98 protein-coding genes, 1 other RNA gene and 3 pseudogenes (2 of these 102 cut by a window edge) are annotated in these 115,343 nt (G+C 43.4%); 54 read left to right on the forward strand and 48 right to left on the reverse strand.

The window, feature by feature from the left end:
* From P4S58_RS09335 to P4S58_RS09345, 3 genes are all read left to right on the forward strand, one after another.
* Positions 1–698, forward strand: partial view of a 3-ketoacyl-ACP reductase FabG2 gene (locus P4S58_RS09335; RefSeq protein WP_102986969.1) — the 3' portion only. 28 nt of this gene lie to the left of the window's left edge; only the last 698 of its 726 coding nucleotides appear in the window; the start codon falls outside the window, past its left edge; the stop codon is at positions 696–698.
* Positions 695–1,924, forward strand: a complete 1,230-nt coding sequence (locus tag P4S58_RS09340; RefSeq protein WP_042481765.1) for a beta-ketoacyl-ACP synthase — start codon at positions 695–697, stop codon at positions 1,922–1,924. Before P4S58_RS09335 ends, P4S58_RS09340 begins: the two co-directional genes overlap by 4 nt.
* Positions 1,925–2,126: 202 nt before the next feature.
* Positions 2,127–3,047, forward strand: coding sequence for an aminoimidazole riboside kinase (locus P4S58_RS09345; RefSeq protein WP_337163737.1), 921 nt, complete (start codon positions 2,127–2,129; stop codon positions 3,045–3,047).
* Between the two features lie 94 nt (positions 3,048–3,141).
* Here P4S58_RS09345 and P4S58_RS09350 read toward each other — a convergent pair whose 3' ends face one another.
* Together P4S58_RS09350 and P4S58_RS09355 are read right to left on the reverse strand one after the other, a co-directional pair.
* Complete coding sequence (locus P4S58_RS09350) at positions 3,142–4,782, reverse strand: glycoside hydrolase family 32 protein (protein WP_337163738.1); 1,641 nt, start codon at positions 4,780–4,782, stop codon at positions 3,142–3,144.
* A 180-nt stretch (positions 4,783–4,962) separates the two neighbouring features.
* Entirely contained in the window at positions 4,963–5,949 is a 987-nt protein-coding gene (locus P4S58_RS09355) for a LacI family DNA-binding transcriptional regulator (RefSeq protein ID WP_042481757.1), read from the reverse strand.
* A 328-nt stretch (positions 5,950–6,277) separates the two neighbouring features.
* Between P4S58_RS09355 and P4S58_RS09360 the strand changes: the two genes are divergently transcribed.
* On the forward strand, positions 6,278–7,717 hold the full coding sequence (locus P4S58_RS09360; RefSeq protein ID WP_042481754.1) for a sucrose-specific PTS transporter subunit IIBC: 1,440 nt from the start codon (positions 6,278–6,280) through the stop codon (positions 7,715–7,717).
* Between the two features lie 77 nt (positions 7,718–7,794).
* Here the strand turns inward: P4S58_RS09360 and P4S58_RS09365 are convergent, their stop codons facing one another.
* The 8 genes from P4S58_RS09365 to P4S58_RS09400 all read right to left on the reverse strand — a co-directional run bounded on the left by P4S58_RS09365 (position 7,795) and on the right by P4S58_RS09400 (position 17,967).
* Positions 7,795–8,157 (reverse strand): DMT family protein, encoded by a 363-nt coding sequence (locus P4S58_RS09365; RefSeq protein WP_042482174.1) that lies wholly within the window; start codon positions 8,155–8,157, stop codon positions 7,795–7,797.
* Positions 8,158–8,252: 95 nt separating this feature from the next.
* On the reverse strand, positions 8,253–9,518 hold the full coding sequence (locus tag P4S58_RS09370; RefSeq protein ID WP_337163739.1) for a sensor histidine kinase: 1,266 nt from the start codon (positions 9,516–9,518) through the stop codon (positions 8,253–8,255).
* Positions 9,515–10,192 (reverse strand): response regulator transcription factor, encoded by a 678-nt coding sequence (locus tag P4S58_RS09375; protein WP_102952916.1) that lies wholly within the window; start codon positions 10,190–10,192, stop codon positions 9,515–9,517. The genes P4S58_RS09370 and P4S58_RS09375 overlap by 4 nt, the downstream gene beginning before the upstream one ends.
* A gap of 224 nt (positions 10,193–10,416) precedes the next feature.
* On the reverse strand, positions 10,417–12,552 hold the full coding sequence (locus P4S58_RS09380) for a TonB-dependent siderophore receptor (RefSeq protein ID WP_337163740.1): 2,136 nt from the start codon (positions 12,550–12,552) through the stop codon (positions 10,417–10,419).
* Between the two features lie 123 nt (positions 12,553–12,675).
* Entirely contained in the window at positions 12,676–13,581 is a 906-nt protein-coding gene (locus P4S58_RS09385) for an AraC family transcriptional regulator (protein ID WP_337163742.1), read from the reverse strand.
* A 158-nt stretch (positions 13,582–13,739) separates the two neighbouring features.
* Positions 13,740–15,275: a multidrug efflux MFS transporter permease subunit VceB gene (vceB, locus tag P4S58_RS09390; protein WP_337163744.1), complete on the reverse strand. Its 1,536-nt coding sequence runs from the start codon at positions 15,273–15,275 to the stop codon at positions 13,740–13,742.
* 8 nt (positions 15,276–15,283) lie between these two features.
* Complete coding sequence (locus P4S58_RS09395) at positions 15,284–16,480, reverse strand: HlyD family secretion protein (RefSeq protein WP_337163746.1); 1,197 nt, start codon at positions 16,478–16,480, stop codon at positions 15,284–15,286.
* A gap of 20 nt (positions 16,481–16,500) precedes the next feature.
* Positions 16,501–17,967, reverse strand: a complete 1,467-nt coding sequence (locus P4S58_RS09400; protein ID WP_337163747.1) for an efflux transporter outer membrane subunit — start codon at positions 17,965–17,967, stop codon at positions 16,501–16,503.
* 106 nt (positions 17,968–18,073) lie between these two features.
* On the opposite strand from P4S58_RS09400, the gene P4S58_RS09405 reads away from it, so the two are divergent.
* The 4 genes from P4S58_RS09405 to P4S58_RS09420 all read left to right on the forward strand — a co-directional run bounded on the left by P4S58_RS09405 (position 18,074) and on the right by P4S58_RS09420 (position 22,355).
* Positions 18,074–18,676, forward strand: coding sequence for a TetR/AcrR family transcriptional regulator (locus P4S58_RS09405; protein ID WP_337163748.1), 603 nt, complete (start codon positions 18,074–18,076; stop codon positions 18,674–18,676).
* Positions 18,677–18,856: 180 nt separating this feature from the next.
* Entirely contained in the window at positions 18,857–19,552 is a 696-nt protein-coding gene (locus tag P4S58_RS09410) for a pirin family protein (protein ID WP_237291840.1), read from the forward strand.
* A 235-nt stretch (positions 19,553–19,787) separates the two neighbouring features.
* Positions 19,788–21,224: a 6-phospho-beta-glucosidase gene (locus P4S58_RS09415; RefSeq protein ID WP_102966049.1), complete on the forward strand. Its 1,437-nt coding sequence runs from the start codon at positions 19,788–19,790 to the stop codon at positions 21,222–21,224.
* 117 nt (positions 21,225–21,341) lie between these two features.
* Positions 21,342–22,355, forward strand: a complete 1,014-nt coding sequence (locus P4S58_RS09420) for a LacI family DNA-binding transcriptional regulator (protein WP_337163749.1) — start codon at positions 21,342–21,344, stop codon at positions 22,353–22,355.
* A 71-nt stretch (positions 22,356–22,426) separates the two neighbouring features.
* On the opposite strand, the gene P4S58_RS09425 is transcribed toward P4S58_RS09420, so the two are convergent.
* The 5 genes from P4S58_RS09425 to P4S58_RS09445 form a co-directional block, all read right to left on the reverse strand.
* Complete coding sequence (locus P4S58_RS09425; RefSeq protein ID WP_337163750.1) at positions 22,427–23,605, reverse strand: sugar transporter; 1,179 nt, start codon at positions 23,603–23,605, stop codon at positions 22,427–22,429.
* A 202-nt stretch (positions 23,606–23,807) separates the two neighbouring features.
* Positions 23,808–25,019 carry an anaerobic glycerol-3-phosphate dehydrogenase subunit GlpC gene (glpC, locus tag P4S58_RS09430; protein ID WP_102952906.1) on the reverse strand — a complete coding sequence of 404 codons (1,212 nt, stop codon included), beginning with the start codon at positions 25,017–25,019 and terminating at the stop codon, positions 23,808–23,810.
* Positions 25,016–26,356 (reverse strand): glycerol-3-phosphate dehydrogenase subunit GlpB, encoded by a 1,341-nt coding sequence (gene glpB, locus P4S58_RS09435; RefSeq protein ID WP_337163752.1) that lies wholly within the window; start codon positions 26,354–26,356, stop codon positions 25,016–25,018. The genes glpC and glpB overlap by 4 nt, the downstream gene beginning before the upstream one ends.
* Positions 26,353–28,023 carry an anaerobic glycerol-3-phosphate dehydrogenase subunit A gene (glpA, locus tag P4S58_RS09440; protein WP_337163754.1) on the reverse strand — a complete coding sequence of 557 codons (1,671 nt, stop codon included), beginning with the start codon at positions 28,021–28,023 and terminating at the stop codon, positions 26,353–26,355. Before glpA ends, glpB begins: the two co-directional genes overlap by 4 nt.
* 218 nt (positions 28,024–28,241) lie before the next feature.
* Complete coding sequence (locus P4S58_RS09445; RefSeq protein WP_042481714.1) at positions 28,242–29,003, reverse strand: DeoR/GlpR family transcriptional regulator; 762 nt, start codon at positions 29,001–29,003, stop codon at positions 28,242–28,244.
* A 327-nt stretch (positions 29,004–29,330) separates the two neighbouring features.
* On the opposite strand from P4S58_RS09445, the gene P4S58_RS09450 reads away from it, so the two are divergent.
* The 4 genes from P4S58_RS09450 to ahpF all read left to right on the forward strand — a co-directional run bounded on the left by P4S58_RS09450 (position 29,331) and on the right by ahpF (position 34,293).
* Positions 29,331–30,191, forward strand: coding sequence for an MIP/aquaporin family protein (locus P4S58_RS09450; RefSeq protein ID WP_042481712.1), 861 nt, complete (start codon positions 29,331–29,333; stop codon positions 30,189–30,191).
* Positions 30,192–30,236: 45 nt separating this feature from the next.
* Positions 30,237–31,748, forward strand: a complete 1,512-nt coding sequence (glpK, locus tag P4S58_RS09455) for a glycerol kinase GlpK (protein ID WP_042481709.1) — start codon at positions 30,237–30,239, stop codon at positions 31,746–31,748.
* Positions 31,749–31,970: 222 nt separating this feature from the next.
* Entirely contained in the window at positions 31,971–32,528 is a 558-nt protein-coding gene (gene ahpC / locus P4S58_RS09460; RefSeq protein ID WP_042481706.1) for an alkyl hydroperoxide reductase subunit C, read from the forward strand.
* Positions 32,529–32,724: 196 nt separating this feature from the next.
* On the forward strand, positions 32,725–34,293 hold the full coding sequence (gene ahpF, locus P4S58_RS09465; RefSeq protein WP_337163755.1) for an alkyl hydroperoxide reductase subunit F: 1,569 nt from the start codon (positions 32,725–32,727) through the stop codon (positions 34,291–34,293).
* 102 nt (positions 34,294–34,395) lie between these two features.
* On the opposite strand, the gene P4S58_RS09470 is transcribed toward ahpF, so the two are convergent.
* From P4S58_RS09470 to dsrO, 5 genes and pseudogenes are all read right to left on the reverse strand, one after another.
* The gene (locus tag P4S58_RS09470) at positions 34,396–35,448 is read right to left on the reverse strand and encodes a c-type cytochrome (protein WP_337163756.1); all 1,053 of its coding nucleotides are present in this window, start codon (positions 35,446–35,448) and stop codon (positions 34,396–34,398) included.
* Between the two features lie 9 nt (positions 35,449–35,457).
* Positions 35,458–36,035, reverse strand: a pseudogene (locus P4S58_RS09475) (c-type cytochrome).
* 183 nt (positions 36,036–36,218) lie between these two features.
* A complete protein-coding gene (locus P4S58_RS09480; protein ID WP_337163757.1) occupies positions 36,219–39,311 on the reverse strand; it encodes a tetrathionate reductase subunit A in 3,093 nt (1,030 codons plus the stop codon).
* A 16-nt stretch (positions 39,312–39,327) separates the two neighbouring features.
* Positions 39,328–40,422, reverse strand: coding sequence for an NrfD/PsrC family molybdoenzyme membrane anchor subunit (gene nrfD / locus P4S58_RS09485; protein ID WP_337163758.1), 1,095 nt, complete (start codon positions 40,420–40,422; stop codon positions 39,328–39,330).
* Entirely contained in the window at positions 40,419–41,186 is a 768-nt protein-coding gene (gene dsrO, locus P4S58_RS09490) for a sulfate reduction electron transfer complex DsrMKJOP subunit DsrO (RefSeq protein WP_102952899.1), read from the reverse strand. The genes nrfD and dsrO overlap by 4 nt, the downstream gene beginning before the upstream one ends.
* A 176-nt stretch (positions 41,187–41,362) precedes the next feature.
* On the opposite strand from dsrO, the gene P4S58_RS09495 reads away from it, so the two are divergent.
* The 23 genes from P4S58_RS09495 (at position 41,363) to P4S58_RS09605 (ending at position 63,456) form a co-directional block, all read left to right on the forward strand.
* The gene (locus P4S58_RS09495) at positions 41,363–43,150 is read left to right on the forward strand and encodes a sensor histidine kinase (RefSeq protein ID WP_337164550.1); all 1,788 of its coding nucleotides are present in this window, start codon (positions 41,363–41,365) and stop codon (positions 43,148–43,150) included.
* Between the two features lie 22 nt (positions 43,151–43,172).
* A complete protein-coding gene (locus P4S58_RS09500) occupies positions 43,173–43,787 on the forward strand; it encodes a response regulator transcription factor (protein WP_337163760.1) in 615 nt (204 codons plus the stop codon).
* Between the two features lie 149 nt (positions 43,788–43,936).
* A complete protein-coding gene (locus P4S58_RS09505; RefSeq protein WP_042481681.1) occupies positions 43,937–44,659 on the forward strand; it encodes an AzlC family ABC transporter permease in 723 nt (240 codons plus the stop codon).
* The gene (locus P4S58_RS09510; RefSeq protein ID WP_337163761.1) at positions 44,649–44,966 is read left to right on the forward strand and encodes an AzlD family protein; all 318 of its coding nucleotides are present in this window, start codon (positions 44,649–44,651) and stop codon (positions 44,964–44,966) included. The genes P4S58_RS09505 and P4S58_RS09510 overlap by 11 nt, the downstream gene beginning before the upstream one ends.
* 101 nt (positions 44,967–45,067) lie before the next feature.
* Positions 45,068–45,904: an AraC family transcriptional regulator gene (locus tag P4S58_RS09515; RefSeq protein ID WP_258005483.1), complete on the forward strand. Its 837-nt coding sequence runs from the start codon at positions 45,068–45,070 to the stop codon at positions 45,902–45,904.
* A 22-nt stretch (positions 45,905–45,926) separates the two neighbouring features.
* Positions 45,927–46,541, forward strand: a complete 615-nt coding sequence (locus tag P4S58_RS09520) for a LysE family translocator (protein ID WP_042481672.1) — start codon at positions 45,927–45,929, stop codon at positions 46,539–46,541.
* Positions 46,542–46,785: 244 nt separating this feature from the next.
* Positions 46,786–48,666 carry a methyl-accepting chemotaxis protein gene (locus P4S58_RS09525; RefSeq protein WP_337163762.1) on the forward strand — a complete coding sequence of 627 codons (1,881 nt, stop codon included), beginning with the start codon at positions 46,786–46,788 and terminating at the stop codon, positions 48,664–48,666.
* Between the two features lie 236 nt (positions 48,667–48,902).
* On the forward strand, positions 48,903–50,942 hold the full coding sequence (gene tssI, locus P4S58_RS09530; protein WP_337163763.1) for a type VI secretion system tip protein TssI/VgrG: 2,040 nt from the start codon (positions 48,903–48,905) through the stop codon (positions 50,940–50,942).
* 1 nt (position 50,943) lies between these two features.
* Positions 50,944–51,780 (forward strand): DUF4123 domain-containing protein, encoded by an 837-nt coding sequence (locus tag P4S58_RS09535; protein WP_337163764.1) that lies wholly within the window; start codon positions 50,944–50,946, stop codon positions 51,778–51,780.
* Between the two features lie 163 nt (positions 51,781–51,943).
* Positions 51,944–53,884 (forward strand): lipase family protein, encoded by a 1,941-nt coding sequence (locus P4S58_RS09540; RefSeq protein ID WP_337163766.1) that lies wholly within the window; start codon positions 51,944–51,946, stop codon positions 53,882–53,884.
* The gene (locus P4S58_RS09545; protein ID WP_337163768.1) at positions 53,881–54,585 is read left to right on the forward strand and encodes a hypothetical protein; all 705 of its coding nucleotides are present in this window, start codon (positions 53,881–53,883) and stop codon (positions 54,583–54,585) included. Before P4S58_RS09540 ends, P4S58_RS09545 begins: the two co-directional genes overlap by 4 nt.
* A 23-nt stretch (positions 54,586–54,608) precedes the next feature.
* Positions 54,609–55,328 (forward strand): hypothetical protein, encoded by a 720-nt coding sequence (locus tag P4S58_RS09550; protein ID WP_337163769.1) that lies wholly within the window; start codon positions 54,609–54,611, stop codon positions 55,326–55,328.
* A 24-nt stretch (positions 55,329–55,352) separates the two neighbouring features.
* The gene (locus P4S58_RS09555) at positions 55,353–56,045 is read left to right on the forward strand and encodes a hypothetical protein (protein ID WP_269349054.1); all 693 of its coding nucleotides are present in this window, start codon (positions 55,353–55,355) and stop codon (positions 56,043–56,045) included.
* 24 nt (positions 56,046–56,069) lie between these two features.
* A complete protein-coding gene (locus P4S58_RS09560) occupies positions 56,070–56,756 on the forward strand; it encodes a hypothetical protein (RefSeq protein ID WP_337163770.1) in 687 nt (228 codons plus the stop codon).
* 25 nt (positions 56,757–56,781) lie between these two features.
* Positions 56,782–57,504, forward strand: coding sequence for a hypothetical protein (locus P4S58_RS09565; RefSeq protein ID WP_337163772.1), 723 nt, complete (start codon positions 56,782–56,784; stop codon positions 57,502–57,504).
* Between the two features lie 24 nt (positions 57,505–57,528).
* The gene (locus P4S58_RS09570; protein WP_337163774.1) at positions 57,529–58,248 is read left to right on the forward strand and encodes a hypothetical protein; all 720 of its coding nucleotides are present in this window, start codon (positions 57,529–57,531) and stop codon (positions 58,246–58,248) included.
* Positions 58,249–58,272: 24 nt separating this feature from the next.
* The gene (locus tag P4S58_RS09575) at positions 58,273–59,001 is read left to right on the forward strand and encodes a hypothetical protein (RefSeq protein ID WP_337163776.1); all 729 of its coding nucleotides are present in this window, start codon (positions 58,273–58,275) and stop codon (positions 58,999–59,001) included.
* A gap of 24 nt (positions 59,002–59,025) precedes the next feature.
* The gene (locus P4S58_RS09580; RefSeq protein ID WP_337163778.1) at positions 59,026–59,745 is read left to right on the forward strand and encodes a hypothetical protein; all 720 of its coding nucleotides are present in this window, start codon (positions 59,026–59,028) and stop codon (positions 59,743–59,745) included.
* Positions 59,746–59,769: 24 nt separating this feature from the next.
* On the forward strand, positions 59,770–60,405 hold the full coding sequence (locus tag P4S58_RS09585) for a hypothetical protein (RefSeq protein WP_337163779.1): 636 nt from the start codon (positions 59,770–59,772) through the stop codon (positions 60,403–60,405).
* A gap of 93 nt (positions 60,406–60,498) precedes the next feature.
* Complete coding sequence (locus P4S58_RS09590) at positions 60,499–61,218, forward strand: hypothetical protein (protein WP_337163780.1); 720 nt, start codon at positions 60,499–60,501, stop codon at positions 61,216–61,218.
* A 25-nt stretch (positions 61,219–61,243) separates the two neighbouring features.
* The gene (locus P4S58_RS09595) at positions 61,244–61,966 is read left to right on the forward strand and encodes a hypothetical protein (protein ID WP_337163781.1); all 723 of its coding nucleotides are present in this window, start codon (positions 61,244–61,246) and stop codon (positions 61,964–61,966) included.
* Positions 61,967–61,989: 23 nt separating this feature from the next.
* On the forward strand, positions 61,990–62,709 hold the full coding sequence (locus P4S58_RS09600; RefSeq protein ID WP_337163782.1) for a hypothetical protein: 720 nt from the start codon (positions 61,990–61,992) through the stop codon (positions 62,707–62,709).
* Between the two features lie 24 nt (positions 62,710–62,733).
* Entirely contained in the window at positions 62,734–63,456 is a 723-nt protein-coding gene (locus P4S58_RS09605) for a hypothetical protein (protein WP_102966741.1), read from the forward strand.
* A 172-nt stretch (positions 63,457–63,628) separates the two neighbouring features.
* Here the strand turns inward: P4S58_RS09605 and P4S58_RS09610 are convergent, their stop codons facing one another.
* From P4S58_RS09610 to P4S58_RS09620, 3 genes are read right to left on the reverse strand one after another with little or no spacing between them, the layout of a single operon-like run.
* Positions 63,629–64,567 (reverse strand): diguanylate cyclase, encoded by a 939-nt coding sequence (locus P4S58_RS09610; protein ID WP_337163783.1) that lies wholly within the window; start codon positions 64,565–64,567, stop codon positions 63,629–63,631.
* Positions 64,560–67,142: a response regulator gene (locus P4S58_RS09615; protein WP_337164551.1), complete on the reverse strand. Its 2,583-nt coding sequence runs from the start codon at positions 67,140–67,142 to the stop codon at positions 64,560–64,562. Before P4S58_RS09615 ends, P4S58_RS09610 begins: the two co-directional genes overlap by 8 nt.
* A gap of 26 nt (positions 67,143–67,168) precedes the next feature.
* A complete protein-coding gene (locus P4S58_RS09620) occupies positions 67,169–69,358 on the reverse strand; it encodes a CHASE domain-containing protein (protein WP_337163784.1) in 2,190 nt (729 codons plus the stop codon).
* A gap of 716 nt (positions 69,359–70,074) precedes the next feature.
* On the opposite strand from P4S58_RS09620, the pseudogene P4S58_RS23695 reads away from it, so the two are divergent.
* Both P4S58_RS23695 and P4S58_RS23700 read left to right on the forward strand, forming a co-directional pair.
* Positions 70,075–70,824, forward strand: a pseudogene (locus P4S58_RS23695) (PAS domain-containing protein); the annotation flags it as partial.
* 12 nt (positions 70,825–70,836) lie between these two features.
* Positions 70,837–71,373 (forward strand): methyl-accepting chemotaxis protein, encoded by a 537-nt coding sequence (locus tag P4S58_RS23700; protein WP_443089019.1) that lies wholly within the window; start codon positions 70,837–70,839, stop codon positions 71,371–71,373.
* An 89-nt stretch (positions 71,374–71,462) separates the two neighbouring features.
* Here the strand turns inward: P4S58_RS23700 and arsB are convergent, their stop codons facing one another.
* The 4 genes from arsB to P4S58_RS09645 all read right to left on the reverse strand — a co-directional run bounded on the left by arsB (position 71,463) and on the right by P4S58_RS09645 (position 74,305).
* Positions 71,463–72,527, reverse strand: a complete 1,065-nt coding sequence (gene arsB, locus P4S58_RS09630; RefSeq protein ID WP_102952889.1) for an ACR3 family arsenite efflux transporter — start codon at positions 72,525–72,527, stop codon at positions 71,463–71,465.
* Between the two features lie 49 nt (positions 72,528–72,576).
* Positions 72,577–72,915 carry a metalloregulator ArsR/SmtB family transcription factor gene (locus P4S58_RS09635; RefSeq protein WP_102952888.1) on the reverse strand — a complete coding sequence of 113 codons (339 nt, stop codon included), beginning with the start codon at positions 72,913–72,915 and terminating at the stop codon, positions 72,577–72,579.
* A gap of 108 nt (positions 72,916–73,023) precedes the next feature.
* On the reverse strand, positions 73,024–73,860 hold the full coding sequence (locus tag P4S58_RS09640; RefSeq protein ID WP_337163786.1) for an alpha/beta fold hydrolase: 837 nt from the start codon (positions 73,858–73,860) through the stop codon (positions 73,024–73,026).
* Between the two features lie 31 nt (positions 73,861–73,891).
* A complete protein-coding gene (locus tag P4S58_RS09645) occupies positions 73,892–74,305 on the reverse strand; it encodes a MarR family winged helix-turn-helix transcriptional regulator (RefSeq protein ID WP_042490159.1) in 414 nt (137 codons plus the stop codon).
* A gap of 294 nt (positions 74,306–74,599) precedes the next feature.
* Between P4S58_RS09645 and P4S58_RS09650 the strand changes: the two genes are divergently transcribed.
* The gene (locus tag P4S58_RS09650) at positions 74,600–75,526 is read left to right on the forward strand and encodes an SMP-30/gluconolactonase/LRE family protein (RefSeq protein ID WP_337163788.1); all 927 of its coding nucleotides are present in this window, start codon (positions 74,600–74,602) and stop codon (positions 75,524–75,526) included.
* A gap of 91 nt (positions 75,527–75,617) precedes the next feature.
* The gene (locus P4S58_RS09655) at positions 75,618–76,397 is read left to right on the forward strand and encodes an IclR family transcriptional regulator (RefSeq protein WP_337163791.1); all 780 of its coding nucleotides are present in this window, start codon (positions 75,618–75,620) and stop codon (positions 76,395–76,397) included.
* Here the strand turns inward: P4S58_RS09655 and P4S58_RS09660 are convergent.
* From P4S58_RS09660 to P4S58_RS09695, 8 genes are all read right to left on the reverse strand, one after another.
* On the reverse strand, positions 76,394–77,182 hold the full coding sequence (locus P4S58_RS09660; protein WP_337163793.1) for an IclR family transcriptional regulator: 789 nt from the start codon (positions 77,180–77,182) through the stop codon (positions 76,394–76,396). The two genes, P4S58_RS09655 and P4S58_RS09660, sit on opposite strands and share 4 nt — an antisense overlap.
* Positions 77,183–77,355: 173 nt before the next feature.
* Positions 77,356–78,879: a CoA-acylating methylmalonate-semialdehyde dehydrogenase gene (locus tag P4S58_RS09665; RefSeq protein WP_337163795.1), complete on the reverse strand. Its 1,524-nt coding sequence runs from the start codon at positions 78,877–78,879 to the stop codon at positions 77,356–77,358.
* Between the two features lie 63 nt (positions 78,880–78,942).
* Complete coding sequence (locus P4S58_RS09670) at positions 78,943–80,103, reverse strand: iron-containing alcohol dehydrogenase (protein ID WP_337163797.1); 1,161 nt, start codon at positions 80,101–80,103, stop codon at positions 78,943–78,945.
* 160 nt (positions 80,104–80,263) lie between these two features.
* Positions 80,264–81,742, reverse strand: a complete 1,479-nt coding sequence (locus P4S58_RS09675) for an FGGY-family carbohydrate kinase (RefSeq protein WP_337163799.1) — start codon at positions 81,740–81,742, stop codon at positions 80,264–80,266.
* A 20-nt stretch (positions 81,743–81,762) separates the two neighbouring features.
* A complete protein-coding gene (locus P4S58_RS09680) occupies positions 81,763–82,608 on the reverse strand; it encodes a class I fructose-bisphosphate aldolase (RefSeq protein ID WP_337163801.1) in 846 nt (281 codons plus the stop codon).
* Positions 82,609–82,690: 82 nt separating this feature from the next.
* A complete protein-coding gene (locus P4S58_RS09685) occupies positions 82,691–84,373 on the reverse strand; it encodes a glycerol-3-phosphate dehydrogenase/oxidase (RefSeq protein ID WP_337163803.1) in 1,683 nt (560 codons plus the stop codon).
* Positions 84,374–84,414: 41 nt separating this feature from the next.
* Positions 84,415–85,404: an aldo/keto reductase gene (locus P4S58_RS09690; protein WP_337163805.1), complete on the reverse strand. Its 990-nt coding sequence runs from the start codon at positions 85,402–85,404 to the stop codon at positions 84,415–84,417.
* 9 nt (positions 85,405–85,413) lie between these two features.
* Positions 85,414–86,373, reverse strand: a complete 960-nt coding sequence (locus tag P4S58_RS09695) for a sugar-binding transcriptional regulator (protein ID WP_337163807.1) — start codon at positions 86,371–86,373, stop codon at positions 85,414–85,416.
* A gap of 402 nt (positions 86,374–86,775) precedes the next feature.
* Between P4S58_RS09695 and P4S58_RS09700 the strand changes: the two genes are divergently transcribed.
* From P4S58_RS09700 to P4S58_RS09715, 4 genes are all read left to right on the forward strand, one after another.
* The gene (locus P4S58_RS09700) at positions 86,776–87,801 is read left to right on the forward strand and encodes a substrate-binding domain-containing protein (protein ID WP_337163809.1); all 1,026 of its coding nucleotides are present in this window, start codon (positions 86,776–86,778) and stop codon (positions 87,799–87,801) included.
* Between the two features lie 146 nt (positions 87,802–87,947).
* Positions 87,948–89,456, forward strand: coding sequence for a sugar ABC transporter ATP-binding protein (locus P4S58_RS09705; RefSeq protein WP_337163810.1), 1,509 nt, complete (start codon positions 87,948–87,950; stop codon positions 89,454–89,456).
* The gene (locus tag P4S58_RS09710) at positions 89,453–90,484 is read left to right on the forward strand and encodes an ABC transporter permease (RefSeq protein WP_337163811.1); all 1,032 of its coding nucleotides are present in this window, start codon (positions 89,453–89,455) and stop codon (positions 90,482–90,484) included. Before P4S58_RS09705 ends, P4S58_RS09710 begins: the two co-directional genes overlap by 4 nt.
* A 14-nt stretch (positions 90,485–90,498) precedes the next feature.
* The gene (locus P4S58_RS09715; protein WP_337163812.1) at positions 90,499–91,533 is read left to right on the forward strand and encodes an ABC transporter permease; all 1,035 of its coding nucleotides are present in this window, start codon (positions 90,499–90,501) and stop codon (positions 91,531–91,533) included.
* Positions 91,534–91,686: 153 nt separating this feature from the next.
* Here P4S58_RS09715 and P4S58_RS09720 read toward each other — a convergent pair whose 3' ends face one another.
* Complete coding sequence (locus P4S58_RS09720; protein ID WP_337163814.1) at positions 91,687–92,910, reverse strand: aldose 1-epimerase family protein; 1,224 nt, start codon at positions 92,908–92,910, stop codon at positions 91,687–91,689.
* 282 nt (positions 92,911–93,192) lie between these two features.
* Entirely contained in the window at positions 93,193–93,891 is a 699-nt protein-coding gene (locus tag P4S58_RS09725; protein ID WP_337163816.1) for a GntR family transcriptional regulator, read from the reverse strand.
* Between the two features lie 251 nt (positions 93,892–94,142).
* On the opposite strand from P4S58_RS09725, the gene P4S58_RS09730 reads away from it, so the two are divergent.
* From P4S58_RS09730 to P4S58_RS09740, 3 genes are all read left to right on the forward strand, one after another.
* Positions 94,143–95,510, forward strand: coding sequence for a sucrose-specific PTS transporter subunit IIBC (locus P4S58_RS09730; RefSeq protein ID WP_102963177.1), 1,368 nt, complete (start codon positions 94,143–94,145; stop codon positions 95,508–95,510).
* A 53-nt stretch (positions 95,511–95,563) separates the two neighbouring features.
* Positions 95,564–96,952 carry a glycoside hydrolase family 32 protein gene (locus P4S58_RS09735; RefSeq protein ID WP_337163817.1) on the forward strand — a complete coding sequence of 463 codons (1,389 nt, stop codon included), beginning with the start codon at positions 95,564–95,566 and terminating at the stop codon, positions 96,950–96,952.
* A gap of 253 nt (positions 96,953–97,205) precedes the next feature.
* Positions 97,206–98,288 (forward strand): helix-turn-helix domain-containing protein, encoded by a 1,083-nt coding sequence (locus P4S58_RS09740; protein WP_337163818.1) that lies wholly within the window; start codon positions 97,206–97,208, stop codon positions 98,286–98,288.
* On the opposite strand, the gene P4S58_RS09745 is transcribed toward P4S58_RS09740, so the two are convergent.
* The gene (locus tag P4S58_RS09745) at positions 98,275–99,303 is read right to left on the reverse strand and encodes an alpha/beta hydrolase family protein (protein ID WP_337163819.1); all 1,029 of its coding nucleotides are present in this window, start codon (positions 99,301–99,303) and stop codon (positions 98,275–98,277) included. The two genes, P4S58_RS09740 and P4S58_RS09745, sit on opposite strands and share 14 nt — an antisense overlap.
* 228 nt (positions 99,304–99,531) lie before the next feature.
* The gene (locus P4S58_RS09750; RefSeq protein ID WP_102952881.1) at positions 99,532–99,996 is read right to left on the reverse strand and encodes an HPP family protein; all 465 of its coding nucleotides are present in this window, start codon (positions 99,994–99,996) and stop codon (positions 99,532–99,534) included.
* A gap of 98 nt (positions 99,997–100,094) precedes the next feature.
* Here P4S58_RS09750 and P4S58_RS09755 point away from each other — a divergent pair, with 98 nt between their 5' ends.
* Positions 100,095–100,673, forward strand: coding sequence for a TetR/AcrR family transcriptional regulator (locus P4S58_RS09755; RefSeq protein ID WP_337163822.1), 579 nt, complete (start codon positions 100,095–100,097; stop codon positions 100,671–100,673).
* Between the two features lie 90 nt (positions 100,674–100,763).
* Here P4S58_RS09755 and ffs read toward each other — a convergent pair.
* An RNA gene (gene ffs / locus P4S58_RS09760) (signal recognition particle sRNA small type) lies at positions 100,764–100,860 on the reverse strand.
* A gap of 146 nt (positions 100,861–101,006) precedes the next feature.
* Entirely contained in the window at positions 101,007–103,013 is a 2,007-nt protein-coding gene (locus tag P4S58_RS09765) for a diguanylate cyclase domain-containing protein (RefSeq protein WP_337163824.1), read from the reverse strand.
* A 336-nt stretch (positions 103,014–103,349) separates the two neighbouring features.
* On the opposite strand from P4S58_RS09765, the gene P4S58_RS09770 reads away from it, so the two are divergent.
* On the forward strand, positions 103,350–103,652 hold the full coding sequence (locus P4S58_RS09770; protein WP_337163825.1) for an MGMT family protein: 303 nt from the start codon (positions 103,350–103,352) through the stop codon (positions 103,650–103,652).
* A 44-nt stretch (positions 103,653–103,696) separates the two neighbouring features.
* On the opposite strand, the gene P4S58_RS09775 is transcribed toward P4S58_RS09770, so the two are convergent.
* Complete coding sequence (locus P4S58_RS09775) at positions 103,697–104,131, reverse strand: YbaY family lipoprotein (protein ID WP_102952853.1); 435 nt, start codon at positions 104,129–104,131, stop codon at positions 103,697–103,699.
* A 267-nt stretch (positions 104,132–104,398) separates the two neighbouring features.
* Between P4S58_RS09775 and tesB the strand changes: the two genes are divergently transcribed.
* Positions 104,399–105,259: an acyl-CoA thioesterase II gene (gene tesB, locus P4S58_RS09780; protein WP_337163826.1), complete on the forward strand. Its 861-nt coding sequence runs from the start codon at positions 104,399–104,401 to the stop codon at positions 105,257–105,259.
* 207 nt (positions 105,260–105,466) lie between these two features.
* Here tesB and P4S58_RS09785 read toward each other — a convergent pair whose 3' ends face one another.
* Positions 105,467–105,931: an Lrp/AsnC family transcriptional regulator gene (locus P4S58_RS09785; protein ID WP_042490136.1), complete on the reverse strand. Its 465-nt coding sequence runs from the start codon at positions 105,929–105,931 to the stop codon at positions 105,467–105,469.
* Between the two features lie 119 nt (positions 105,932–106,050).
* Here P4S58_RS09785 and P4S58_RS09790 point away from each other — a divergent pair, with 119 nt between their 5' ends.
* Both P4S58_RS09790 and P4S58_RS09795 read left to right on the forward strand, forming a co-directional pair.
* Positions 106,051–107,118 carry a PLP-dependent cysteine synthase family protein gene (locus P4S58_RS09790; RefSeq protein WP_337163827.1) on the forward strand — a complete coding sequence of 356 codons (1,068 nt, stop codon included), beginning with the start codon at positions 106,051–106,053 and terminating at the stop codon, positions 107,116–107,118.
* Between the two features lie 97 nt (positions 107,119–107,215).
* Positions 107,216–107,683, forward strand: a complete 468-nt coding sequence (locus P4S58_RS09795; RefSeq protein WP_102952850.1) for an AraC family transcriptional regulator — start codon at positions 107,216–107,218, stop codon at positions 107,681–107,683.
* Positions 107,684–107,788: 105 nt separating this feature from the next.
* On the opposite strand, the gene P4S58_RS09800 is transcribed toward P4S58_RS09795, so the two are convergent.
* Both P4S58_RS09800 and P4S58_RS09805 read right to left on the reverse strand, forming a co-directional pair.
* Positions 107,789–108,106 (reverse strand): DUF1244 domain-containing protein, encoded by a 318-nt coding sequence (locus tag P4S58_RS09800; RefSeq protein WP_042483479.1) that lies wholly within the window; start codon positions 108,104–108,106, stop codon positions 107,789–107,791.
* Between the two features lie 138 nt (positions 108,107–108,244).
* Positions 108,245–109,117, reverse strand: a complete 873-nt coding sequence (locus tag P4S58_RS09805; RefSeq protein ID WP_337163829.1) for a Tim44 domain-containing protein — start codon at positions 109,115–109,117, stop codon at positions 108,245–108,247.
* A 271-nt stretch (positions 109,118–109,388) separates the two neighbouring features.
* Between P4S58_RS09805 and P4S58_RS09810 the strand changes: the two genes are divergently transcribed.
* The 3 genes and pseudogenes from P4S58_RS09810 (at position 109,389) to P4S58_RS09820 (ending at position 113,044) form a co-directional block, all read left to right on the forward strand.
* On the forward strand, positions 109,389–109,985 hold the full coding sequence (locus P4S58_RS09810) for a TetR/AcrR family transcriptional regulator (RefSeq protein WP_102952849.1): 597 nt from the start codon (positions 109,389–109,391) through the stop codon (positions 109,983–109,985).
* Between the two features lie 12 nt (positions 109,986–109,997).
* Positions 109,998–111,868 (forward strand): annotated as a pseudogene (locus P4S58_RS09815) (MFS transporter).
* A gap of 249 nt (positions 111,869–112,117) precedes the next feature.
* The gene (locus P4S58_RS09820; protein WP_102952847.1) at positions 112,118–113,044 is read left to right on the forward strand and encodes a YeiH family protein; all 927 of its coding nucleotides are present in this window, start codon (positions 112,118–112,120) and stop codon (positions 113,042–113,044) included.
* Here the strand turns inward: P4S58_RS09820 and P4S58_RS09825 are convergent.
* The 3 genes from P4S58_RS09825 to menC form a co-directional block, all read right to left on the reverse strand.
* The gene (locus tag P4S58_RS09825; RefSeq protein WP_180980399.1) at positions 113,027–113,200 is read right to left on the reverse strand and encodes a hypothetical protein; all 174 of its coding nucleotides are present in this window, start codon (positions 113,198–113,200) and stop codon (positions 113,027–113,029) included. The two genes, P4S58_RS09820 and P4S58_RS09825, sit on opposite strands and share 18 nt — an antisense overlap.
* Before the next feature lie 191 nt (positions 113,201–113,391).
* Entirely contained in the window at positions 113,392–114,819 is a 1,428-nt protein-coding gene (gene menE, locus P4S58_RS09830) for an o-succinylbenzoate--CoA ligase (protein WP_102952846.1), read from the reverse strand.
* Positions 114,816–115,343, reverse strand: partial view of an o-succinylbenzoate synthase gene (menC, locus tag P4S58_RS09835; RefSeq protein WP_337163832.1) — the 3' portion only. Its footprint extends 468 nt past the window's final position; the window shows 528 of its 996 coding nt (coding positions 469–996); the start codon falls outside the window, past its right edge; its stop codon occupies positions 114,816–114,818. Before menC ends, menE begins: the two co-directional genes overlap by 4 nt.

A 115,343-nucleotide genomic window follows, 5' to 3' on the forward strand; every position in this document is an offset into this window, starting at 1 on the left:
CCAGTAAAGGAATAGGCAAAGCAATTGCTATTCAGCTAGGTAAAGATGGCTTCAACGTCGTCGTTCATTACATGGGAGACCAGAATGGTGCCCAAGCAACACTTGATACGATTGTCGAAAATGGTGGTTCAGGCCGATTGATCCGATTTGATATTAGTAACCGTGCTGAATGTAGAAGCCAGATTGAAGCGGATATTGAACAACACGGCGCTTACTACGGTGTTGTTAACAATGCGGGTATCACTCGTGATACTGCTTTCCCTGCAATGACAGAAGAAGAGTGGGACGGCGTTATCCATACCAACCTCGACAGCTTCTACAATGTGCTGCACCCTTGTGTGATGCCCATGGTTCAACTGCGTAAAGGTGGACGAATTGTCACTTTAGCGTCAGTGTCAGGTATTGCGGGTAACCGTGGCCAAACCAACTACAGCGCAGCGAAAGCCGGTGTGATTGGTGCAACAAAGTCACTGGCATTAGAGCTGGCAAAACGCAAAATCACTGTAAACTGTGTTGCTCCGGGTTTAATTGATACCGGCATGGTTGATGAACATGTGAAAGAACATGCACTGCCGCTTGTTCCGTTGCGTCGTATGGGTGAACCAGAAGAAGTGGCAGGTCTGGTTAGTTATTTAATGTCTGATATCGCTGGGTATGTCACTCGCCAAGTTATTTCTGTAAACGGAGGTCTCGTATGAATCGCAGAGTTGTTGTAACCGGTATGTCCGGTGTTACTGCGTTTGGTAACGACTGGGAAAGTATCGAACCTCGTTTACGCGCTTGCGAAAACGCCACTCAGTACATGCCTTCTTATGAGCAATATGACGGACTGAATACAAAACTGGCTGCACCGGTCACTGATTTTGAATTACCGAAACACTATAAGCGAAAGCAAGTACGAGGTATGGGACGCGTTTCCATGCTCGCAACAGTCGCGACAGAGAATGCACTGATTCAAGCTGGCTTAATCGGTAACGAAGTACTTACTAACGGCCAGACAGGTATCGCTTACGGCTCTTCAACAGGTAGTACAGACGCTGTGGGTGCATTCGGCGTGATGCTGAATGAAAAGACCACCAGAGCGATTACCGCAACGACCTATGTGCAAATGATGCCGCACACCACAGCAGTCAACGTAGGTCTGTTTTTTGGGCTACGTGGACGCGTCATTCCAACCAGCAGTGCTTGTACTTCCGGAAGCCAAGCGATTGGTTATGCGTATGAAGCGATCAAACATGGATATCAGACCATAATGGTCGCTGGCGGTGGCGAAGAGCTTTGCCCTACCGAATCAGCGGTATTCGATACCTTGTTTGCAACCAGCCTGAAAAACGATGCACCAAAAACCACACCTAGCCCATACGATAAAGATCGTGATGGCCTAGTGATTGGTGAAGGTGCAGGTACGCTGGTTTTAGAAGAGTATGAACACGCCAAAGCTCGTGGTGCCAAAATCTATGCAGAAATCGTTGGTTTTGCCAGCAACTGCGATGCGGCTCACGTTACACAGCCTCAAATGGAAACCATGCAGATTTGTATGGAGCAGGCGCTGAAAAACGCAAATCTCTCTCCGGATAAAATTGGTTATGTGTCCGCCCATGGTACGGCGACGGATCGCGGTGACATTGCCGAAAGCAATGCTACAGAGAAAGCCGTAGGCAGAGTGCCAATCAGTTCCCTAAAGAGCTACTTTGGTCATACTTTAGGTGCATGTGGTGCGGTGGAAGCTTGGCTGGGCTTAGAGATGATGCATACCGGCTGGTTTAACCCTACCCTTAACCTTAATAACCTTGACCCTGAGTGTGGCGATCTTGATTACATCACAGGCTCTGGTCGTGAAATGCAAATCGATTACCTGATGAGCAACAACTTCGCTTTCGGCGGTATTAACACCTCAATTATCTTCAAACGAATTGCTGATTAAGCGTCAGCAATCCGTTTAATCTTCAACTACGAGTTTTAAAGCCGCCCTTATTGGTAAGATAAGGGCGGCTTTTTTATCTGCCCCTTCTCTATTTCGATAAAAATTGTTAACGGGATTGGATAATTAAATCAATCTCGGGAACGTTACCGAAAACTGAATTATACTAGCGGCATTTGAAAGTAAGATTTGATGGAGAGACACAATGAATACTGTGTGGGTAACAGGCGACGCTGTCGTTGATTTAATTCCTGATGGGGAAAACCATTATCTCAAATGCCCAGGCGGAGCTCCGGCAAACGTAGCGGTGGCGATAGCGCGTCTTGGCGGTCAAAGTGCGTTCTTTGGCAGAGTGGGAAATGACCCGCTGGGAAGATTTATGAACCAGACGCTTTCACAAGAACAAGTGGATAGCCGCTATCTTATCTTGGATAACGACCAGCGCACGTCTACAGTGGTGGTCGATCTGGATGACAGTGGCGAACGCAGCTTCACTTTCATGGTGAAACCGAGCGCGGACCAATTTCTGCAAACCAATGACATTCCAAACTTCAATCAGGGAGACTGGCTGCATGTATGCTCAATTGCTCTGGCAAATGAGCCTAGCCGAAGCAGTACTTTCGAAGCAATTGAACGAATCAAAAAGGCTGGCGGAAGCTTTAGCTTTGACCCTAACCTTCGTCCAGAAGTCTGGCAGAAACCACAAGAGATGGTTGCAACAGTGATGCGTGCAGTCGCGAACGCTGATGTAGTTAAGTTTTCAGAAGAAGAACTAACCCTGCTCACACAGGCCGACTCCATCGAACAAGGTTTGAATGCCATTAAAGCGTTGGAGATTCCTCTGGTGATCATCACTCAAGGCGCTAAAGGTGCACTTGTCGTGACTAAGGAAAGCCAGACATTAATCAGCGGGAAAGTAGTGAAACCCGTTGATACCACGGGTGCTGGTGATGCCTTTGTCGGTGGATTGTTGTACCAGCTTTCTCAAACGCCAGACTGGCAAAAAACAGAGAACATTGCTCTTGCTGTCGAATGTGCTCACGGCTGTGGTGCCTTAGCAACCACACAGAAAGGCGCAATGACGGCTTTACCAAATCAACAAGCGTTGAAAGCGTTCCTTGAGTAAGCATTTAAAATAAGCGTTTTTAAATACAACAAAGCCACCTATTACTAGGTGGCTTTCGTTTATCGGGCTTTAGTTTCTCTTTATCTACTCTCAGCTAGACAGAAGGAGCAAATGTCGATTCCACGACCGATTTCAAAGGTGCAAACTCAGCACTGACGTTCGCTCCTTCTAAAATAATTTGTGTTGCTGACTCTGGCGTAAAGACCCTGCCCGTCATCACATGTTCACCATGGTTGATAAACACTTCCAACGATGAGTTATCGGCCAGTATCTGCAAATGTACCGCTTTGTCAGTATCTAACGGCAGCTCACGAATGACATCACCTTCTCGAATTTGAGTTTGGCTTCGGTCGAAACGAAGTACACCTTTATCTGCATCAAGCTGCAACTTCACACCATAATTGTCGTCAGACATCAGTGTAAGAGCACTTCCCCAAGGCAGTTCAACGTTAAGCTCAAAGCTTTTGGTTTGTGCATCGACAGGACTGATCCCCAGCTCCAAACTTGATACTGACTCTCTAAGCTCCGCAAGCTCGCGAATTGGAGTTTGAACAATCTTTCCGTTCAACCATTTTAGCTCTCTTAATGCGGTGAGTTGGTGTATCCAGCCATTGTCACAACTTGGCTGGTTAACTTCATCGGGTAACCCCATCCAACCGACCATAACTCTTCTTCCGTCTTCTGTTTCCATGCTTTGAGGCGCATAGAAATCAAAACCCGCATCCAGTTGCCAACCTTCAAGGAAATGAATTTTTCCTTCACCATCCTGCTCAACATGATAAATGCGATTTTGGTGCTCAATAGTATGATTCGGATTCTCGGATTTAATCCCTTGTGGCCCAAACACAAAAAACAGATCACCGTTCAGCTCAAACATATCTGGGCATTCCCACATGTAGCCAAAAAGTTCAAGTTCATCACCATAGAGGGAATCAAAATCCCAGTTCATTAAGTCATTTGAATGATATACAGCTAAACGACCTTGCAGATCGGTAGTTTGCGCGCCTAGCAGCATATGCCACTTATTTTGGCGATAGAGTATTTTGGGGTCGCGGAAGTGTTCAGTAACACCAGCAGGTAAGGTGCGAATCACAGGCCCCAGTTTCTCCGCCGTATTGTCTTCGTTTAAGCGTGCGACACATTGCATCGTTTGTCTCTGACGATCATGGCCTAAACGTGTGTTACCAGTATAGAAAAGCAGTAAATCCCCTTCATGGCTTACTGCATGACCCGAGAACACACCATGGCTATCAAACCAGTCTGAAGGTGTGAGAGCAATGGATTGCCAATTCCAGTTCACCAAATCGCGGCTTTTTAAAAGAACCCAGTATTTGTCTTTATGCTCGCAAGCATAGGGATACCACTGATAGAACAGATAGTATTCACCATTGTGGTAAACAAAACCGTTAGGATCATTTAACAGACCTTGTGGTGGAGAGATGTGCCATTGTGGGCGATAACTGCAGGTCGTAGGTTGCAGATGTTCTTTTGCTGATGCTATTTGCTTCTCGGCAATCAAACGACCTAAGGAAGCCAAATCCTCATCACTAACGGCGCTGCTTCTATGCATAGATAACTGCCATTCGCCTAACACCGACTCTGCTTGCACAGAATCTGGACAGGGCAATGCTTTTTGAGCATCTTTAACGGCAACAACCACCCGTCCTTCGGGAGCCAAAATACGTACGATGTTATCAACACCACCAGCGAGTTCGATAAGGAATTGTAGAGACATAGTCTTACCTAATTAAATTCTAGCGAAAACGAAAATAAGAGTTTTCTGTAAATTATTTCGGGAACGTTCTCAAAATATAAAACAACCGCTCAATTAGCAAGTATTTAAGCGGATAGATAAAAAAAGAGTCTGGTTAGTGTGAAGCTGGGCACAAAGCCCAGCCATTATTGAGGAAGGAATCTAGCAGGTTTCGCGGTCTATATTTTGGAAAGTGAGTACGACTTTACTCATCTCCAATCCTTTGCCTGCAATACGCTCTAATAGCATTTTCGCAGCATTTTCTCCTGCTTTATCAAAGGCATAATTAAAGGTTGATAAGCTGGGTGTACTGACAGAAGAAAGCTCATCGTTACCCACACCGAGTACTTTAATTTGTTTGCCCACTTCAACACCTTGCTCTAGCAAAGCTCGAATAGCTCCGAGAGCGATCCTGTCGGTGGCACAAAACAGCCCGTCCATATCTGGAAATGCTTTTAGCTGTTGCTTAGCTAGTCTATAACCAGATTCAATAGAAAAATCCCCGTGAGCATGGAACAACAGAGACAACTGGTTAAAACTTAAAGCTTGCTCCAAGCCTTGCGAACGCTGGATATCAACAGCAATGTCGTCTGCTTGCACGCCTATAAAACCGATTCGTTTGCATCCTGCCGCGACTAAACGATTTCCCGCTTCAAAACCAACCCTCGTATCGTCATGGACCACGCTTGGAATGTTATAAAGAGAGCCGTCTTGACCGATGAGTACTACAGGTACATTGGAATTCTGGATCGCTTTAACCAATGGTGCATCTAAATGTGTCGCGTAGAAAATAATCCCTTCCACACGTTTCTGGTTAAATATTTGAATATATTCAAGTTCTTTTTCATGAACCTGATGAGTATTGGCCAACAAGACGTGTTTTCCCGCTTGTTCAAAAATGGCCGTTAAACCGTCAACACCTTGTGCTGTGGCGTGTGAGCTTACACGGGGAACAATCACACCCACCAAATTAGTCTTCTGTGATTTTAAGTCTTTTGCGACCTGATTGACTACGTAACCGCACTCTTTGACAGCCTGTAACACCTTGATTTTCGTTGATTCTTTAACGCCATACTCGTTGTTAATAACACGAGATACCGTAGATTTCGATACACCAGATAATCTAGCGACGTCGTGCAAACTTGCCATAAAGTACCCTACTAAGAACAAATTGGGATTGATTGCAAACTTATCTGCATTCTTCGATTTATATATCGTGATTCTACCCTTGTTTTTGTCATTCTTGCCTACCCTTTTGGCGATCATCTTCACAATATTCACCGTTTGCTTTTGACCATGAGCAATTTTTTAACAAGAATCAATATTGCAAACGTTCCCAAAATAACAATTAAGAACCAATTTTTAACCTACCCAGTCAATCGGGCTTGCAGAAAGACTAGCGAAAGCTGGTGATGAAAATGCAACTTCAAGTGAGACGGGTATCTATACTGACTATTAACATGAAACGGGGTGAGTTATGGACTATCCAGTCATAGCAAAACAGCTTCTCGACCATTTGGGTGGTAAAGCCAATATCCAAGCTTTAGCACATTGTGCGACACGCTTACGCTTAGCGCTAAAAGACGATGCACTTATCGATGAAGCTGCGATTGAATCGCTTGAAGGCGTTAAAGGACAATTTAAGGTTGCTGGTCAATACCAGATTATCTTTGGTTCTGGCATCGTTAACCAAGTATACGCAGAGATGGCAAAACTAACCGGTATGACAGAAATGTCGACCAGTGATGTGGCAAGTGCTGGCGCAGATAAACAAAACATTGTGCAACGTGCAGTGAAAGGACTTTCGGATATCTTTGTTCCGATTATCCCTGCTATCGTAGCTGGCGGTCTGTTAATGGGTCTATTCAACGTATTAACAGCGCAAGGTCTGTTTATAGACGGACAATCACTGATTGACGCAAACCCTGGTTTGGCTGATCTCGCTAGCATGATTAACACTTTTGCTAACGCCCCTTTTGTATACCTTCCGGTATTGCTAGCGTTCTCAGCTTCTCGCAAGTTTGGCGGTAACCCTTTCCTTGGCGCAGCCCTCGGTATGCTGATGGTTCACCCAGATCTTCTCAATGGTTGGGGATTCGGTAGTGCATCGGTTTCGGGAACTGTACCGACTTGGAACATTCTTGGTCTAGAAATTCAAAAAGTAGGTTACCAAGGTTCAGTTCTACCTGTGCTGGTGTCAGCGTTTATCCTTGCCAAAGTTGAAAATGGCCTGCGTAAGTTTATTCCATCTGTGTTGGATAACCTTCTTACACCTATGTTGGCAATTTTCATCACCGGTTTCCTAACTTTCACCTTGGTTGGTCCTATCACTCGTGATGTTGGTTTCATGCTTGGTGATGGCCTGAACTGGCTATACGATTCTGCAGGTTTTGTTGGTGGCGCACTGTTTGGTTTTATCTATGCACCTTTCGTTATCACAGGTATGCACCACAGCTTTATCGCAATCGAAACTCAGCTTCTTGCAGATATTGCGGTAACTGGCGGTACGTTCATCTTCCCTATCGCAGCAATGTCTAACGTAGCACAAGGTGCAGCGGCTTTGGCGGTTGGTTTCAGCACTAAAGATATCAAGCTAAAAGGCATAGCAGTTCCTTCAGGCATTACGGCTCTACTTGGTATTACTGAACCAGCGATGTTTGGTGTAAACCTTAAACTACGCTATCCGTTTATTGCAGCCATCACTGGCGCAGCAGTATCGAGCGCATTTATCACACTGTTCAATGTAAAAGCTCAAGCACTAGGTGCAGCGGGTTTACCGGGTATTATCTCAATCTCTCCAGATAAGATTAGCTACTACGTTGTAGGCATGGCGATTTCATTTGCAGTGGCATTCGGTATGACCATCCTTCTAGGTTTGCGTGCTAAAGCAAAACAAAATACCCAAGCGTTAGCGTAATCCCCTCAATTGTTACGCTTAACATTGCCCACTACTTTTGTAGTGGGCATTTTTATTTGTGCAGACTGGCTGAATAACTATGAAAGGGCTGCGATGATTTGTGGACGGAAGATAAAAAACACTGCGCCCAACAGGCAAAGACCAGCCCATACGAAATCCATTCTAAAGGGTTCTTTCATATAGATAAGCGCAAAAGGAACAAACACAGTTAGCGTGATCACTTCCTGCAATATTTTCAACTGCCCAAGGTTTAATACGGTGTAACCAATTCGGTTGGCCGGTACCTGAAAGAGATACTCAAACAGCGCAATTCCCCAGCTTAGCAAGGCTGCAATAATCCACGGCTTGTGGCTCAATTCACGCAGATGTGCATACCAAGCGAACGTCATGAAGACATTGCTGATGAGCAATAAACCAATTGTGATTAACATCGGAGGGATAGCGAACATTCAATAAAAACTCCACGCAAATATAGCGACATTATTTGCGCGGAGTTTGCTACTAACAAACGCTTTTAGCAATAGGGATCATACTGTTACTTGGTTGAAAAATTGATTCGAACGTCGCGGCCATCAGCAAATTCTTCAATCGTAAAATCCCATTGATAATGGCTTACGATTCTATTCGTTAGTTCAAGGCCTAAACCAAACCCAAGTTGGTTTTGAGTATCACCACAACTTTCGTCTCGGTTCATGATAATGACTTGTGAACCAGCCTGCTCTATCACCACTCTGCCACGCAAGGTATGTTGATAAGCATTTCGAATCAGGTTGCTGAGTACGATACGGCTCATGGTGACTGGTAATTCAAATACGCCGCCGGACAGGCTTACCTCAACGTTTACGTCTTTATCGCGAATCAGATAGTTCAAATCTTGGCACAACTGCTTTATCAATTCACCGAGGTTGACTTGCGTCAGCTGCAACTCGTTGTGTCGCCCTCTGTTGAGCCACAGCAAGGTATCGCAGAGATCGGTCATGGTCACACCCGCTCTCAATATGCGTTCCAGCACTTCTTTTTGCTTTTCAATCGAATTGGGTTTATCGACCAGTTTCGCCATTAGCTCGGTATTACTACGAACCACAGCAATGGGCGTTCTCAGCTCATGGCTCGCATGTGCCAAAAACTTGTGTTCGCGGTGTAATGTTTCTTCAACCGAAGACAAGCTGTTCTTTACAATCATTGCCAACCGATTGAGTTCGTTATATTGGAAGTCAGGCATAGGGCGATTAAGTTGACAAGGCGTCAACGTTTTCGCCCACTTAGCTAAACGTTCTATAGGATTGGCAACCAGTTGACCGACAAAATACATACACACCGCGAAGAGAGTTAACGCTATCGCTGCGTAGATAAGGATCTGACATAAATGAGGGAGCTTATCTTTGTTAAGACGAGCGCTGAGATCAGCCACCTCAAGCTCATCGATAATACGTGAGATATAGAGGACTTCATTGTCACTTCGTTCGTATCGAAGCAAAAACATGGCTCTATTCGGTTCCGAATACCAATGATCTCGATAAACTCGTTTACTGAAATCCAGATGCTTGGTTGGCTTTGCAAACACTTGTCGGATTTCCGGAGTGACATCTTCCCATTGTCGAACCACTTGAAAACCGAGAATGTTTTTTTCCGATTCAACAGAAGTAAAACGACCGATTTCCTGCATGTTAATTCGCAGTCCGCTGTCCAAACCTTTCTCAAAGTAGTTCGCGGTAAGCGTAGAGAAACCCACAACCGTGATGGTTGCCATTCCCATAATTGTGCAGACGATGAATATTTTTAGACTACGACGAACTTTCATGACGCATCCTGAGAACTAATAGCAAAGCCAAACCCCGGGATAGTTTGAATTAAAGGTGCCCAATCATTCTGGTCTACTTGCTTTCTCAAGTTGAAAATGTGCACTTTTAAACTGTTGCTGTCCGGTTGTTCGTCACCCCAAACCGTATGAATGATTTTTTCTCTTGAGACACCAGAGGGGTACTCCCTCATCAATATTTCAAGAATTTTCAAAGCAATAGGAGAAAGTTTAAGAAGCGTTCCGGCTCTGGTTGCCTGGCGGTGGCTGAGATCCAGTTCAAGATCGTCAATCGTCAGTTTAGAAATTTGCCCACTGCGACGTTTGGCTAGCACCTGCATACGAACCAGCAGTTCTTCCATTGCAAACGGCTTCACCAGATAGTCATCCGCGCCGCGACTGAATCCTTCCAGTTTGTCGTCAAGAGTATCTCGCGCCGTCAGCATCAAAACAGGCGTTTCAACACCATTGTTGCGAATGCGTTCGCAGACCACTAAGCCTTCAACTTTAGGCAGGTTAAGGTCGAGAATAATAACGTCGTAGCGATTAGACATAATCAGGTTGTAGCCAACCTGACCATCGGAAGCGTAGTCACAATCGATATCTTCCAATGACATATAGTCAATTAATGCCGTAGCAAGATCCAAATCATCTTCTACTAATAATGCCTTTAACATTTGCCGAACCTAACCTTCCTAACGCAACTTTACCGTTCGATGCCGAAACAGAAACGCCAAGGATACTATTTTAGCTATCCATCGTATAACGGTTCGGCGCATCTAATTTACAAATAACATTTTAACTGATGGCAGACTAAATCATCCGTAGTTAAGGAAAGGTTAAAACATAAACGCCCGACATTCGTCGAGCGTTTAGTAAAAAAATGAATTAATTCCTTCGGTTAAAACTCATAGTTGACCTTTAATTCAATCGTACGCTCAGCGCCATACCAGCAGTTCGCACTGTCGTAGCAAGTGTAATACTCTTCATCAAACAAGTTACTGCTGATAAGTTCTGCTTTTGCGCCAGTAAGAGAATCACTAAGTTGTGCTAAGTCATAGCCAATCGACATGTCAGCCACTATGTAGCTTGGCACTTTACCTTGAGTATTGGTTGCGTCCATATTCATCTGCCCCACATAACGACCGCCAGCACTGATTCTCAAACCATTCAACGTCCCTTGTTCTACGTTGTAGGTCGACCATAAGCTCGCACTGTGTGTTGGCACATAAATAGGCGTCGTACCCTGTAGGCCATTTGCGCTGTCTTCAGTCACTTCAACATCCGCGTAAGTATAGTTGGCTGCCACATCCCAGTTTGGCATCAACCACCAGCGACCTTCGACTTCAAACCCTTGTGAACGCACTTCACCCACTTGCAGTTCATCTTGATAGGTTGCAGATGAAGGGTCTGTAACCACCATATTGCTTTTGACAATACGATACAGCGATGCTGTCAATTGTTGACTCATATCAGCAGAAAGATACTTAACACCTAGCTCAACCTGCTCACCAACCTCGGGTTCGAACGGCTTACCAAACTTGGAATCGACTCCAGCAACAGGGGAGAAACTGGTGGCAAAGTTGGCAAACGGCGAAATGCCTGACTCAAATTCGTATAAAGCGCCTACACGGTAAGAGAACTCGTTATGGTCTGCTTGGGTATTGCTTCCTGAAAAGTTATTGATACCTTTATAGTTGTCAAAGCGACCACCAGCGATAAATACCCATTGGTTCCAGCGCAGTTGATCTTGAAAATACGCACCTAGCTGATCGACTGACACTTGATCGTTACCAGCATAAACTTCACTGACATTAGAACGATTCAGCAAACTGTTATTGGTATTGTAGATATTGAATTGATAAAAACCGCTGTCACTGGTTGAGTACTCTTTATAAGCGGAATCACCACTCAGTGTTTGATAATCCAAACCAAATAGCAGGTTATGTTCAACACTTCCCCAACGGACAACCCCAGATAGCTGGTTATCCCCCACTAAGCCTTGATAGTCTTCATCTGTGGTATAGATATTACGGCTTAAGGTTCCGGTCGTTTGATTAAACCCAGAAGCGGAGTGGTAAGTGTTTTCCTGAGAGAGTGAAGCATCCGTAAAACGTAAATTTTGTAGAAAGCCCCAATCATCATTGAATCGATGCTGAATTTTGTAGCCAAGCATCATGATTTCGCGTTCGAAATGGCTCCAATTATTGTCTCCAGCGAAGGTTGAAGGTGATGTTGAGCCATTCGTTATCGCCGCCAAAGGAAGTGAGGAGTTCATCCCCATTGCCGGATCCTTCTGATAATACATATTGAGATTAACCAGTGTATTTTCTGTCGCTTGCCAATCAATCGAAGGGGCTACTAAGTAACGCTCTTCCTCAGTGCCGTCGACTTGACCATCTTGCTTGCGAGCTTTTGTAATCAAACGATAAGAGACGCTGCTGTCGCCAAACTGCCCTGTGGTATCTAAAGTCGCTTGTGTTAGGTTACGCGAACCTGTGGAAGCAGATACCTCAGTGTGTTTCTGGCTTTGCGGTGGCTTTGCAATGGTATTGATCATGCCGCCCGGCGGCATAGAGCCATAAAGCACGGATGTTGGCCCTTTGAACACTTCCACTCTTTGAATCGCAATCGGGTCTATTTGTGGCTGCAAGTTCCAGCCTTTCAGATATTGGAGGACCAAACCATCGTAATAGGTTTGATCAATACGAAAACCACGAATGTAGAAGTTATCGTACATGGTGACCGCGCCGCCTTTGGTTTCGGTCACAACACCCGACGAGTAACGCAGCGCCTGACCTAAAGAAGTGACACCACGCTGTTCGAGTTCTTCGCTTTCAATAACTGAAATAGCTTGCGGTGTTTCTTCCGCCTCTAATGCAGTTTTGGTCGCTGTATTTCGATAAGTCTGACCGAGAACGGTAACGGTTTCGACAGATTCTAAACTCTGGTCTTGAGCAAAACTCAGCGGAGAACAAAAAGCCGCCAATAAAGCCAATGTGAGAGGCGAGAAATGGATTTGTTTTTGTCTGTACATAATGTTTCAAATACCCTGCTTTCTTTTATAAGAATAAATATCATTTGCATCTTACTTATCGCAGCAGGGAAAAAGTTAACAATTTGGAGCATCTTATGAGGGCGGAACTGGAGATCTTGTCGCTCATGAACCAGTCACTGGCGAAACAGGCAGCCAATATTCCATCTCTGCATCAAGGTCTTGGCAATCGTAACCTTGTGGGTAACGTTCAAGTTCAAAGCCGTCTTCACCTCGATAATCAGACTGAGGTAACCAATGAAAAATAAACCACTCCAAGGTTTGAGCGAGGCCTGAAATCGGACCTTTGTGTTTAATCACGGCGTAAGTTTGTGCGGGTATTATTAATTTCTCGATAAGGATCTCTGAACTACGCAGCCTTTCAGTCACACCCGCTAAATAACGAAGGCGATGACCATTGGAGCTTGCTCCGGTAACGTCAACCACACCAGTGAGGGGATATTGTTTAACATCAGGAAAGCTCTCGTATAAACGAGCCCAAAGCTTAGGAACTTGCTGCGAAAAGTTGGGTTCCGGTGAGAATAGGCCGCGAATCTCCCCCATCACACCATAGCAATCAAAGTCGCTGGTAGTTTCAACTCTCACTTCAATCAGCTGTAGTGCAGTTTCTGTTTCTAGTCGGCTTTCCGTTGGCAGGGAGATTGGCGTCAATAAAGGCTTTCTCAATCCATATCGCTTACCTTGTTTTCGATATGAACGAGGACTTACTCCAAAATGCTGTTTAAATGCACGGCTAAAACTCATTTCTGAATTGAAACCAAGCCCAATCGCGATATCTATAACGCGCTCAGAACCAGATAATAAGGATTCTGCGGCCGCACTCAGCTTAATTTCTCGAACATAGTGAGCAACGGATAATCCCGTTTCACTTTGAAACACCCGTTGCAACTGCCAGCGAGACCAACAACTTTGCTGCGCTAACTCTTCCAGACTGAATGCTCGCTCCATATTGGAGTGAATGTAATTAAGCAGTTTGCAAACACGTTGAAAAGAAGCACTGGAACGATTCATGGCTGGCTACAAATGAGAAAACAGAGTGGCGTTATTGTCGCACATAAAGATAATTAATGATAAGCATTATCATTTAAAGGTAATAAAAAAGGGCATCAGCAAAAAAGAGTTCCATCTCTTCGCTTTAGCCCGTGGATTAAAGGTCAAATCTTTAAAAATTAATGTGCAGCGCTTGGATCAACCGCGTGCTTTGGTTTAGGGGCAAACCAGATGATGCATGCTGCGACAGCAAAAATAACAGCGATGACCATAAACAACTGATTGGTTGCCACCATGACACTTTGCTTTTGCAGTAGCCAGTCCATAGAAGAACGAACCTGCCCTATTCCCATGCCTGAACTTTGCATCGCTTGAGTCGCCACACCAGCTCTGTCAGTTAAACCTGCCAGCTCCGCATGCACATACCGAGTCTGATGCTCCCATGAGGTATTGATCATCGATGTCGCAAACGCGCCTGACAAAGTACGAATGAAGTTCATTAAACCAGCAGCCGATTCCATCTCACTGGGTTTTACACATCCCAGAGCAATCGCCGTCAGCGGAACAAAGAACAACGGCATACCAATACCTTGCAGGAACATGGGATAACTGACTTGTTCAAAAGTCATATCTAAGCTGCCAAAACTGCGTAAGAAGGTCCAAAGACCTAACCACATTACCCCGGCAAACACGAACGGTCTTGGGTCAAATTTAGACGACAAGTTCGCGATAATTGGTGCAAGGAATACGGCCAGAACACCCATAGTTGCAGTGGCATAACCGGATATGGTTGCGGTATACCCCATATAGATTTGTAGCCACAAGGGTGTAATAACCGAGATACTGAAGAACGCACCAAAGGCGAGAGATAACGTCAGCATACTCATACTGTATCCTCGATGGCGGAACACCTTCAGGTCAACGACAGGGTCACGCTCTGTCAGTTCCCAAATTAAGAAGGCGACAAAACCGATCGCAGCGATGACCGCCAAAATGACAATACGGCTTGATTCAAACCAATCGTGGTCTTTACCTTCATCCAGCATAATTTGCAGAGCGGCTACCCATACCACCAACAGTGCCAAACCCACTTTGTCGATTTTCGAACGCACCGTTTTGGTTTCAAACTGCTTGAGCAATTTCCAGCAAAGTATTGCGGCAACAATAGCGAAAGGAGTTTTGACAAAGAAGATGTAAGGCCAGCTAAATTGATCACACAAGACACCGCCCAAAATCGGTCCCATGATTGGTGCAACAAGTGTGGTCATACTCCATATGCCGATAGCAGCATGGCTCTTATTTTTGGGGAAGATCCGCATCATCAACGTTTGCGATAAAGGCATCAGCGGACCACCGACTAAACCCAAAAATACGCGGAAAGTGACCAGCATCGTCATACTGGTTGCCAACCCACAAAACACTGAGAACACACCAAACAGAGCGAAACAGGTGACAAATACGCGAATTGAACCAAAACGTCTTGATAGCCATCCGGTCAAGGGAACTGAAATCGCCTCTGCCACCGCATAAGAGGTAATCACATACGTACCTTGACTGGTTGAAGTGCCTAAACTGCCCGCAATACTTGAAACAGAGACATTCGCAATGGTGGTATCCAGAATGGCGAGAAAGTTTGCCATTGCCAGACACAGAGCGCCGATGAACAGCGCTCCACCAGTCAAAGGTTTGATGTCATTGTCTGATGAATGACTCATGATTCACCTTAACCTTGTTCAGAGAGCTTAGATGCACGGTACTGAGCGATGGTTTGCTTGTTCACATCCGCTTTGGTATCAATCGTCACTTGCATTGATAGACCAACTTGCAGCGGGTGAGCCTGCAAATCTTCCGGATCGAGTTCAATACGAACGGGAAGACGTTGAACCACTTTAATCCAGTTACCTGTTGCGTTTTGCGCTGGAATCATTGAAAACGCTGAACCCGTTCCACCAGAAACACCCGCAACCACGCCATGATAAGTGACCTCATCACCGTAAAGATCAGCGGTAATTGAGACTGGTAAGCCAATTTTCACTTCAGTTAATTCAACTTCTTTAAAGTTGGCATCCACATAAATGTTCTGCACCGGAACGACTGTCATTAAAGGCGTACCCATTTGCACCTGGCGACCAACCTGAACTTGACGTTTTGCCACTATGCCGCTGATAGGAGCACGAATAACAGTACGTTCTAAATTAATTTGTGCCTGATGCAGACGCGCTTTTGCTGCCAGCACTTCTGGGTTGTTTTCAACGGTAGTGTTGTCTGTCATTGCTGCATTTGCTTTTTGCGCACCAATGGTGGATAAGCGATTTGCCTGAGCCTGCGCTAAAAACGCTTTAGCTGCGTTTAAGTTTGCCTGAGATTGCTCAAATGCCGTTCTTGCATTTGATAGTTCTTCACCAGACACAGAGCCTGAACGAACCAAATCTTCGCGACGCGTTAAATCAATTTTCGCTCGTTCAAAGTCAGCTTTCGCTGCGTTTAACTGAGCCTTGGCGCGTGCTTCATTGGATTTTTGCGCAGCAACCTGAGCATTAAGACCTTCGTCATTCGCCAGATAACTACGTACTCGGCGCTCTGCTAAAGCCAAGTTTGCTTGCGCTTGGTCTACTGCAATTTGTGCGTCTGTATCTTCGATTTGTACCAGTACTTCACCTTTGTTGACGTACTGTGTATCCACTACATTCACGCTGGCAATAATACCGCCAATAGCAGGAGTCACTTCGGCTATTTCAGCTGCGGTGTATGCATTATCGGTAGAAATATAACGCGAACCCACTAAGTACCAATAAGCACCATAGCTGCCCCCTGCAACAATGATCGCCGCAGCTAAAGCTAGGAACCCTTTTTTACGTGATTTGTTTGCACCAGACGCATCGAACTCTACTGCGTCGTTTTGTGATGGATTTGAACTCATGAATAGAAACCTTTTAAAAATTAAGACTCTGTGGTCTGAAAGCTATCGTCTTTAAAACCACCGCCTAAAGCGTGAATAAGAGCAAGATCAAGACTGAATGCGCGTGACTGTAAGTTCACCAACGCTCGTTGGTTATTGAGTAGCGACTCTTCAGCAACAAGCACATCTAGGTAAGTTGCCAAACCACCCTGATAGCGGTTCGAAGCGATCTTCAATGCTTGTTCTGCTGCATCCACCGCTTCTTGCGTTTTCGCAATACGAGCATCAAGTGCTTGAGTGCTGGTCACGACATCCGCTACTTCATGCAGAGCCTGAGTGAGCGTTGCGTTGTAGCCACTTACGGCTTCTTCATAACGTGCTTCTGCTGAGGTGAGTTGTCCATCAAGACGACCACCCGTAAACAACGGCAAATACAGAGCTGGGCCTATGCTGCCGGCATCATTTCCGCTCTCAAATAAATCATTGAGACCAAAAGCCTGATATCCGATGAAGGCAGAAATACTGAGATCTGGGTAGTACATTGCTTCCGCAATACCGACTCTTTGTGCTGCTGCCTCTGCGCGCCAGCGAGCGGCGGTGATGTCTGCGCGGTGACCAAGCAAACCAACACCCGCTTCTTGCGGTAAACCGTAGCGAGCATCCAACTGAATGCTTGGTTCAGAAATGGTCAAAGCTTTGTCCGGACCTTGCCCAACCAATGCCGCAAGCGCATTTTTCTGCAATGCGATAGATTCGTTAATGCCCAACATCTCAGCTTCAACGTTCGCGGCAATTGCTTTTGCTTGATTGACGGAACCCAGTGTTTCCAAGCCGTTTTCATATCGCTTAGTCAATAGCTCTAAGGTTTTGTGGCGAATGTCCAACGCGGTTTCTACCGTATGCTTATTCGCATACAAACGAGACAATTCCGCATAGGCATTTGAGACCGCTGTCGCTAACATCAAACGTGCAGAAACCGCTTCGGCTTCAGCCGCCGCTAGTTCAGAAGTTGCCGCCGCAACCGACGCACGATTCTTACCCCAAAAATCAAAATCGTATTGAAAGTTAAGAGTCAATGTTCCGTAGTCATTCCAACCGTGAGGCGGCGTTGCTGTCTGATATCGGTAGCTCACTTTTGTTTCAGAAGCGCTAGCAGCTAATCCCACATTCACCGAGCGGCTTGCGCCTACTTGCTGTGCAATACCCTGTGCATTTTTCAGTCTGGCTTCAGCCATTTTCAAACTTGGCGCACCTTTAAAAGCGTCATTGATAAGTTGGTTTAACTGAGGATCTTGATAGCGATACCACCAGTCCTGAGTCGGCCACGCCATATTTTCTGTCACAGACAGACTTTGCTGAAACGCATACTCATTGGCTTGCGAAATTTCAGGCAAGTTTTCATTTTTCGAAACAGAGCAGCCCGCCAATAGCGCTGCGCTGATCAAAGTTAAGGCAAAAAAAGGAACATTCTTATTTATGTGTTTGTTCCTTTGAATAGATTTTTTCACATTAGACAACCTTATAACTAAACCGTACGGTACAGTTATACTCTTGACAGAAAGATTCCGTCAAGCGAAACTTATCGACAATTTTCACTGGGGCTATTAAGAAACCATGCGAGTAAAAAGCGACGAAAAACGACAGGCCATCATAGACATTGCTAAGGAATGCTTTTCACAACAAGGTGTTAGCGGTACTTCTATGTCTCAACTAGCGAAACAGTTGGGAGGTTCTAAAGCCACTCTTTACAACTATTTCAGTTCGAAAGAAGAAATTTTCGCGGCGGTTATGCAATCTTCAGCGACAGAGCAAATTTCGAATTCCTTCCTTTCTTTGGATATAAATCGTGATGTTCGAACGTCGCTTTTGGAATTTGGTTACAATTTTCTGGACTCGATTTTAACCCCTGATGTTGCGTCTATTTATCGTATGGCGATAACCGAAGCCGATCGCTCAGACATAGGCCGCCATTTTTACAACAATGGCCCAAAGAAAGGCTGGAAACACTTAAGCGACTATATCGAACAACAGATTTCGAAAGGCGAGTTAAGCCAATGCAATGCTTGGATTGCAGCTATGCAGTTTAAAGCGTTACTGTCGGCAGAATATGTTGAACAATATGCGTTTGCCGCTATTGAAAAACCCAGTCAAAAACAAATCGAAGCAACAGTGGAACAAGCCGTCAATGCATTCATGAAGCTTTACGGCAAGTCATAACGCTTGCACTCTTTCCTACTCAAACCGTCACGTTGCCCTCATTCTAAATTTTCGAATAAGGGCAACGAATTCAACGGCTGTAATCGTAGCGCTTAAAACTCTAAGATCTCTTTCATAAATTGGTATTCCTGCTAATGACCCTGTTGTTCATTTGAGAGCGAGCCAAGTAAGGAGAACACTATGATTGAAATTAGAAAAGCATCACAACGCGGCCGCGCGAATTTTGGCTGGTTAGACAGCAAGCACACATTTTCTTTTGGGAGCTACTTTGATCCTAAACACATGGGATTTTCTGAGCTTCGTGTGATTAATGATGACAGCGTTGCCCCAAGTGCGGGCTTTGAAACTCATAGCCACCGCGACATGGAAATCATCAGCTACGTTTTAGAAGGCACCATCGCGCACAAAGACAGCGAAGGTAACATCGAGAAACTTCCTGCAGGTGAGTTTCAGTTGATGTCTGCTGGCCGTGGTATTTCTCACAGTGAGTTCAACGCGTCCGGCACTGAAACATTGAAGTTTTTACAAATCTGGATTCAGCCAAATAGCTATGGCGGAAAACCGGGGTACCAACAGAAAGATTTTGGTCAAGAAGCTGGCTTAACGACCATTGCAACACCAACAGGTGAAAACGGTACATTGCAGATCAAACAGGATGCGAAGCTGCACCAACTCATTCTGGAGCCTCTTACTGAGGTTAGCTATGAAGTTGAGAAAGGCCGTCGAGTTTATGTTCATCAAATCAACAGCGACCTGTTTGTTAATGATACTCAACTGACACCGGGAGACGGCGCAAAAATCGTTGCTGAGCAATATTTGAGCTTCTATAACAACAGCGATACACGCGCTACAGCGTTAGTGTTTGACCTACCATAATATTCTTATAGATTTTCATTCCTTCCCTTTTCGCCACGAGCAAATCACTCGTGGCTGTTTTCGATGTTTCGATAATTTGTTACCAGCCAGTCGTCTCTGTTTGGATGGATTCCAAATAGTAGACTTATGAAAAATCATTTTGTAACCGGTTTCATTTTGCTTTTTTCTGGATTAGAATGCCTATAACTCACCTATTCTATTTAGGCTCATTCACTTTATTTGAGAAGGTATCACTATGTCACAACAAGGTTTTCCAAAGGATTTTCTCTGGGGCGGAGCAGTGGCGGCGCACCAAGTTGAAGGCGCTTGGAACAAAGATGGTAAAGGCCCTAGCGTGGTTGATGTTCTCACCAAAGGTGCACATGGTGTACCTCGCGTCATCACCGAAACTGTTGAAGCCGATAAATTTTACCCAAACCACGAAGCGGTTGATTTTTACGGTCACTTCAAAGGTGATGTGGCTCTATTTGCAGAGATGGGTTTTAAGTGTTTCCGCACATCGATAGCTTGGACACGTATCTTCCCAAATGGCGATGAAGAGACACCAAACGAAGCGGGTCTGCAGTACTACGATGATCTTTTTGATGAACTGTTGAAATACGGCATTGAACCTGTAATCACCTTATCTCACTTCGAAATGCCGAACCATTTAGTAAAAGAGTACGGCAGTTGGAAGAACCGTCAGGTAATGGATTTGTTTGTAAAGTTCAGCTTAACCGTGATGGAACGTTACAAAAACAAAGTGAAATACTGGATCACTTTTAACGAAATCAATAACCAACGTAACTGGAAGCAGCCAATATGGGGATACTGCAACTCCGGTATGATTTATACCGATTATGAAAACCCAGAGCAGATGCTTTATCAGGTTCTTCACCACCAGTTCCTTGCTAGTGCACTCGTAGTGAAACAAGGTCATGCAATTAACCCAGATTTCAAAATCGGTAGCATGATTCATATGATGCCGCTTTACCCTGCCTCATGCCGTCCTGAAGATGTGCTGCTTGCACAGGAAATGATGCGCGAGAAGTACCAGTTCAGTGACGTGCAAGTTCGTGGTTACTACCCAAGTTACCTACTCAAAGAGTGGCAACGTAAAGGGATTACCGTTGACATGCTACCGGGTGACGATGAGATCCTACGTCAAGGTTGTGCGGATTACTTAGCAATCAGCTATTACATGACCAACATCGTTTCTGTGAAAAAAGACTCGGAAACCGATACGCCGTCACTGTTCGAAGGCAGCCGCTTAAACCCTTACCTGCCCGCTTCCGACTGGGAATGGCAAATTGACCCAGATGGCTTACGCTTTGCGCTTTCTGAGCTTTACGAGCGCTACCAAAAACCTATCTTCATCGTGGAAAATGGCCTTGGTGCCATAGACCAGTTAGAACAAGACGGTTCAATCAACGATGACTACCGCATTGACTACCTTGGTTCACACATCAAAGCGGTGAAACAAGCCATTAGTTATGACGGCGTTGATGTGATGGGTTACACGCCTTGGGGTTGTATTGATTGTGTGTCGTTTACCACTGGTGAATACAGAAAACGTTATGGTTTTATCTATGTAGATAAACACGATGATGGCAGCGGTACAATGGCGCGTTCGAAGAAGAAAAGCTTCCACTGGTACAAGAAAGTTATCGAAACCAACGGCGAAGTTATCTAGCCGCCGCACATCCGATAAATAAGCCTTTCAAAACTCAATTGAAATTGGCTAAACTTGTCTCCCTCTCGACATGCCTACCATGTTTAGGTATGTCGAGTCGGATAGATAAGGAATTGTATGGCAACCATAAATGATGTGTGCAAAGCTGCTGGCGTTTCAAAAGCGACGGTGTCACGAGTACTGAACAACAGCCCTCAGGTCAAAGAAGTCACCAGAAATGCGGTTCTTTCTGTAATGAAAGAGTTGGGATATCAACCCAATACACTTGCACAGGCTTTGGCAACCAATACTTCCAACTCTATCGGCCTCGTTCTTCCTGAATTTAGAAGCAGCTATTTTGGCAGTGTTCTCCATTATGCCGGACAAGCAGCCCTTCAGGCAGGCAAAAAGTTACTGGTCATTCGCAGCAAAAATAGCGCAGAGGGCGAACGCGAATCGGTTGAAACCATCACCAACCAACGCTGTGATGCCATTCTGCTTTATAGTCGTCATCTGTCCGAATCTGAACTGGTTGAACTGCAACAAAAAATCGCCCAGCCATTAGTGATATTAAACCGCCAGCTCAAAGCTGAATCGCTATCGAGCTTTGGTTTAAAACAAACTCAATTAGCCACATTAGCGATGGAGCACCTCATCCAGTTAGGCCATAAAAACATCGCCTGTATTACTTCTCCGATTAATAGCGAAACCGGTCGGTTACGTTTAGAAGCGTACAAAAACCAGCTTGGTGTGGCAGGTATATCAGAGAAGAAAAACTGGATTGTGGAAGGCGATAACACCTTAGAAGGTGGTTATAAAGGCGCGCAAATCCTGCTGCAAACTGGCGAAAAATTCACTGCTATTTTTGCTTGTAACGATGATATGGCTATTGGTGCAATCCGTGCTTTGCACGACCACGGTCTAAGAGTTCCGCAAGATGTGTCGGTTATCGGTATTGATAACGAACCGGCTGCCGCCTATGCAATACCAAGCCTTTCAACGGTATCACTGCCGATTATCCGATTAACCCAAGATGCCACAGCCCTTGCCTTAGCGCTGGCGAATAAACAAGGCAACCTTACCAGCCATCAAGCCTACGACGGTGAATTAGTCGCGCGAGAATCTACGCAAGCTATTGGTGAGCATAGATAACCTATCTGATTGGATTTTGAGATACGAAAAAGGCAGCCTCGGCTGCCTTTTCTTATGATGTCGATACAGTACTATCGAATTGCGGTATATCGCTTCATCAGGAACAAAATCCAGAGCAGTGATAGCAAGGCGAAAATCGCACTCACGTATCCGATGCCTTCAAGAGACATATAAAGAATCACTTTACCGCCGATCAGTGCACCTGCACCGATACCTAAGTTAATGATGCCCGAGAACATAGACATGATCATATCTGATGCGTTGGCGTCGATATTGAGCACTTTCACCTGCATAACCAGACAGACAATCATCAATGCTGCACTCCAAACTACCAGCAATATACTGATAGACCACAAGTGCGGTACTGCGAAATATAGCATCGAGGTACAAACCATCACTGTCGCCGTACAGCCGACCAATATCGGTGTATTCGGACGTTCGCCTAAGTTACCAAAAATCACACTACCTATAATTCCCGCAGAACCAAATAGCAGCAGAAGGAAGGTGGTAAAGTTTTCAGAGAGCAGCCCAATCGTCTTAAGGAAAGGTTCGATATAACTGTAAGCCGAGTAATGCGCGGTAAAAATCATGAAGATGAATAGGTATAAACCCATCAAGGCTGGATTTTTCAATAGCTCTGGCAGCTTTTTCATGGAACCGGTAAACAAGCTCGGCATTACCGGCAATAAGCGATAGAGGCTGAACATAATGACTAAAGCGGTTATACCGATAACACCAAAGGTGATGCGCCAACCAAGCCATTGACCTATGATTCGACCGAGTGGAACCCCTAATACCATCGCAAGTGAGGTTCCCGTTGCCAGAATACTGAGAGCAAAGGTCTTCTTCCCCGGAGGAGCAACTCGTATTGCAATAGAGGCAGTGATGGACCAGAACACCGCATGAGCAAAGGCAATACCAATACGGCTGGCGATCAGAACTTCAAAGTTCCAGGCAAATACCGATAGACCGTGGCTGACAATAAACAGCGCAAACAACGCGAGCAGTAATTTTTTACGCTCAATTCGACTGGTGAGCATCATCATTGGTAATGACATCAATGCGACTATCCAAGCATAGATAGTCAGCATCCAGCCGACAGAAGCTGTCGATATCGAGAAATCATTCGCGATATCAGAAAGCAGTCCAACTGGCACAAATTCAGTGGTGTTAAAAATGAAGCCGCTGAAACCTAAAGCAAAAACGCGTAAGTATTGTGAACGACGAGAATTGTCATTGGTTGCGGACATGGTTTGCGTCATATAACCGTGTAAAAGAAGATGAAAAAATGTGCACATATTGTGATTTAATTCACAATTAAAGCAATATGTTTATACAACTTTTTTAATAGTAGCGAGAGGATTTTATTTTTTATTAACAGGCAAAATCCTCGATATCTACTTCCTCTTTTCCACGGCTACTTTTTTCAATTTTCTCGAAGGCTGCTTTTGTTTAAAGCAGCGCTTCCGCTATCAAACTCACTGGGTGAATACACTCTAGCTGAGTGTTTTCCTCAATTTGCCACTTACAGGTTTCGCAATCTGTAATGGCGTAATCAGCGTTTGAACGTCTAATCTTGCTAAACAGGTCATCCCCTATCTTCATAGAGACTTCGTAGTTTTCCTCTTTAAAACCATAAGTACCTGCAAGACCACAACATTCACTATCAAGCACAACCACTTCTAAACCTGGAATCATCTTCAGTACTTCAATGGTAAAAACGGCTCCCCCACTCCTTTCAAGATGACAAGGCGTGTGATAAACAATTTTCTTATTGAGCGGTTTCATTTTTGGCAAGTTGCCACTCATAAACTCTTTCAACAGAAAGCGGCTCACATAGTGGATCTTGTTCACTACATTTTCGTTTTCAACGCCGAGCACATGAGGATATTCCTCCTGCAAGGTGAAAGAACAGGTTGATGAGGTGGACAATACGGCAATACTGTCTTGTTCGATGGCTTTGCCGACATGCTCAATATTAAACTCTGCGTTCTTTCTCGCTTTATCGTGAAAGCCGTTCGCGATCATCGCTACGCCACAACATTTTTCTTTTTCCAGTAAACGCACACCGATGTTCATGGCGTTCATCACTCGGATAAAGTCTTTCCCCAATTGAGGGTGGTTATAGTTGACATAGCAGCCGTGGTAATAGCTGACCGCTCTCGGGTAAATTGACTGTTCGGTGACGTTTTTCTTAAACCAATTTCTAAACGTGCCATGCGAATACTTAGGCAAAGATTTATGTTCATGCACACCTATCGTCTTGTGCATGATCTTCTTCACCAGAGGCAATTGCGTCGCCGCATTCACGAGCGGTGCAAATGGCGTGGCGAGTGAACCGAACAGATCGGTATGGCTCAAGACAAAATCACGCACCAGCTTTGGATTCATCGGGCGCTTGCCAAATTTGCCTCTTGCTACCGCAATAATATCGCCAATACGTACACCTGACGGGCACGCCGTTTCACAGCGTTTGCAGTTGGTGCAGTGTTTCAACATGTCATCATAAAACTCTGGGCTTTTGATGCGTAGTCGCTCACCGTCTGGTCCGCATTGTTTTGGTCCCGGAAAATCTGGGTTCGCCTTTGCTACCGGGCAGTACACAGTACAAACGGTGCATTTAATGCATTGGTCAAAGGTGGTATCTCTGCTTGCCACTGTCATGCACTCACCTCCTTCATTAGTAATTCGCTTCGTAAACCCGCAACAATTTGCTCGACAACCCAATAAGCGGTGCTGACTGCCACACCTCCGCCACAACCATGGGCAATAGGATTGTAGCCACTTAAAATCGCACCAACACAATACAAGTTATTCACCTTTTGACCTTGGATAAACGGGGTAAAGTTCTTGTCAGTCACAACACCAAAGGACAAGAATGGATGCGGCTTAGAGCTGAAGAAATCATGCTGATGCCACTCATCTCTTTCACCCGTCACTTCTGTATCCAAATTAAAAATTGGCTCTTTGATTGAGTTCTGCTTCGCTATCAAGCCTTTACTAAAGAAGCTACCGGAAGCGAGTATGTAGTGTTTCGCCGTCAGATTCATTTCACCCATTTTTTTGGTTTGGATAGACGCCAAATTGATACTGCTGCCTTGATCCTCAAACTGACCGCCAAGCACTTCATCACCTTTATGCAGCACACCACCTTTTTTGATGAAGGTGTGCATCATGACATCCTCAATACGAATACCGAGCAATGAAGGCGGCATGGTTGGTACTTCATGCAAATGGAGTCCCGTATAACGGCTGAGTTTATGCATCAGCTCTAGACCATCGCCATTACCCATAATCGACGGCATCATCAGTAAATCTTCAGGTGTGGCAACTTTCAGCAATTGATTGGCAAACTCGGTGAACTGAGCTTCATCTCTTAAGATCCTAGAAATATCTATCGACCTTAGATCGTACGGGTTACGATTCAGTTGCCCAAACGCCGTTAAACTGACTTTGGCGGTTTTTATGGTTATATCTTTAAACGCTGGGTGTTGCTGCAAATTGCCTAGTGCAATATGTGGCTGAAAATCTCTGAAGCCATCGACAGCGATCATCACAATGCGTTTAAACTGCGCCAGATTTGAAAAATTTTGTTCTATTTTTTCAACATAAGGTTGAGAGAGCCAAGTCGATTTCAAGGTACCTAGCGTGGTAATTCGAAAATGGTTGTGTGACGAAGGCAAAGTGCTCATGGCAAGTCCATTTGCCGCAAGCATTTGTTGATACCAGTTCATGGCTGAACGAACATTTTTACCGCCGACTTTCGCATAAGGGTGCTGTGGAAGCGCTGTTGGTAAAGCGTCAATTTCAGCCCAAGGATCGTCAATTAACTTATGCGTTAACGGGGAATGTGAAAGCAAATCGATAGAGCCGGATGAAAAATGTAAAGCACTCTGCCCGCTGCTCACCACCGCCGTTTTCAACCCGTGTTCTAAACATTTAATGGCAGCCGAATAGCCTGCAATTCCACTACCAATCACTATGACATCGTAATTCATCATTGCTGTTCTTGCTCCTGCGTTGACGGTGTAATGGTAAGTTTGTCGATACTCGCTGGCTCAATGTCTCCACAGCCAAACAACCCTTCATAGATCCAGTAGCTAAACTCAGCCTCTCGTAAGGCATCACCCCAAAATATCGGTTTAATTCCCTTCCATCGCTCTTCCAAAAATTCTTTGAGCAGCAGTGCCGATTCATGGCCGCCAATGTCACCATATTCTTGGAATAAACTCGCAGCACGATAAGCACACAGTTCTCCCTGACACGGACCCATTCCCAACCGAGTGCGTCGACGTAAATCCACGAGGTTTTTTACGTCCAGTTTTTTAATTGCATACTCAATTTCACCTGCGGTGACCATCTCACATTCACACACAATCGCCTGACTGCGAGGTTGTTCAGAGAGAAAAGCTTCTGCCCTTTCTCCATGACGGTAGATGGCTGATTCATAAACAGGCTTAGCGATACTGGCACTTTTACGCAGCGCTTTCGGAGATTCGACAGACCCAGGCAAGGGCTTGGTATGAGTAATACAAGGAGCAGTATTGCCAAGCTTACTCGCAACAAGATCCGTTGCCTGTTCCGCCATCAAGCGGTAAGTCATTAATTTTCCGCCAGTAATTGTCGTGAGACCTTTAAGACCATCGCGTTCCTGATGGTCGAGCAGGACAATTCCGCGACTAATATTTCTGCCAGAACTGTCGCCACTGAGCGAAACTAAAGGCCTAACGCCTGCATAAGCTCTTAGCACTCGGGTATTTTTCATGATCGGCGCCAACTTGATACCTTCTTCCAGTAGCAAATCCACTTCTGCCGCAGTCACATGCAGGTCGTCAATCATGTCGTAATCGATATGTTCTGAGGTGGTACCAATCAAAGAGATGGTATCGCCCGGCACTAAAATGTCTGCATCCGATGGTTTACGACAGCGGTTAATCACCAGATTATTGATTCGATAATCAAGGATCAGCAACGAGCCTTTTGCAGGGAACATTTTGATATCCAGCTCCGCGTATTCGCAGATACCCTGCCCCCAAATACCCGCCGCGTTAATCACTTGCTGGGCAATCACTTCAAAAGGTTGGTTGGTTTGAGTATTGATACATTTCACGCCCAGTACGGTGTCACCTTCACGGATCAGAGAAACGACGCGTGAATGGTTAAACAAACGTGCGCCGTGCTCTTTGGCATCAAGTACGTTAGACGAACAAAGGCGAAATGGGTCGAGCGTGCCATCTGGCACTTTGACGGCACCAATCAATTCAGGGTTAGTATTCGGTTCTAAACGAAGAGCATCTTTTGGCGAAAGAGTTTCCACATCGATATCAGCGGCTTTGCATTGCTCGATAAAGGTCTTTTGAAAGCCCAAATCATCTTCAGGCAAAGTGATGAACAAACCGCCTGTGTCTTCAATACAGTGTCGAGCGATTTTCTTCAGTATGCGGTTTTCTTGGATACATTCTTTTGCGGAATGTTGATCGGTGACGGCATAACGCGCACCAGAGTGTAATAAACCGTGATTTCGCCCTGTGGTACCTGACGCCAAATCGTCTTTTTCTAGCAAAATGCACTTTATGCCCCTCAGAGCACAATCACGCATAATCCCTGTACCTGTCGCACCACCACCAATGATGACAACGTCGGTTTCAAATCGAACTGTAGAATTCATTGTCGCCCCACCCTTAATTAACGCGTTTTTAGTGTGACATCAAAAAGATCAAATGTGCGAAAATTTAACTAAAAATGTTCGTTCGAGCACAAATTATGTTTATTTTAGCTAATGAATGGGGATAAATGATAAAAAAGAGAGTGAATTTCATAAGAATGACATAAAAAAGACCTAAAAAAACCAGTCAAAACGATGACTGGTTTTTAAAACGAACATTATCAAACAATATCGAGCTGAATCTCATGCTCGCGGATAATGGCACAGATGCTCTCTGGCGGCATTTGATCGGTAATCACCAGATCAACCTCTTCGATTCCACCCAGTTTTACCATGGCATTACGCCCAAACTTAGTATGGTCAACGCCCAAATAGACACTGCGGCTATTCTCGATAATGGCTTTTTTCACTCTAACTTCATGGTAATCAAAGTCTAAGAGTGAACCATCGAAATCAATGCCACTGATGCCCAGAATGCCGAAGTCGAGACGAAACTGAGAAATAAAATCCATGGTCGCCTCACCAGTCACACCGCCATCTCGGTTGCGAACTTCACCACCAGCCAGTATCACTTTGAAATCAGGCTTGGTCATGAGTAATGACGCAACATTAATATTGTTGGTCACAATCCGTAGGTTCTGATGGTTTTGCAGCAACGCTCTTGCTACTGCTTCTGGTGTGGTACCAATGTCGATAAACAAAGTGGCGCCATCTGGAATATGTTGAGCCAACTTCAATGCAATACGTTGTTTTTCTTCTTGATGAGAGACTTTGCGCGTTTGATAAGAAGAGTTTTCGGAACTGGTGACTATGGTCGCGCCACCATGGTTTCGTTTGATTTGGTTAAGGTCGGCAAGCTCATTGAGATCTCTTCGAATGGTTTGAGGGCTAACATTGAATCGCTCAACAAGATCTTCGGTGCTGACATATCCCTGAGCCTTGACTAGCTCGATGATTTCTTGATGACGTTTAATGGCTTTCAAAGTAGATCCTGATTGACTGTTTCCAATAACTAGCAGTGTACTTCTTCATGTTCACATTTGAAATATATAGATAAATACACTGTTGAATAAGTCACTTAATCTTAGCTGTTCTGCTCAATCCTGTTCTCTATCATCACACTGCCTTATTGAACTAATTTGATACAAAACTGTGCATTGCTTAACATTTGCGAACATAAAGTGAACATTTAATTGTTCGTTTGCTCATTTTGAGAGCGCCATATAGTTTCATGCGAATCCTTTTGATTAACATAATGCCCACATTATCTGCATGGGATAATGCCAAATCAACGTCCAAGGAAATAAATTATGGCTAATAAAAAACAACATACTCTCATTGGTGAGTGTATTGCCGAGTTCATAGGTACGGGTTTGCTCATATTTTTTGGTGTCGGATGTGTAGCCGCACTCGTATTGACCAATGCTCAGTTTGGGCAATGGGAAATCTCTATCGTTTGGGGCCTTGCTGTTGCCATTGCTGTCTACTGCACTGCTGGTGTCTCAGGCGCACACATTAATCCCGCCGTGACCATAGCGCTTGCCGCTTTTCATGGCTTCGAAAAATCTAAAGTTATTCCTTACATCGCTTCTCAAGTTGCCGGAGCATTTTGTGCTGCTGCTCTTGTTTATGGTCTTTACAGCAATTTATTTACCGCATGGGAAGTGACAAACGGTATTGCTCGTAATACACCTGAAGCACTTGCTACCGCTGGCATTTTTTCAACATACCCTAACGCTGCTTTATCTTTTTCTGGTGCATTTGCTGTAGAATTTGCCATTACAGCAGTACTGATGTTCGCAATTTTGGCTTTAGGTGATGAAAATAATGGTGCAGCACGTGGAGCGCTAAACCCACTTCTAATCGGTATCGTGGTTGCCACTATTGGTGGTTCGTTAGGTCCACTGACCGGTTTTGCGATGAATCCTGCTCGTGACTTTGGACCAAAATTATTTGCATACCTAGCAGGATGGGATTACGCATTAAGTGGCGCGAAAGATATTCCCTACTTTATCATTCCGATAGTTGCAACCGTTGCTGGCGCTTGTTTTGGTGGTTGGGCTTATCCTAAATTTATCGGTGCGTACGTACCGACTGTGGGCACAGGCTGTACCATTCCAAATCAGTGCGAAGAGTGTGAAATCGCAGATGACTCAAAAGCTCAGGTTTGAGCAATAAAAAGAATAAATCCAATAAAGTGAAAAGGATCCCTACCTATGAATAATAAATATATTGTTGCTCTTGACCAAGGCACGACGAGCTCACGAGCAGTAGTGCTCGATCATGACGCAAACATCGTGAGTGTTGCACAACGCGAGTTTACCCAAATCTACCCTGAATCAGGTTGGGTGGAACACGACCCTCTCGAAATTTACGCGACACAAAGTTCTACATTGGTTGAAGCATTAGGCCAAAAAGGCATTCGTTCAGACCAAGTAGCTGCGATTGGTATTACTAACCAACGTGAAACCACCATTGTTTGGAACAAAGAAACGGGCGAGCCTGTTTACAATGCGATTGTATGGCAATGCCGCCGAACAGCTGATATCTGTGCAGAGCTGAAGAAAATTGACGGCTTTGAAGAGTATGTACGCGAAAATACAGGTTTGCTGCTAGACCCATATTTCTCAGGCACAAAAGTGAAATGGGTGCTTGAGAACGTGGCTGGTGCACGTGAACTTGCACAGGAAGGCAAACTACTGTTTGGTACGGTTGATACTTGGCTGGTATGGAAAATGACTCAAGGTCGTGTCCATGTCACTGACTATACCAATGCTTCTCGTACCTTGCTGTTTAACATCAACACCCTTCAATGGGATGAAAAAATCCTTAAAGAACTGGATATTCCGCTATCAATGATGCCAGAAGTAAGAGCATCCTCTGAAGTCTATGGCGAAACTAACATCGGTGGTAAAGGCGGTACTCGTATTCCAATCGCAGGCATTGCAGGCGACCAACAAGCTGCGCTATTTGGTCAAATGTGTGTTAAACCGGGTCAAGCTAAGAACACCTATGGTACCGGCTGTTTCTTGTTAATGAACACTGGTAAAGAGAAAGTGACGTCGAAAAACGGCTTGTTAACAACGTTAGCCTGTGACCCAGAAGGTAAAGTCTCTTACGCGTTAGAAGGTTCAGTCTTTATTGGCGGCGCTGCTATTCAATGGCTTCGTGATGAAATGAAACTCATCACTGATGCAAAAGATTCTGAATATTTTGCAACTAAAGTGGATTCTTCAAATGGTGTTTATGTGGTTCCAGCCTTTACAGGGCTTGGCGCTCCATACTGGGATGCATATGCTCGCGGTACTATCGTAGGTATGAGTCGCGGCACAGGTATCAACCACATTATTCGCGCAACATTGGAAAGTATTGCCTATCAAAGCCGTGACGTAATTGATGCGATGCAAGCGGATTCGGGTATCAAACTGGCAACACTGCGTGTTGATGGTGGCGCGGTAGCGAACAACTTCCTAATGCAGTTCCAATCAGACATTCTGAACACAGATGTGCAACGTCCTAAGGTTACAGAAGTGACGGCTCTTGGAGCGGCATACTTAGCTGGCCTTGCTGTCGGTTACTGGGGATCTTTGGATGAAGTTGCTGATAAAGCTGAAATCGACCGAGTCTTTGAACCAGCACAAGATGAAGCAAAACGAGCTCAACGTTACAACGGCTGGAAACGAGCAGTTAGAGGCGTATTGGCTGTTTCTCACTTTGCTGACGAATAACACTCTTACAACGTCAGGTTGGCGCTAGATCAAAAAGTATAAAGGGACGCTTAGCGTCCCTTTTTGTTTCACCGAACAAAGTCTTCAATACCTACCAATAGCTTTTACCAATCAATTCAATAAGAACAAGCAATTTTTCTTAATTACCTCTTCATGTGAATATACATCTCGAAGGCAAGAGACAGAGATTGCCAAACCAAAAACTCTTAGGAAGGTAAAAACATGATTAACACTACTATCAAACCATTTAACGCAACGGCATTCAAAGACGGCAAATTCGTAGACATTTCTGAGAAAGACGTACTAGGCAAATGGGCTGTATTCTTCTTCTACCCAGCTGACTTCACATTCGTATGTCCAACTGAGCTAGGCGACCTAGCTGACCACTACGAAGAGCTTCAATCTCGTGGCGTAGAAGTGTTCTCAGTATCGACTGACACTCACTTCACTCACAAAGCATGGCACGATAGCTCAGACACAATCGGCAAAATCAACTACTACATGGTAGGCGACCAAACTGGCAACATCACTAACAACTTCGGTGTGATGCGTGAAGGTCAAGGTCTAGCAGACCGCGCTACTTTCGTTATCGACCCACAAGGTGTTATCCAAGCAGTTGAAATTACAGCTGAAGGCATCGGCCGTGACGCAGAAGACCTACTACGTAAGATCAAAGCTGCACAATACGTTGCTTCTCACCCAGGTGAAGTATGTCCAGCTAAATGGAAAGAAGGCGAAGAAACGCTAGCTCCTTCTCTAGACCTAGTAGGCAAAATCTAAGCATAAAGCTTAAAACCTAATCCATTTGAAGCCGTTCGGCGGCTTCATATAGGAAGGTTGCTGAATTAGAGAGCTGGTCAGGCAATGTACCTAACGACCTACGAGCTTGACTGGCTCTCCCCTCCGCAAATAAAGAATTGAATTTATCCAGAGTGACCGCTCTCTTTAATAGAATTACGAATAGGTATAACAAAAAATGTTAGATCAGGCGATTAAACAACAATTAAAACAATATCTTAGCAACCTTAAAGAAGAAGTTCAGTTAGTGGTCAGCCTAGATGAAAGCAAGGCATCCAATGATATCCAATCACTAGCGAACGAAATTGCAGAGCTAAGCAATTTAGTGACTGTGACTCGCGATGACGCAGCAAGCTCTCGCCGTCCAGTAATGACAGTGACAAACCCTAAGAAAGGCACTCAGCTACGTTTTGCTGGTCTTCCAATGGGACACGAGTTTACCTCTCTAGTATTGGCTCTACTTCACTCAGGTGGTCACCCAATTAAGCTAGAAGCTGAAACCATCGAACAAATTGCTAAATTAAACAAAAAGCTAGATGTAGAGATCTTTATTTCTCTATCTTGCCAAAACTGTCCAGACGTTGTTCAAGCGTTCAACATGATGTCGGCTATCAACCCAGACATTCGTACAACCATGATTGATGGTGCACTGTTCCAAGATGAAGTGAAATCTCGCGACATCATGGCGGTACCAAGCGTATTCGTAAATGGCGAACTGTTCGGTCAAGGCCGTATGTCTCTGACTGAAATCCTGAACAAAATTGATGACGGCGCGGCAGACAAAGCAGCAGCAAGCCTAAACGAAAAAGAACCGTACGATGTTCTTGTGATCGGTGGTGGCCCTGGTGGTAGCGCAGCTGCGGTATACGCTGCTCGTAAAGGCATCCGTACAGGTGTTGTAGCTAAGCGCTTGGGCGGCCAAGTCATGGATACAATGGCAATCGAAAACTTTATTTCGGTTAAACATACTGAAGGTCCAAAACTTGCGCACGATTTAGGTGAACACCTAAAAGAATACGGTGTGGACATCATTACTGAGCAACAAGCTGACAAGCTGATGGGTGCTACTTACACTGAAGATGGTTACATCCACGTCAGCCTTGAAAGCGGTGCGACGCTGAAGAGTAAGAGTGTCATCCTGAGCCCAGGTGCACGTTGGAGAGAAATGAACGTTCCTGGTGAACAAGAATACCGTAACAAAGGCGTTGCTTACTGCCCACACTGTGACGGCCCACTATTCAAAGGCAAGAGAACAGCGGTAATCGGTGGTGGTAACTCAGGTATCGAAGCGGCAATTGACCTAGCAGGTATCGTTGAACATGTTACTGTTCTTGAGTTCGCTGACACGCTACGTGCTGACCAAGTGTTGATAAACAAGGCAAACTCTTTGCCAAATGTTGAAATCATCACAATGGCACAAACAACCGAGGTAATCGGTGACGGTAAACGCGTAACAAGTTTGAAATACAAAGATCGCAATACAGACGAAATCAAAGAGATTGAACTGTCAGGTATCTTTGTACAAATTGGCCTTGTACCAAACACTGAATGGTTAAAGGATTCTGATGTCGAGTTGTCTGCTCGTGGTGAAATCGAAGTAGGCAGCCGCGGCGAAACTAGCATGGAAGGTGTCTTTGCTGCTGGTGACGCAACCACTGTACCTTACAAGCAAATCATTATTGCTATGGGCGAAGGTGCAAAAGCGAGTCTAGGTGCGTTTGATTACCTAATTCGCAAACAAGCTTAAATCATACATTTTATCTCCTATTAACGACAAAGGGCTCTACTTCGGTAGAACCCTTTTTTTAGGTTTTAACAACAACAGTAACGAGTGTTATCGCTGTATTTATTACTTCACAACTGCCGAAGGAAAAGCATCACTACCTAGCGTGTATCCATTCACCGATTTGCCGTAGAACCCATCATGAGCATGGTACTTTTTACGGTTGTCTTCGAGACTGCCCTTGTATCTCGGGTCTTGTGGCCGCTCTTGGCTGTTCACATAAGCAGATACATCCCAAGCTTCTTGTACAGTTAACTGAACGCTTTTGCCCAATGGCATGTTTTCATAAATAAAGTAAGCTGCAGTATTAATACGGTGCATGCCCGCGCCCCAGTTATACGCATTTTTGCCCCATAAAGGCGGAATATAGGAATGCCCCTCTCTATCCGAGACGCCTTGTCCATCTTTCATATGGCAAGCGGCGCAATTGTCTGCATACACCTGCATTCCGCGCTCAAGTGAAGGTTCCAGTTCTGGATTTGCGATCTTTGGATAACCTCGTCCTGCCAAGCTGCCACGTTTATCAACCGGAAGAGCCTGAGCGATAACTTCTGGCATGGGAAACGACTCAGCTTTACCACCAATTTGCAACTGCTTATCGTCTAAAGCTGGCACTGGTTCATTTTCCAGACCATGCTGATCCATCAAACCGCCCATGGCTAACCAATAAGCATAAGCACTCAACGCAACCAATTCCGGAGAATCATAGGCTGGCGGTTTACCGTTCATTGAATAAGTAAAACATCCTTGAATTCGATCAGCGTAGCTGTTCACGCGATCATTCTTTTTACGGTATGCAGGATAAGCCATATACGCAGCCCACAAAGGCGCTGAGTTTGCCTTGCGACCCGCTTCCATATGACAGTTCACACAGTTCTGGTCATTGCCAACGTACTTACCACGCATCTGCTGTGAATTGACGAACAATGAGTAACCGAGTTTAACCTTCTCTCCAAATTCATCATTGGTGATAGTGGTTAAATCTCTTGGGACAAGATATTCGGCTTGACTGTTTTTCTTTGCCGCAGGTAATTCAGCCTGACGGTCAGGCAACTCAGTATTTGCTTTTGCCGATACAGAAAGCATGCTGAACGCCAACAATGAATAAATGACTTTCATAGCAAACTCCTAGTATCGAAATGACGCAAAGTAGAACGACAAATTTTCTATTTCATCGTCTGTTAGCTTTTGGGCAATGGTAGACATCATATTAAGTGGGTCGCCACTACGAACCCCTTCTTCCAATCATGAAGTTGCTTCTTCAGATAATAAGCATGCTGACTTGCTAAGCGAGGGAACTGCCCCACGCCCATGCCACTGGCGGCATGACAAGTGGCGCACGCGGGTATATTTCTGTTCCAATCCCCTTGATAAACCAGTTTTCGATAAGGGTTGCTGATATCGGCTTGAGAACCGCGCTGTTCGAGATTGGTAAACTCATAGCTAGGCAATGACGCATAGTACTCGGTCACTGCTTTGCGAACTTGAGGATCACTCAGCTCTTTTGCCATCGGGCTCATTAGGGGATCTTTACGTTCACCGGATAAGAACAGCTGAATTTGGCTATCCAGATATTCCGCGCTTAACCCTGCAAGCATCGGTGCAATATTTGGCTGACCTTTCCCATCCTGCCCATGGCAACTGGTACAGACGCCAGCTTTGACTGGCATTTCCGCCGCCTGAATACTGACTGAGGCAACCAGCATGGGCAAAGCGGCCCATAGTTGTAAATTTGACATGCTGACTCACTATTACTACTTCTATTATTACTCCTACTATTGTCAGTATTATTAGTAAGTCGACTATTGTGGATTTCCACATAACGACATAAAACACCGCCTCTATCACTACGACTAAAGGCGATGTTGCAAGTCACTAAGTGCTTTGTTTTATGCTTTATAAATCCGAGCTGGCAGTGATTGACGTGCAGCAGCTCCCACCACCCAGTCGAGCAATACGCCTTTGCCTTCTCGGGTTGGATCAATCATGCCAATATCGTTGATGTTGACACCATCGCTGGTCTTCATTTTTACAGGCTGTTGTTTGTCGCCAATCCAGTGAGCACGTTCGCCCAATTCGGTATGACCAAAGCCGTGCTCGAAACCCAATGTCCCCGGTTGAATACCATCAAGCACCATAGCTGTCGCCTTGATTTGAGCGCTCGGCGTTTCCACAACAAAAAGGTCTCCAGTTTCAATACCCGCATATTGAGCATCTTTCGGATGGATATAGACCGGATTGGTTCCTTTTATCGAATGCAGACGTGGTGACAAGTTCGAAACCGCGCTGTGAATGTTCGATTTAAAGTTGGTGAGTGACATTGGCCATTCGCTCTTAGGATATCTCTCCTCCATTGGTGTACCGTCACTGAGTTTTTGCGGATGCCAGCTCGGGCAGCCAGTGTACAACTCGCCGGTCATGGTATTACGCGAAGTACCCACCTTTTCATTCCAAATCGCCACCGGACGGTTCCACTTATACTTCATTTCTTCGCCTTTATAGGCTTCCGTCGCGTTCTCAAATCTTCCTCCACGGGCAAAAATAAACGCAACTCTCTTCATCTCTTCAGGTGTTAACACTTTCTGCATCGCTGGCAGTAGTCTTTCCAATCCAGACCAAGCAATGTCTTCCGCAGAAACCTCAGGCACGCCACCTTTGACATAAGCTAAGTTGGCCGCCGAACGTAAGTAAAAATCTTCGGCGCTATGAATGGCTTGCCACTGCCCTTTTGCATCTTTAACGGCGTTTTCACCAAAGCCGCCCAGTTGCATTTTCTTCGCTACATCGATCAAGAAATTTTCCAGACAAATTGGACGACCATCCGCTGTTTTCTCGGTGCGAGGCTCAACAATTGGCCAACGTGCAGTGACCGCTTTTACCGGTACACCGTGCCACGGACCAGCCATCCCCCAGCTTTCATACGTCACGGTATCTGGAACCAGATAGTCAGACAGCGATGTGGTTTCGTTGATAAAGGCATCCACAGAGACTATCAAACCCAATTGTTTCGGATCTTTTAGCTTATCTTCCAATAAGGTTTTTAGCCCCGGAACACCATAAAGTGGGTTCGCTATATGGTTTATCCACGCTTTTATGCGATAAGGGTAACCATCCACAGCGGCGGATAAATGTTCTGTTAAAAGCGGAGCGGATATAGGATACCAAGGCGCTCGTGTTGGGTATGGCGATTGCCCTGCGGCCACTCTTCGCTTGTATTCACTGGTTTTCTGATAAGGGAACTTGCTACGTGATAGGAAAATACCTTTTGGGCCAACTTTACCTTCAAACTTTGTGAAATCGTAGCGAGGTCCATCCTCAGAAGTCGGATAACCACCCGCTTTTGCCATCGCGCCACCTTTCAGGTTGATGTTCCCCACCAGTGCATTCAACATCAAAATAGTGAACGAATTATAGAAGCCATTGCTGTGCATATTACCGCCGTGTGTATCGATAACTGCTTTCGTGCCATAGCTGGTAAAACGCTTAGCCAATGCAATAATGTCTTCTTTAGCAATCCCACATTGTTGGCTGTAAAAGTCCAAATCATATTTGAACGCCTCCTCTTTTAAACGTTGTAAAGAGGACTTCACCTTAACGAATACGCTTCCAAGCTTGACCTCTGTTTCAACAAACAAAGCCGCAGTGTCACTCTGAGTATGTAAAGCGAACTCACCACTTGTTGCGTTCACAACCACATAAGGGTCAGTGTCTGAACGAGGCTCACCCGTAAACGGTAAACCCATATCCGAAGCGCGAAGAAAGCTGCCGTTTCTAGGATGAGTTTCGTCACTGATGACTAAGTGAGTCGCGTTACACCAATGGGCGTTACCCGCCTTCTTCATTGCCTCAACACCCGGCTGGGCAAGAAAACTTTGGTTGTAACGTTGGTTTTCGATGATCCACTGAATCATCCCCAGTACTAAAGCTGAGTCAGTACCCGGATTGATAGGTAGCCAGTTATTTCTGTCTGCGGCAGCAAGACTCGAAGAACCAGCAGGTAAGCTCGGCGTCACTATGGTGTATTCCAACTTGCCGCTGGTTCTGGCTTGCGCTAACTGGCGCGCCTGACGTTTAAACGGATTACCAGCCTGAGCTGGCGACATTCCAATAAAAATCACATATTCCGCGTTATCAAAGTCAGGTTTTAAATGGGCGTATTTGTCTAAATCATTGAGCAGAGCACCACTTCCGGCACGAAACGCGTAACCACAGTACGAACCATGATGACCAAAGTTACGAGTGCCGAAACTGTTAAAGGCAAAGCGCTTGATGATATCGTCACGCCCTTCATTCGAGGCATTAGTAACCAGCAATTGGTTGGCTTTAGGCCCGTATTCAGGATTCTCTGGATCAAGCGGTGTTTTTACATCACGTATCGCTCGCAAACCATCCACATGTCCCTCACCGAAGAGGTCGCCGCCTTCGATAATCTCTTCCAACAATTGTTCGTAACTGATAGGAATCCAACGACCTTCGCCGCGTTTACCCACTCGTTTTAATGGCTGAGTAATACGATATGGGCTATTGCGAATCTCCAACATACCATTGCCACGAGCACATGCTGTAGAGCGCCCTTCCAAGCCCGCTTCACCAGCCAGACTCAAATAAGCGTCTTTAACCGGTGTCTCAAATGGAATCGCATTTTGGTGCGACAACGGGTGATACGGATTGCCACTGATACGTAAAATCTCATCAGTTTCATTATCGATACGTACCCGCAAACCGCACAAAGTCCAACAACCAAAACACATTGAAGGCGCTACTCGCTGATTTGGATTGGGAATCAAATTCCCCTTAGCGTTGACCGTATATTCAGCTTCCAGTGAATTACCATGATGAATGTCCTTAGTTGGGCTGCCAGCTTTACCTTCAACCACGCCTTCGACAATATGTTTGGTTGTGGTCGCATAACCTGCTGCAAACGCACCTGCACCACCAACGGCGAGGCCAGACTTCAAAAACTGACGACGTTTATTGTCCATAGAACTGTTCCTCTAATTATTGCTGAGTAGATGTGAGTCGTGGATCGCTGGATGAAACTAACTCGCTGGCAAGCAGAGCAAGAGCCAGCCATAGACCGAACATCCCTACAATGCCCAGTAAGCCATCAGATCCTAATGAAAGCTGATACGGAATCGGTCCAATATCGTATTTGGCAATGGTCTGAACCTGCATCATGGTGACCCAACGTACAACCCATGCAGCACCAAGAGCCAACAACGCCATCACTAGCAAACCTGTTTTGCTGTAATGCTCACGCAGACAAAACATGCCCCAGACAACGCTCAGTAGCATCAAAACTGAAATCATTGCCATCTGATGCACCCACTCATTACTGAGGTATAGCGAAAACGTCTGATTATTCGACGCCCAAATAGGCACAAGCACCAAGGAAAGAACGCTGCTCAATGAGACCACTTTTTTCAACAGATTGAGATCAAAGGACGTCAGTGAATCTTGCTTACTTTTGTTTGGAAAAAGCAGCCAGACAAATAGCGTAAAACCCACGGCACCTAAGAAGGCGGAAACAAACCAAAACAGTGGCGATGCAGGCTGATTCCATAAAGGACGAGAATGTACCGCCATGATCTCAGCGCCGGTATACACCGCAATGGTTAAGCCAGAAAGAGCGGTGAACAGAGACACTACTAACATGTGTTTATGAGAGATCTGCCATTGGCCCAGAGTCAGTATGGAAATCCATCTGAACACTTTTCCTTGGCTATCACTTAATTTCATCAAGTCATTACGCAGGTACAACCAAGCCGTGATTATCGCCAAGCCTGAAAACACGGGTAACAACAGAGAACCTAACGACATCCATGACCATGGTGTGAAATGTACGTAGAAATGCCATGCTCGACCCGGTTGATGAAGATCGCCAGTCAGTGCAAGCGGGCCGACTACAGCGCCAATCGCCATAGTGAGTACCAACGCAGCACGCAGACGATGGCTACTTTGCTGATCAAACTTTAACGCAATCAAAAACAGTATCGCTGCTGCATAGGCAGAACCGATGTAGAAGAAATACTGAACGGCCCATGGCAGCCAAGCAACAGCCTGAGGTTGAACGAGAACTTCGGTAATGTTCATGCTGGTTCTCCTTGCGGTTCAAAAATCACAGATTGCCCCTGCAATGGATGAACAAACCTTTCGTTCATACCGATGTAGAACACATGCGGACGAGTATTTTCATTCGGTTTTAAAACCTTGAGATCATCACCATACTCTGCGATTAACTGACTGACGTGACTGTTCGGGTCATTGATATCGCCAATCACCCTTGCACCACCTACACAGGTTTCCACGCAAGCAGGCAACAACCCTTTTTCAAGACGATGAGCACAGAAGGTGCATTTATCGGCGGTCAACGTGTCATGGTTGATGACGCGTGCATCATAAGGACAAGCTTGAACACAGTAAGCACAGGCAACACAACGACTGTTATCAACCATCACAATGCCATCGTCACGCTGAAAGGTGGCTTGTACCGGACAAACTGCAACACAAGGTGGGTTGTCACAGTGATTACACAAACGGGGTAAGGTAAACGCTTTTACGTTTTGCTTTGCAGATGAGCCATCTTCCAGAGTCACTTCGTATTGTTTGACTGTGGTTCTGAACTGACCAATCGGTATTTGGTTTTCCACACTGCAAGCAACCGTACACGCCTGACAACCAACGCACTTACGTAAGTCAATCACCATGGCGTAACGCTTACCAGTTTGTCCTTTTCGGTCTGGCGACTGGTTATTTCGTATCACGGTACTTGCTGTTGCTGTTCCAACACCCGTGATTGGAATCAAAGCAGCACCAGCAGTAACGGCACTCATGAAGCGTCTTTTGCTCGTATCCATCACTCACCTGCTAAATTTATAAGGGTTCTGTGTTTATTGTCAGAAAAGCCCCTACTTGCCGATATAGTGGATTTCCACATACCCAGATCAAAGTTGATCTAAAACAAATGTAGCTAGCAGTAAGATGCTGTTATCCTTAGCCATATAAGGATTTCAAACGGACAATTCAGGCGATGATGAGAACGGGTATACAGCACATTGCAGCTCTGCTTTTGGCAAGTATCTCTCTGCTGTTTTCTGCGTTCAGCTTTGGACAATCAACAGAGAAAAACTCTGTTGATATTGGTGTGTTAGCCATACGAGGCAACTTGTACGCACAGCAGCGTTGGCAACCGACAATGGATTGGCTGAGCCAACAAATTCCTGATAGCGACTTTATCCTTCATCCTCTGGATCTTGAGAGTATGGCAACCGCCGTGCAGAATCAGAGCATGGATTTCATCCTGACCAATCCCGGCCAAGCGGTGCGTTTGGGCAGACAGTTTGAACTGTCGTGGTTAGCCACCCTCAACAGCGGCCTAGCCAGTCACTTTAATCACACCATTGGCTCAGCCGTGGTGGTACATAAAGACGCTCCGTATTTCAAAATCGAAGAGTTAGCAGGAAAACCGATGGCGGCGGTTTCAGAACGCGCGTTTGGGGGTTATCTGACGCTGCGCTATCAAGTGTTAGAAATGGGAATCAACCCGAATGACTTCTTCGCCAATGTTCGTTTTCTTGGCTTTCCGATCGACGCCAATCTCTACCAACTGCGAGACAAGATTGTTGACGCAGCAATAGTTCCAGTGTGCCTACTTGAAACCATGCAACAAGAAGGATTATTGGAAGCCAATGCTTATCGAGTGATTAATGCGCAGACACCGAATGATTTCCCTTGTCAGGTATCGACTCGTCTTTATCCAAACTGGTCATTTGCAAAAACTGAACGTGCCTCTTCTCAACTGGCAAAACAAGTCACTCGGGCCTTACTGGCAATGCCATCGGACAGCCAAGCGGCTATTGCTGCCGGAGCCTCTGGCTGGACATCTCCCGCCAGCCTTTTGTCCATTGATAAACTTTATCAGGCGTTAGACCTCCACCCATTTCAAGAACCTTGGTGGAAAGAAGCCTTTCGTTGGCTGCGATTTCATCAGGAATGGGCATGGGCAGTATTTGTATTTGTCATCGTTTTGAACGCTTATCACTTTTGGCTTGAATACCGTTTCAGCAAAAGTAAGCAGGCTCTGGAACAGACACAATCTCGACTTAAAGAAAAAAGTGAACAGCTTGAACACTCTCAGCGCGTAGCCATTGTCGATGAACTGGGAAGCAGCCTTGCACATGAAATCAACCAACCTCTCGCTGCAATACGAAATTACAGTGAAGGTGGCTTATTGAGACTTTCTAAGCAAAGACCGAATGAAGATATCGTGCCGGTCTTTCATAAAATTCAAAAAGAGGTGGATAGAGCGGATGCCATTATTCATCGTTTACGCAATCTCATTAAAAAACGCAGCATCGAAAAGCAACCGAATAATGTAGAAGATCTGATAACCGACACCCTAGAGTTAATGCATTACCGCTTACAGAAACACTCGGTATTACTGATGCGCGAAACGGAAGGTGACGTCATTGCCGCTGACATTGATTCCGTGGGCATGCAGCAAGTGTTAGTAAACTTATTAAATAACGCCATTGATGCCTGTATCAGCTTCCAACAACACCATAAAACTGAAGACTATCAAGCAACCATTACTGTAGAGACTGAATATCATCAGGACAGCCTGCTGGTTAAGATTACAGACAATGGCACGGGGTTAGCGGGAATTGAAATAAACGACGCCTTCTTTACAACCAAAGAGAACGGACTTGGCTTAGGGTTAGCCATATGCCGAGATGTTATGGAAACCCACCATGGTCAGATTAAGTTGCAGTCTATAAAACCTCACGGCTGTATGGTCAAGCTTTCGCTGCCCTATTTTTAATGGATCATCAGGAATATCATTTATGAACCACATCAATACACTTCTTCCTGTTTATGTCGTCGACGATGACGAGTCTGTCCGTGATTCCCTCGCCTTTATGCTTGAAGAACACGATTTTAAAGTGACTACATTTTCAGACGGCCAACTGTTTCTGGATTCTGTCGACATAACCAAGCCAGGCTGTGTGATATTGGACAGCCGAATGCCACAGCTTCGAGGTCAGCAGGTTCATCAAATTCTTAACGAAGCCAACAGTCCTTTAGCGATCATTTACCTCACTGGCCATGGTGATATCCCAATGGCTGTCGACGCTCTGCAAGAAGGCGCCATTCACTTTTTTCAAAAGCCGGTAAAAGGTGACGAACTGGTCCAAGCCATCATTGATGGACAAGCCCAATCTGCGGCCAAACTCGACTGGGTTGACGCCAAGGCTTGCTATGACTCGCTAACCAAACGTGAAAAAGACATACTCAGACTGATTATTTCAGGCAAACGCAACATCCGTATTGCTGACGAACTTTGTATTGCCATGCGTACTGTTGAAGTTCACAGAGCAAGTCTGTTAAAGAAATTCTCGGCTCATACTGTTGCGGAACTCGCCTATATCTATGGAAAGCTGACAAACAGTATTAAATAGTAATCCACGTGTCCGCCGACTTCGTCTAGCAACCTCATTCACTCCACTTGGTTGTTTTTATTTTGTTAATGGATTGAAAAAGTTCCTTACAACCTCAACATAAGAAATCATAAGCATAATTGCCTTCTTTGTAAGATAAGGAACGTCTTTTGTCAGAAATAGATTTAAACGATCTCAGGTTTTCCGCTCACCACTTCTATTCTGGTGTTCGGAAATTCTTACCTATCTCACTCTTTGTTGCCATATTTGGTGCGGCTTTTGGGTTAGCAGCTTCTCAAACCGGATTAGATGATCTTTCAACTGTGTTGATGAGTGCTGCTGTTTTCGCTGGCGCATCTCAGTTCGGTAGTCTGAATTTATGGGGTACTGAGGTACCTATTCTTCCGCTGGTCGTCACTGTTTTTGCTATCAACGCCAGACACCTTTTGATGGGCGCCTCTCTTTACCCTTGGTTAAAACATCTCAATCCATTAAAGCGATACGGCGTAATGATGGTCGCATCTGATGCCAACTGGGCGATGTCTTTGCAGGCGTTTAATCGCAGGGAATATGGCAAAGCTTTGGGCATATTGCTTGGTGGCGGGTTAACCATGTGGGTTTTCTGGATCGCAGGCACTTGGCTTGGTCTCTATTTCGGTAGTTCTATCAGTGACCCAAAAGCCTTTGGTCTCGATATGGTGATGTCGTGCTTTTTGCTCACCATGGTTCTGGAAGGTAAGAAAGATCAACGCACCTTGATCATTTGGGGTGGCGCTGCCGTGGCGTCGGTTTTGGCATATCTGTACTTACCTGAAAACAGTCACGTTTTTGCCGGTGCATTAGTCGGCGGTTTATTAGGCATTATTTTGAAGGAAGAATCACATGAGCATTGAAACCGCAGGAACTGGTGCACTTTTCGTTATTCTGATTATGGCGCTAGTCACACTGGTCACTCGCTGGGGCGGCCTGTTTGTCATGAGTTTTGTGCCAATTAATCACAAAGTACAACAGTTCATTGCGGCAATGTCGGGTTCAGTGTTGGTTGCGATTATTGCACCTCTGTTTATCCAAGGTGATATGGGAGCAAAACTCGCACTTGCGATGACAGCGATATTCGCTTTAACAACCAAAAGACCGTTAACCGCAATAGCCTTAGGCATTGCAATGGCAGCGGTAACAAGGCAAATGGATATTTATTAAGTTTGATATCCAAGAGCAATAATGAGCAATTTTGTTCAAGTTTTCGATTCAGCGAGTAACTATACTGGGAACTATAGGAATCACACGTTAAGGGAATCGTTTTGAGTGCCAAACAAGAAAATCGCTTTCAGTTCAGCAGTAGTCAAAAGCAGCTAGTCACCGCACTAGAAGCAACGATGAGCGATTTTTCTTATGCCAAACATGCGCATGAGGAGTATTCCCTTGGCGTTACTCTGAAAGGTCGCCAAGATTTTTTCTGCCAAAACGCTTTCCATAAAAGCCCAGCAGGCGGAGTACTGCTTTTCAATCCAGAAGATGTGCACGACGGTCATTCCGGTGTTAGTGAAAGCCTTGAATATGTCATGCTCTATATTCATCCCAATGAATTGAAGCCGCTTTTTCAAGCGTTAGGTTACGGAAAAGAGGCGACATTAAGAGTCGACCGTCCGTTACTCAATGACCCCGTGCTAAGACACCAAATTCTGGCAATGCACCAACTCGTCAGTGATTCAAACCACTCGACTATCGAGTTTGAAAGCGGGCTATTTCATATCGCGCATTCTTTAGTACGCAAAGCTGGAAAACTCAATCATGATTTCCATACACCTCTGTCGAAAAAAGATAGCCTGTTAACCAGAGCAAAAGATTTCATCATCGATCATATTGACCAAGATATTTCCATCGATGACGTCGCTCAAGCCGCTGCTATGTCGAAATATCATTTTATTCGCTTATTTCATCGTCAGTTCGGTATTACCCCTCATCAATACGTGCTGAACTGCCGAATTAATGCTGCGCGTAAATATTTAGAGACAGGCTTACCTTCCAGCCATGTCGCACAACTATCAGGCTTTGCCGATAACAGTCATCTCAATCGTCATTTTAAAAGAACGTTTGGTATGACGCCTAAACAATACCAGCTACAACTCTGTTCTTAATTCCATACATTTGGAGCTTTCAATGTTAGAAATTCTCGCTTATGCCATTGGTGTAATGTACACCCCTGGCCCAATTAACCTATTAGGTCTACACAGTGGATTAAATGGTAAAACTCGTGAACATATTGGCTTTTTCGCCGGCGTGGGATGTGCCATGTTGATTCTGTTTATATTTCTCGGTTTCCTTGGCCTTAAATTTATTAATCCTTCCTTATTACCATACATCAGTCTAATTGGTTGTATTTACATTGTTTATATTGCGTGGAAAGTGTTTCGTGCAAATATCAATATCTCGGACAATAAAGCAAACGTATCTATATTAAGTTTTAATAACGGGTTATTTATGCAACTGCTTAACCCTAAAGCACTGGTTGCAACTATGCCAATTTCAACCATTCAATTTCCTGCCGCGGGTATTAGTGGCAGTGCGATCGTCGTTTGGTCTACATGCTTAGCCCTTCTCGCCTTTGGCGCACCGGGCAGTTATTCCTTGGCTGGAATGGTCATGGGGAAACGGATTGAGAACCCAATCTATTTCAAAACCTTCAATTTTCTGATGTCCGCACTATTGATTTTCGTTGCCACAAGTATTGGTTACGAGCATGTTTATCGTGCGCTTCTAGAATCACATTATTAAAAAATTATTATCACTCGTTGGCTTTTTCCAATCTTGCTGATTTCTATTTGAGTTCAATATACACACTGTATAAGCCCCTTATTTCATATAAGGTTAGATCTGAAATTGACCCAAAATATGTTTTAGGAAAACTCTATAAATTTTGCCTACCGAATTAATGACAAAAAATATATAGTCGGCACAAATAGATTATCCATACGTAATGTATATATTTAAAGATTGCAAATTGCCAAATGAGGGAATCATGAATAGATTCAAACTACAGACTATCGGCACATTGAGTCTGCTCATTGCCGCTATTGTGATACTAATAGCAGCGTTAGATTACCGAGCTTTTAGAAATGAAAGTATTGATCAACATAAAGAATTATTGCGGGAACACAACGCAACAATTGAAGCCACACTCAATGCCAAGTTTGAAAGTTACCGCAGTGAGCTTGCAGCGCTTAGTACGTTTGAAGGTGATACAGAAGGAGGCAGCTTAGCCTCTCATGTAATCCGCCAGCTAAAAACCTTGCAGCGAGTTCAACAAGATGTCAGTGAATCCGTGTCAATTTTGACCAGTGATGGCAGCTTATTCAGTTCTGATGGTGAAAAACTGCCTTTCAACGCTAAAGAGATGAACCGCTCTTACTACAATGCCGTGTTTAACCAAGGCAAAGAGTTCTACGTCTCTGAACCGTTTAAATCTGTCGTGACGGGCCACCTAGTTATTGCGGTTACTTATAAACTCAATAGCGAAACCGCAATCACAGCAAACGTCAAAGCAAGTGCCGTTTTAGGTGCTTTTGCAGATAAAAAAGACATGTTCCTTTATGCTCACGATGGTTCAATTTTACACTCTCCTTACCCTGAGCTTATTGGTAAAAATATCTTTGATGAGCGTCCACGATATAAAGAATTCAGTGAATCAAATCCTGAGCTAGGCTACACCGCAGTAGTGAGAGGAAAGGATGTTGATTTTACTGCTTTCTGGACGCACCTTGAAATAAGCGGCTGGAACTTTGTTACCTTCACACCGAACAGTGAAATTGAACAAGGGGCCAACGACCAGCTTATTTACGCTGCAATAACCGGATTAATCTGTATTATTTTGGCCAGCGGTGTATTGATGATGATCATCAATAAGTTAGTGTTAAGACCCGTCGGTGGAGCTCCTGATGAAATCGCAGCGCTAATGGAAGAGATGGCCAAGGGTAACCTTTCACACAACTTTACTAAAACTGGTAAAGAAACGGGTATTTACCTCTCTCTTATCAACCTATCGGCTCAGTTGTCCACATTGATCAAAAACTCGTTGAGCATTTCAGAAAATGTCTCCTCAGCGGCGCAAGAACTGAACGTTGTGATGAATGAAACACAAAACAACGCTCAAGATGAATTGCAACAAATGGAGCAGGTATCGACTGCGATCAACGAGCTGTCTTCTACGTCTCAAGAAGTGAGCAACAAAGCCGTCATGGCAGAAGACGAAGCGAGAAAAACTCAAGACAGCGTAATAAACGGTAAACAAACGCTCGAACAAAACATCGTATTGACCGATAAGATCAGCCAATCGGTGACCAACACAGCAAGCATTGTCAGTGAGCTCAGCCAGTTGGTTTTGGAAATCGGCAGTGTTACTGAAGTTATCAATAACATCTCTGAACAGACTAACTTGCTCGCCCTAAATGCGGCAATTGAAGCTGCACGTGCTGGTGAACAAGGTCGCGGCTTCTCAGTTGTCGCTGATGAAGTCAGGGTTCTTGCTACTCGTACTCAAGAATCAACGGTCAGCATTCAGAAGATAATTGAAAGATTGCGTGGGCAGTCTGAAAAAGCCAACAAGAACATGATGGAAAACGTTGATTTAATCGAGGACTCTGTCGCTCTGGCAGATCAAATCAAAGCAGCATTTGAAGAAATCGCAGCGGCTTCACAGTCGATTTCTGATATCAACACTTTGGTTGCCACCGCATCCCAACAACAGTTTGCGGTAACCGAAGAAATTTCTCAGTCCATCACCAACACATTTGATTTGGTGAACCGAAATGTTTCCGCTATCCATCAAACTCTGCAAGCTTCAACAGAACTTGCACAGTTAGCTGAAGCTCAAACGAATGAACTGGAATATTTCAAAGTCTAGTTAAACACTCGCTCCTCTTTCTAAGTTCTTGGGAAGAGGAGTGTTTTCTCTCCTCCCCTCCAAACAGGCGGGTAACAATTTGCACCGTGTGTCACTTATTGCTCGCTGACTAGTAAAAACTTGCCCACCACTTGATAACAAATCATTAAGTCACTGAAATATAGCCACTTTATAATTGGCACTTCACTTGCCTACTCCCTCTACTCATATGCGATAAACGTTGTTCAGAGGGATAAATGACAAAGCTTAATTTCACGTTAACGGTTGATGGACTACCTGAAGACACGTTTGTTGTACGCGAATACAAAGGCTATGAATCTCTATCCGACACCCTTTTAGACAACGGTGATACTTGCTATGGATTTCGCTACTACATTGATTTAGCAAGCCGTCAGGCAAACCTCATGGCTAACAATATCGTCGACCGAAATGCGCATTTGAAGGTGTACAGAAACGGAGAGGAGGTTCAGCAGGTCAACGGCATCGTTCGAAGTTTCAGCCAAGGTGACACTGGGCACTCGCATTCTTACTATTCCGTCACTTTAGTTCCCTCATTAGAGCGTTTGTCGCTGCGCCAAAATTGCAGGATTTTTCAGTTAAAAACCGTTCCTGAAATCATCACCCTGTTATTGAATGAAATGGGCATCAGTGATGTTGTCTTTACCTTGAAACAGCCCAAAAAGAAGCGTGAGTTTTGTGTTCAATACCGTGAAAGTGACTTGGCTTTCGTGCAAAGACTCGCAGCAGAAGAAGGCATCGTTTACCACTTCGCCCATAAGAATGGTAAACACACGTTATGTTTTAACGATGACAGCAATACTCAACCAAAGCTCAATACGCCAATTCCTTACAATGCTGCCTCTGGCGGAACGGCGGATTCTACCTTCGTTTTTTCTCTCATCAAGAGCACTCAATCCGATGTTTCTGAGATTCAGCTTTCTGACTATAGCTTCAAAAAGCCCGATTATCTTTTCCGCCAAACTAGCGCTGGCACTGAATTGGATTACCAATTAGAAACATACGAACACTTTGATTTTCCAGGACGATTCAAAGACAACGAAAACGGTAAAGCTTACAGCCAAGCTCGATTAGGCTTTTTGCGCAGAGAAGCGAAGACAGCAATTGCGAAAAGCAACGAGCCAGCACTTCAAGCGGGATATAAATTTGATTTAGAAGAACATCTGGACGACACCAATAATCGCGATTGGCTGGTCGTTTATGCTCAACATTCCGCAACCCAGCCGCAAGCACTAGAAGAAGCCGGTGGACATGGCGCGACCACCTACTCAAACCAACTCAAGTTGATTCCTGCACACATACACTGGCAAGCTACGCCAATGGCGAAACCTCAAGTGGACGGCCCCTGTATTGCCACCGTCGTCGGGCCTGAGGGCGAAGAGATTTTTTGTGATGAACACGGACGTGTAAAACTTCACTTTCCATGGGACAGATACTCGAAAGGAGACGAACACAGTTCTTGTTGGGTTCGAGTATCGCAAAGCTGGGCTGGAAGCCAATACGGTGTTATAGCGGTTCCACGCATAGGCCATGAAGTGATTGTCTCATTCTTAAATGGCGACCCTGACCAACCTATCGTGACAGGGCGTACCTATCACGCAACAAACACTCCACCCTACTTGCTGCCGGAGAACAAAACCAAAACCGTTATCCGCACTGAAACCCATAAAGGGACAGGATTCAACGAGCTCAGTTTTGAAGACCAAGCCAACGAGGAAAAAATCTATCTGCATGCTCAAAAAGATTATGAAGCCGATGTTCTCAATGATCATTCAACCCACATAAAACACGACAAGCACTTAACGGTAAATAACAACCAATTTATCCAAATAAAAAACAATCAACACACCACTATTGATGGTGAAGGCAGGATAAAAATCTCGCAGGATTCGACGCAAATAATTGAAGGCAGCCATCATCATAAGGTCAATAACCTCTACGCCGTGAGCACTGGCAATGAAATACATTTCAAGAGTGGAGCCAAAGTCGTTATTGAAGCAGGAGCAGGAATCACACTAAAAGCAGCTGGAAGCTTTATAAAAATAGACGCTTCCGGAGTAAGTGTTGTTGGTCCTGCGATTAATTTAAATTCCGGCGGTAGTGCTGGCAACGGAAGTGGGTTTAGAGAAGCAATAGCGACACTGCCTAACAATGTTGAACCTGTGCCAGATCCTGAAGTTGCAACCCTACCAGTATTTACACCAACTCAAATTAGTAAGACAGGCGGTTTAGCAAAACCATGTAAGAAGGAAGCATAAGATGGAAGAAACACTTCATTTCCATCAATGGATAAAACAGCAAGAGCATAGAACCATTTACGCTATAGTCGATCCATATTCTGAAGAATGCCCGCTCAACGCCTTTTATGACTGTGATGGATTAGACGCTGCTCCTTTACTAACACTAGAACAATTAACCAATCCAGAAGATGGACCTTGGCTGCTGCCAACTAATGAACATTTCTTACTTTGGTGGGAGCAAAATACACATTCTCACTGCGGTATTTTGCTCTCTACAGATCAGCCAGTTCAGACTTTCCGCCGTCACTTCGCAAGTCTGTATCAAGCAATACTGCTGGGAGAATTGGTCTTTTTACCCTTTTATCGTCCAGAATATTTGTTCTCTCTGCTACTCAAGCTCCATCCAGATGAACGGGATACTTTATTGTCAGAGAACTCCGTCTTACTGCGTTCTAATGAATGTTGGCATGGATATATATCTAATGCTTTGACTCTACAGCAAGAGAAGAACACTCCATGGTGGCGCATCAAAGAACATCACTTAGATAATAATCCGAACGTTCCCCTACTTGCTCACAACGTTGAAAGTTGGCTTTGGCAGTATCAACCAAACTTAATGATTAAGCTGCTAGAAGACAGCCCAGCAAGTTTTTCTGACGTGTTTAGCAACCATTTTTATACAACTAGCAAACCTACGCCACTAACTGAAAAAGTTGTTACAGCGGCTCTAAAGACGCTTTTCAGCAACGCCGTCATACAGCACCCCGAAGTTCAACACATCATCGACTCCTTAAAAGATGAAGAGCTACTTTTCGCTCTGAGAAAGACGTTTAACCAAATTCAAGGATATGCGTAATGCCTACTGAAATGTTTAACCACTGCCTACTCTGTAATCCAGAAGTGAATTGGTTAGAGGTGGAGCTTCGCAGCGAAAGAAACGAACCAATTACTGGATTGACGGTGAGAATTACCAACCCTTCTAGTGGCCAGACACTGAAAAAAGCGCGCCACAAGGAAGAGTGCGGTTTGAAAACATTGTGGCGGCGGAATGGGTAGTTAATGTTGATACCGACACTCTGTTATCCAAAGTAGAGCAGTACGCCAGCCGTAAGGATAATGAAGATTCCCCTGTGCAAACGTGGGCTAAGGAACAGAAGGATTGTTGCGGAAATCCCAAAGCTTATTATCACGTAACGGTAGGCGATCTCTGGGAGAACCCACCGAAAGACAGTTTCCTTGTTGAAAATCATGGTCCCTCGAAGAAAAACTATCGGGACGAATCTAAGGGGTTTCGAACGAGCCATAACCGCTCATCGGTACTTGAGATCACAGCTCTACGCAGCTATATGCCCATGATAGTTGACACAGACGAGTTCAGTCTGGTGAATAGTTACACCTTTGCTCTGTTGTCTCAGCAGGCTTACGGTAACAATGATTTTGGCGACTCCAGAAATAAGACGTATCCACAAGGCGGTCATACGAATCTTTTAAAGACGTTGCAATCTCGACAGCGCCCAAGTCATGCGGCAGATAGAGAGGTGACCTGGCTACTTGATGAAGTGCCATACTCTCAAGCTCTAAAAGGAGAGTTTTATCATGATGATACGATTGGATCAGAAGGGTACATTTTCAGCAATGATAAGATAGCCATTATTGGTGTAAGGGGGACGGAGACCTACTTCACTAACGATGATGTGTTTCAGATTGGGGATTTAAAGGTAACGCCTACAGTAATGAATAAAGCGTTCCCCGTTATGAAAATCACTGAAGTGGTAGACGGTGTGATCGCAGCTGTGGGATCTCCGGGCTATCAGGATGTGATGACCGACATTGATGCGTCTCAGGAATCTCCACCGGAGTTTGGCGGAGCGTATGTGCATCGTGGTTTTTATAAGTATGCGATGGCATTTCGTAGCGCTGTTCGAGACAAGCTAGATTTGCATAAAAATAAAATAATTTATGTCTGTGGTCATAGTTTAGGTGGTGCAGGAGCCTTGTTACTCAGCACTTTACTTTATGATACTTATTCACCTTCTACTTTGCGTTTATACACCTATGGTATGCCGCGAGCGGGGACATATAGTTTTGTGCAGCGCTATCATTCAATAGTGCATTACCGTCATGTGAATAATCACGATGTAGTACCTCAGGTGCCGATGAGATGGATGAACACCAACCCCGATGAAAAAAGCGGACAATCGTCATTTGAAACGGCGTTGTCTCAGTCATCTAAGGTCTCAACACCTAGTACATTCGCTTCAACGTTTGCAATCCTATATCTTTGGGACTCGCTCAAAGAGAGAGTGGTAGACAGTGATGATGACAACTACCAGCATCATGGTAGTTTGATTCAGCTATTAACTTTTAGTCAGGCCAAACACTATCCTGAGGCGGTGAAACAAGTGTTGCTCACACACCGACAAACACACATATCAAGCTTAACATTGGCTTCAAACAAGTCTAATGATGCCTACCTTTTGGCAGAGACGCTGAGTCATGACCATATAGATATCAACGGATATAAGACCACGATTAAAGAATCGGGGGCAGACCATGCCTTAGGTGAGTATATCCCTAATTTCAAACAGCAATTAGCCTTGTTGCTAGAAGATAAATCGACACTAAATTATCAAACAGCCTTACAAACTGTACTTAATACTGAGCAATTGTTAATCGAGGTTCATAGCGAACTGGAAAAAGATGAATTGAATGCCTTAGCGATGCAGTACATTACTAGAAAAGATCCTGCGGCTCATATTCAGAGAGAGAATTCTCGTTCACAGGCATTGTTTGCAATACGCCAAGAGAAAAAGTTAACCGAAAAAATCACCTTAAATGTACAGCGGGTAAGAAAGGAGCTTGAAGCTCTAATACAAACGCCGAAACTATTACCCAGTGAGACTTTGTTATTTGGTGATCAAACTGCAAAAATCGAATTAGTGAGAGAGCAAATACAATGAGAACACTCAAACGGATAACACCTTTTGCACTGATAGCAATTGTGGGTGGGATGTTAGTTTATTATTTTAGCCCACCATCAGAGAAAATCTGGGGTGCAAATGGTGAGCCTTACATGGTTATTGCTGGGAAGAAACCTGCTGATGCGAGTATTAGTGTTCGAGTGAACTATTTTGGCCGTGGGGAATCCTGCTCGGGTTGGTCATGGAATGCGGGCAGTGGTGAGGTGAGGAAAGGGATTTATAACCAGAGCTTTAAGTTTGAGCACAATTTTTCAGAAGATGAAACGCGTTACGAATTAAGGGTGCCTTATAAGCCCAGAGAGCCAGAAAAAAACTGCATTACGACCTTATCAGATATGGAGGTTGAACTTACTAACGCATTTGATACGGTGGGTTTTGCGAATTTACGCATTAATAAAGCAGGAAAGGAGTATTACAACAAGCCGTTGGATGTAAACACCATAATTGAAGCCAAAGATTGTGATGGAAAATTATATAAATGGTCTAAGGATATTTGGAAAGGAATTATTGGTTGTATCTACGTTATCAATGACAACGAAATATCAAAACAGTCTGAAACAAATGCTGAAAGTGTTTATTTCGATTTCTCTCAATTCAATGACGACACCGTGATTCATTACGATATTTTGGCTGGCGAAAATTATCGTAGTGAGCCATTAGACCCACAAACGGGAAAATAAAAAAGTTCGTGGTAGAAAATTAAATGAAAGATTGGAACGATAACCAGCACGTATGGAGTAGTAACCTGAAAATATGGAGGCTTGTTGGTATTCTAGTGTTAATCAGCTACGCATACTGGATAGTAAGTTACGACTATACCGCCCCACCTAAAAGCTCTATTCGTATCGCCGGTATGAAACCGATCGATGCAAATATAAAAGCATGGGCGAATTACTGGGTAACAGGTGACGACTGCCAAGCATACTCTTACGATATGTTTGGTCGTAAAGCTTACCAAGGAGGGAAAAGAACAGAGAATTTTACGCAGAATTACGCTAATAAACTGAATCGCTATGATTTGAGAATACCTTACCAAACCTATATAGATAGCCAGAATTGTATTATTGAATTACGCGATATAACCGTTGAAGCGTATAACGAATTTGATACCGTTGGATTTGCTCAGTTACGCGTCTATCAGGCAGGAAATGACTATGATAATAAACCGATTGATGTAAATTCAAAAATTGAAGCTAAAGATTGTAATAGTGAAGTATATAGAAGTTTAAGGACAGTTTGGGCAGGAGCTGTGGGGTGTTACTTCTATTTTGACGATAAGGTCATATCAAAAAAACCGGAATATAATGCTGAGCGTGTTCATTTCGATTTCTCGCAATTCAATGACGACACCGTAATTCACTATGATATTTTAGCGGGCGAAAATTATCGTAGTGATCCATTAGATCCACAAACGGGAAAATAACATGGTGCTTCGGATGCAAGTACAATGAGAACACCTTTTGCACTGATAGCAATTGTGGGTGGGATGTTAGTTTATTATTTTAGCCCACCATCAGAGAAAATCTGGGGTGCAAATGGTGAGCCTTACATGGTTATTGCTGGGAAGAAACCTGCTGATGCGAGTATTAGTGTTCGAGTGAACTATTTTGGCCGTGGGGAATCCTGCTCGGGTTGGTCATGGAATGCGGGCAGTGGTGAGGTGAGGAAAGGGATTTATAACCAGAGCTTTAAGTTTGAGCACAATTTTTCAGAAGATGAAACGCGTTACGAATTAAGGGTGCCTTATAAGCCCAGAGAGCCAGAAAAAAACTGCATTACGACCTTATCAGATATGGAGGTTGAACTCACTAACGCCTTTGATACAGTGGGATTTTCGAATATACGCATTAATAAAGCAGGAGAAGATTATTACAACAAAGCTCTGGATGTTAATGTGAAAATTGAAGCAAAAGACTGTGATGCATATATAAAACAAGGTGTCGTTAACAAAATATGGTTTGGTGGCTTGGGTTGTTATTTCTATTTTGATGGGCAGAAAATATCTGAAAAACCAGAATATAATGCCGGACAGGTTTATTTCGATTTCTCTCAATTCAATGACGACACCGTGATTCATTACGATATTTTGGCTGGCGAAAATTATCGTAGTGAGCCATTAGATCCACAAGCAGGAAAATAAAATGGTACTTCGGAAGCAAGTACCATGAGAACACCTTTTGCACTGATTGCAATTGTGGGTGGGATGTTAGTTTACTACTTTAGCCCGCCATCAGAGAAAATCTGGGGTGCAAATGGTGAGCCTTACATGGTTATTGCTGGGAAGAAACCTACTGATGCGAGTATTAGTGTTCGAGTGAACTATTTTGGCCGTGGGGAATCCTGCTCGGGCTGGTCATGGAATTCAGGCAGTGGTGAGGTGAGGAAAGGGATTTATAACCAGAGCTTTAAGTTTGAGCACAATTTTTCAGACGATGAAACGCGTTATGAATTAAGGGTGCCTTATCAACCGAGAGAGCCGGAGAGAAACTGCATGACTCAGTTATCTAATATGGAAGTTAAATTAACTAATGCTATTGATACTGCAGGGTTTGCTAACTTACGCATTAATACATCCGGTGTGAAATATTACAACAATCCTGTCAATATTAATATAAAAATTGAAGCTAAAGATTGCGAGCCTTATTTTTCAATAAAATATAAAAGATGGACAAATGGTTTTGGTTGTTATTTTTTTATTGATGGTATTCAAGAATCTAAAGAACAAGAATTTAATGCTCACCAAGTTTACTTCGATTTCGCGCAATTTAATGACGATACCGTAATTCACTACGATATTTTGGCCGGCGAAAATTATCGTAGTGAGCCATTAGATCCTACTACCGGAAAATAAAAGTATCTTGATGGGAAAAATCACAATGAAATTACTATTTAATTTGTTACTGGCTGCTATTGGGAGTGTGATTGCTTTTTTCCTCATTGTGATATTTATCCTTACTCCATTAATGCAATGGTATAGCGAAAATAAGCCGCCTATAGGTAGCTCAATCGATGACCATTTTATTCGTATTCAAGGGCTCAAGCCCGCTGATGCTCAAGTCATTGCACACGCCACTTTTTATGGTGGTGGTGAGAACTGTCGCTCTATTTTCTGGAGTGCTTCTGATGGTAAGAAACGGCAAGGCGGGAAAGGCGTATTTAAAATTAAACATGATTTTTCAACAACGGCAGATCGCTACGAACTGAGAATTCCTTATCACAACTACCTATCATCAGGATGTGATATGCAATTATGGCAAATAACTATCGGTGCTCGAAATGCCTTTGATACTGTCGGGTTTGCCGATTTACGAATTTACAAGCCAGCCAATGAGTGGAATAAAGCTCTTAGCTTTGACGCTATAATTGAAGCAAGACAGTGCAATTCTTTTATACATCAATGGAAAGATAATACATGGTCAGGAGGCTTGGGTTGTTATTTCTATTTTGATGGGCAGAAAATATCTGAAAAACCAGAATATAATGCCGGACAGGTTTATTTCGATTTCTCTCAATTTAATGACGATACCGTGATTCACTACAATATTTTGGCTGGCGAAAATTATCGTAGTGAGTCATTAGATCCACAAACAGGAAAATAAAAAGTGCGTGGTGTAGCAAATTAAATGAAAGATTGGAACGATAATCAGAAAGTGTGGAGTGGCAACCTTAGAATATGGCGGTTTGTTGGTATCGCTGTGTTAATTAGCTGCGCATACTGGATAGTAAGTTACGACTATACCGCCCCACCTAAAAGCTCTATTCGTATCGCCGGTATGAAACCGATCGATGCAAATATAAAGGCGTGGGCGAATTACTGGGTAACAGGTGATGACTGCCAAGCATACTCTTATGATATGTTTGGCCGTAAAGCTTACCGAGGAGGTAAAAGAACAGAACGTTTTACGCAGAATTACGCTGATGAGTCGAATCGTTATGAGTTGAGAATACCTTACCAAACCTATATAGATAGCCAGCATTGTATTGTTGAATTACGCGATATATCCGTTGAAGCGTATAACGAATTTGATACGGTTGGTTTTGCTCAGCTACGTATCTATCAAGCTGGAACAGAGTATTACAACAAATCTGTTAATTTAAATTCCAAAGTAGAAGCAAGGGACTGCAATTCTTTTATACATCAATGGAAAGATAATACATGGTCAGGAGGCTTGGGTTGTTATTTCTATTTTGATGGGCAGAAAATATCTGAAAAACCAGAATATAATGCCGGACAGGTTTATTTCGATTTCTCTCAATTTAATGACGATACCGTGATTCACTACGATATTTTGGCTGGCGAAAATTATCGTAGTGATCCATTAGACCTTATTACCGGAAAATAAAAGTATCTTGGTGGAAAAATCACAATGAAATCACTATTTAATTTGTTACTGGCTGCTATTGGGAGTGTGATTGCTTTTTTCCTCATTGTGATATTTATCCTTACTCCATTAATGCAAAGGTATAGCAAAAATAAGCCGCCTATAGGTAGCTCAATCGATGACCATTTTATTCGTATTCAAGGGCTCAAGCCCGCTGATGCTCAAGTCATTGCACACGCCACTTTTTATGGTGGTGGTGAGAACTGTCGCTCTATTTTCTGGAGTGCTTCTGATGGTAAGAAACGGCAAGGCGGGAAAGGCGTATTTAAAATTAAACACGATTTTTCAAAGACACCAGACCGCTACGAGTTGAGAGTGCCCTATCAAAACTACCTTTCATCAGGATGCGATATGAAATTATGGCAAATTGATATAGGTGCTATAAATACTTTTGACACCGTTGGTTTTGCTGATTTACGAATTTACTCACCTGTAAATAAGAGTGATAAGCCGCTTAGGTTTAGCTCAAAAATTGAAGCCAAAGATTGTCGGGCTAGATATTACGAAGATTTAGGAGAGTGGTCATCTGGTTTAGCATGTAGCTTTTATGTGAACGATACGATTTTAAATAATAAAACAGACCTTGTTGTATTTAATTCTTATCAAGTTTATTTCGATTTCTCTCAATTTAATGATGATACCGTTATTCATTACGATATTTTATTTGGCGAGAATTATCGCAGTGAGCCATTAGACCCACAAACGGGTAAGTAATATGTTGCGGTGGGAATAAATTCAATGAAAGAATGGAATGATAATCAGAGAGTATTGAATGATAACCTGAAGGTATGGCGTTTTTTTGGTATTGCTGTGTTAATTAGCTGCGCCTATTGGATAGTAAGTTACGACTATACCGCCCCACCTAAAAGCTCTATTCGTATCGCCGGTATAAAACCGATCGATGCAAATATAAAGGCGTGGGCGAACTACTGGGTAACAGGTGATGACTGCCAAGCATACTCTTACGATATGTTTGGACGTAAAGCTTACCGAGGAGGTAAAAGAACAGAGCGTTTTACGCAGAATTACGCTGATGAGTCGAATCGTTATGAGTTGAGAATACCTTACCAAGCCTATATAGATAGCCAGAATTGTATTATTGAATTACGAGATATAACAATTGAAGCATATAACGAATTTGATAAGTTTGGATTTGCTCAGTTACGTATTTATCAGTCGGGTGATGATTATGAAAATAAACCAATTGCTTTAACTTCAATAGTTGAAGCAAAAGATTGTAATGGGAGGTTATATCAATGGTCTAAAGATATTTGGAAAGGGATTATTGGTTGTATCTACGTTGTCAATGACAATGAAATATCAAAACAGTCTGAAACAAATGCTGAAAGTGTTTATTTCGATTTTTCTCAATTCAATGACGACACCGTGATTCATTACGATATTTTGGCTGGCGAAAATTATCGTAGTGAGCCATTAGATCCACAAGCAGGAAAATAAAATGGTACTTCGGAAGCAAATACAATGAGAACACTCAAACGGATAACACCTTTTGCACTGATTGCAATTGTGGGTGGGTTGTTAGTTTACTATTTTAGCCCACCATCAGAGAAAACCTGGGGTGCAAATGGTGAGCCTTACATGATTATTGCAGGGAAGAAACTCGCTGATGCGAGTATTAGTGTTCGAGTTAACTATTTTGGCCGTGGGGAATCCTGCTCGGGCTGGTCATGGAATTCAGGTAGTGGTGAGGTGAGGAAAGGGATTTATAACCAGAGCCTTAGGTTTGAGCACAATTTTTCAGAAGATGAAACGCGTTACGAATTAAGGGTGCCTTATAAGCCAAGAGAGCCAGAAAAAAACTGCATTACGACCTTATCAGATATGGAGGTTGAACTTACTAACGCATTTGATACGGTGGGTTTTGCGAATTTACGCATGAATAAAGCAGGAAAGGAGTATTACAACAAGCCGTTGGATGTAAACACCATAATTGAAGCCAAAGATTGTGATGGCAAATTATATAAATGGTCTAAGGATATTCGGAAGGGAATTATTGGTTGTATCTATGTTGTGAAAGGGAAAAAATATCAAAACAGTCTGAAACAAACGCTGAAAGTATTCATTTCGATTTCTCTCAATTCAATGACGACACCGTGATTCATTACGATATTTTGGCTGGCGAAAATTATCGTAGTGAGCCATTAGATCCTACTACCGGAAAATAAAATCATCTTGGTGAAAAAAATTACAATGAAATTACTATTTAAATTGTTACTGGCTGCTATTGGGAGTGTGATTACTTTTTTCCTTGTAGTTATATTTATCGTAAGCCCATTAGTACAATGGTATAGCGGAAATAAGCCACCTATAGGCAGCTCACCTGATGACCATTATATTCGCATTCAGGGCATGAAGCCTGTAGATGCTCAAATTCGCGCACACGCTACGTTTTATGGTGGTGGAGAAGAGTGTAGTTCCTTTTTCTGGAGTGCTTCTGATGGTAAGAAACGGCAAGGCGGGAAAGGCGTATTTAAAATTAAACACGATTTTTCAAAGACACCAGACCGTTACGAGTTGAGAGTACCCTATCAAAACTACCTATCATCAGGGTGTGATATGCAGTTATGGCAAATAACTATCGGTGCCAGAAATGCGTTTGATACAGTAGGTTTTGCTGATTTGCGGATTTACACTGCAGTAAATGAGTCGGACAAAGTACTCAATATCAATTCAAAAATCGAAGCTAAAGATTGCGAGCCTTATTTTTCAGAAAAGTATAAAAAATGGACAAATGGTTTTGGGTGTTACTTTTTTATTGATGGAGTTCGAGAATCTAAAGAACAAGAGTTTAATGCTGGACAGGTTTATTTCGATTTCTCTCATTTCGATGACGACACCATAATTCAGTACGACATTTTAGTCGGCGATAACTATCGTAGTGAGCCATTAGATCCTACTACCGGAAAATAAAAGTATCTTGGTGCAAAAAATCACAATGAAATTACTATTTAAATTGTTACTGGCTGCTATTGGGAGTGTGATTACTTTTTTCCTCATTGTGATATTTATCCTTACTCCATTAATGCAATGGTATAGCGAAAATAAGCCGCCTATAGGTAGCTCAATCGATGACCATTTTATTCGTATTCAAGGGATCAAGCCTGCTGATGCTCAAGTCATTGTGCGCGCCACTTTTTATGGAGGTGGAGAAGAGTGTAGTTCATTTTTTTGGAGTGCTTCTGATGGTAAGAAACGGCAAGGCGGGAAAGGCGTATTTAAAATTAAACTCGATTTTTCAAAGACACCAGACCGTTACGAGTTGAGAGTGCCCTATCAAAACTACCTATCATCAGGATGCGATATGAAATTATGGCAAATTGATGTAAGTGCCATAAATGCTTTTGACACGATTGGTTTTGCTGATTTACGGATTTACTCACCTGTAGATGAGAGAGATAAAGTACTCCACATTGATTCGAAAATAGAAGCTAGAGACTGTGATTCTTATATATTTTTTGGATTGGGAAAAGTTTGGTCTGGTGCATTAGGGTGTGATTTTTATTTTAATAATAAGAAAATATCTAAAGAACCAGAATATAACGCTGAAAAAGTTTACTTCGATTTCTCTCAATTCAATGACGACACCGTAATTCATTACGATATTTTTGCTGGCGAAAATTATCGTAGTGAGCCATTAGACCCACAAACGGGAAAATAAAAAAGTTCGTGGTAGAAAATTAAATGAAAGATTGGAACGATAACCAGCACGTATGGAGTAGTAACCTGAAAATATGGAGGCTTGTTGGTTTTCTAGTTTTAACTAGCTGCGCATACTGGATAGTAAGTTACGACTATACCGCCCCACCTAAAAGCTCTATTCGTATCGCCGGTATGAAACCGATCGATGCAAATATAAAAGCATGGGCGAATTACTGGGTAACAGGTGACGACTGCCAAGCATACTCTTACGATATGTTTGGTCGTAAAGCTTACCGAGGAGGGAAAAGAACAGAGAATTTTACGCAGAATTACGCTAATAAACTGAATCGCTATGATTTGAGAATACCTTACCAAACCTATATAGATAGCCAGAATTGTATTATTGAATTACGCGATATAACCGTTGAAGCGTATAACGAATTTGATACCGTTGGATTTGCTCAGTTACGCGTCTATCAGGCAGGAAATGACTATGATAATAAACCGATTGATGTAAATTCAAAAATTGAAGCTAAAGATTGTAATAGTGACGTATATAGAAGTTTAAGGACAGTTTGGGCAGGAGCTGTGGGGTGTTACTTCTATTTTGACGATAAGGTCATATCAAAAAAACCGGAATATAATGCTGAGCGTGTTCATTTCGATTTCTCGCAATTCAATGACGACACCGTAATTCACTATGATATTTTAGCGGGCGAAAATTATCGTAGTGATCCATTAGATCCACAAACGGGAAAATAAAAAGGTGCGGTGGTGGCAAATTCAATGAAAGATTGGAACGATAATCAAAAAGTGTGGAATGGCACCCTTAGAATATGGAGACTTGTTGGTTTTCTAGTGTTAATTAGCTGCGCATACTGGATAGTAAGTTACGACTATACCGCCCCACCTAAAAGATCTATTCGTATCGCCGGTATGAAACCGATCGATGCAAATATAAAGGCTTGGGCGAATTACTGGGTCACAGGTGATGAATGTGAATCTTACTCTTATGACATGTTTGGTCGTAAAGCTTATCGAGGAGGGAAAAGCACAGAGCGTTTTACACAAAATTATGCAAGTGACTCTAATCGTTATGAGCTGCGAGTACCCTACCAAACTTATACTGATAGCCAACATTGTATTGTTGAGTTACGCGATATAACCGTTGAAGCGTATAACGCATTTGATACCGTCGGATTTGCGCAGTTACGTGTCTATCAAGCTGGAACAGAATACTACAATAAACCAATTGCGTTAAGTTCAAAAATTGAAGCAAAAGACTGTGATGCATATATAAAACAAGGTGTCGTTAACAAAATATGGTTTGGTGGCTTGGGTTGTTATTTCTATTTTGATGGGCAGAAAATATCTGAAAAACCAGAATATAATGCCGGACAGGTTTACTTCGATTTCGCGCAATTTAATGACGATACCTTAATTCACTACGATATTTTTGCTGGCGAAAATTATCGTAGTGATCCATTAGATCCCGCTACGGGAAAATAATGTTTAAATACATCGAGCACCCGCTAGAGATGGGTATTCTTAATAGCAACCTGCCCCTTTATCGCTGTACTTTCAAATAAAAAGAACCTGCATAGTCGACAGATTCTTTTTGTTGATACAAAACGCTCACTATTTATAGATATCAAGCTTCAGGTTTACCAAAGTGCTGCGACTACACTTCCAGCGCTTGGTAAGAGTATCGATTACGTCCGTCGTGTTTGGATTGATATAAAGCTTTGTCTGCGGCGCTGACAATATCAAGAGGAGTGACAGAACTAAAATCACACTGCATAGGATCTAACGTCGAATAGCCAACAGACACAGTTACGATTGGGTAGATAGCTTCCGGTGCGTGCTTAATCGCTAAATCAGCAATTGTAGACATCAAGCTACCGATGAGAACTTCGGCTCCTTTTTTATCCGTGTTTGGCAAGATTAGAGTAAACTCTTCGCCGCCAAAACGTGCAGCAAAATCCGCAGGACGTTTGGTAACGTTGTTCAATCCCCTTCCAATCGCCTTTATACAGTCATCCCCTTCCACGTGGCCGAAATAGTCGTTGTATTTCTTAAATTCATCGATATCAATCATCACGATAGATAAAGGTTCTTGTTGCCTGCGCGCACGCCTAAACTCGATGTCTAACTGTTCATCAAACGACAACCGATTAGCTAGCCCTGACAAACTGTCTGTATGTGCCAGCTTGTTCAGTTGCACAAGAGCTTTATGGTAAGCGAGATGGGTTTGCACTCTAGCAGCGACGACGCGCGGTTTTAGTGGCTTAGTGATAAAGTCGGAAGCACCTGCATCAAATACTCTCTCCTCGAAACCAGCTTCTATCTTACTGGTAATAAAAAGCACCGGAATACTCGCGGTCGCCATATCTTCTTTAAGCATTATGCAGAGCTTAAGACCATTGATGTCTGGAAGCTCTACATCCAACAAAATTAAGTCTGGGCGAGTTTCACTGACCATCTCCAAAGCTTGAGAAGCCGTCGAGGCAAAACGAATTCGACCAACGTCTTGCAACACTTTATGTAATGCGATAACGACGGAACTGTCGTCGTCCACAATAAGGATCTCTGGAATGTTTTCTTCCGACAGCTTATCCATTATCTTTCCTTGAACTGAGTACAAAAGGCTCTAAGACCTCTTTAGCCTGTGTGAAATTCAAACGCTTTGTTGAATCCAGTAACGAATTGAACTTATCGCGTCCTAACAGATTGAATAAATGTTCTTTTTCTTCTTCAACCAATGTTAATGCATTTAAGTCTTGTTCGTTAAACATTTTCAATAATTCTATGGCGGCATCTAGTGAGGCTTCATTGTCAATCGTTGAAGGAACGATCGAGATTTCCTGACTTTGCTTCCATTGCATGATTGCCGCTTTAGAAGCCGCATTTAGCTCTTTAAGTTCTGATACCAGCTCCTGCATGATATTTTCTGCGTTTGTGTCTGGCTCCCTTAAGGTATTTTCAGCGGATGAAGCAAGCGTATGGAGCCGCTGCGCACCAACCATACCGGCTGAACTACGTAATTTGTGCGCTTGTGCGGCCAAACTCTCGCGAGTCTCGGGATTATCTAGACTATCGGCACCGATAGCTTTATCCGACAATAAGTTTTCATTGTCTTCCAGCAGATGCTGAAGCGTATTAAAAAACAGTTCTTTATTGTTCATTAACAGCTGTTTAGCTTCTGCTAAATTTAACCCCTTAATCGCTGGCCAGCTGTCTTCCGATTGTAAAGGCATATCAATAGAATCTGCTTCAATACTCGTTCCAAGCGGTTTCGATATATGAGTTCTCAACACACTGATTAACTGTGCCGGACTAATAGGTTTGGTTAAGAAATCGTTCATTCCGGCCTCGAAAGCACGTTTGCGTTCTTCAACCAAAGCTCCTGCCGTTAACGCTATGATAGGAAGTTCCGTCATACCAAGAGATTGACGGATGTGTTTCGTAGCAAAAAGTCCATCCATAACCGGCATTTGTACATCCATTAAAACTGCATCGTAATTTGACGAATTAGCTTTCAACTTATTAATGGCTGTGTCGGCACTATTCGCGGTTTCTACATCTGCTCCCGCTTGAGTCAGAAGATACTTCGCCACTTCCAAGTTTGTTTCACTATCGTCAACCACCAAAATGCGCGAGTTGCTCAGCCATTTTGCTTTTATTTGAGCTGTCGTCGTAGCGCTCAAAACACGCTCAATATCACCCGTGAAACGACAAACCGTATCATTCACCGCATCAAATAGGGTCGATGCAGACACTGGCTTTTGCAATGTATAGGCGATCAAAGGATTATCATCAAACTGGCCTAATTGCTGTTTTTCAATGTCTGAAACCATGAGTACGGCTGGCAGTTTATCTTTTTCGATTTGATGAGCTAACTTCTCTAGTGTTTGAACACCATCAAGATCGGGCATTTTCCAATCAACAATTAAAGCATCCGGTAGACGCAAACCGTGCTCTTGCCTTTCAATAAAGAGTTCGACAAGCGCGTTCCCGTCATTCACTAGATCTGCTCGCCATCCTAGTGAGCGAGTAAGTGACATAATCTGCTTAGCATCTTGTTCATCATTTTCAGCCACGATGAGATACAACATTTGCTGATTTTGTAATCCGGATAACTCAATTTCATCAGCAGAAATCACCGAGAAAGGAACATCAACCCAAAATGTAGAACCTTTACCCTCCTCGCTTTTTACGGCAATTTCCCCATCCATAAGTCCAACAAGCTGACTTACGATAGATAGCCCCAGTCCAGTTCCGCCATATCGTCTTGTGGTACTTGCATCCGCTTGTGAAAAAGGTTTAAAAAGTCGTGATATGTTTTCTTGTGATATCCCCACACCAGAATCAGTAACAGAAAAACGCACAATGGCTTGAGGTTTATCATCAATAACTTTCGTATCTTTCAGTTCAACGTTAAAACTGATCTTTCCGATATCAGTAAACTTGAGGGCGTTACTCAGCAAATTATTCAAGATCTGCTTCAACCGTAACGGGTCAGCTTCTACCCAATCGGGCAAATCACGTGATAGTACTAAAGCAAATTCAATCTTTTTCTGTTCTGCTTGAATAGTAAACACGCCGCTGATTTCGTCAGAAAAATCGCGAAGATTAACCGGCAGTAACTCTAAAGACATCTCATCCGCTTCAATTTTGGACAGATCCAACACGTCATTGACTATTCCTAATAGTGACTTGCCCGAAAGGCTTATTTTATCTATCAGTAGACGCTGTGTTTCTGTCAGTGATTCGTCGGCAAACATATGAGTTAACCCGATGATCGCGTTAAGAGGTGTCCTTATCTCATGGCTAGTATTCGCCAGAAAAGCGCTTTTAGCACGTGTTGCATTCTCTGCTTCTTGTAACGCCACCTTCAGTTCTTTTTCTATTTTTAGTCTTTCAGTGATATCTCGAAGCGAAACGGAGACAAGCAAATCATCTTCCATAGGAACCGCACTTAAACTAATTTCCACAGGAAACTTTTCACCAGTGCCTTTTAATGCAAATAGCTGTCGTGAGGGAGCCATGCGACGATTTTCAGGGTTATTCATGTATGCATTTAAATACATACTGTGAGCTCCCCTAAATTCTAGTGGGATGAGTTGATCAATCGAATTATTCTCAAGTTGACTCCTCGACAAACCAAACACTTTCTCCGCTTCCGCGTTTACCATTTTGACAATGCCAGTTTGATCCACAATCAAGGTGGCTTCAGGGAGGACTCCAATAGTGCTTTAAATCTTGATAATTCTTTGGTTTGTTGACGTTGTAACTGGTGATTCCATTTCTCGCGCTGTGACACCAAAGCGCTCATCCAAAGCCAATATTGAATCACAACGCTCACAAAAACGAATATTAGAATGGCAAAAAATAACACTATAAATTGCCAGGAAATACGAATGATAAATGGCAGTTTAGTGCTCGTTGTATAGATATTGAGATGTCTGGGCGACGTGGTAGTGTCTAAATTGAACATTGAATCAACAGCCCAAATATCGCCACTATTGCCTGCATATTCATTGGCTCCGGTGATCGCCAATATTGTCGGCTCTACAGGGAGAAATTCATTACTCCACTTGACCGGATTACCGTTCTCAAACGCAAAGGATTGGCTCGGTTCAGGATGTACAATAAAACTCCCGTCACTGTTCGTAATGTAAGATTGGATATGAGCGATATTCCCCAAAGTAATCTCATCTAAAATTGCAGTGGCGTTCAGGTTAATAATGATGAGACCAAATGGTTTCCCATCTTTAAAATACAAAGGTGTTGAAAACCGCCAGACAGGACGATGAGGGGTTTCAATGATTCCATATTCTCTATTGAGATTGATATCAGACACATAAACCTTACTGTCTCCCACACTCAACGTTTGTGATATATAAGGCTCTGAACTTTTATCCTGTAAATCAGCGTCATTAAAGACAATAAGACTGCTGCCTTCTCTTTGTACTTTTACCTGTTCTTTCCAATTATTTTCTTCGGTGATAAGTCTTACTTGAAATACTTCTTGAGATGTCTGCATGTAAGCTTTGAATATCTCTGTCATACGCTCTCGCCACAGCTCTTTCAACGCACGCCCAACCAATGGCATATCCTGACTTTCCATTTGTAGCATTGCTATAACTGGCGGAGTATTGGCTAAAAAGAGCGTGTCACGACTATATTGTGCGGCTATTTCTTCAAGGTTTGACTTCACTTCATGATTATTACGAGAAAGTTCATTTGCTAAGTCTGATTTTTGCCTCTCCAACATTTGCCAGCTGATTAATAAAAACACCGCTAACATAGTGACGATTGCTGACGGCCAAGTTTTTCTTACGTTCGAACTACGCAAGAAGTGCAAGACGCTTTGAACACCACGATATGCTTCACGGTTTTCATCAAAATCGTCCCCTGCATTTGTGCGCAAAAAATTAACGCTCAGAACTAACAGCAAGGTCAGCCCCATACCAATGATAATAACCCAGTGAATGTCCCAGCGATTGGCCATGTAAGCCTCATCATTCGGAACAATTTCTAATTTCCACTCCTGCCCCATAACGTTGATTACACGTACCATTTTGTCTTCTAAATGGTAGTTCGAACCATGACCATCACTAATATAAAACGGTGTTGATTCATTTTGGTTACTCAGTTGGACTTGTGCATGGTCTATAACCAAAGATAAACCGGCCAATACGTCATCAATGATCAAAGGAGCATACGACCAACCGACTACATTTTGCTCCCTAGCCTCTGGGGTTTGCATGGTGAAATCGTTTGGAAAGATAGGCAGCATAATTAACACACCGCGTCGGGCTTTTTTGTCAGCCTGTACCAGCGTAATGGGCTCACTCAAATACGCTCGGTTTTCTCTTGCAGAAGCTAGTGCTGCATTTCGGCGGTTTGTTTCAGAGCCAATATCAAGCCCTATGGCTTGTTTGTTCGGAGCAATAGGATAGATGTATTGAATAATGAAACGATCACCATCATGAGGATTCAATGAGCGAACTGAAAAATCCGGCATACCATCCTGCCGAGCCATTTCGAGAAAACGTTGTTCTTCCTTGACCGGCACTCGTCTAATAAAGCCAAATCCAAGCGCACCCGGAAATTCTCTGGTGATATCACGCGTTCCAATATAGTTTTCAAATTGCTTACGAGTGATTTTATCTGGTCCCGCTGTGACAACGGAACCACGAGCGCCCCTCAATCCATATTCGTACAGAGCAAAACGCTCCTGAATAATTGATTCGGCTTGCGTCATAAGCAACTCTATATGAGCTTTATCATCCTCTTGGTTTTGGGAGTGCAGCAGTATTGCAATTAATGCTGTAAGTAATGTACCCGCACACAAAGGAAGCCAAATAGATAAAAAACGGAAAGTTTTGGTCAGAGAAAATTTCATAAGGAGTAGCCCAATTCAATTTCTTCGGCTGGAACAGACAGAAATAGCGTTCTCTCTGACGTGGAATCACGCGAATGGCTTTGAACTGACCTTTCAAATGGCGTGGTGTGAAAATCAACTTCGCTATCAAGCAAACAAAAGAGCCGTTGTTCAACTGAATTATCAACCAATAATATTCTAGGTAAAGACTTACCGACTGAGAACATGCTCTCTCCTTCTGCTAGGCACGCGCAAACCAATGAAAACGCATCACTCAACATGCCATATGTTAAAAGTGTAGTTTAGAAAAACTGTATAGCCTGAATTCGGTTAGCTAAGCCAATTCGATCAGATAAATAACAACGCCGTTTTGCAATGCGTTATTAGATAGATGGCAGAACCAACATTAACAAATGTTCAAAAGCTGACAAAGAAAGATTAACGGTTAAACGGTCTACTTACACACCTCTGAAACATTTGTACAACATTTAAAACTCACCTTTACAACAAGTGGCACATCGATTGCTCAGATAGATAGCGCGCAATATATTTTTAAGATTTATGCAAAGGCGCGGCTCTTTTTCCTACTCCTGTTAGTAAATTGGTTAACGATTTAAGTCACTTTAGATAAGTGGTTTATATGGCTAACTAAATACGGTATCTCTCACAACGCCTTAACTATTAAGCAGTTGCGCTTGAGAGGAACTCATTATGTTGTTCACATTAACGGGGTATATATGTTTGGTAGAAAAACAAAATTAGCATTGCAAAATGCAAATGAAGAAATTGCAAAACGCGATTCGCTTTTATCTTCAATTCAAAATAGTGTGGCTGTAATCGAGTTTACTCCAAGTGGAAAAATCATTTCAGCTAACTCTCTATTTCTTGATGTGGTTGGCTATCAACTCAGCGAAATTGCAGACAAGCATCATTCCTTGTTCTGTAGTGAAAACTACAGTAAATCAAAGGAATACTCGCAATTCTGGAAAGATATCGCCAACGGAGTTCCTCAGTCAGGAGCTTTTGAACGCATTAATAAAAATGGCGAGACAATCTGGCTGGAAGCGACATATTTCCCAGTCAAACATTCAGGGAAAGTCGTCAAAGTGATGAAAATCGCTTCAGATATTACAAAACGACGTATTAAAGATGAGGCTCAAACCAACTTAATCAAAGCTTTGAATCGTTCTCAAGCGGTGATTGAGTTTGATCCTTCTGGAAAAATTCTTGATGCAAATGAAAACTTCCTGCAAGTCTTTGGTTACAAGCTAGAACAAATTAAAGGGCAACATCATAGAATGTTGTGTAACGATGATTTTTATATTGAAAATCCACGCTTTTGGGACGACCTAAATAAAGGGAGTTATAAATCTGGGCAATTTCTACGTAAAGATAAATATGGGAATGATATTTGGCTTGAAGCGACCTATAACCCCGTCATTGACCGTTTTGGCAAGGTAACTAAGATCATTAAATTTGCTACAAATATAACCACTCAAGTGAGTAAAAACTTAGCTGTTGCAAAAGCTTCAGAAGTCGCATTGTCCACTTCTGTAGAAACTTCGCAAATCGCTAAAGAAGGAGCTTCACTGTTAAATGATTCGGTAGCACTGTCGACACAAATTGCCGATGATGTTCGAGTTACAGTAGAAAAAGTCCAAATGCTGAATGTTCAATCTCAGAACATTTTTTCAATCGTATCAATCATTAATGGAATAGCGGAACAAACCAATTTACTGGCTCTGAATGCTGCAATAGAAGCAGCTCGTGCCGGAGAGCAAGGTCGAGGATTCGCTGTCGTTGCTGACGAAGTTCGTTCATTGGCATCAAGGACCAGTAAGTCTACATCCGAGATTACCCATGTAATCACGGCAAACCAAAAATTGACTGAAGACTTAACTTCTGCAATGGAATCCGTGGTTGGCACTTCCAGTAAAGGTAAAGACAAAATCACTGAAGTATCAGCAGTGATGGACGAAATATACCGTGGCGCAGAGAATGTTTCGAAAACGGTGATGCAACTGTCTGAAAGCTAAACATTGCTTCCATCAACCACCATAATTCCAACACCTAAGTTTGGACTTACGATTTCTGAATATCAGACCGTAAGTCCCTACTAGGTCACTTAAGAATAGTATTTACGCTTCATTCTTAGGGCTACGTTAACTAATGCGATTAGCACAGGAACCTCTACCAAGGGACCAATGACACCAGCAAAAGCTTGATCAGAGTTTAAACCGAACACTGCGATGGAAACAGCGATAGCAAGTTCGAAGTTATTCCCAGATGAAGTAAAAGCGATTGATGCGTTCTGATCGTAAGGAATACCTAATCGTTTTCCTAAGTAAAAACTAGCAAAAAACATCACCATAAAATAAATGATAAGTGGCACTGCTATTCTGAAAACGTCCATTGGCAACTCAATGATCATCTCGCCCTTTAGACTGAACATCAGCACTATAGTCGCCAAAAGCGCAATAAGTGTAATTGGTGAAATAAGAGGAATAAACACATCGTTGTACCACTGCTCACCTTTTGCAGACACCAACAACTTACGGCTTAAGAAACCAGCTAGGAATGGGATACCTAAGTAAATGAGTACACTCTGAGCAATATCCAGAATTGTCACATCCACAACAAAACTTTCCAGTCCAAAGTAAGGTGGTAAAACAGTTATAAACAACCACGCCATAAAGCTGTAAGTCACAATTTGAAATGCACTATTCAAAGCAACTAACGTCGCTCCATATTCTTTGTTACCGCCGCTGATATCATTCCACACCAAAACCATCGCAATACAGCGAGCGAGGCCAATAAGGATTACCCCTACCATATAGCCCGGTTGATCTCTCAGGAAAATGATGGCAAGGGTAAACATCAAAATCGGTCCGATGACCCAGTTCATAACTAATGAAAGTGTTATTGCTCTCTTGTCACGAGTCACTTCTCCCAACAGGCTGTAATTCACTTTTGCTAAAGGTGGATACATCATCAAGATAAGGCCAATAGCCAGAGGAATATTCGTTGAACCCACAGACATAGTCTCGTTCCACTCAGCGACTTGAGGGAACAATACTCCAACGCCTACGCCGACAGCCATCGCAAGAAAAATCCACAGCGTTAAATACCGGTCCAGAAAACTCATTTTTTGGGAGGCACTGGCCTCCTCACAACCTACGATGTTACTCATAGAATCCCCTTCAAATTAAACTAATTTGTAAATATGTTTTGTACCGATATTAGCTAACCGAGCCATTTAAACATGACTTACTTTTGATACTGTCCAGCTCTAACTCAATGAGCGATAGATTGTTTTGCAACGTAAGCTCCAACACTTGTTTAATCCAAGGTTCTATATTGGGATTAACTCGGTAATAAACCCACTTTCCTCGACGTTCATCAAGAACGAGGTCATGTTTTCGCAACTCTGCAAGATGTCGTGAGACTTTCGGTTGACTAAGATTAAGCGCTTTCATCAGGTCACATACACACAACTCCCCCAGCTTCTGCATCAAAAGCATAGATTTAAGGCGAGTTTCTTCTGAAAGTGCTTTGTAGAGAGAGATTGGATAAGACATAAAAAGATTTCAGCTTCTATTACATACGAAATATCATATATGTGTTTTTCCATATATGTCAATTTTAAAAGCTAGATAATCTGGTCGCCACAAACAAGTATCCGTAGACTATCGTCCTAAAAAGGCACATAAGGCTTGATTAAAAACCTCTGGCTGATCCATTAAAGGTAAATGCCCAGCGTCTTGTATCCTAATGAGCTCCGCTTTAGGCATTATCTGGCTAGCTCTTTCACCATATTCTCTAGAGAACAGCCTGTCGTTTTCCCCCACTATTACGAGGGTTTGATGAGTTATTTGAGCTAGTGAATCCTCCGGTATTGCTGATACAGCTGCCCCTCTACCTTGAGTAAAAGCCTTTTTACCACCAGGCTTTTTCAGTACTTCAATAGAATAGTAAATATGACTCGGGTCTCTACTCTCTGGACGAGATAATAAATATTGAGAATTAAAACGACTTGCGAGCAAAGATGGAAAACTGTTCATCCAAATCATTCCTAGCATTGGCCAAAAGGAAGGCCGTGCGCCCAATCCTCCCGAGTTAACAAGTACTAACTTATCCACCATGTCTGGATTGTCTAATGCAAACTGAATAGCAATAGCACCTCCTTGACTTAACCCGACAAGGTGTACTTTTTCCTCCCCTAACTCCGATAAAAAGGCTTTCAACCAACCCGAAAAATAAGCTCGGTCATAAAGTGCGTCTGGTTTATCCGACTCTCCATAACCCACGATATCTGGCGCTAGGACACGAAAACTTCTAGCAATGGCATCCATTGAGGGATACCAAGTGACCGCTCCGGCACCTGCACCATGCAGTAATACAACGGGAAAACCGTCTCCAGTAGTTAAATAGGTCGTCCTGATCGAATCACAGGTCAACGCCTTTTTAACTACAGGCCGACCCATTTTTTCAATCAGTTTTTGTCTGTGATTAATCTTTTTCATCACATGCTCCTATTTAAAACAATCTGAAACACTAGAGCTTCAGCTTATTGATGATGACTTGCAGCGTAGACAGTTCTTCTTGATCCAATAGAGAAAATATTGAGTCGGCAGTGTGTTTAACAGTAACTAGGGCATCTGTTAGCACTTCATGACCAACATCCGTCAAAACCACCAAACTTTGGCGCGCATCTCTGGGATTACTCTCTTTGAAAACTAGATGATTTTTTTCCATAGGTAGCAATACCCTTGTTACACCAGATGCAGTAAGTCCTATTTTTTCAGCCAAATGCACACGACTCAGTTTGCTTTCATAGGCTGAATGCAGATGATACATGATGGTAAATTCAGTGAAGCTAACCCCATGAACACTAAGGGATAAGTCCAATTTTTTACTTAGCAGTGAACCTATAAATGCCTGTTGCGTGATAATTGAAATATTGTCCACTTCTGTTCCTCTCGCTTATTTAATCATTGCAAGATACTTGATCACTCAAGCATCTTGCAAGTTTTATTTCTGGCTATTTCTAAAACAACATGTAATTCAAATAGCTAAAAGGTATCAATTAGCCTTGCTAACACTTGAGGAGAGTTCAGTCTCATTAAGCAAAAACCGTTTCTTATTTCTGAACCTAAGTTTGAAGTCCAATCTGTCTCACAATATCAGTAACTAATGCTATCCAAAGAGCAATTTGAACTATATTGAAACAATTAGTATCGATATAGGTTAGTTTATGCTTGTATGCACTCATTAAAGGAAATCAATGCTGTAATAGGCGAATCGCCGATCTGGGACGAAGCCACACAACAACTCGTTTGGGTAGAAGCTGCAGGGAAGGAAGTGTTTAAATACAGTTTCATCAATGACAGTTTAAAGCGTTATGCACTTCCCTTTGAAGTCACAGCAGTATCACCATGCAACAACCACCACTGGATTTTCGCCAGCAAGCAAGGTCTGTTTTATAGTGACCCAGAGTTTGGACGTTTTACATCACTTGGCGATCCATGCCGTCATTCAAGCTATTTACACCTTAATGACGCAGTGGCTTCACCAAGTGGCGAGCTCTGGTTTGGCTCAATGAATAGTGAGAACCTTGAGTCACCTGATGGCAAGCTATTCAAATTGTTAAAACAAAAAGTGACTGAACTTGATGAAGGTTTTAGTGTGGCAAATGGAATAGCTTTCAATACAAAGTTAAAACGCGCTTATTGTTCAAATATGTTTCAACGACGAGTTTATGAATATCAACTCAACGAGAGTATGACTCAGATATTGAGTAAAAGTGTATTTGCCGAGTTTGCTACTCAAGAAGGGTTTCCTGACGGTTTAAGTGTCGATTTAGCAGGTAACCTTTATATCTGCCACTGGGACTACGGCATGATATCTTACTATCGTCCTAATCCTGACTCGCTCGCGAAAGGAAAAAAATTGGGGCAAATTAGTCTACCGGTCAAGCACGCAACCCGCTGTACTTTTGGCGGTGAGGGTTATCGAACATTGTTTGTCACTACCGCTAGTTATGGCATGTCTGAAGAAGAACGAGCTTTATATCCATTATCCGGCCAAGTTTTGGTTCTCGACGCGCCAACAACAGGTAAGCCTGAATGGAAAGTGAATGCTGATTTAATATCAGCTAAACTCGCGACCGTTAAAATACCCGCCAGTTGAAACTCATTGAAGAGTCTGGGAATATAACGGCGTTTCCCCCTTAGATTTGAAAATACAGAGAGTTAGGGTGGATATTTAAAAGGAATCAAAAGTGTTGGAGAAAGCAAATTCCGTTGATCGGCTGATCAGCATTATAGATAAAATAGGCACCGCTAAGAGCCCTATGCCTGCGTCCGATATTATTTTTCATACTGGGATTCCTAAACCAACATGCCACCGCCTTTTGCAACAATTAGAAGAGGCAGACTACGTACAACTTGATGAGCGAGGTCATTTTTACCCAGGTCCTCAAATGCTCTCAATTGCCCTCGATGTTAAATGGACTAATCAGCACAAGCTGCAAAGGCAAGCTATTTTGCACGGCTTAGCCAATAAGCTCCAAGAAACATGTGGCCTAGCGCTAGCTAAGGAAGATCCTTTGCCCCATATGGTCTACTATGACCGAATTCAAACTAACTGGCCTCTTCAAATTGTTATTCCGGTTGGATTCCCTACTCCACTTTGGGCATCGGCCAGTGGAAAGCTGTTTTTAAGCACATTAACAACTGCGCAGTTGCGCCGAGTACTCAGCAAAATAGAACTAACTCAATGTGCAAAAAATACCATCACAGATAAACAAGCGCTAAGGAAAGAGCTAGCTCAAATACAGAGAAGAGGCTATAGCATTGATAATGAAGAGTTTATTGATGGCATGGTGGCTATCTCTCTCCCACTGTATGACATAGATGGCAACTTTATGGCAGCTCTATTTTGCCATTGCCCAAAAAGTAGAAAGGATGTTGGCGATCTCGAAAACTATCTTCCAATACTGCGTTCAGCACAAAGAAACCTAGAAACTGTATATCAAGATATGAAGCAACAATTTGGCTAACTTCGGTTAGCCAGCTCTGCAAGCGTAAAGTCATAAATATCTTGAGCAGCTTGCTGTATATCGGGAAGGTAAGACTTGAGAACTTCCATTGGGGTGCGGAAGCTTGGTGCATGGCAAAATAGATAGCCGAAAACAAAATCATCACTGCCTATCGCCACAGATACCGCAACCATGCCATCAATAAACTCTTCGTTGTCTTCTCCATATCCTTGGTTTCGAATTCGATTAAGTTCTTCAAAAAACAAACCTTCATTGGTAATGGTTTTCGGCGTGCGTGCATTGAGCCCCATATGGTGCACAACATTTTCTAAAATGGTCTGTTCTAAACTAGAAAGATATAGCTTTCCTGATGCCGATGCCGCAATCGGTACTGGGCTTCCCTCTGCGAGATTAATTTGCAATGGCCAGTTACAGTTAACACGCTCGAAATACGTCATTTCAATACCATTCGGTACAGATATTCCGCAGGTTTCGCCAATTTTATCAGCCAGCTTTTTTAATACATCCAGACGCTGTTCGGAGAAACGCTGACTTTTAAGGATATGGTTAGATAAGGAGTGCAGAGCTGGACCTGCGATCAATCTCCCTATGATGTTTTCTTGTAGATAGCCCAATTCAACCAAATGATTTATCAACTTGTTCGCTGACGCAATGGGCATCGATAGTTGGAGCGCAACAGACTCCCTATTCAATTGCCCACGGCTATGTGCCACAGTCGCAACGACTTGTAACACGCGATCGAGTGTTGAGCCTTTTGTTGAGTTAACCGAATCAGGTGCTAACATAAGTTGCTGTTCTTCCTTGATGTATGGGCTATTAACCTAGCGCTAGCCTATTGTTTTTGACGCAATTGCGCAACTAACGAAGTGTTTATTCAGATAAAAATAAAGGCTCACTCACTTGTAAGCCTTTGTTGCTAACTCTATACGCTTAAGCAGAGCCCTGCCATTTCACTGCCTCACTTCATAGTCGGCATAACAAACTCTGCCTGTGAGTTTATGGATGATACTGAGTTAGACTTAATATTGGAGCTCGGCCAACGACTTGTAATTGCCTTCATTCGAGTGAAGAAACGTACACCATCAGGGCCATGCATATGCAAAGGACCAAATAGAGAACGCTTCCAGCCACCAAAGCTGTGGAACGCCATTGGAACAGGGATAGGCACATTCACTCCGACCATACCAACCTGAACGTTGGCGGTAAAATCTCTAGCTGTATCACCGTCTGCGGTGAAAATTGCTGTGCCATTTCCATATTCATGCTGATTAATCAAATTTAATGCTTGTTCATAGCTTTCTACTCGAACAACGCAGAGCACAGGGCCGAAAATCTCCTGCTGATAAATTGTCATATCAGGTGATACGTTATCGAATAGTGAGCCCCCAAGAAAATAACCTTGGCTAGACTTCGCCAGCTCATGGTCTCGACCATCAACAACCAATATTGCGCCTTCTTTTATACCCAGCTCAATATATCCACAAACTTTTTGTTTGTGTTCATTTGTAATCAAAGGTCCCATGTCATTTTCGACAGTTTGCCCATAGCCGATACCGACTTTCAAAGTAGCAAGCTTGTCTTGTAGGTTACTCACCAACTTATCGCCTACCTCATCTCCTACCGCAACCGCGACAGATATCGCCATACAACGCTCACCGGCAGCACCGTATGCGGCGCCCATCAGAGCATTCACGGCACCATCTAAGTCAGCATCAGGCATGACAACCATATGGTTTTTTGCTCCACCCAAAGCCTGTACGCGCTTGCCATACTTGGCTCCTTGCGAATAGATATACTCAGCAACAGGTGTGGAACCTACAAAGCTCACAGCTTGAATTCTTTCATCTTGAAGTAGAGCGTCTACGACCTCTTTGTCGCCCTGAACGACATTGAATACACCATCAGGAAGCCCAGCTTGCTTTAGCAACTCTGCGACATAGAGCGAAGCAGATGGGTTCTTTTCTGAAGGTTTTAGAATGAAGGTATTTCCCGTAGCAATCGCAATTGGAAACATCCACATTGGAACCATAACAGGGAAATTGAACGGGGATATCCCCGCAACCACACCTAATGGCATCATTTGAGAGTGAGCATCGACACCTGTACCCACATTCAAACTATGTTCGCCTTTTTGTAAATGAGGTATACCACAAGCAAACTCGACCACTTCTAGACCTCTTGTGATCTCACCTAGAGCATCACTGAATACCTTCCCATGCTCGCGACTTATAATTTCTGCCAACTCATTCCGACTGTCTTCAAGTAATCCTTTGAACTTAAAAAGTACACGAGCACGATTAAGAGCCGTTGTTGCAGACCAATTTGCAAAAGCCGCCTGTGCCACGTCTATCGCAGCTTCTACTTCGTTCTGGTTAGACATAAGCACTTGATTTTGCTCTTGACCCGTTGCTGGATCATAAACAGTTTGGCTTCTTTCTGACTGACTGGTTACATATTGGTTATTAATAAAGTTACTAATCATTACTTTCTTCCTTGTCTGAGTTTTTTGGGCTTAATCCTTTGGATGGTGAAATTTAAACGGTGTTTATTGCCAGACTTGTTTATACAGCTCTACCAACGTCTTTTTATCGGGAACTCTAGGATTGTTATTCGGCGATCCGGAGGCCAACGCTTGCTCTGCCATAATGTCGATGCAGTTGAGATATTCTTGGTGATCAATGCCAAATTCAGTCATCGTTGGCACATTCAGATCTCGGTTGAGCTGCTTTAACTCTATCAGTAGTCGTTCAACGGCAATCTCTGTGTTCGTACCCGCATCGACCAGTCCCATCGCAACAGCACAGTCGGCGTAACGTTCTTTTGCCGCTGGGATCGAGTATTCAGTAACGGCTGGCAATAGCATGGCATTACTCATACCGTGAGGAACATGAAAGTGAGCGCCAATTGGACGGCTCATACCGTGAACTAAAGCAACAGAAGCGTTGGAAAAAGCAATGCCTGCCAATGTCGCCCCAAGCATCATCTGCTCTCTGGCTTTCATATTGTCTGGATTATTAACCGCGTCTCTAAGATTAGGAGCGATCAATTTCATTGCCGTAAGCGCTTGCTGATCAGTGAACAAGCCTGATTTACCGCTTACATAAGCTTCAATAGCATGAGTCAACGCATCAATGCCTGTATCAGCAGTAATACGAGCCGGTGCCGTCATGGCAAGTTCAAAGTCAATAATCGCTGCTGAAGGGATTAATCCCGGCCCCATGCACAGGAGTTTTTCATCATTCGATTCATCGGTAATAATGGTTACCTTAGTGACTTCCGATCCTGTCCCTGCCGTTGTTGGAATAGCAATCAACGGCATTATTGGCATAGTCACCAAGTTAGGCACACTGTAGTCTCTAATCCTTCCTTGATATTTAGCCAGCAAAGCGATCGCTTTGGCACTGTCTATAACACTGCCTCCTCCCAGAGCAATAACGCCATCGTACTGCCCCTCTATCGCTTGTTTAACCGCTGGAAGTATGGATGCTTCAGTTGGTTCAGGAATCGTGTCGGTAAACGTTTCACTGACTACACCATCCTCCTGAAGAATGTTTTTCAGACGCTCCACTTTGCCTAGTGATGCCATTATCGGATCAGAAACGATCATCACTTTACGACACCCCAGTTGAATAGCTACTTTGCCCGCGGCATTGATAGCACCTTGGCCTATTTGCAAAAGCTTTGGTAATACAATTGATTGACTCATACTCACCTCAACGTATATCGATACTTTTAGTATCATTATTTAAAAACATAAATTTCAGGTGTAATAATGCCCCACATGACATGAATAGTTCTTGTTAGTGGTTCAGTTATAATCCTAAGTTGGTTGATTTATCTAATAGCTTATCTGTCTTAATGGGAACTTAAGCTGCGACTAGCGCATCTCTTATTCTCTTGTATTTTTTATAACGGCCAGCAAAGAAATGATGGCGCAAAATGTCCGGTCTGAAGAACCGGTGTTGTAACGTTGTTTTCTGTTCCTCAACACACCCAGTCACGGTTTCGAAGGCCATCATTGCAACCCCACAAGCTCCGACTTCCCTTACATTGCTTGCGCTGACTTGCACATTTAGAATGTCTGCAAACAACTGGCACCAATAATCACTTCGCGAAGCCCCGCCACTTATTGAGATCGTATCGATGTGATAACCAGAAGCTCGCAACCGTTCAATATGTTCAAAATGTGCGAAAACAATCCCTTCGTAAAATGAATAGACCACATGAATATCTTCATGCCACGCTTTAAGCCCAACAATGTTAGCGGCGGCGGACTGTTTATCTGTCGTGCCGTAGAGGTAAGGCATAAACAAAGGAAGACCTTCGTTAAGTTGTAGCGAGGCAAGCTTCTGATTAAATTGGTCAAATATAGATAAACCTAATTGTTCTGCTTGTTGTTTCTCTTGGTAAAAGAAGCGTTGTACAAGCCATTCTAAATTTGACGCCGAGCAGGTGCTCGATTCAATTGCCAAGTATTGGCTTTCGTTCATTTTACACGCCATAAAGACTTGTTCTGATGGCAATGAACGGGTGACGACCTGATTGATATTCCAAGTTCCTGCGACTACAGATGTATCACCATTTTGATATGCTCGTGAACCATAAGCACAAGCAACAACATCAAACATTCCCGCAATGACGGGCGTTCCCATGATGAGCCCCGTGTCTAAAGCGGCTTCAGCAGTGATACTTCCAATCACTTGGGCACTATTGTAAACAGGCGGAAGTTTTGAGCGAATATCCACGATATCGTAGGCTGAAAGTAGTTCATCACTCACACTGTCATTTTCAAAATCAAAAAGTCCTGAAGCGGTCAAGTCACCCCATTCAGTTGCACACTCTCCAGTCAGTCGGAAGTTAATATAGTCTTTGCAAAACAATACTTGCCCGATGCGTTGGTAGATATCTGGTTGGTGGCGTTTGAGCCAGTGGAGTAAAACCGCGGTTTGTGAAGACCAGGCACCTTGACGATTTCGACGAGTTAACATCGTGTAGCCTTCTGACACTTTAAGCTGATTTACCTCGTCCTCCGCTCGGCTATCTAGAGATTTAATCGCAAGTAGAGGAGATCGTTCATCATCCAACAGGTAAACACCGTTACCATGCCCACTGCATCCAAGAGCCATAATCTTGTTCGCGGCAATACCTGATTTGGTAACCACTTGACGAACAATACCTGAGCAGAGTTTCCAACACTCAGATAAGTCGCCTTCGGTATAATTTGGGCGAGGGATGTGAGTGGGATAATTACAGGCAACAGCGAACACTTCTTCACCAAACTCGTTAAACAAGGCTGCTTTTATCGCCGTGTTACCGCAATCAATACCTAGTGCATATGTACTCATGTATCCCTCCAGTCCCTTTGTTATTTACTGCCTAGGTAAATATCCATTGCTTGCTTGGTTGAAGCGTTGTTGTGGATCATTGCCATCAAGGCATTAACCACAAGACTAGGATTAGGGTGTTGATAGATATTACGTCCATACACCATTCCCAAAGCGCCCTGATCCAGTAAGGCTCTTGCTTTACTGAACACAGCTTCAATGTCTTCTCTGCCACCGCCTCGCACTAGTACTGGGCAACGTGCCGCTTCCACAACCTTATGGAAATCTTCTGAATGCGTCGTCGGATCGGCTTTGATGATGTCTGCACCTAGTTCTCTGGCCATTCGAACCAGTGTGACGATTTTTTCGCAATCGCCATCAACCATATAGGCTTGACCGTGAGCATTTGGCTGCATGACTAAAGGTTCAATCATGAGTGGCATGCCGTATTTTTCACACTCTGCTTTAACTTTACTGATATTGATAACACATTGCTTAAACAGCTCAGGTTCATCAGGCAACATAAACAAGTTCACGACGACACAAGCCGCGTCCATTTGCAGAGCTTGAATAAGTGGTTGTTCAGCATTTTGTAATAATGCCCACATATGACGGTGACGCTCAGCGTTATAAGGGTTACCCAGATCTATACGCATAACCAATGCTGGCTTATCTTTTCCGTCAACATTTTGCAGTAAGTCCGATTGTCCTGCGTTCATTTGAATTGCGTCCGGTTTGGCGTGAACAAGTTGTCTCACTACTGAAGCCATATCCTCAAGTCCATCAAGGAACGAAGGTTCATTGCACACGCCATGATCGATTGCGACATCCAAGCATCGGCCATTATCAAATAGACGTTTCATCCTCACTTTATTGGTTAAATACATTCTCTTCTCCGTTAGTTAACTTTTTCATATTCCATTGATCCCTTTTCGAGTTATCGCTGATGTAAAAGGAGTTAAAAGTCGCTTATTGCATCTGCAAGCCATGTAGGTTTAGCAGTACTTGTGTTGATGCATTACGATCCGTTGCTTTATCTGCGTCATTCCAATTGAAGTAGTTTGCTACCCGTTCTGAAAGCTCTTCGAACACGGCTTGATTGAGCTTCCCTTCAATAGCAATCGATGTTCTGCGCAATATGAGATCCAAAGTAGTTGAAACAAACTCATGCTCTAATATGAAGTCGATTTCGCCTACTGTGTATTCAGGCAAAGTGGTAAGGGGTTGATCCCCTTTCCCATATAACGATTTCAACAGCATTTCACAGTGCGTTCCGTAGCGCTTAAACCAACAACTCACTTGTTGTTCGGTGTAGTCGGGATAACGTTGACTCAGTTGAAGTAAGTACTGCTCTTTTTCGCTGTCACCAATGGGGTAACCAACACCGCCACCGATTGCTTTTTGTTTGGTTCCGCACTGCCTTTTAACCTTCAGTGCAACAAGCAGCTCATCAGCGACTTCTTCACCAAAGGCTCTAAATGTTGTCCATTTACCGCCAATTAAGGAGTAAACCGTCGTATTTCCAATTCTGTCTCGCCTAATCGAATGACTTCTGGGAATTTGCCCTGTTGTTGAGGTTTTTATAGAAGGTAACGGACGTACACCGCAAAATCGGTAAACAATCTGAGAGCGATTGATATCAAGATGTGGAAGTACGCCTTTTACTGAAGACAGAATGTAATCTATCTCTTCGTCAGTGCACCTTACACTGTCTGGATCACTGGTAGGGATGTCCGTTGAGCCAATAAGTACCTTGTCGAAATAGGGAAAAAGAATGCATACACGCCCTTCACTATTCTCATAAAACAACATGTTGCCAGCCAATTGTTCGGTCAACGCGGGATTGTCGATAATAATGTGAGAGCCTTTGGTTCCCTGTATGTATTGACTGGGTTTGCACAACAAACCATTAGTAGCATCAACCCATGCTCCCGTGGCATTAACGATATGTTTGCATTTGACCTCTACAGATTGGTTTGAATGAATAGGCTGAACACATAGTTCACCATCATCACATCGAACTACTTTTGTATAGTTGAGAGCCACACCACCAGCATTCACCCCCTCCTGAACTAACTCAATGGCAAGACGTTCAGGAGAGCTGATCCAAGCATCAAAATATGTTGCACTACAGCGAACTTTTCCGCCCATCAAAGGCCAGCGAGAACGTGTAGTCTTGCCTGAATGTATTTTGTGCCCAGGCATGACTTGGTCACTTTTGGTGAACCAGTCATAGAGTGTTAAACCAAGTTTAATCACTATCGAGCCTCGCTGAGATGGCCTATCTTTCAAACGCAAGAATTTCAAAAGGCCATCAAAAATCCCAGACCAAGTGGAATATATCGGTATGGTTGTTTCCAATGGAGCCACCAGATGCGGGGCGTTACCGAGCAAGCGGTTGCGCTCAAACAACGCTTCTTTGACCAAGTCAAACTCACCATTTTCTAGATAGCGCAAACCGCCATGAATCATCCGAGATGGCGCAGCACTGGCTTTGGAACAAAAGTCGTCTTTCTCAACTAGGAGTACTTTCACGCCTTGCAGTGCCAGCTCTCTAAACACGCTTATTCCGTTGATACCGCCACCAATGACCACAACATCGAACACATTGTCGCGACCTAAACTATCGATTCCTGCATTATTTTTTTCCATCACGCATCCTGCCAAGTAACATGGTCGATACCTATAAGTCGCTATTGCGCCAATTCAAGTTTTCTAAAAAACTCATGTGACTTGGTATTGATAAGATTCACTTCTTCAAGAGAAAGAATGACTTGCCCTGCAATGGCATTTTCTACCGCTTGTTGCGCATTTCTCGCGCCACAAAGTGCGTACGTTATTCCTGGCTGTTGCAATGTCGCTGCAATCACCAACTGTGCGACTGTAATGTTTTTCTGTGTAGCAATAGGTTCTATTGATTGACAAAACTCTTGAACCTTACGGCGGTTATCTACTGCAAACATCGGATTTGTAATGCGCTGGTCATCGCCAGTGAAAGTACGTTCAGGTGATACTTTTCCGCTTAATAGCCCCATAGCAAGCGAAGAATAACTAAGGCAAGCCACGTTGTTCTTGATGGTCATTGGTAGCAAGCTATCCTCAAGTTCGCGTTCGATAAGGTTATATTTCTCTTGCACCGCATCGACAACACCACACTTTTGATAAGCAGCGAGATCTTCCTTACTCACGTTGCTAATACCAATTGCACGAATTTTCCCCGCTTTTTTTAACGTCTGTAACGCATCCATGGTTTCTTCTACTGGCGTGGTTGGATCCTGCCAATGCGTGATATACAAATCGAGATAATCTGTTTGTAAACGTTTTAAGCTCTGTTCTACTTCATAGTGAATAGCATCAGCACCAAGATAACGATGGACAGGTTTTCCATTTTCATTAAAAAAGTGATTACCCTTGTTCGTGTGCCAAACCAACCCACACTTCGTTGCAAGAACAACTTGGTCACGTTTTCCTTTAATTGCTTTCCCAACAAGCTCTTCTGATACTCCAAGCCCATACGCAGGTGCCGTATCAATAAGGGAAACGCCATTGTCTAATGATGCATGAATCGCTTCGATAGCCGCTTTCTCATCGGTACCGCCCCACATCCAACCACCCATAGCCCAAGTTCCCAATCCAATAACTGAAGCCTCAATACCAGATTGTCCAATTTCTCTCGTTTGCATAATTCTTCCCTATTTAGCTAATTCCAAAACGCTGGCAATTGTCTCTTCATCAGACACTAATCCATTGATCAGACCGCCTTTAAGTGCAGCATGTATTGCTTTTACTTTTGACTTTGTCGCGGCGACACCAAAACTGTGTTCAATATTGCCAAGTTCCTCTAGATTTAGACCAATTAGCTTGCTGTTGACCTGTTCAGCACATGCTTTGCCATCTAGGTCGTAGAGATGAGCAAGAACCTCACCCTGACACTTATGGCTAATATGCTCCTCAAACTGTTTACCGCTCAAAGTTCTTAAGTCGTAGTAACTGTCTGTTTTACTTGACACTGAACCAATACCGACCATAGCAATATCCGCGTTTCGTGCCATATCTAGAACTTCCCTCACGCTTCGCATCTCCATAAGCATTTCACGTTGCTCATCGGTATCTACGAAAAGCGGAGCATGTAACTGAGCACTTTTTCCACCCAACTTCTCAGCCAATTTAGAAGCGAGATAGTTCACATCCGTAAAGTGTCGCCCTTGTACCCCGCCCGTTGCGGGTACCACGCATACATTGGGAAAGTTCATTGGCTTGAGTTGTTCAACTATCATTGACATCGTTTTTCCGCCACTGATGCAGACAACACTATTAGGTTTGATTGTTTCAATAAGTAGTTCACCCGCCGCTTGCGCAACTTGTTGAGTAATGATGACTTCATCTTGGCTGAGACTTGGCTGAATCACCGCTGTTTTAAGGGTAAATATATGCTGTAGGCTCTGCTCTAAACTGTAGCTGCGTTCCTGAGGTAACTTTAAGGTAATCTCTACCAAACCATCATCATGAGCTTGCTTAATGACACGATTCACCTTCGCGGTCGATAACCCCATTAATTTGGCTATATCTGACTGGCTGCAATTTTCCATATAACGTAAAGTTAAAATCTTAGCCGTCTGCCTTAAGATGTCATCTCGCTCATTCATCGCCATACCAACCCCCTATTTACTCATCAACATTGGCCAAAATCGTTCATCTCAACGCCAAAATAAATGTTAATCACAGGTGAAATTTATTTCATCTGCGTAAAAAGTAATCACAAAAATGACGAAGTACAAGTCAAAATGATACCAAACGTATCAATTTATCTATTTAAGTGCCAAAGATCACATTTATTACCAAAACTGATACGTATCGTATCGATATGACGTTGACCTGTTACATTTTGTTCACTAAGTTTTAACACGTGAAATATATTTCACCTGTCTGAAAGATAATTCACATCAGCGAGAACAACCTGTTGTACTGCTAGCGACGAGAATGATATCGACATAATTCAAATAGCAGTTGTTGCTCATAAGACGAGTGAATACCACATGTAAACGGAGAAGATTATGAAGTCAGCGACTTTAACAAAGATGCTAAATAAGGGACTAATAGCCACGAGTATTCTCGTCGCATCCAGTTTCGCAACAACAACACTAGCTAATGAACGGATTGCGTTTTTTGTATCGGATCTTTCAAATGTGTTCCATCAATCACAAGCAACAGAAGCCAAACGGTATGCAAAAGAGAAGTACGGTGCTGAAGTTGTCATTTTTGATGGAAAAGCAGACTCAGCAGTGATGACACAAAATGTCGACCAAGTTGCTGCAGGGGCCTTTGATGGAGCGTCACTGCATATATGGGATGGAGAAGCTGCAACACCTGGCGTACAAGAAGCTCTCAGCGAAAAAATTGCAATGACCTCATTCTTTAGCCCTATCACTGACACTGGTATTCCAACAGCGCGAAGTGATGAAGCAACCGTATCCTTCGAGATGGGTGCACAAATGGCAAAAGAGTGGAAAAAAGCTCATCCCGATAAACCAATAGTGATGGTTCAGTTAGGCTGGCCAAACCATACCGAAGTGAACTCAGGCCGAACCAATCCTTTCGCAGAGGGCGTCTTTTCAGTTGATCCTAATGCGAAAAACCTTGGAGCGCTTGATGCCAGTGGCGGGCAAGAAGCAGCAAAACAGATCATCGTTGACTTATTAACTCAACAACCAGAAGTAAACCTTATTTACTCTGAAGCATCGAATCTGACGGTAGGAACTATGGCAGGCCTTTCGCAGCTTGGTCGCGGTAAGTTTAAAGACGGCAAACCGGTGACTGAAATTGTAGCAAGTGTCGACTTTGACTCCGTTGAGTTTGAACAAATCTACGATCCAAACTCAAGCTTGAAAGTTTCAATGGGACTACCACCAATTGAAACAGCACGCGGACGTATCGATTTAGTCATGGACGTAATCAACAACAAAGTCGCATCAAGCAGTAACAAGGCTGAAGAGTTCTTCTACAAAGCTTATACGATCTCCTATTGGACAATGCCAAAACCAGATGCTGAGCAGTGGCTAGAAGCACAGTTCAGTAACTAACTCTTGGTGTAAGGGCGATCTTACTGGATCGCCCCTTTCGCTATTCAAACTCTAACATCTCATAACCAAGGAAAGAGCGGCTTCATCTGTGTCCTCTATAGCGACAGAACAGTTTTGAAGAATCAGCAACTGAAGGAGAGATCAACTTGAATACTCAGAATTCAACTACTGTTCTCTCAATTGAAGGGCTTGTTAAAGACTACCCTGGAGTCAGAGCAGTCAACAATGTCAGCTTTTCAATTGAACGAAGTACAGTCCATTGCCTAATTGGCGAAAATGGAGCGGGTAAGTCCACTTTAGTAAAAATGATCACTGGTGCGATACAACCAACTCAGGGATCGATGAAGGTTAATGGTAACCCTTACAAACCTAATGGGACGCAAAGTGCTCGAGAATCTGGTATCGCGACCCTGTTCCAAGAACTGCATGTAGTAGATGAACTGACGGTACTTGAGAACCTAACGCTAGGCATGGAACAAAGCCGATTTGGTTTCCTTGTTAAGTCTGATTTGGATGCGAGAGTTATCAATACCCTAGCAACGATTGAACCGTCGATCGACCCTTATGCCAGAGTGTCGACACTAAGCGTTGCTCAAAAACAGATTGTAGAAATTGCCCGTGCATCGTCATCGGGGGCAAGCGTGATCATTATGGACGAGCCTACTGCCGCTTTATCCGAGCGCGAAGTGGAAAGACTATTTAGTGTCATTCGACGCCTTCAGCAACAGCATGTCACTGTTATATACATTTCCCATAAACTCGATGAAGTGTTGTCGCTTGGTGACCGAGTTACAGTAATGCGCGACGGTCAACATATTGCGACCAAGTCAATGAATAACGTAAACGGTCGAGAAGAACTTATTGAAATGATGATTGGCCGCAGTATTCGTCACGACTACACACCCAGAGATACAGTCAGCGATGACGTTTTCTTATCCGTTGAAAAGCTTTCCAACCACAGGCTAAAAGAGGTTTCATTCACCATTAAAAAAGGGGAAATTGTTGGCTTTTATGGACTTGTAGGTGCAGGAAAAACTGAAATCGCCCGCGCGATTTTTGGCGCAGATGAAGTGTCAGGATCAATCAAACTTAATGGGCAACAAGTTGGGCGTTCCCCCAGAGAAGCGATTGCAGCAGGCATAGCACTTGTCCCAGAGGAACGACGCACTCAAGGCTTGTTCACCAATTTAACCATCCGCGAAAACATTCCAGTGATGAATTTACCTCGAATGTCCGATTTTGGCGTATTCAAAGAACAAGATGAACTAAACGCTGCACATGAATATGTTGAAAAGCTGTCTATTGCAACAAGCTCAATAGAAAAGCACGCGGAGAAACTGTCCGGCGGCAATCAGCAAAAAGTCGTTATAGCTAAATGTCTGTTTTCTCAAGCAAAGCTACTTTTGCTTGATGAACCAACACGGGGAGTCGATGTTGGCGCAAAAAAAGAAATTTATGACTTAGTCAAACAGCTTGCGAACCAAGGTAACTCTGTCGCGGTCTTTTCTACCGAATTGGAAGAGATCCTCGGTGTGTGTGATCGAATATTCCTCCTTTATGACGGTTCGCTCGTATCTGAAATCACCAATGGACCTAACATCGATACCAACTTTATCTTGAACGCCGCAACTGGTGGACTTCGGGAGGCTGTATGATTCACTCAACAATAAATTCTAGCAACTCACCAGAGCGTTTGAAGGATAGAGCTAGCGACCAAATGTATATCACCATGTTGGTGGCTGGTGTCGCTATCGGACTCTTTTTGGTCGCTTCTGTATTCGTTCCAAACTTCTTTCAAGTACAGAACATGCTGAACTTAGTGACCAACAACTGGTCAGTCATAGCCTTAGGGATTGGCGTTTCTTTTCTCTTAGTTTCAGGCAATTTTGACTTATCTGTAGGCGGCATCGTTGCTTTGTCGGGAGTGCTTTCCGTTTGGTTTGCTCAATCCGCTATCGGAGGTTCGGAACTTTCTACAGGACTAGGTTTGCCCTATTGGCTTGCTATTCTCGGAGCCCTGCTCGGCGCTCTGGTAATTGGAGCATTAAATGCTCTATTTGTGGTCAGGTTTAAGATCCCTTCTATCATCGTTACTCTCGGCACCATGATGGTGGCGAGAGGTATCGCTCAAGTTATCACACAAGGCTCACAAAGAAATACCAACTTACCTGCTGAGTTCGGTTACCTAGGAAACCTAAAAGTATTTGGCACATCATTGCAGTTTCCAGTGTTGTTCATGCTGCTGCTTCTAGCGTGTGCAATTTTTATTGAACGCAAAACCGTGTTTGGTCGTATTACATACTGGATAGGTTCTAACCCGGAAGCCGCAAAACTATCGGGTATCGACAGTGTCAAGCATATCACTTACCTCTACCTATTCAGTTCTCTTATCGCTGGAATTGTCGGTGTTTTACTTTCTTCAGAATTTAAGTCTGGATTTTCAAACCGAGGCTTATTAATGGAATTCGACGCCTTAGTTATAGCGCTATTAGGAGGCATCGCCATCGCAGGTGGTTTTGGTTCCGTCATAGGGATGTTTTTTGGCGCCATTATACTCGCAGTGGTGACCTCGGCAGCGACTGGCCTAACCCTTTCTCCTGACTGGCAATTTATCTTAAAAGCTATTGCGGTATTTCTAGCAATAACGGCTCAAACTTGGGCTCTATCCTTTAGAAACAAATGATGGTGGTGAAAGCAATGTCTGAATCAACAAAAGTGTTAAGCACGACACCAGCTTTAGGAAATCAAATCGCTGATTTTATCCGCAATTACTATATTTACTTTGTACTGGCAGCCATTGTCATCGCTCTCAGTAGCGTCAATCTCGACCAATATCCACTGTTTGAGCGCGGTAACTTTTTATACAAAAAGAATGTCATCAACATTCTACGTGTATCAGCTCCTATACTGGTTCTCGCCGGTGCATTTACCCTATTAATGGTATCTGGCTATATCGATTTATCCGTTGGCAGTACCATGAGCTTAACTGCGGTTATTTATGCTTTACTTGCAATAAACGGCATACCATTTCTCCCCGCATTTTGTATCACCGTGATGTGGGGGGTTCTGCTTGGTGCATTCAATGGCCTGCTCGTGGTAAAACTCAACATCACCCCGGTTATTGCCACACTCATCACTTTAAGTCTGTACAAAGGTATGGCGCTTTTATTAGTGGAAGATGGCGTCTCCGCAATTAAATCGGTGGGTGATATGAAGATGCCGAGTTGGTTCAACGATTATGCTCGTGATGCCGTGCTTATGGGATTACCTATGGCGTTTTGGGTAGCCGTTGGTGTAACTGTACTTTTAATTGTTCTACAAAGTCGTTCGTTACTCGGAAAATACGCTGCTGCAACAGGGGGTAACCCAACAGCTGCAAAATTATCTGGGATTAAAACCGGATTAGTCGTATTCATTCTTTACGCAGTAGTCGGGGCAACCGCTTCTCTTGCTGGAATTGCCCGTGCAAGCTTTATGTCTTTGGGTGACCCATTATCCGGTGACGGTATGGAGTTGACCGCCATTTTGGTCGTACTCATTGGCGGTACAGCATTTAGCGGTGGTGAAGGAAAGGTGCTGCGTTCCTTTATCGGAGCTCTCATTATAATGACGCTCACTGTCGGAATGCTCACTCTTGTCCCAGCTTACTATCAAACTTTAGTGATCGGTGGTGCGTTGCTCGCAGCAGCCGCTTCCAACCATTTAGTGAGCCGAAAGCAAAAACAATCGTAGGTTATCAAAAGTTTCATAGCATTTGAGGCTTATCCCCAACCGTCATCATTTAGCTATCTCAATGATGACGGTTGGGACTTCGACAAAAAGCGTTTATTAAGCTTTACCAATAGTAAAAATACCGCCTCTCTGCATCAATGGAAGCACTATGGCTTACTGAACTTTACTTAGATCGACGATTGGCTCATGCACTTGCTGCACTTTTTTACCATTCAGAAGTTTATTCACATCTTTAACCGCACTATCCACTTCTGCTGAAGAAGACAATACCGTATACGTTAGATCAAAATGTTTACTTTCACCTGCATGAATCGTCGGGACTAGGCCCAGAGGACGTTGGAACTTGGTGTTGTAGGCGTAACTGGTACCAGGTTCAATTCCCGTAACATAACCTTGCTGTAAAGTATCTGTGTTTTTCCAAATCGTCAGAACTGGCAGTTGGCTGGTATTGTATTGCATTGATACACCTAGGTTGCCCGCCTTGTTATGTAACACCGCTAATGTGTTTCCGCTCTTATCTGCGACAGGTTTTAGATTGTAAACCATCTCATCATACCCTTTAGTTGGGCCTAGGTAAGTTTGCCAATCTTTCAAGCCTTTATCTGCGTAGCTATTAAAGGGAGAAATTTCACTGGCAGCGGCATACACTTTTGCACCTTTTTCTAATATTGGGCTGCCAAAGTTAGAGTGATAAATAATTTGGTATTCATCGTCGTAATCAGATTTGTTGGTCAAAATATCACTGAGCGAGAAGCTGTTTTCTCCAGGAGTAATAGAAAACGATGTTTTTGTTACTAGCTCTGCTTTTTTAAACGTTCTTTCCGACACTTCACCTTCAACTGTAATAGTGTGTGGAGCCTCGTCGCTAATAATGACTTTAATTGTCGAACTTGGCGTATTTTGAACTCGACCATGCAAGCTAAGTAGTTGACCATTGTCATCTACCCCTGGATGCCCCGTCCATTCATAACCACAACGTACCATCATTTCATTGAAGCCATCCAACCAACCGAGCCCGTTACGACTTTCCAAATCAATGTAGGCTGGGTTCACAATTTCTTTTACTGGCGAATCCCAGCCTAACACTCGTTTGCCATCTTTCTTAACGTCAAAAATCCCCATACCTCTGGTTGGTACTAAGGTCACTTCCAGCTCACCATTCTTTATGACAATAATGTCAACGCCTTCTTGCTTACCGCCATGTAAGCGCACTTTTTCTATGCTAAAAGGGATATTTCCAAAACCAAGTTTTTGGTTCGTAATTTCCCAATTTTCAACATAAGTATTCGTTGCGGTATCGGTTAGGGTAAATTCTGCTGCTGTAGCATAAAGCGGTGCAACCAAAGTAAGAGCTGCAACAAGTGGTTTTATTTTCATAGTTTGATCCTTTAAATAATTTTTCTGACATTTAAGCTGAATCGTTTCAGCTATCAAAATTGCAGACAAAAGATTTAGGATCAAAGTGCTGAACAAATAGATGTGATTCAGTTCATCGAACTGGTCACTTTTTAGCCTATTAATGTTTGATGAATCACGTTCAGCACTAACTGATTGATTTATAAATAGTAATATAACGACGTTGAAATGTTATTTTTTAGAATCGAATGTATACCTTGGGTAATAGTCAAAAACTTAGGTTCTATGGCTCTGCAATAGACGTTAGCGTTTTAAATAATGCTGATACGTGTATTTTTCCGGATTTAGGCTTGTTCTCGTATACTCAAAAATCCTTCCATCTTTAAGTTTTCCAACTGAATGGATACGAATCAGAGGTCGATCTGGCGACACATCTAACGCAGCGCAAATATTTTCGTCCGGCATAATCGCTTCAAAATCTTGAATTGCTCCGTCAATTTTAAAACCCAAATCTTGTTCTAAATATTTGTATTTAGAGCCTTCAAGCGAAAGAAGATTGATTTGTGGGAACAAGGCAACAGGCATATAGGAGTCTTCGTAAATCGACGGGATATCATCAATCAACTTAATACGACGGATAAAATACACCTTTTCTGAAGGAGCTATTTTTAAGAAATTGGCTATTTTTTCATCCGGAGACATCAACTGAAATTCTACAACCTTATAAACCAGTCGCTTATCCGAATCCGCAAGCATTTCTTTGGTAGTGACCAGGTTCGACATGGAATTGGCCATCGCTTTACTGATCACGCTGGAACCTGAACCTTGGCGTGTTTCGACCAATCCAAGTTTAACAAGCTCATCAATCGCCTTGCGTACCGTACTTCGGCTAACTGAATAGTGTTCAATCAGTTCTTTCTCTGTCGGCAAGGAATCTCCAATTTGTAACTCATCCGAATCAATACGAGCCTTTAGATCCAGCATTAATTTCTTATACAGCATGATTTCCCCTTTGTTTGTTGCCAATAATTATTACATACAAAAGATACAAATCAATAACCAATTTAGTTCTATAAAACCCAAACATCCTTCTCATTACCACTCAAAAGTTGTCATTTATTTGTATCTATACAAATAAATTGATCACGATCTCCATTCTATTAAGATCAATTTGTTATTTATTTGTCATTATGAATAATCACCAAAGCAAACATCATTACTAAACCAAAAAGAAACAAAAATACGGTGGTCATATGAACATAGAGAAGATATCCAGAGACTTGATTCCCTTATTGGGAGGGAAAGAGAACATTAGTAGTGCCGCTCATTGTGCCACTCGATTAAGACTTGTCCTCGTAGATGATAGTCAGCTAAACCAAGCAGAAATCGATAACGTTGAAGGTGTTAAAGGTTGTTTTGTCAACGCCGGACAAATTCAGATCATTTTTGGTACAGGGCTAGTCAACAAAGTGTATGCGGAGTTTGTTTCCCAGATCGGTTTAAGTGAAACATCAAAGGCTGAGCTCACTAATATCGCGACACAAAAGTTGAATCCGTTTCAGCGCATAGCCCGACTTCTATCAAACATCTTCGTACCTATTATTCCGGCTATAGCATCAGCCGGTCTGCTAATGGGATTGCTTGGCCTCGTTCGCTCCAATGGGTGGGCAGCCCCAGACAGTGCATTATTTATCATGCTCGATATGTGCAGTTCCGCTGCATTCATTATTTTACCGATCCTGATTGGTTTTACCTCCGCTAAAGAATTTGGCGGTAACCCGTTCCTAGGTGCGGTTTTAGGCGGCATTCTGACTCATCCAGCGTTAACTAATGCCTGGGGAGTGGCTTCCGGCTACAACACCATGGACTTTTTCGGCATTGATGTGGCTATGATTGGCTATCAAGGAACGGTCTTTCCAGTGCTACTCGCCGCTTGGTTTATGAGTAACGTTGAGAAGCAACTGCGCCGTATTGTTCCTGATTCTATCGACCTTATCGTCACCCCTTTTGTTACGGTCATCTTAACGGGTTTTGTCGCGTTGTTGTTTATAGGTCCTATCGGACGAGCACTCGGTGATGGCATCACTCTCTCACTCAGCTTTATCTATGAACACATTGGCTGGCTTGCTGGATTTTTGTTTGGCGGTACCTACTCAATGATTGTCATTACCGGTATCCACCACAGCTTCCATGCCATTGAAGCTGGCCTGCTAACCAACCCTGAAGTGGGAGTAAACTTCCTGCTACCTATCTGGTCGATGGCTAACGTGGCGCAAGGTGGTGCATGTCTTGCGGTAGCATTTAAAGCAAAAGATACAAAAGTTAAGGCCATCGCCGTTCCAGCTGGCATCTCCTGTATGTTGGGCATTACAGAAGCGGCTATCTTCGGTGTGAACTTACGCTATGGAAAGCCATTCGTTGCGGCACTTATTGGCGGTGCTTTGGGCGGTGCATACGTAGTATTAACCAAAGTCGGCATGACAGCGGTAGGAATGACAGGTATTCCGGGCATGGTTATCACGCAACCAGGTAGCTTGCTGAACTATATTATTGGCATGTGTATCGCCTTTGGTGGCGCATTTGTTATTTCTTACCTCATCTCTGCGGTTAACAAAAAATAACCCCGAGTCACTCGTTTTCACTTTGCAATATAGATATAAGAAGAGATTTGTTTATGTATAAGATTTTTTATCAACCCGAAGGCCACTGGTTTGGCGACTGCATGCCCTATTGCGAAGATGGTGTGTTTTATCTTTACCACCAGCGCGATACTCGTAACCCAGGCCCGATGGGTGAACCTTTTGGCTGGTCACTTTGTACCACATCAGATTTTCGCCACTATCAAGAACATGGCACGGCGATAGAACATGGTTCAAATGATGATCAAGACCAATACATCTATGCGGGCAGCGTGTACCAAACCGCCCAAGACACCTATACCGCTTTCTATACCGGTGCTAATAAAATTTTCAAAAAGAAAGGCATTCCTTCACAAAAGCTCATGCAGGCGACTAGCCATGATTTAATTAACTGGCAAAAGAATGGCAATGCAGAACAGATCGTTCCACAAGAAGGCTACGACGTATTTGCTTGGCGTGACCCGTTTATTGTCTGGAATGATGAGAAAGAAGAGTATTTGCTGGTACTCGGAGCCAGAGCCCCAGGTGATAACAGAGAACGTACCGGTCGCTTGGTTTCTTTTACCAGTAAAGATATGAACAAGTGGGACTTTCAAGGAGACTTCTGGTATCCGGGATTGTTCACAATGATTGAAATGCCGGAGCTATTTAAAATTGGCGAGTGGTGGTATCTGATTGTTTCTGAGTTCAGTGACAAAAACAAAATGATCTATCGAATGAGTCGTAGCCTTGATGGTCCTTGGATTGCACCTCATGACGATGCTTTTGACGGCAGAGCATATTATGCCGGCCGTACAGCGACAAATGGCACCAATCGTATTCTTTTCGGATGGGTTCCAACAAAAGAAAATGATGACGATTTGGGCAATTATGAATGGGGAGGCACTTTCGTTCCTCAAGAAGTTTACCAACGACCAGACTACTCACTGGGCGTAAAACCGGTTAAATCAGTGCTGGATGCATTTTGCGTCAAGACAGCATTGGCAGATGTCCATTTACAAACCATTGATACCCATAAAACACAAGTTCTCACTGAGAACAGTTCAACCTGTTTTACTCTTGAAGCAACGGTGAAAATTGCAGAAGGTACTCGTGGGTTCTCTATTTTCATTTATGGGAATGAACTCGAAGAAGCGTATGAATACCGTTTTTCACTCAACGAAAAACAGCTTACTTTCGACAAAACACCGAACTGGCCTTGGTTCCAGTATATGAATAAGGGATTGGAGCGACCAATTAATCTACAAAATGATACCGAGTACAAACTGTCTATCATCGTTGATGACGATATCGCAGTTCTGTACATCAACGGCACGGCACTGAGTGTTCGAATGTATCAAAAACCGGGCACAAAACTTAGTTTCGGCATCACAGACGGTGACATCGAATTAACTAATATTGTGCTGTCCAAACTGGAGCAATAACAACTAACAGTGATGGTCATCTGACAGCCGGATGACCATCTAAATTTAAGTTTGTTTTGATACATTGCAGCAGCTTGACATCAGAATAGAACAGATTGATATGACTCACTTCTGAACTAACTTTCTTCATCCTATCATCGTATACTTAACCGCCATTTTAAAATGACATACTCTTCAACAAAGCATTTTAGTTATTAATGTTATTTTTATTGCGCGAGCCACAAGTAATGTACGTAGAAAGGGTTAATTCTGTATGTTAAGTATTCCATTACCATTTGTTGCTGCCTTTCTACTGTTTCTAGTTATTGTCGTATTGAGGCTGAAAGCACCTAATCATTGGAAAAAACCAATAGGCTTTATTTTTCTCTGTATCATCACCATGACAGTCGTTGGGTTACGTTGGACAATGGATTACCCTTTTCTACGCGCTATTCAACCTATCTTAGGTGCCTGTTTACCTGTTACTGCTTGGCTCTCTTTTTCAAAGGCACACCGGCATTCTTCTAGCTACTTTCTTCATAGCTTAGGGCCGCTTATCGTTGCACTATGCTCACTCAGCTATCCCTATTTGTGGCCCAATATCATTGATTATTTGGTTCCGTTATTGTCCTTATTTTATGGATTAAGCCTTATAAAATCGTCTTTTTCTCCAGCCGAAGAAGTTTCATTAAATCAATTAACGCAGGTTTCAATTGCTGAACGAGCTACCGGACTGCTATTAATTATCTCAGCTTTAACTGACAGCGCTATATCCTATGACTTTTTTGCTTCTTCAGGGGTGCATACACACTTAATACTATCGGTCAGCTATCTTATCCTGATACCTGCTATTGCTAGTATGGTTGTTTTTGTCAGCATATGTACCCCGATTCAATCAGGTGAAGTGGCAACTGAACAACAGGAACGTCAACAAAACAGAAAAGAACAATCTGAAGTAGCTCTGCAAGAGATACCAAGTTTGAATGAAGATGAAACATCGCGCATTTTGAGTCAATTCGAGACACTAATGACCGAGCATGAAGTCTTTAAAGATGCCAACCTGACACTAAGTAAAATAGCCAGAAAGCTGGTTATCCCCGCCAGAAAAATCTCAGCATCGGTAAATCATAAATACGGTGAGAACATCTCAAAAGTCATTAACACTTACAGAATTAATCACGCTAAAGATTTGTTAGTCAGCAGTGATATGCCGATAACTGATATTTATCTGAGCTCAGGCTTTCAAACTAAGTCTAATTTTAATCGGGAATTTTCAAGAATCACTGGGCAAACGCCCACTGATTATCGTCACACCAATTCAGTCAACACAACGGTACCTCAAATTAATCCGGACTAAGTAAGAAAGTTAAAACATCACTAAAGATTTGCTGGTGGAGATCGCTACGTTTAGAGCCCTTTCCATCTTTACATATCACACCGTCGCCAGGTACCTCCTCTTCAAGCAGAGAGACAGCTCCTTGTTTACAAAGTTGGATGAAACTAAAGTGTGTTGCCTGTTCATACACTTTATATCTCCTCAATGATAAAGGCAGATGCTCAGCGAGATAACCAGACTCCAAAGCCTGTGGCAAATCACCAATATCAATGCCCGCAGCGAGAACTAATACCGGATGATGAATGGCATTAAGGCTTGAAGGTAAGAAACTTCTGGCCATACCTAGGTCAAGACTAACAACTCGCTTTATCCGTGAGTCATACAATGTTCCAGATGCTGGCTCATTTTCCTGGGCTTCTTCCAACCCCAGTTCATTCGCGAGGCCACAAGTTCTAGGCCCGGGATAAAGAGAGCACTGTTGTTTAAATGTTTGACGATCAAATACTGCGCCTGCAAGTTGCATAACTGTCCAACCACCAAGCGAATGACCTACTGCAGAAATGTCACTACGATTGATGACATTTTTCCATTGTTCATTCGATAGCAGATAATCTAAGACATGCGAAATATCTAGAACTCTTAACCACCACTTAGCGGCCTTCGCCGGTGCATGATCAAATGTGGTTGTCCCCGGATGGTCTGGCGCAGCAACAATATATCCCCTGTGTGCAAGAGCAGATGCAAGCCAGTTGAGATTTCTCCAGTTTCCTCGATATCCATGAGAGAGTAGAACAACTGGAGCCGATTTAACGTCAATAGTCGCGTTTTTTATTACCTGAGTGCCGATGAAAGCTGGGTTTTCGCCAGCAGTTACAAGCGGACCCACTTGGTGAGTTGGATACCAGATTGCAACAGATAGCGGCCGATTCGGTTCTGTAGTAATGATTACTTGCTTAAAACCAATATTTTGTGCAGATGCATTGTTCAAAAATAATAGAAATAGTAAAAATGGCGAAACTACCCACTTTAAGTTCATGACTCACTCCATAATGTTATAGACACATTTCGCAATCAGCATAAGCAAAACTTAGGTGTTCCGAGTCCTAGAACATGATCGAGGACTTCCTCAATCGCGATATTGGACAATTTATCCAATCGAATATCACTTTCGTCTCGTCAATGAAGGAACGAAGGTGAGTCAGTCCATAAGCAGAACGCGAACTCACCTAATCCTCAGATTTGGTTACCTTTGTACTATTGGCTATCAAAACTGGGAATTATTTAAAATCCATCTCTGCCTTACAATCCCAACGCTTTTGCCAACCAATACAATAACGACAGCCCCAATCAGAACTGGACTAATCAAAAATCCCCAGCTTTGTCCCGATAACATAATTAGCAGTGGATTAGCGCCCGCTGGTGGATGCGTGGTTTTCGTTACCAGCATCAAACTAACCGCTATTCCTGTGGCCAAAGCTAGGCATATAGGCGACACACCAACAAACTGAACAAAAAACACCCCTACGAAAGCCGTTAGTAAATGTCCTAGAATTACGTTTTTTGGCTGAGCCAAAGGGCTATCTGGAACACCAAACACCAGCACCGTGGTCGCACCAAATGGCGCCATCAATAAAGCGATGTCGTAAAAAGTATGATCAAAATAAGACAATGTACCGATAGCAATACTTGCTCCAACCCCTGCAATAATTGACAAAATAATACTGTTCATATGTAGTTGCTCTCCTTTTAGTAGACCACTCTGTCTACACTTATAAAATAGACAGAGTGGTCTACTTATGTCAACATAGTTTTCAAAGGAGCGTGCATATGAGTAAAAAACGTCAGATATTAGTCGATACAGCGTTAGAGCTTTTTTATCGAAACGGGATCAATACCATAGGGATCAATGAAATTCTGAAATCCGCGGGTGTGGCGAAAAGAACGTTGTATACGGATTTTGATAGCAAAGAGGCGCTGATATTAGCGGCTTTACACCAACGTCATGAACGTTTTATTGACTGGCTAGAAAGCAAGCTTTCCGATTCAGACTCCGATGCCAGTGTCATCGAAAACTTATTCAAGTCGTTAGCCAGTTGGTTTGATAATCAAGAACCTGCGTTGGGAGATTTCAGAGGGTGTTTTTTTATAAATACATCCGCAGAGTTTAGCGATACTAGTTGTGAAATTTCTCGTTTCTGTAACCAGCACAAACTGCAAGTACGCCAAGTAATTCAAAGGCATCTTCACAGCAAAGATCCGATATTATTAGAATCAATATGTGTGCTAAAAGAAGGAGCCATTACCACGGCATATATGAGTGGTGATAACCACACAGTGATAGCCCATTGCCTTGAGATATTAAAAGTACTTCAAGAACGCTTGAACCAACAAGTTCAAAGTAAATAAGAGATAGGCTTGTATTCTGACGAGTTACGTTAGGATAGATGAATGCTGATTGAGAATGAAAAAAGAGATTTGCGTGTTTTAGATGGGTGGAAGCCCCAGCCACATCCCGGCACACACGTCATTCGCTGTGGCTGCTTCCTTCCGGACCTGACCAGGTTTACGAACTAGTGTTGCGGGAGGACCAGGGCCCCCATAGAGCATCTTTGGTTTGTGCCAAAGAGTGGGAAGGATTATCAAGCATCGACTTCATCATTGCAAGCCTAAATCCTAGTAATGTCTTTGATTGTGAACCAATTGGACACCAATTAAACAAATCGAGTGCATTGGATTCGTTTATCGATGTCTCATTCGAATCGGTGTTACTACATTTCTTTGATGTTTTGTCACATACATCGCTTGATCGGTTTGGTGCAACACTTCTTGCAGAGACATATAGCTATCTCGATCTGTTGAAACGCCCATAGCCACTGTCACATCAAAACTCACATCACGCTCAACATCAACAAACACGAATCGTTGCAAATAAGCTTGGATTTCTTCCAACTGGTCACGTTTTATATTACCAACCAAAATAAACTCGTCACCACCAATTCGGTAAGCATGCCCTTGCCACACTTGCTGGATTCTATGCGCAAGTTGCTTTAGTACCTTGTCTCCGATTTCGTGTCCGTAATTGTCATTGATTTGTTTGAAATGGTTTAGGTCGAGATAAACAACGGATATTTTACCTGCTAAGCCCCTACTGTATCTGCGATACAGAGCTCGACGATTACGCAGTTTGGTTAAGTTATCGGTATTTGATTGTTTGTGTAGATATAAAGCAACGATAACTAATAGTCCAAATGCGGTCGCAAATAACCATTGGCTATGACGAGTGAAGCGCTTTTCAACCACTAAGGTGGCACGCCAGTCGGGCTGATAATCATAAGTTTTTATGATTTTCTGCGTATCCATCATTTTAATAGCGCGGCTAAATAGTGATGCTAAAGATTCACCCAAAGGGGTTTTGGTAAAACCGATAGCGACATCAAACTTATAGAAGCCGCCAATCATTGAATCCTCAACAAAGGGCAACAACTGATCGGATTCACGTAAAAAGAGATTAAAATTGCCTCGGCTCATAACAATGTAGTCAACCTTCTCTGTCATAAGCCCTTCAATCAATTCTTCTTGAGTGAGGAATGTTTCGAGTTCCTTGCGCGGCAGCATTCGATGCAGCAAATCTGCAAAGAAGTCGTCTTTGATTACACCAATACGTTCTGCGATTAGTTCAGACACATTGCTGTATACAAAATCCTTGTAACCTTCTCTTTTGATCATCACGGCTTCAGGATGGTAATAGCTCTCGCTGAAATTAACGATGCTCTTACGCTGCTCGGTGATAGTCAGTGGGGCAATAATATCAATGTGTTGCTGGCGAATATCGTTGTACATACTCTCCCATGTTTCATTAGCTTTACTGGCTAACTCACACTTCAACAGCAAAATGTCGCAGGCACGGAAAACGATATCTGCACTGATACCACTGACTCCACCATCCGGATGATAAATGGCATAAGGGCTGACGTTTTCCAACTTCACTTTCAGCGGTCGCTGAATGCTCAAACCACTGTCTATCACTGCTTGGCGTAATGCATGCTTACGAATATCGAACTGATATTTTTGGATAGATTCACGAAGCAACTTCTGCACTCGCGCGGAATGAACGTAACGTTCGATTTCAAGCAGTAGTTCTGCGTTCTCACCTTTTAGTGTCACGATAGATACAGGCTGAATAGAGATTCTGTCGTTAAGAAGCTGAGCATCAAACCCCGCTAATAGCATCGGCTTTAGCTGATTTATCGCATCTACCACACCATCAACTTTGTTATTTTTAAGTAGCGATTTCGCTTCCGCTGAACCGTAGTAATCAATCAACTCAATATTGGGATAATTTTGAAGAATTAAGTCTCCATAAATCGTTCCCGCAGGTACCCCTACTTTATGCATATCTTCCAAATGGTGATTGGTTTTACTAAATAGATAGGTGTATTCAATGTTGGTCGGGCGAGAAAAATCGAAACGCTCGGCACGCTCAGGGGTATAAGTCACATTCGCTGCGAAGTCACTGATCCCAGCTTCAACAGATTTGAGAATGGCGTCAAAGCTCGAATAATTCACATATTCAATATCGATATTAAAGCGATATGCGACGTCATCAAAAATAACGCGCGACACTACATCGTCAGCTTCAGTCGCGACGAAATAGACTTTATGTGAATCATTTGTATTAGCGGCAAGTGCTTGCGAAGAACACAAAAACACCAACAACCAACCGCAAATGTGCATGGCTCTGGACATAGACGTTGTTATTAATAATTCTTATTTTTTTATGTGGAATAATAGTATCGAAACTGACTTTGATTGCATAAAGCTTTTTGCAATCCGTACGGCATATTTTTGCACTAGATTTGATTTTAATCGCTGTCTTTTCGTTCAACCTGCTCATAAGAACAGCGCAAAATAGACTCCGTTAGCCAAGTCGTCGCGAACAAGTTTACCTAAGCTACCTATACAAAGTCGGGTACCGCGGTGTTTGCATTCACTAACATTGCAGTACTGAACAGAAAAGTTGAAAATAACCCTCCCACTCCTTAAACCGATCCTTGGTAAATTTAGAACTAGGACTGACTCAGTATGGACCAATTTCTATCACATATCTTCACCGTCATTTATCGAATCCCCGAAGGGAAAGTTTCTACCTATGGTGAGATAGCGAAAATGGCGGGTTATCCCGGATACGCACGACATGTGGGTAAAGCGCTCGGTAACCTCTCTGAAGGAAGTAAATTGCCTTGGTTTAGAGTCATTAACAGTAAAGGAGAGATCTCGCTGACTGGACCAGATTGGGAGAGGCAAAGAGAACATTTAGTTGCAGAAGGCATTGCCGTAAGCAGCACCGGAAAAATATCTCTTAAGAAATACAAATGGCAGCCCTAAAGCTGCCATTCTTTTTAATTAACGTGTTTAAAATCGCAGTAGGCTTATTTCGCCCCTACACCGATTAATCGCAAATCAACGTGTGTCGTCGCGTTATCATCGGTAATAACCGCATATTGGGTGTCAGTAATAAAGCGCAGTTTACCGTTCACCTCAATACGGGCAGAAACACTGTACCGGTGGTTTTCCTGAATCTTAGTGCTGTCGTACGCCAAATCAAAAGTCAAAGGAACTTGATGACCGTTGGTAATAAATTGCTGTTTTGCAATCACTACCGCTGCGGTATCCATTTTCGATACGTCTTGCAATACGACGGTAACTTGCGCGTCATCGGGTAATGCAATTCGCTCACGGTAAGCAACCGTGCCAGTAATAGACTGGATTTTTTGTTGTGGCTTTGACGCTTCAGAGCTTTGGCAACCGACCATAAATATAGACCCCACCACCAACGATACTACCAACAGCATTATTTTTTTCATTTTGCCTCTCTTATAAGATCTTTCGACCAAGCTAATTTCATACAAATCAGTATAGATTCAGTGTCCTAGGCTGTCATATTGCTTCAGTTACCACTAATATACTTAGTACTCATTCAATAGCTGTGTTTTTAAATCAACACGTTAACTGAATATTAGCCGAGATGGACTATGACAGTCACGGAGCTAGGTCAGCTATTGACAAACAATTGACTCAATAAACAAACTAACAGCGTCAGATAAAGATTCATAAGGAAAGGGTAACAAGCTATGAGTAAACCTCTGCAAGAGTTATTGAACTTGCTGCAATTAGAAAAATTAGAAGAAGGCTTATTTCGTGGAGAAAGTGAGAACTTAGGATTACCTCAAGTCTATGGCGGGCAAGTAATAGGCCAAGCTCTCTCAGCTGCGCATTACACCGTCGATCCAGAACGTACGGTTCACTCATTCCATAGCTATTTCCTATATCCGGGTGATTCAGAAAAACCGATTATCTATGATGTTGAAAACCTCCGTGATGGCAGAAGCTTCAGTACCCGAAGAGTCAAAGCGATCCAGAACGGACGCCCAATTTTTTACCTCACGGCTTCATATCATGGAGAAGCCGAAGGTTTTGAGCACCAGAACACCATGCCGGATATCCCTGGGCCAGAGAACTTTGCTTCAGAATCCGAACTAGCCGCTCAGATAGCTCACCTGCTTCCTGAAAAGGTTCAAAAAATGCTGTGTGGTGAAAAGCCGATTGAAATTCGGCCTGTTACGGTTATCAATCCTCTCAAACCACAAAAGGCAGAGCCTAAACAATATTTGTGGATGAAAGCCAACGGCCAAATGCCAGACAACCAGCTTATTCATCAATATATCTTGGGTTATGCCTCTGACTGGGGATTTTTAGTCACTGCGTTACACCCGCATCAGGTCACACTGCTTACACCCAAGTTCCAAGTGGCGACCATCGACCACTCTATCTGGTATCACCGCCCATTTAAGATGGATGAATGGTTGTTGTTTGCCATTGAAAGCCCGACTGCAAGCAACACCCGTGGCTTAGTGCGTGGCGAAATCTACAATCAACAAGGCCACTTAGTGGCTACTGCTGTTCAAGAAGGCGTAATGCGCTTTAAGCCCTAATTTTTTCTTTACTCTCCCCTTAGGTTAAGGATTACAGTAACGGTATATCCTTAACCTAATCGGAGGAAATTATGGGCTGTTGTAACCAACCACCGAAAGGTGGCTCTACTGAAATCAAACCGTTACTCAAAGCGTTTGGCGTGATGCTGGCCGTCATTCTGCTCATTGCTTGGATATTCGGTTAACTACCCTCTGTGTTGGCCAAGATTAATGACCTAACGGTAGCTCAGTGGTGTATTTCAACGATTCCATGGCAAATGTTGAAGTCACGTTGTTAAGGCCTGCAACACTGTTGACCAGTTTTTTATAGAACTGGTCATAGTCTTTCATGTCTTTGACCAGCACTTTCATCATGTAGTCGTACTCCCCCGCCATACGATAGAACTCCATCACTTCAGGGAATTCCTCCACGGTTGCGACAAACTTCCGATACCACTCATGGGAATGATCGCTGGTCTGAACCAAAACAAACACGGTAAAGCATAGGCCCAGTGATTCCGGATTCAGCAAAGCGACGCGCTTAGCAATGATGCCTGACTCTTCCAACTTCTTGAGACGTTTCCAACATGGCGTGGTCGTTAAGTTCACTGCTTCCGCCAAATCATTAAGAGAAACCGTACTGTCCTGCTGCAATATTGCCAATATTTTGCGATCAACCTTATCCAAAGCCATACAAAAACCCACTTAGAGAGAATTATTTTCTCCAAAATTAAACAAACACGAAAAAATTAGCAAAGTTTTTCTCCTGATAAATCGCTAGATTATGAATATAAACTTTAGGGAGAAAAAACATGTGTACCGACCATCAATGGATAAACAGCGCAATTCGAAAAATCGAAGCTGACTATCAACGTTCTGCTGACACTCATTTAATCAAACTTGATTTACCGTGTTTACAGGGCATTGATATATATCTGAAAGATGAAAGTACCCACCCAACTGGTTCCCTAAAGCACCGCCTTGCCCGCTCGCTGTTTCTCTACGCCATTTGTAACGGTTGGATTGGTCCAGAGACCCCAATTATCGAATCCTCTTCTGGCAGCACTGCTGTTTCAGAAGCGTACTTTGCTCGTTTGCTCGGTTTGCCTTTTATTGCAGTCATGCCTAAGTGCACGGCAATTAAAAAAATCGAACAAATTGAGTTTTACGGTGGTAAGGCACATTTAGTCGACCGTTCTGATCAGATCTATGCAGAATCACGCCGTTTAGCCGCAGAGCTGAATGGTCATTACATGGATCAGTTTACCTATGCTGAAAGAGCAACAGACTGGCGTGGTAACAGCAATATCGCAGATAGCATCTATAGCCAGATGAAAATGGAAGACCACCCAGTACCAGCTTGGATTGTGATGAGCCCGGGAACTGGCGGCACTTCCGCAACTATAGGGCGCTTTATTCGCTATCAACAATACGACACTAAATTGTGCGTTGTAGATCCGCAGAACTCGGTGTTCTTCGATTTCTATAAAACCCGTAACCCAGACATCAAACTAGATTGCGGCAGTAAAATTGAGGGCATAGGTCGCCCACGTGTAGAACCGAGTTTTATTCCCAATGTCGTCGATGAAATGCTTCAAATCCCCGACGCCGCAAGTGTCGCAACCGTTCACTGGTTAGAAAACATTCTTGGCAGAAAAGCCGGTGCATCAACCGGAACTAACCTCTACGGTGCATTGCAGCTTGCCTGTGAAATGAAACGTAAAGGTGAGACAGGATCTATTGTGACTTTGCTGTGTGACAGTGGCGAACGTTATCTTGATACCTATTACAACGCGGATTGGGTAGCGAAAAACATTGGCGATCTTTCTCCATACTTAGCAAAACTAGAAGTTTTCTCTAGAACCGGCAAACTGGAGTAATAACTTTCTCATAGCGTGAATTAAGAACCGAGAGACAGATTTATTGTCACTTTTCTTTTATAGTCTTGTTGAATAAAGAAAAGTCTGGAGAACCACAGTGCAAGTGCGAATTGTTGAATTTACGCCGAGAAAAGTAGCCATTTATACTCATCAAGGAGCCCCTGAGCAGTTGATGAACAGTGTAGAAAATTTCGTAGCATGGCGTAAAGAAACGGGGTTGTCCCCTATCGCAACCAGTGACACCTTCGGTATTCCATACAGTGATCCTAACGAAACGGACAACAAAAATTTTCGTTTTGATATCGCAGGGGGTGTCGAAGAAGACATTCCTGACAATCGTTTCGGTGTGGTTAACGGCATGCTGAAAGGTGGCAAATGTGCCGTACTAAGACACTACGGCAGTTTGGATCTGATCAGCCAAACAGTCTATAAACTGTATAAAAACTGGTTACCCACCAGCGGCGAACAACCAAGTGGTAAACCTTGTTTTTTCCATTACCTGAATATTGCTCCAGACACCGACAAAAACGCTTTGCAAACCGATGTTTACTTACCACTAAAGTAACCTAACCTGTATTGCTGCAAAGCTGAGAGACAATAAAGCCGCCATTGTATTTGTGCTGTTACTCAAGAACAGACAACACTGGCGGCTTTTTATTTGCTTAAGTTTCTATTTTTTCTGCTTTGCTTCAAACGCAGCGAGTTGCTCTGGTGTTGCTGGCAGTTGGTGATTTGCTTTCCACTCATCATAAGTCATGCCGTACACACGCTCACGGGCATCATCAATCGACAAGTCTGTCCCTGCACTTTCCGCTTCGGCTTGATACCACTTACAGAAGCAGTTTCGACAGAAACCAGCAAGTATCATTAAATCAATGTTTTGAACGTCTTTATTTTCATCTAGGTGCGCCAATAGACGACGAAACACTGCCGCATCAAGTTTGTCTTGTTCTTCTTGGCTTAGGTTTTTGTATTTGAATTCAGCCATGATATTTCCCTTTCTTGTTTGACTTTACCACTCAACATTACGTTGTCTGGTTAGATTGTTGCTTATCATGCCAATAAAAAAACGCCCAAGACAAGCTCGGGCGTTATATAAAAGCAATTTTGTGACTTAATTGATTGATTAAGCTTGAATACCAACAATCAACCAAGGTGCATTTGGCACTGTCAGGTCACGCTCTAGGTGCCAGATATCTTCGATATTCTCTTCGATACCTTCTACAGTGTCACGGTAGCGACCGCTAAACTGAAGGCTAAGTTGAGCTTTGTCTGCATCGTAGTCTGCGCGAACAATTTCAGCATCTACATACATTACGTCTGTGTGTTGCTCACCTTCCAGTTTCGCACGCTCTTCTTTCAGATCAGCGAATAGACTTGGAGATACATACTCTTCAATAGTTTCAAGCTGATTGAAGTTCCAAGCGCCTTGAAGAATACGGTAGTGTTCACGAGAGCCACTGATGAAAGCCGCTTGATCAAAACCCGGTGGGTAGTTGTGCGGTACATCACTTGTTGCTGTCGTACCGAAACCGCCCGCAGCTTGTGGCTGCTCAAAGTTATGTACGTTTGGTTGCTCATGCATGTTGCGGTTTACACCGCCGAAAGCTGGCTGCTGTTGATTCTGGTTCATGCTGCCCTGTTTTGCTGCCAGCATGCTGCGCAAGAACTTAAATGCGAAGTAAGCAATCAAACCCATGATAAGAATATCTAGGAACTGAATACCCTCAAACGCTCCGCCGAAGAACGCAGCTAATAAACCACCTGCTAGCAAACCACCTAACAGACCGCCCATCAGACCTTTTTTGCCTGAAGTTTGCGCAGCTTTAGACGTATCTTTGTTGACGGTACTTGTGTTTTGGCTTTGCTGCTTAGGAGCAGGAGCTGTTTTAAAACTCTTACCAAATGACTTACCGCCACCAAACTTTTTGGCTTCAGCTATCGGTGAGACAGCGACAGAAACCATCAGCAGTGCGATCAGCGAGAACAGACGTTTCATACTTATCCTTCACGTTATATTTGTACGAGGGTGCAATAGTGTTTATACCCAAACTCATTGGAGTGCAGTAAGGCGACTTGTGTAGCCAACACCGCTGCGGCTTCAATTAAGACGGGTTTACCTATATTTGTAACACATCATATCCACTTCACTCAGACAATAAAACGCTTTTACAGTGAGGACTTGTATCAGAATATTGCAAACCTAATGTTTGACGCCCCAGACCATGCTTATTAGAATATCGAACGTTGTTCATTATTCTATTCCGGCTATGGCGAGACGAAACGATCACACACGAGAGGAATTGATCACTCTCACACTCAGTTCCGTAAAGGAATTTTTAACTGCACATTCCTATCACGAACTCAGTTTGCGTAAAGTAGCAAACATGATTGGTTATGTACCAAGCACATTAGTCAATGTGTTCGGCAGCTATAACTTATTGTTACTTCATGTGGTTGCTCAGACTCTAGATGAACTGGCTCTGGAAGCTAATGAAGTGGTCAGCCAGTGTCACGACTCTGAACAAGCCCTCTACGAACTTGCCTATTGTTACCACGATTTCGCACAGAGAAACCCTCACCGTTGGCAACTTATATTCGAACATAAGATGAACGGTGAAGCTCTCCCAGAATGGCAAGCTGAACGCATTGATAACATGACCAGTATGCTGGAAGATTTGCTTACAATATTTGCACCGCAGCGTTCTCCTCGCGAAGTATTACAAGCAAGCCGTGTGCTTTGGGCTGGTGTGCATGGTATTACCTTGCTGAGCGTTGACGACAAATTTTTTGCAGACGAACCGATTGATGGCAAGAAGCTGATTCAGAATCTACTCTCTAACTACTTGAGTAAATGGTCACACTAATAAGGACATAGGATGTCACAACATCACACACCGTTGCTCAGTCAGCGACGTTTTCTTCCGTATTTTGTGACGCAGTTTTTTGGCGCTTTCAATGACAACATTTTCAAAAATGTTTTGCTGCTCTTCGTCGCCTTTTCAGGCAGTGCCATTCTGCCCATTTCAAGTCATCTGTTTATTAATTTAGCGGCAGGATTATTTATTCTTCCGTTTTTTCTTTTTCAGCTTCCGCTGGGGTGCTGGCGGATAAATATGAAAAATCTTGGTTTATCCGTAAGGTCAAACTGATTGAAATCGCCATTATGTGTTTGGGCGCAATCGGCTTTATTACTGAAAGCTACCTTGTATTGCTACTGATGCTGTTTTTGATGGGTACGCAATCTGCGTTCTTTGGCCCTGTAAAATATGCGTTGCTACCTCAACAACTTAAAGCCAACGAACTGGTGTCTGGTAATGCGCTGGTAGAGGCAGGAACTTTCCTTGCCATATTAATCGGTACAATTGGAGCAGGCGTTATCGCTTCGCTTGACCACGCCAAATACATTGCTGCAGGTTGTGTGGTTCTGTTTTCACTTTGTGGTTATCTGGCAAGCCGCTTCATACCACAAGCACCTGCGGGTAACCCGCACATTCATTTTACTTGGCGTCCTATCCGCCAGACTCGCCACACACTAGCCATTGCCAAAAGCGATCGCACCATATTGCTGTGTATTATGGCAATCAGCTGGTTTTGGTTCCTCGGCGCAACTTATTTAACTCAGTTTCCAAACTTCACTAAGCTCCATCTCAATGGCACTGAGAGTGCGGTTTCTTTCTTGCTTGCCCTATTTTCAGTAGGAATTGCTATCGGTTCATTAAGCTGTGACAAACTGTCAAATCACCGAATTGAAATTGGTATCGTACCTATCGGCAGCTTAGGCATTACCGTGTTCGGCTATTTGATGGCGACCAGCATTCCAGAATCACTGCCTATCTTTCATCAGTTTAGCGAGTTCGTTCTTTATCAGCCTCTCTGGCCTTTGTTCTGCTATTTACTGCTATTAGGCGCTTCTGGTGGTGTATTTATTGTGCCGCTTTATGCATTAATGCAACAACGCGCTCAAGAAACTCAACGAGCACAAGTTATCGCGGCGCTCAACATCTATAACTCGTTATTTATGGTTGGCAGCGCCATTCTTGGGATTGTGTGCTTGTCTGTATTAGAACTTTCTATAATCCAGCTATTTGTCGTTATCTCGGTGATCAACCTATTAACGTCGGTATTTGTGTTCTTACAAGTCCCTATATTTGCCGTCCGGTTTTTAGTTTGGGCACTGACCCATACTCTCTATCGTGTGAAACACAAAAATCTCAATCACATTCCAGAACACGGCGGTGCGTTGCTAGTCTGTAATCACGTTAGCTATATGGATGCTTTGCTCCTCAGTGCAGCCAGCCCTCGCCTGATTCGTTTTGTGATGGAAGAAGACTATGCAAACCTGCCTATGTTAAGAGGCTTTTTAAAGCGAGCAGGCGTGATCCCTATCTGCGCTCGCAACAGACGTTCCATACTCCGAGCGTTCAATGATGTTGAACAGGCTTTGAATGAAGGTCATCTGGTGTGTATTTTTCCGGAAGGCCGTTTGACGGCAGACGGTGAAATGAATGAGTTTATGCGAGGGTTAGACATCATCTTAAAACGCAGCCCTGTTCCAGTAATACCCTTAGCGTTGAAAGGATTGTGGGGCAGTTACTTTAGCCGATGTAAAGGTCGTGCCTGTAGAGGGTTGCCAAGTCGTTTCTGGTCACGCCTAGAAATAGAAGCCGGCCCGCCAGTAGCTTCAGAGCTTGCGTCCTCAGAGGTAATGTTCAAAAAGGTCGCTCAATTGCGCGGAGATTGGCAATAAGCTCTGCTTGTATCAAAAGATATTTTGTTGGAAGGCTTCTTTTAAGAAGCCTTCATTGCATCACCTAACACTGAAAACACCTCTTGTTCAGTTTATCTAAACATATGTTCAATACATTAAGATTTCCTGACCAACCGCTTCTCGTTACAATGCCCCACCAAACGGTTCAGAGCTCGCCGTTTAGCAAAATCGTGCTGAAAAGCGGGACTTAAAAACATTGTCTGTGAATGTTGTTGTAAGGTAGTCACTATGAACATCAAACCTATTCACCTTCCATTTTGGCTGGGTGGCGCACTTTGCCTTTCTCCTTGGATTACGTCTCCAAGCGCTTTGGTTATGGGTTTTTTGATTGCTTCCTTAGGCTGGGTTCCCGCGCACATTCCTATCGCAAAGCTCACCAAGAAACTGTTGGCTTACTCTATCGTTGGCTTAGGTTTTGGCATTCCTCTGCAACAAGCGTTAACTGTCACCAGTGACGGTATTGGCCTTATTCTGGCAACCATCTGCGGCACACTCGTTATTGGTACTTTTGTTGCCAAAGCAATGGGACTTGAGAAGAAAACAGGGCATTTAATCGCTTCTGGTACCGCAATTTGTGGCGGAAGTGCGATTGCTGCTGTCGCTCCAGCAATTAATGCCGATGATGACCAAACTGGCTTAGCTTTAGGCACTGTTTTTGTACTGAATTCTATCGCGCTGTTTATCTTTCCGATGATTGGGCACGCGTTATCACTCGACCAACATACGTTTGGTACTTGGGCAGCGATTGCAATTCATGATACTTCTTCTGTTGTTGGTGCCGCTTCAGCCTATGGTGAAGAAGCACTTAAAACAGCAACCACACTTAAGTTGGCGCGAGCGCTTTGGATTGTACCCGTAGCATTAGTGAGCGCTTGGTTGTTCAAGAGCCAATCGCGCAAACTGGCTATCCCTTACTTCATTCTTTTCTACTGTCTGGCAATTGGGTTCAGTGACTTATTTCCACAGTGGCAACAAATCTATCAAGGTGTGTTTTCGATTGCTAAACAAGCTCTGGTGATCTGTCTGTTTCTGATTGGTTGCAGTATTTCACCTGCACGGTTGAAAGCTTCTGGGCCTAAGCCGCTACTGTTTGGTGTGATTCTTTGGATTGCGATATCGGTGTCGTCTTTGGGCTGGTTACTTCTGACGGTTTAATGGCTCAGGCTTGGTGGTAAACGGTTTAACCGCAAGGCTGAATAATACAACTAATAAGAACGCACTCAGCTCCGCCACCGAGCGTACCCAGCCATTTTGTGTAAAAGCAATCAATAGTTGCAGTACGATGGTGACAATAAAAAGCCCTTTGAACATAACAGCCCCTTGAATATAGACACTATAGTCTTAAATTCTCAAAAATCTGGGTCTATTATGCTCATGAGTTATAAGAAGAGAAATTCTGTTTTGGACTAACTCATAACCGCAGCTTTTAACTTTCGGTTTTAAATTCACAAACGTTCGGTTACGAGTTCACAGACTCCCGATTTTCAGTTCACAAGTGCAGTTCATAGCGGTATGTATTGGTTCTGATTTTCCTTCAACCAATCTTTAACCGCTTTGCGAGAGACTTTTATTCCTGTTTCTAACAGTTCGTCCGGCATCTGAAAATACGCGACCGGCCATTTGAATTTTTCAAGTTTGTCACTGCATAACACATCGCCATCCGGCTTTTCGAACTGCTTTTGGCTGCGAATCACCGCCACCGGACGAGCGCCGTACTCTGCATCCGTTACCGGAACAACCATCGCAAGTTGAATATCTGGATGCTGGTTCAATACGCTTTCAATCTCTTCACAGTGAATGTTTTCTCCACCAGAGATAAATAAGTTGTCAGCACGACCAATAATCACTAATTCGTTACTGGCCCACTGACCCAAATCTTTACTGTCAAACCACCCTTGTTCATCCACTATCGGTGTCATTGAGCCCTGAAAGAAGTAACCCTGAGCAAGCGTATTTCCGCCGATATAAATACGTTCGCCTTCCAGTTTAACTTTCCTCTGAGAAAGTACCTTGCCAGTCGCAGCCGTTTCATCAACTCGTTTCGCTGTTACTGTGGAGGCGGCTTCCGTCATCCCATAACCGAGCCAGGTTTCTATTCCCAATGCCGCTGCCTGCTGGCTAAGCTGATGTGGAATATGGCTTCCTCCAAGCAACACATGGCTAAGAGTGAGTACCTGCTTACTATCCAACAAGCGCTTTAATTGTGTGGGTACTAAAGAAGCGTGAGTGACATCCTGGATATCTTGAACAAGCTCTCCCGTACCGATTTTCAAACAAGCTCCTGAGCTTAGCCAACGATAAACAATCGCTAATCCAGAAACATGGTACATGGGCAGGCTTAGCAACCAAGAATCACCGGCTTGAAAGCGTAATACTTCGAGTAACCCCTGCGCCGAGGCAAGATGCTGACTGTGATTATGGGCAACAGCTTTCGGTTTGCCTGTAGAGCCTGACGTAAAAATGATGCTGGCTAAGTTGTCAGCTTTGTATTGAGAGTGAAGCGAAACAGAATTAGTGTTGCAAAGATGATCGTCAAACTCGATGAAGGCTATTTTTCTCTCAATGTGTTGAAAGTCTTCCGCTCGGCATTGAGCGCTATCCGCTAACCACACATAAGCCGTTTGTGATGGTGTGTAGAGGGTATCTAGTTTGTCCGTCAGCTGAGAAATCGTTTGAGGCATCGCAAAAGCGCACACTACCCCAGATTGTTGGGCAGCCAAAAACCACATAAGCATCTGTATGTGATTCTTTCCTACTAAGGTGAATACTTCACCCGCTTTGATTCCCTTTGATAGTAGAGACGCTTGGTATTGGTCTACATGATGGCTAAGTTGCTGCCACGTCAACCGCTGCTCTCCACCTTGTGGGTCATAAAAGCAAAGTGCCACCTTATCTGGGTGACACTGTTGATAATGTTGCCAAGGGGTCATGCTGTCTCCGACGACCAGATAAGCTCTTGGTCTTCGAGATTCGCAACCGGAATGTTGCAATCCGGCCATGAGGTAACAAGCTGAGCCTTAAACAGCCCTATCGTATCTAGCCCCGGAATTTCTTCCGGCATCAGCCATTTAGACAAACGAGCTAACTGCGTTAGACCTAAACTTGATTCAATACTTGAACTGACCACTGCCTGAATTTTTAACGCCTTAGCTTTTTCAATCAATGTTTTGCAACGCTCGACAGAACCTATCAGCGTTGGCTTGATAACAATGGTTTTCGCCCCTACCAGTTGTTCAAGTTTGAACTCATCACTGCGAACCGCGTGTTGCAGGGTTTCATCCCACGCAATGCCAATACCGGTATCAATAGCAAAAGCCAGACTGTCACTTGGTGACATGCACGGCTCTTCAAGGTAAGCAATTCTGCTGCGTCTTGAAGGCGCGATATATTGGGCAAACTTAGCAGCTTTTTCTTTTGTCCAAGCTCGATTGGCATCCAAGCGGAGATAAAGGTC

Source organism: Vibrio sp. Hal054 (genome assembly GCF_037162405.1).
In the GTDB taxonomy this organism is placed as follows: Bacteria; Pseudomonadota; Gammaproteobacteria; order Enterobacterales; family Vibrionaceae; genus Vibrio; species Vibrio diazotrophicus.

Coding starts and splice junctions, on each gene's coding strand:
- P4S58_RS09340 (WP_042481765.1), top strand. CDS start 695: ATGAATCGCAGAGTTGTTGTAACCGGTATGTCCGGTGTTACTGCGTTT.
- P4S58_RS09345 (WP_337163737.1), top strand. CDS start 2,127: ATGAATACTGTGTGGGTAACAGGCGACGCTGTCGTTGATTTAATTCCT.
- P4S58_RS09350 (WP_337163738.1), bottom strand. CDS start 4,782: ATGTCTCTACAATTCCTTATCGAACTCGCTGGTGGTGTTGATAACATC.
- P4S58_RS09355 (WP_042481757.1), bottom strand. CDS start 5,949: ATGGCAAGTTTGCACGACGTCGCTAGATTATCTGGTGTATCGAAATCT.
- P4S58_RS09360 (WP_042481754.1), top strand. CDS start 6,278: ATGGACTATCCAGTCATAGCAAAACAGCTTCTCGACCATTTGGGTGGT.
- P4S58_RS09370 (WP_337163739.1), bottom strand. CDS start 9,518: ATGAAAGTTCGTCGTAGTCTAAAAATATTCATCGTCTGCACAATTATG.
- P4S58_RS09375 (WP_102952916.1), bottom strand. CDS start 10,192: ATGTTAAAGGCATTATTAGTAGAAGATGATTTGGATCTTGCTACGGCA.
- P4S58_RS09380 (WP_337163740.1), bottom strand. CDS start 12,552: ATGTACAGACAAAAACAAATCCATTTCTCGCCTCTCACATTGGCTTTA.
- P4S58_RS09385 (WP_337163742.1), bottom strand. CDS start 13,581: ATGAATCGTTCCAGTGCTTCTTTTCAACGTGTTTGCAAACTGCTTAAT.
- vceB (WP_337163744.1), bottom strand. CDS start 15,275: ATGAGTCATTCATCAGACAATGACATCAAACCTTTGACTGGTGGAGCG.
- P4S58_RS09395 (WP_337163746.1), bottom strand. CDS start 16,480: ATGAGTTCAAATCCATCACAAAACGACGCAGTAGAGTTCGATGCGTCT.
- P4S58_RS09405 (WP_337163748.1), top strand. CDS start 18,074: ATGCGAGTAAAAAGCGACGAAAAACGACAGGCCATCATAGACATTGCT.
- P4S58_RS09410 (WP_237291840.1), top strand. CDS start 18,857: ATGATTGAAATTAGAAAAGCATCACAACGCGGCCGCGCGAATTTTGGC.
- P4S58_RS09415 (WP_102966049.1), top strand. CDS start 19,788: ATGTCACAACAAGGTTTTCCAAAGGATTTTCTCTGGGGCGGAGCAGTG.
- P4S58_RS09420 (WP_337163749.1), top strand. CDS start 21,342: ATGGCAACCATAAATGATGTGTGCAAAGCTGCTGGCGTTTCAAAAGCG.
- P4S58_RS09425 (WP_337163750.1), bottom strand. CDS start 23,605: ATGTCCGCAACCAATGACAATTCTCGTCGTTCACAATACTTACGCGTT.
- glpC (WP_102952906.1), bottom strand. CDS start 25,019: ATGACAGTGGCAAGCAGAGATACCACCTTTGACCAATGCATTAAATGC.
- glpB (WP_337163752.1), bottom strand. CDS start 26,356: ATGATGAATTACGATGTCATAGTGATTGGTAGTGGAATTGCAGGCTAT.
- glpA (WP_337163754.1), bottom strand. CDS start 28,023: ATGAATTCTACAGTTCGATTTGAAACCGACGTTGTCATCATTGGTGGT.
- P4S58_RS09450 (WP_042481712.1), top strand. CDS start 29,331: ATGGCTAATAAAAAACAACATACTCTCATTGGTGAGTGTATTGCCGAG.
- glpK (WP_042481709.1), top strand. CDS start 30,237: ATGAATAATAAATATATTGTTGCTCTTGACCAAGGCACGACGAGCTCA.
- ahpC (WP_042481706.1), top strand. CDS start 31,971: ATGATTAACACTACTATCAAACCATTTAACGCAACGGCATTCAAAGAC.
- ahpF (WP_337163755.1), top strand. CDS start 32,725: ATGTTAGATCAGGCGATTAAACAACAATTAAAACAATATCTTAGCAAC.
- P4S58_RS09470 (WP_337163756.1), bottom strand. CDS start 35,448: ATGAAAGTCATTTATTCATTGTTGGCGTTCAGCATGCTTTCTGTATCG.
- P4S58_RS09480 (WP_337163757.1), bottom strand. CDS start 39,311: ATGGACAATAAACGTCGTCAGTTTTTGAAGTCTGGCCTCGCCGTTGGT.
- nrfD (WP_337163758.1), bottom strand. CDS start 40,422: ATGAACATTACCGAAGTTCTCGTTCAACCTCAGGCTGTTGCTTGGCTG.
- dsrO (WP_102952899.1), bottom strand. CDS start 41,186: ATGGATACGAGCAAAAGACGCTTCATGAGTGCCGTTACTGCTGGTGCT.
- P4S58_RS09495 (WP_337164550.1), top strand. CDS start 41,363: ATGAGAACGGGTATACAGCACATTGCAGCTCTGCTTTTGGCAAGTATC.
- P4S58_RS09500 (WP_337163760.1), top strand. CDS start 43,173: ATGAACCACATCAATACACTTCTTCCTGTTTATGTCGTCGACGATGAC.
- P4S58_RS09510 (WP_337163761.1), top strand. CDS start 44,649: ATGAGCATTGAAACCGCAGGAACTGGTGCACTTTTCGTTATTCTGATT.
- P4S58_RS09520 (WP_042481672.1), top strand. CDS start 45,927: ATGTTAGAAATTCTCGCTTATGCCATTGGTGTAATGTACACCCCTGGC.
- P4S58_RS09525 (WP_337163762.1), top strand. CDS start 46,786: ATGAATAGATTCAAACTACAGACTATCGGCACATTGAGTCTGCTCATT.
- tssI (WP_337163763.1), top strand. CDS start 48,903: ATGACAAAGCTTAATTTCACGTTAACGGTTGATGGACTACCTGAAGAC.
- P4S58_RS09535 (WP_337163764.1), top strand. CDS start 50,944: ATGGAAGAAACACTTCATTTCCATCAATGGATAAAACAGCAAGAGCAT.
- P4S58_RS09545 (WP_337163768.1), top strand. CDS start 53,881: ATGAGAACACTCAAACGGATAACACCTTTTGCACTGATAGCAATTGTG.
- P4S58_RS09550 (WP_337163769.1), top strand. CDS start 54,609: ATGAAAGATTGGAACGATAACCAGCACGTATGGAGTAGTAACCTGAAA.
- P4S58_RS09555 (WP_269349054.1), top strand. CDS start 55,353: ATGAGAACACCTTTTGCACTGATAGCAATTGTGGGTGGGATGTTAGTT.
- P4S58_RS09560 (WP_337163770.1), top strand. CDS start 56,070: ATGAGAACACCTTTTGCACTGATTGCAATTGTGGGTGGGATGTTAGTT.
- P4S58_RS09565 (WP_337163772.1), top strand. CDS start 56,782: ATGAAATTACTATTTAATTTGTTACTGGCTGCTATTGGGAGTGTGATT.
- P4S58_RS09570 (WP_337163774.1), top strand. CDS start 57,529: ATGAAAGATTGGAACGATAATCAGAAAGTGTGGAGTGGCAACCTTAGA.
- P4S58_RS09575 (WP_337163776.1), top strand. CDS start 58,273: ATGAAATCACTATTTAATTTGTTACTGGCTGCTATTGGGAGTGTGATT.
- P4S58_RS09580 (WP_337163778.1), top strand. CDS start 59,026: ATGAAAGAATGGAATGATAATCAGAGAGTATTGAATGATAACCTGAAG.
- P4S58_RS09585 (WP_337163779.1), top strand. CDS start 59,770: ATGAGAACACTCAAACGGATAACACCTTTTGCACTGATTGCAATTGTG.
- P4S58_RS09590 (WP_337163780.1), top strand. CDS start 60,499: ATGAAATTACTATTTAAATTGTTACTGGCTGCTATTGGGAGTGTGATT.
- P4S58_RS09595 (WP_337163781.1), top strand. CDS start 61,244: ATGAAATTACTATTTAAATTGTTACTGGCTGCTATTGGGAGTGTGATT.
- P4S58_RS09600 (WP_337163782.1), top strand. CDS start 61,990: ATGAAAGATTGGAACGATAACCAGCACGTATGGAGTAGTAACCTGAAA.
- P4S58_RS09605 (WP_102966741.1), top strand. CDS start 62,734: ATGAAAGATTGGAACGATAATCAAAAAGTGTGGAATGGCACCCTTAGA.
- P4S58_RS09610 (WP_337163783.1), bottom strand. CDS start 64,567: ATGGATAAGCTGTCGGAAGAAAACATTCCAGAGATCCTTATTGTGGAC.
- P4S58_RS09615 (WP_337164551.1), bottom strand. CDS start 67,142: ATGGTAAACGCGGAAGCGGAGAAAGTGTTTGGTTTGTCGAGGAGTCAA.
- P4S58_RS09620 (WP_337163784.1), bottom strand. CDS start 69,358: ATGAAATTTTCTCTGACCAAAACTTTCCGTTTTTTATCTATTTGGCTT.
- arsB (WP_102952889.1), bottom strand. CDS start 72,527: ATGAGTAACATCGTAGGTTGTGAGGAGGCCAGTGCCTCCCAAAAAATG.
- P4S58_RS09635 (WP_102952888.1), bottom strand. CDS start 72,915: ATGTCTTATCCAATCTCTCTCTACAAAGCACTTTCAGAAGAAACTCGC.
- P4S58_RS09640 (WP_337163786.1), bottom strand. CDS start 73,860: ATGAAAAAGATTAATCACAGACAAAAACTGATTGAAAAAATGGGTCGG.
- P4S58_RS09650 (WP_337163788.1), top strand. CDS start 74,600: ATGCACTCATTAAAGGAAATCAATGCTGTAATAGGCGAATCGCCGATC.
- P4S58_RS09660 (WP_337163793.1), bottom strand. CDS start 77,182: ATGTTAGCACCTGATTCGGTTAACTCAACAAAAGGCTCAACACTCGAT.
- P4S58_RS09665 (WP_337163795.1), bottom strand. CDS start 78,879: ATGATTAGTAACTTTATTAATAACCAATATGTAACCAGTCAGTCAGAA.
- P4S58_RS09670 (WP_337163797.1), bottom strand. CDS start 80,103: ATGAGTCAATCAATTGTATTACCAAAGCTTTTGCAAATAGGCCAAGGT.
- P4S58_RS09675 (WP_337163799.1), bottom strand. CDS start 81,742: ATGAGTACATATGCACTAGGTATTGATTGCGGTAACACGGCGATAAAA.
- P4S58_RS09680 (WP_337163801.1), bottom strand. CDS start 82,608: ATGTATTTAACCAATAAAGTGAGGATGAAACGTCTATTTGATAATGGC.
- P4S58_RS09685 (WP_337163803.1), bottom strand. CDS start 84,373: ATGGAAAAAAATAATGCAGGAATCGATAGTTTAGGTCGCGACAATGTG.
- P4S58_RS09690 (WP_337163805.1), bottom strand. CDS start 85,404: ATGCAAACGAGAGAAATTGGACAATCTGGTATTGAGGCTTCAGTTATT.
- P4S58_RS09695 (WP_337163807.1), bottom strand. CDS start 86,373: ATGGCGATGAATGAGCGAGATGACATCTTAAGGCAGACGGCTAAGATT.
- P4S58_RS09700 (WP_337163809.1), top strand. CDS start 86,776: ATGAAGTCAGCGACTTTAACAAAGATGCTAAATAAGGGACTAATAGCC.
- P4S58_RS09710 (WP_337163811.1), top strand. CDS start 89,453: ATGATTCACTCAACAATAAATTCTAGCAACTCACCAGAGCGTTTGAAG.
- P4S58_RS09715 (WP_337163812.1), top strand. CDS start 90,499: ATGTCTGAATCAACAAAAGTGTTAAGCACGACACCAGCTTTAGGAAAT.
- P4S58_RS09720 (WP_337163814.1), bottom strand. CDS start 92,910: ATGAAAATAAAACCACTTGTTGCAGCTCTTACTTTGGTTGCACCGCTT.
- P4S58_RS09725 (WP_337163816.1), bottom strand. CDS start 93,891: ATGCTGTATAAGAAATTAATGCTGGATCTAAAGGCTCGTATTGATTCG.
- P4S58_RS09730 (WP_102963177.1), top strand. CDS start 94,143: ATGAACATAGAGAAGATATCCAGAGACTTGATTCCCTTATTGGGAGGG.
- P4S58_RS09735 (WP_337163817.1), top strand. CDS start 95,564: ATGTATAAGATTTTTTATCAACCCGAAGGCCACTGGTTTGGCGACTGC.
- P4S58_RS09740 (WP_337163818.1), top strand. CDS start 97,206: ATGTTAAGTATTCCATTACCATTTGTTGCTGCCTTTCTACTGTTTCTA.
- P4S58_RS09745 (WP_337163819.1), bottom strand. CDS start 99,303: ATGAACTTAAAGTGGGTAGTTTCGCCATTTTTACTATTTCTATTATTT.
- P4S58_RS09750 (WP_102952881.1), bottom strand. CDS start 99,996: ATGAACAGTATTATTTTGTCAATTATTGCAGGGGTTGGAGCAAGTATT.
- P4S58_RS09755 (WP_337163822.1), top strand. CDS start 100,095: ATGAGTAAAAAACGTCAGATATTAGTCGATACAGCGTTAGAGCTTTTT.
- P4S58_RS09765 (WP_337163824.1), bottom strand. CDS start 103,013: ATGTCCAGAGCCATGCACATTTGCGGTTGGTTGTTGGTGTTTTTGTGT.
- P4S58_RS09770 (WP_337163825.1), top strand. CDS start 103,350: ATGGACCAATTTCTATCACATATCTTCACCGTCATTTATCGAATCCCC.
- P4S58_RS09775 (WP_102952853.1), bottom strand. CDS start 104,131: ATGAAAAAAATAATGCTGTTGGTAGTATCGTTGGTGGTGGGGTCTATA.
- tesB (WP_337163826.1), top strand. CDS start 104,399: ATGAGTAAACCTCTGCAAGAGTTATTGAACTTGCTGCAATTAGAAAAA.
- P4S58_RS09785 (WP_042490136.1), bottom strand. CDS start 105,931: ATGGCTTTGGATAAGGTTGATCGCAAAATATTGGCAATATTGCAGCAG.
- P4S58_RS09790 (WP_337163827.1), top strand. CDS start 106,051: ATGTGTACCGACCATCAATGGATAAACAGCGCAATTCGAAAAATCGAA.
- P4S58_RS09800 (WP_042483479.1), bottom strand. CDS start 108,106: ATGGCTGAATTCAAATACAAAAACCTAAGCCAAGAAGAACAAGACAAA.
- P4S58_RS09805 (WP_337163829.1), bottom strand. CDS start 109,117: ATGAAACGTCTGTTCTCGCTGATCGCACTGCTGATGGTTTCTGTCGCT.
- P4S58_RS09810 (WP_102952849.1), top strand. CDS start 109,389: ATGGCGAGACGAAACGATCACACACGAGAGGAATTGATCACTCTCACA.
- P4S58_RS09820 (WP_102952847.1), top strand. CDS start 112,118: ATGAACATCAAACCTATTCACCTTCCATTTTGGCTGGGTGGCGCACTT.
- P4S58_RS09825 (WP_180980399.1), bottom strand. CDS start 113,200: ATGTTCAAAGGGCTTTTTATTGTCACCATCGTACTGCAACTATTGATT.
- menE (WP_102952846.1), bottom strand. CDS start 114,819: ATGACCCCTTGGCAACATTATCAACAGTGTCACCCAGATAAGGTGGCA.